This window comes from Micromonospora sp. NPDC004704 (assembly GCF_053601675.1).
Genome location: NZ_JBSGCD010000002.1, coordinates 171380 through 284332 on the forward strand (window position 1 = coordinate 171380; position 112953 = coordinate 284332).

A 112953-nucleotide genomic window follows, 5' to 3' on the forward strand; every position below is an offset into this window, starting at 1 on the left:
AGGCGGGGTGATGAGCGGGACGGGCGACGGCCCCGCGCGGATCCGGCCGTCCGGCCGTCCGGGCGCACGCGGCCGGTCCGTCGGGCCGGGCGCGATTCCGTGTACGGCCTGCTCGACCAGGCAACGGGCCGGCTCGTCGGCACCGGGCCGCAACCCGCTCTGACCGCGTGACACACAGGAGGAGGAACCGGATGACCAAGGATCAGATCGGAAAGCGCGCCGTGGTGCTCGGCGGGAGCATGGGCGGGGTCCTCGCGGCCCGGGTGCTGTCCGAGTTCTACGGGGAGGTGCTGGTCGTCGACCGGGACAAGGTGGTCGGTGTCAGCGAGCCCCGACGTGGCACCCCGCACACCATCCACGCCCACGCCCTGCACGCCCGGGGCCACCTCATCCTGGAGGACCTGTTTCCGGGCCTCACCGACGGGCTGATCGCGGACGGGATCCCCACCTGCGACCTCGGCGAGATGCACTGGTACATCAACGCCCGCCGGCTGCGCGCCGCGTGGACCGGCCTGCGTTCGGTGATGGCGCCCCGGCCGATGCTGGAGGAGAAGCTCCGGGCCCGCGTCGCCGCCCTGCCCAACGTCACCTTCCTGGAGCGGTACGACATCCTCGGCATCGTCGCCACCCCGGACAACCAGCGGATCGTCGGCGTACGGGTGCAGGCGCACGAGGGTGACGAACAGGAGCGACTGCTCGAGGCCGACCTGATCGTCGACTCCACCGGCCGGGGATCGCGTACCCCGGTGTGGCTCAACGAACTCGGCTACACCCGTCCGGAAGAGGAAACCGTCAAGATCGGCCTGGCGTACACGACCCGCCACTACAAGCCGTACCCGGGCATGCTGGAGGGAATTCCGTCGATCAACCAGATCGCGGGGCCGTCGCACCCGCGCGGCGCGTTCTTCGGCAAGATCGGCCCGGACCTGGTCAACCTGTCGCTGACCGGGATCCTCGGCGACTATCCGCCGACCGACCCGGACGCGTTCCTCGACTTCGTCCGCAGCCTGCCGGTGCCGCAGATCTACGAGACCCTGCGCGAGGCCGAGCCGATCAACGACCCGGTGAGCTTCCGGTTCCCGGCCAGCGTACGGCGGCACTACGAGAAGCTGCCCCGCTTCCCGGAGGGGTACCTGGTCATGGGCGACGCGGTGTGCAGCTTCAACCCGGTGTACGGGCAGGGGATGAGCGTCGCCGCGATGGAGGCGGTCGCCCTGCGTGACGGGCTCCGGCTCGGCTCGCCACCCGACGCCGCCGACTTCTTCACCGAGGTGTCCCGGATCATCGACACCCCGTGGGAGATCTCGGTCACCGGCGACCTGGCCTTCCCCGGCGTCCCCGGCGAGCGGCCACTGAAAGTACGGGTCGGGAACGCGTACATGGCCCGGTTGCAGTACGCGGCGACGAAGGATGCCAAGGTCACCGAGGGCTTCATGCGGGTCGCCGGGCTCCTCGACCCGCCCGAGGCGCTGATGCGCCCGCAGATGGTCGGCCGGGTACTGCGGCGCTCCGTCCGCCGGCCCGTGCCCGGAAAGCCCGTACCGGCGGGTGGTGTTTCGTCCGGCGCGGGTGCCAGGCCCACCGCCTGACCCCGGCGACCGACCCCGCCGGAGCCGGGCGGGATCGCGGTGAATCCGACCGGGCCATGAGGGACCGAAGCTTTTCGGGACCTCATGGCGCCGGAATGTCGATTCCGGGCCGTCCGCTCCGACCTCTGCTGTGAGGGAGCCACCAGGCGCCCGACGCATGCGACAAGGACCGACCGGGAAACCCCGTTTGGAGGAACGACGTGTCCGACAGCCATCGACCCGAGCCGACGGCGACCGCCGAGCCCGGGCCAGCGGTCCCCGCGCCGGATCCGCGGCGCTGGAGGGCGCTGATCCTGCTCTCCGTCACCGCCTTCATGGTGATCCTCGACGCCCAGATCGTGCTCCTGGCGTTGCCGTCGATGGAGACCGATCTGGGGGTCTCGGCCAACGTGGGCCAGTGGTTCCTGAGCGCGTACATGTTGGCCTTCGGTGGTCTGCTGCTCTTCGGCGGCCGGCTGGCCGACATGCGCGGGCGCCGCCAGATGTTCATCGTCGGCACGGCGCTCTTCCTGGTGTCGTCGCTGCTGTGCGGCCTTGCCGGCTCGGCGGGCGTGCTGATCGCCGCCCGGGTCGTGCAGGGGATCTCGGCGGCCCTGCTGGCACCGTCCGCGCTGGCGATCCTGATGACGATGTTCCCGGAGGGGCCCGAGCGCAACAAGGCGCTCGCGTTCTGGTCGGGGCTCGGCGGAACCGGCGCCACGGCCGCCCTGCTGATCGGCGGACCGATCACCGACACCCTCGGCTGGGAGTGGATCTTCTTCATCAACATCCCGGTGGCCATCGGCATGCTGATCTTCGCGCCGATCCTGCTGCTCGAGAGCCGCGAGTCGAGCGCACGGGCGTACGACCCGGCCGGGGCGTTCACCAGCACCGTGGGACTGATGCTGCTGATCGCGGCCATCGTCTGGGCGCCGACCAGGGGCTGGGCCGACGGCACGGTCCTCGCCATGCTGCTCGGCGCGGTGGTGCTGATCGCCCTGTTCGTCCTCGTCGAGAGCCGGTCTGCCGCGCCGCTCCTGCCGCTGCGGATCTTCCGGAACCGGCTGTTCGTCGGGGGCAACCTGGCGATGACCCTCTTCGCCATGACGACCCTGGGCATGTCGGTCGCCATCACGACGTACGCGCAGCGGGTGCTCGGGTACACGCCGATGGAGTTCGGCCTCGGCATGCTGACGATGACGCTGATGACCCTCGTCGGAGCCTTCGCCGGTCAGGCCGCGATGACCAAGCTCGGGTTCCGTCCGGTGGTCGCCGTCGCCGCCGTGCTCATGATCGGCGCGCTACTCCTGCTGTCGCAGGTGTCGCCCGACGGCACCTACTTCGCCGACCTGTTCCCGGGCCTGCTCCTCTTCGGCCTCGGGCTCGGTGCCGGGCCGGTGGCAGCGGTCGCCGCGGCGCTCTCCACCGTCGACCAGGAGATCGCCGGCGTGGCCTCCGGCGCCACCAACGCGACGTTCCAACTCGGTGGCGCGCTCGGCGCGGCGATTATCTCGGCCGTGGTCGTTTCCGCCGGCGGCGAGTCCGGGGACCCTGCTCGGATGACCGACGGCCTCCAGGCGGGGCTCCGGGCGGACCTGCTCGTCGCGTTCGCCTGCCTGGTTGTCGCGCTGGTGCTGTTGCGGCCGGTCACCCAGCGGCTCACCAGCAGCGTGCCGCAGCCGTCCTGAGCGAGATCGGCGAGGGCGGGGAAGCACGCAAGCGCTTCCCCGCCCTCGGGCACTGTTCAGCCGGCGACGCGGTAGAGCGCCTGCCAGTAGTAGCTCCACGGCGGCGCCCACTCGTCGGCCAGATCCGTCCAGCCCGCCGCCGGGCGGTACGCGTCGACGAACTTGGCCGACTGGACGCGTACCACCTCGCTGTCGTGGATGTCGATGACGTCCCGGAGCAACCCGGTGCGCAGCGCCATCGCGACGAGCTCCTGACCCTCGGCGTGGTCGTCGAGGCTCGGGTCGAGGTACTTGCCGACCGGGTTCTTCACGTACAGGTGGCGGCAGTGGCGGGCGACGAAGGCGAGGTAGTTCCGGACGACCTCGGCATCCATCTCGGCGAACGAGTCGATGTTGAGGCACAGGTCGAAACGGAGACCGGCGAGCGTTTCCTCCAGGTCCCCGGCCGGTACGAACCGCACCTTGGCGAAGTCGTCGTCGCCCAGGACCTCCCGGAGGTAGGCCCGAGCGAGGTCGAGCGAGTTCTCCAGGTCGACGATGTGGTAGGCGGCCACGTCGTGGTTGGCCAGTACGGCGTGGCACGTACGGCCGTATCCGGCGCCGATCTCCAGCACGGTCCCGCCGTCGAGCGCGACATGGCGCTCCATGAACTCCAGCTCCAGCACGGCCTGCAGGTAGTCCATGCAGACCAGTTCGCCGTGGATCCGTACCGCGATCGGCGCGCCCGTCTCGCGACCGCCGATCCGGCGCAGCCGCTCCCAGCCGGCATCGTCCAGCCCGTCGGCGACGTTGTAGATCAGCGACTTGAGGTAGCGGACTCCGTTGGTCCGCGGGTTCCACAGGGCGAGCTTGAAGTTGACCCCGGCCGATTTGAAGCCGGCCAGGTCGACGCTCGATTCCTTCGTGATGCGCGTCCGATGGTACGTGTCCCACAGAGTGCTGCCACCGTACTTGTCTGCCATGCCGCCATCCTTCGCGAGTCCGCGGCGCGGGACATCCGATGGCGTGCGCTCACCGGCCCATCCGGCTGTTGCGCAATTTGGGAGAAGGAAACGCGGCCACCGCCACGACTCGGTGGTAGCCGCGCAACACCCATGCGCGGCTACCACCGACCGAGTCGGACAGAACGGTCAGCCGATGCTCCGGGCGAAGTTGAAAAAACGGTGCGGGTCGTATCTGCGCTTGATCTGCACCAGCCGGGGGTAGTTCTCCGCGTAGTACGCCTGGCGCCAGTCCGGCAGTGACGGATCCATGTAGTTCTGGTAGCTCTCCGGCAGGGAGTGTTCACTGAGCACCCGGAAGCTGTCGGCGAGCCATTCCTCGCACGCCGTGGTGTCCTCGTCCGTGTAGTCAGGGTGATTCAACGTGCCGGTGTAGCCGATCAACATTTCGGTGGTGCGGTGGACGTAGGCGGTGTCCGTCCTGCCCGGCACGTTTGCCGCCCCGCCCAGGGCCTCGAAGTAGAGCATGCGGTTCTGCCCACTGCGTGCCTTTCCCGGTGCGGCCAAGGCTTCGAGGAGCTGGTCGACATTCGGTGCCGGCTCGTCGAACATTCGGCTGCGGGTGTGGTAATAGTTCTGCCGGGGAGTCTGGGCCACCGGGGAGGTTCCGACGCGGTGGCACTGCTCGGTGGTCAGTTGTGCACAGCCGTAGATGTCCATCGTGGCGTCGAAGACCGACCGTTCGATGACGTTCCGGATGGCCGGAGTCACGCCGATCGTTCCCGCCAGCGTGTCGAGGTGGCCGTTGAGTTCCTCCACGGTGCCGTACCAGTTGCCGAGTACGACGAGCTGCGGTGTCTGGCCCAGGTCCGGGATCATCGCGAGCAGGATCGAGGCGAGGTCGTTGGACGAATCGATCGCCCACCGCTGCCAGTGCTCGATGACCTCCTTGGCGATGTCCCACGACCAGGACAGCATGTAGCTCACCATGGTGCGGCGGTGGACCGGCTTGAGTTCGTAACTGGTGATGACACCGTAGTTTCCGCCGCCGTTGCCGCGCAGCGCCCAGAACAGGTCGGGGTGTTCGTCGGCCGAGGCGCGTACGACCCGCCGGTCCGCCAGTACGACGGTGGCCTCGACCAGCTGGTCGCACGCCATTCCGTACTTGCGGGTCTGCCAGCCGATACCACCGCCCTGCATGAATCCACCCACGCCCACGGTGGGACAGATTCCGCTGACCAGTGCCATTCCGTGCGGGGTCAGCGTGCCGAGGGCGTCGACCTGCTGGGTGCCCGCGCCGATGACGACATTCGGCCCCTTCATCCTGATCTGGTTCATCCGGGAGACGTCCAGTACCAGGCCCTGTGTGGTCGAGTAACCGCCGAAGCTGTGCCCACCGCTGCGGGGGACGGTGTGCAACGAGTGGTCCTGCGCGAACGCCAGGGCGATCTGTACGTCTCTTCTGGTCTCGCAGTAGGCGACGGCCTGCGGACGGATGCTGTCGAATTGAGCGTTTGCCAGCTGCCGGGCCTGTAAGTAGCGGCCATCCGAAGGCAGGACCAGGTCGCCGTCCAGGTGGCGACCGAGTGAATTCCAGTCGACCCTGCCGCCGCGGCTCGAAGGGGCGGTGCCGGAGGCGTAGACGGCTGATGCAGAGGAACCCGCCACGGCACCGATAGCGGATACGGCGGCGAGGCCAAGGAAGCCACGGCGAGTCAGGTCTTTGGTCACAGCGATCCCTTCCTGATCAAGCGGACATCACAGGGAGTCTATCGATGATCGCGTACCTTGCATCTCCTGTCTTGCTGATTTTTGACTCAGCATCAAAGGAGTAAATCCACTTTGGAGAATAATCAACCGGTACGTGCACGAGTTGCCGGGCGCGGCAAATGCGATGCGACCAGAAAATTGCGGAGAGTAACGTCGCGAAACCACAATGGATGGTCGGAAAAGACCCGGAGGTCACGGGTCCGGGATGCGCTGGCAGTGGGTTCGGCGCTGCCGCCGGTCAGGAGTCTTCCGGGGCCAATCGCGCCGCACGGCTGTGCAGGTAGTGCTGCTCGGGCAGGCTGGTGGTCAGGCGGGCGGCCCGCCGGTACGACTCGTGTGCGCCGGCGCGGTCACCGGCCATCTCCAGCAGGTGCGCCCGTACCGCGTGCAGGCGGTGGTGGTCGGGTAGCCGGCCGTCGGCCTCCAGCGGGGCGAGCAGTTCGATCCCGGCCCGTGGTCCGCGCACCATCGCGACCGCGACCGCGTGACCGAGGGACACCATGGGGCTGGGCGCGACCTGCTGCAACAGCTTGTACAGCGCCACGATCTGCGGCCAGTCGGTGTCCTCGGCGCGGGCGGCCTCGCTGTGCACCGCCGCGATCGCCGCCTGGAGCTGGTACGGCCCGAGCCGCGCCCGGGACAGGATCCCGGTGATGAGGTCGAGCCCCTCCTTGAGCGAGTCCGGCTGCCACTGGGTGCGATCCTGCTCGGCGAGCGGCACCAGACTGCCGTCCGGGCGGGTACGAGCCGGCCGGCGGGCGTCGGTGAGCAGCATCAACGCCAGCAGCCCGGCCACCTCGCCGTCCTGGGGCAGCACCTTGTGCACGATCCGGGTCAGCCGGATCGCCTCGGCGGTCAGGCCGACCCGGTGCAGGCTCGGCCCCGAGGTGGCGGTGTAGCCCTCGTTGAAGATCAGGTACAGCGCGTGCAGCACGACCGGGAGCCGCTCGGCCCGCTCGCGCTCGGGCGGCATCTCGAACGTCGCCCCGGCCGCCCGGATGCGCTGCCGGGCCCGGCTGATCCGCTGGGCCATGGTCGTCTCGGGCGCCAGGAACGCCTTGGCGATCTCGGCCGTGGTCAGGCCACCGACCGCGCGCAGCATGAGCGCGACCTGGGAGGCCGGGGTGAGGCTCGGATGACAGCAGAGAAGCATCAGGATGAGCGTGTCGTCGGCGTCCCGCCGTTCGACATCGGCCCCGGGCGCGAGGAACTCGTCCGACGGGGTCTGGGCGTGCACCCATTCCTCCCGCTGCCGGCTCGCCTGCTCGCTACGGAGCTGGTCGGTCATCCGCCGAGAGGCGACCGTGATCAGCCATGCCGAGGGGTTGTCCGGTAAGCCGCGTCCGGGCCACTGGGTCGCGGCGGCGAGCAGTGCCTCCTGGACCGCGTCCTCGGCGGTCTCGAAGTTGCCGAAGTGGCGGACCAGCGCGGCGAGGACCCGCGGCGCCAGCCGGCGCAGCAGGTCCTCCAGCTCGTGCGTGCCGCTCACATCTCCTGGCCAGACATTTCAGCTCACCCCTCCGCGCCGCACCGCACCGGCTGTGGCGCAGCCGGGTGTGGTCAGGCCGACGGGCCGGCGACGCCGACGACGTTACCCTCCGGGTCGGAGAAGTGCCCGACAGCGAAGTCACCGGACTTCGGCTCGGGTCCCATCAGGCGCTTGCCGCCCAGGCTCTCGGCCTTCTGCAGCGCGGACTCGACGTCCGGTACGCCCACGTAGAACACGACCCGGCGCTCGTAACCCTCGCCGCCGCCGATACCGCCGTTGATCGCGTTACCGTCGCCGTTCGTGTGCCCCTCGATGAAGTGGTAGTTGCCCGGCTGGGAGACCTTCTCCGTGGTCGCGTCACCAGCGGTGGACTCCCAGTCGAACAGCCCGGCGTAGTAGTCGCGGAGCTTGGTGGGATCCGTACCAATTATTTCGAAATGTACCACAGGCAGACCCATTGTCCAGTCCTCTCCTCGGTCGTCGGGCACCACCGGTCGGGCCCCTCACATCAGAGGTCGGAGCCAGCCTCCCGGAATCGACATTCCGGTGTCATCCGGACCGGAGAAAAAATCGCCCGGACCAGCGGCGGGGTGTGCCGGAGGCAGGGTCAGGCCGGGACCGGAGCGGCGACGGGGAGTACGGCGCAGTCCCGGCAGCGGGCCTCGTAGGTGTAGGTCCCGTCGTCCGGCAGTGCGGTCGACGGCGGGAGCACCCGGATCATCGGCTCACCGTGTTCGAGCACCTGGGTGTAGACGGCGGTGAAGTGCCGGCAGATGTCGCACACCGCGCGCCGGTAGGTCACCGTCGCCGGACCGAGTTCGAGCAGGGCCCGTACGGGCGCGAACATCTCGCCCCGGTGATCCAGGTCGATCCCGGCCGCCACCACCCGGGTGCCCCGCCCCAGCAGGGTCCGGACCACCGACACGTCGGCGACGGTGAACATGTGCACCTCGTCGATCCCGACCACCTCCACCTGCTCGTCCAGGGCGGCGGCGAGCGAGGTCGTCTTCACCGTCGCCAGCGCGGCACCGCTGCGGGAGACGACGCCGACGTCGCGTACGTGCCGGGCGCTCTGGTAGACCCGGTGCCGGACGTTGGTGTACTGCAGGGGCGAGAGCAGGCTGACGAGTTCGAGCGACTTTCCGCTCTTCATCGGCCCCAGGATGACGGTGAGATCCACGGGCCACACCGTAGCGCCCGACCCGACAGGCGAGAACTCGTCTCTCGGTTACCCTGACCCCCGTCGATGATCAAGGCTCGACGATCAAAGGCTCGACGATCACGGGGAGGACGGGCATGCGACGTACAGGTTTGGACCGGCGGACCTTCGGCAAGCTGATCGGGGCGGCAGGTGCCGGGACGTTGACCGGGGGCGCCCTGGTCACGGCGCCCGCGCGGGCCGCCGCACCGACCTGGAAGGTCACCGGTACGGCGGTGACCGCGCTGAAGAGCTTCGACGACACGATGAAGAGCTTCATGCAGGCGCGGAACATCTCGGCCGGCCAGTTGGCCGTCACGCACCAGGGGCGGCTGGTGCTCGCCCGTGGTTACAGCTACAGCGACGACCCGGCGCAGACGGTCGCGCCGACCTCCCTGTTCCGGATCGCCAGCCTGTCGAAGTCGGTGACCGCCGCCGCGCTGGCCCGACTGGCCCAGGACGGTGCGGTGGCGCTCGGCACCCCGGTCGCGTCGCTGCTCGACCTCACCCCGCCGGCCGGTCAGACCGCCGACCCCCGGCTGTCGCGGGTGACCCTCTGGCAACTGCTCCAACACACCGGGGGCTGGGACCGGGCCCTGGCCTTCGACCCGAACTTCGCCGACCGGACCATCTCCCGGGCGCTGGGCGTACCGATGGAGTTGTACCCGGCGGATGTGATCCGGTACATGGCCGGCCAGCCGCTGCAACACGACCCCGGTACGAAGGTCGCGTACAGCAATTTCGGCTACCAGTTGGCCGGTCGGGTGATCGAGGCGGTCAGCGGCCTGCCCTACGCCACGTACGTGCAGCAGAAGCTCCTCGCCCCGCTGGGCATCACCCGGATGGCCCAGGGTTGGAGCATCGCCCCGCACGCCGGTGAGGTGCGTTACCGCTCCCAGTACACCGGCCCGACCGTGTTGAACGAGACCGGGGCCACCGTCGCCGCTCCGTACGGGACGTTCAGCATGCGGTTGCAGGACGCCAACGGTGGCTGGATCGGGTCGGCGGTGGACCTGGTGCGCTGGGCGTCGGCCTTCGACGCCGCCGGTCCGGTGCTCAACAGCACCTCGCTGGGGCGGGTCTGGGCCGTTCCCGGCGGGATCGGGGTCGACCCGGCCGGCTGGTACTACGGGCTGGGCTGGCAGGTCCGCCCGGTCACCACCGGCGGGACCGGCCGCAACACCTGGCACACCGGCAGCATGCCGGGGACGTACTCATTGTTGGTCCGGACGTACCAGGGGCGGAGTTGGGCGGTGCTGTTCAACCAGCGCGACGATGCGTCGGGTCTGGCGTACCCCGAGATCGACCCGCTGCTGTGGGCGGCCTCGGCCAAGGTGACCACCTGGCCGACGACGAACCTCTACCCGAACTACTTCTGAACCCGGACACCCTGATCGTCGGCTGCCGGTGGGAACCCGCACGGCGGGTGCCCCGCGCGACAACCGACGATCAGGGGCGCCGGGGCGGCTCGGATCGGCTGCCGGGTGTCAGCCGGCGTTGATGATGCCCTTGATCCAGGCGGTGATGTTGTCGACCCGGACGGTGGTCTCCTCCAGGGCGTGCGGACAGGTCGGCCCGCCGCTCTCGATCGAGACGAGGCTGCGCACCCCGCGCTGGTTGTCCCGGAAGTACGGGGCACCCGAGTCGTACGCGCAGGCGCTGGTGTCGGGGAACGGGGCCAGGCCGGTCATGCCGATGGTCGGCCCGACAATGGACGTGACGGTGAACTCGCCGGTGCGGAGCCGGTTGGACGGGACCGGGTTGGTGCCCTGGGTGGAGCCGAAACCGGTCAGCCGGACCACCTCACCGGGGGCCGGCGGGCGCAGGCTCAGTGCGAGCGGCGCGATGGTGGTGATCTGGCGGTCGAGCCGGACCAGTGCCAGGTCCCGCTCGGGGTGCTGACGAACCGTGATCACCTCCGCCTCCTCGCCGATCGAGGACGACATGTCGGCCCGCCCGACGGTGGCGAGGGTCTCGTCGGCCAGGGTGCGTTCCACCCGTACGCCGTTGAGGTCCCGGAAGCAGTGGCCGGCGGTGATGATCCACCTCTGTTGGACAAGGGCGCCCGAGCAGGCGCTGTTGCGGCGCCCGCCGTCGGCGGTCGGGATGCCGGTCATGGTCAGCTTGACCGCGAACCGGTAGAGACCGTTCGGAACGTCGACGCCATTCGCGACCGCGTTGGCCGGACCGGCGGGGACGACGGCGAGACCGGCGACCAGCACCGGCGCGAGCAGCATCCATATCGACCGGAATCGACGCTTGCGTAACACAGGCACCACACATCCTTCGGTTGGTTGCTTGTGTCGGGATTATGGCTCAATAGCGGGGTTGCCGCGCGCCCTGACCCCGCCCGTCCACACCGGACCACCCCCGATGCTCCCGGTCGGAGCAGGTCGGGAGCGATACGGCAGCCGGCCCCGGAACCACGGTGATCATCCTCGATCCCATGGGGTTTGGTCGCGCCCCCGACTTCGGGGCGAGACATCGCCGCCGGCCTCTGGGCATGATCGATACGGGCAACGCCCGCCACGGGTCTGATCGGTACCCCGATGGGGCGGGTGCCGGGAAGGGTGCCATCCGGCGGGATAAAAGCCGTGAACGCGGGTAGACCGGCTCGGACGGGGGGAGGTGTGCCCATGGCGACGGTCCGGGACGCGACGTACGACCTGCTGCGCCAACTCGGGCTGACCACCGTGTTCGGCAACCCCGGTTCGACCGAGGAGCCGTTCCTCGGCCACTTTCCGGACGACTTCAGCTACGTCCTCGCGCTCCAGGAGGCGTCCGCGGTGGCGATGGCCGACGGGTACGCCCAGGCGACCGGCGAACCGGCGCACGTCAACCTGCACACCGCCCCCGGCACCGGGAACGCCATGGGCAACCTGATCACCGCCTGGCACAACAAGACCCCGTTGATCGTCACCGCCGGTCAGCAGGCCCGCGAGATGCTGCTGATCGAACCCCGACTGACCAGCGTCCGCGCGACCGAACTGGCCCAGCCGTACGTGAAGTGGAGCTACGAGCCGGTCCGGGCCCAGGACATCCCGGCGGCGCTGATGCGTGCGTACAGCATGGCGGTGCAGCCACCGGCCGGCCCGGTCTTCCTCTCCCTGCCGCTGGACGACTGGCATCAGCCGGCCGATCCGCCACCGCAGCTACGGCAGGTCAGCCGGCGGTACGCGGCCGACCCGCAGCGGCTGGCCCACTTCGCCGACCTGCTGGCCGAGAGCGCCAACCCGGTCCTGGTGCTCGGCGGCGGGGTGGACCGCAGCGGTGGCTGGTCGGCCGCGGTCGCGCTGGCCGAGCGGACCCGGGCCCCGGTCTGGTCCGCGCCCGCACCCGAGCGGATCGGCTTCCCGGAGAACCATCCGCAGTACCAGGGCATCCTGCCCTTCGCCATCGGGCCGCTCGGCGAGCGGCTCAGCGGGCACGACACCATCCTGGTGATCGGGGCCCCGGTCTTCCGCTACTACCCGCACGTGCCCGGCGACTACCTGCCGGCGGGCGCGCAACTGCTGCACATCACCGACGACCCGGCCGAGGCGGCCCGTGCCCCGGTCGGGGAGAGCCTGCTCGGAGACCCCGGCCTGGCCTGTGCGGCACTCGCCGCGCTGGTCCCGGTCGGGCAGCGCCCGCTGCCGCCGGTACGGTCGGCACCGCCGGAGCCGGAGGTCGGCAACCCGCTCGCCCCGGCGGCCCTGTTCGCCGTACTGGCCCGGCACTGGCCGGCCGACGGGATCCTGGTCACCGAGACCCCGTCGAACCTGAGCATCCTGCGCCGCCACCTGTCGATCACCCGCCCCGGCTCGTACTTCACCACCGCCAGCGGCGGACTCGGCTTCGGACTGCCGGCGGCGGTCGGTGTCGCGCTCGCCCAGCGGGCCACCGGCCAGCAACGACCGGTGATCGCGGTGATCGGCGACGGTTCGTTCCAGTACTCGGTCCAGGCCCTCTGGACCGCCGCCCAGCAGCGCCTGCCCGTCGTGTTCGTGGTCCCGGTCAACCGGCAGTACGGCATCCTCAAGGCGTTCGCCGAGTTCAAGGAGACCGCCGGGGTGCCCGGTCTGGACCTGCCCGACCTCGACATTCCGGGGGTGGCCGCCGGGTTCGGTTGCCGCGCGCCCCGGTTGGCGACGTCGGACGAGTTCGTCGACGCGTTCCGGGCGGCGCTCGGCGCGAGCGGTCCGACCGTACTGGCGGTGCCGATCACCGCCGACGTACCACCGATCCTGTGACCGGGGGCGGGTGGCGGTTCAGGCGCCGGTGACCCCGTCGACTCCCTGACGGATCAGGTCGGCGTGGCCGTTGTGCCGGGCGTACTCGCCGATCATGTGGACGAAGACCAGGCGCAGCGAGATCTCACTGCCGTCCGCGCCGACGAAGGTGGCGTCGAGCGGGGCGTCCTCGACCGCGCGGCGGGCCGCCTCCTGCTCGGCGAGCAGTTGGGCGTACTCGGCCTCGGCCCGCGCCGGGTCGAGGTCCTCGAAGTCGGCGTCCTTCCACTCCGGGGTCGAGTAGAGCATCTCGACCGCCTCGCCCCGGAACCGGCGCCGGAACCAGATCCGCTCCACCTTGGCCAGGTGCCGCACCAGGCCGAGCAGGGACAGGTTCGACCCGGCGACACTCGCCCGCGCCAGTTGCTCGCCGTCGAGTCCGGCGCACTTGAGCAGCAGCGTCGTCCGGTGCCAGTCGAGCAGCCCGCGCAGCAGTTCCGGCTCCGGCGCGTTCGGCGCCCCACCACTTCGCACCACCACCGGTGCTGTCCACGTCATCGCCACAGGATGTCACGAGTGGTCGTGGAGGTTTCGTTCCCCATGATCGCCGAGGATGATGGCCCCTTCCGGCGGAGGTGTCGGTGGGGCGGGGGTGCGGGTTACGCTACTAACCCGATCGGAATTAGAGGTAATGCGAGGAGCCCGCCGATGACCGCCAACCCCGCCATCCCGGTGCAGACCGAGCCCGCCACCGCAGAGCCGCCCACCGGCGCCGACGTCGTGGTGCTGGTCGGCAACCCGCGTCCGGGTTCCCGCAGCCGTACGCTCGCCGAGGCGGCGACCGAGGCGCTGGTCGCCGGCCTGGCCCGGTCCGCCACCGTGCTGCACGGCGTACAGGTGCTGGAGCTGGCGACCCTGGTCGGGGTGAGCTTCGACGCCGAGCCGGCGCGGGGCTCGGCCGAGGTCGCCGACCCGTTCGAGGTGGTCCGGTCGGCCCGGCTGCTGATCGTGGCGACCCCCACCTACAAGGGCAGCTACACCGGACTGTTGAAGATCTTCCTGGATCAGTTCGGCCACCGGGGACTGGCCGGCGTGGTCGCCGTACCGGTCACCATCGCCGCCTCGGACGCCCACCTGCGCGCGGTGACCAACAGCCTGACCGACCTGCTGGCCGAACTCGGCGCCACCCTGCCCGTCGAGCCGCTCGCCGTGCTGGAGGCGCAGCTCGGTGCCGGGTCCGACCTGGTCGCGGCGTGGGTCGACCGGCAGGTGGGACTGGTCGGCGGGGCACTGGCCGGGCTGCGGGTCCGGGCGTAACCGGGGCGGGCGACGCCGGGTCGGGTTAGCGTGGTTCGGCGTGTTGCCGCGCCCGACCCGGCGGTCGGCGGCGAACGCGTCACCGGCCGCCGACCAGCAACCCCGTGAAGGACGAGCGTCATGGACGACATCACCGCGCTGATCCTGGACGACCACCACGCCTTCCGTCGGGGGTTCGCCCGCCTCGACGACGCCCGCGACGAGGCCGAGATCCGGGCCGTCTGGGAGGCGCTCGCGCTGCACCTGGACATCCACGCCGAGGCGGAGGAGTCGATCCTCTACCCGTACCTGGTCCGGCACGGTGACGACGGCGCGGACGAGACCGACGACGCGATCGGCGACCACAACAAGATCCGGGACGCCATCGCCGAGGCGAAGAACCACGTACTCGGCACCGACGAGTGGTGGGCGGCGGTCTGGCGGGCCCGCAAGGAGAACAGCGAGCACCTGGCCGAGGAGGAGGACGGGGCGCTGGCCGACTTCCGGCGGCACGCCGATGTCGAACTGCGTGCCCAACTCGGCGCCCGGTGGCTCACCTTCTACGGCGAACACCCAGGCGGCAAGGGGCTCATGTTCCGCGACAAGGACCCGAAGCAGTACATCGAGGCACATCGCTGACCCCACCGCCGGGCGTCCGGCCGCGACAATGGCGGGGTGACGGTCCACCCGGCGTTGGCCCCCCTGGTACGGGGCACGACGTACCGCCGTGGCGTGTTCCTGCTCCTGGGCGGGGTGCTGCTGCTGCCGTACCTGCTGCTCGGGGTCCTGTTCGGCACCATGCTGACCGGGTCGGACACGCCACGCGGGGCGACCGTCCTGGTGCTGGCCGTGGCCGTGGTCATCGCCGCCGTACCGATCTTCCTCGGCGGCAGCCGGGCACTGGAGATCGCCGCCGCCCGGGCGCTGCTCGACGTCGACCTGCCGGAGCCCTCCCGGTCCGGACGGCTGGACCGGGAGACCCGGCTGCGCGCCGCGCTCTGGATCGGCCTGCACCTGGTCACCGGTGGTGTGGTGATGTGGGGCCTGATCACCGCACTGCCGATGGCGCTGGTGCTCATCGCCCAGTGGTTCGGCATCGGGGCCGAGGCGATGGCCGGGACACGCTTCGGTCCGCTGGACGAACACGACACCGGCTGGTTGGTCGGCACCGGCCTGGTCCTGCTCCTCGGCCTCGGTTACGCGGTCGCGGGTCTGGGGGCGCTGGCCACCCAGATGGCGCCGGTGCTGCTCGGCCCGTCGCAGACCGAACGGCTGGCGGTACTGGAGGCGCGGGCCGCCCGACTCGCCGAGCGCAACCGCCTGGCCCGGGAACTGCACGACTCCGTCGGGCACGCGCTCACCGTCGCCACCCTCCAGGCCGGTGCGGCCCGGGAACTGCTCGACACCGACCCGGAGTTCACCCGCCGGGCGCTGCTGGCCATCGAGGAGACCGCGCGTGCCGCGATGGACGACCTCGACCACGGACTCGGCCTGCTCCGGGAACGGGAAGACGATCCGGCGGGCGGCGGGGACGACCGGCGATCCGCGCCGGAACGAGGTGACGGGGAACCGGAGCCGGCCCGGCCACCACAGCGAAACCTGGCCGACCTGGACCGGCTGGTGGCCGAGACCACGGCGGCCGGACTGCCGGTCCAGGTCGAGCTGACCGGGGCCGTCGACCGGCTGCCGGCGATGCTGTCCCGGGAGGGTTACCGGATCGTGCAGGAGGGGCTGACCAACGCGGCCCGGCACGGCGGCCGGCGGCCGGTTCGGCTGCGGATCGGCGTACCGGTGGGGTTCCTGGAGATCGAGCTGGTCAACCCGATGGTGGGGACCGCGGACCGGCGCCGGCGCGGACGCGGGCTGGCCGGCATGCGGGAGCGGGTGCTGCTGCTCGGCGGGTGGATGAGCGCCGGACCGGACGGGGCCGAGTGGCGGGTGTCGGTGCAGCTGCCGACCGAGCGGGAGGTGTTGTCATGAGCGGACCGGCGGGGTCCGGCCCGACCATCGACGTGCTGATCGTGGACGACGAGGAACTGATCCGGGTCGGCCTGCGGGCGATCATCGACGCCCAACCGGACCTGCGGGTGGTCGGCGAGGCAGCCGACGGCGCGGAACTGCCGCCGCTGCTGGCCCGGCTGCGTCCCGCGGTGGTGCTGATGGACGTACGGATGCCCGCGATCGACGGCATCCAGGCCACCCGGCGGCTGCTCGCCACCTCCGTCGACCCGCCCAGGGTGCTGGTCCTGACCACCTTCGGCAACGACGAGTACGTCTACGCCGCGCTCCGCGCCGGAGCCAGCGGTTTCCTGCTCAAGCGGGCCCGCCCGGCGGAACTGGTGGCCGCGATCCGGCTGGTGGCCAGGGGCGACTCGCTGCTGTTCCCGGCGGCCGTCCGGCGGCTCGCCGCCGCGTACGGGGGGACCGGGGGCGACCGGCTCGACCGGGCCCGGCTGACCGGCCGGGAGGCCGAGGTGCTGCGCCTGATGGCCGTCGGACTGTCCAACCTGGAGATAGCGGAGACGCTGGTGGTCGGGGTGGAGACGGTGAAGACCCACGTCGGCAACGTGCTCGGCAAGCTCGGCGCCCGGGACCGTACCCAGGCGGTGATCGCCGCGTACGAGTCCGGCTTCGTCACGCCGTCCGCCGGCTGAACCCCGCCGGGGCTCCCCCACCAGGGGGAGGTGGTTCACCCCGGCACGGGAGGTAACCGGGCACCCCGCTCGCGAGGGTGGTTACACGACACCACTGCCCTCGACGAGAGGAAACATGATGACCGGGACAACCGCCCCACCACTCGCGCCGCCGGTGCGGGACCGGGCCGGCGGGTCGACGGATTACGCCGGCTGGCTGACCGCCGTCTGGGCCGTCCTCTACGGCCTGCTCGCGCTCGGCTGGACGATCACCGGCGACGGCTACCCGTACGGGGCCGGCACCCGGGGCAACGAGGCGAACCTGCTGCGGCTGCTGACCGACGCCACGGGGGCGCCGGTCTTCGCCGCGATCGGGTTCCTCACCGCGCTGCTGGCCCTGGCGATCACCGGACCCCGGGCGGTACGACCGCACGGCCTGCCCCGCGTACTGCTCCTCGGGTACGGCTGGGCCGTGGTCGCGCTGCTGCTCGTGGTCGTACCCGACATGCGGGTGCTGGCGCTCGCCGGGTACGCGCCGATGCTCATCCTCGGCGCCCCGTTCGGCTGGCCGGACGTCGACTACGCGCAGGTGTTCGACTGGACCACGATCAACAAGATCTGGGTGGTGCTCGGTGGGCTGCTGCTCGCCCGTACGCTGGTCGGCTGGCAGTCGCGTACGGCCGCCCGCAGCACGGCGCACGGGCCGGGTGCGGCCGGTGCCGGCTGGACCACGGCGGTGTCGGCGGCCCGCTGGGGGCGGTGGGTCACCTGGATCGCGGCGATCATCCCGGTGCTCTACGCGCTCACCCGGCTCGCCTGGCTGGCGAACATCCCGCTCGGTCTGACCGCGACCGAACTGCGCGACCTGCGCTCCGGCGACGGCGTCTGGGCCGGAGCCGGCCTCGGTACGTTCGCCGTGGTGGGCGCCGTGCTGACCGTGGGGCTGATCCGGCCCTGGGGGGAGCGTTTCCCGCGCTGGGTGATCGGGATCGCCGGACGGCGGGTGCCGGTCAAACTGGCGGTGGTGCCGGCGACCCTGGTCGCGATCTTCGTCACCTCGGCCGGGGTGGGCCTGCTCAGCCATCCGGACTTCCTGGAGCTTGCCGGCGACCTCAATCCTGCGGTGCTGCCGATGCTGCTCTGGCCGCTCTGGGGCGTTGCGCTGGGCGCCGCGACCCTCGCCTACCACCTGCGCCGGCGTGACCCGGCCGAGATCCGGCAACCGGCCGCCCCCCACGACGGACCAGATGATCAACCTCAGCCCTGACGGCCGGGGGTGGTAGCGAGCTAGCGTGTTCCAGGTGACGGAGATATCCCAGTTGCCGCCCAACCCGCCGGCCGACCTGCCGCGCACGCTCGGAGAGCTGCGCGCGGCGGGTCACCGCTACCGCACCGTGAAGCAGGAACTGCGGGAGAACCTCCTGGCCCGGATGCGAGCCGGCGAGGACCGGTTCCCCGGCATCGTCGGCTACCAGGACACCGTGCTCCCCGAGGTGGAACGCGCCCTGCTCGCCGGCCACGACCTGGTCCTGCTCGGCGAGCGCGGGCAGGGCAAGACCCGGCTGATCCGGGGACTCGTCCAGCTCCTCGACGAGTGGACCCCGGTGCTGCCCGGCTCGGCCCTCAACGAACACCCGATGCAACCGCTGACCCCGGCCGCCCGCCGGCTCGCCGCCGAAGCCGGCGACGACCTGCCGGTGGCCTGGCTGCACCGCTCCCTGCGGTACGGCGAGAAGCTCGCCACCCCGGACACCAGCGTCGGCGACCTGATCGGCGACGTGGACCCGATCCGGATCGCCGAAGGTCGCACCCTCGGTGACCCGGAGACGATCCACTTCGGGTTGGTGCCGCGTACGAACCGGGGCATCTTCGCCGTCAACGAGCTGCCCGACCTGGCCGAACGGATCCAGGTGTCGCTGCTCAACGTGCTCGAGGAACGCGACATCCAGGTACGCGGCTACCAGCTCCGGCTGCCCCTGGACCTGCTCCTGGTGGCCAGCGCCAACCCGGAGGACTACACCAACCGGGGCCGGATCATCACCCCGCTCAAGGACCGGTTCGGCGCCGAGGTCCGTACCCACTACCCGCTCGAACTGGAGCTGGAGCTGGACCTGATCCGGCAGGAGGCGGCCCTGGTCGCCGCCGTACCGGAGCACGTCCTGGAGGTGCTCGCCCGGTTCGCCCGCGCCGTACGCGAGTCGCCGTCGGTGGACCCCCGCTCGGGTGTCTCGGCCCGGTTCGCCATCGCCGCCGCCGAAACCGTGGCCGCCGCCGCACTGCGCCGGGGCAGCCTGCTCGGCGAGGAGGCCGAGGGGACCGGCGCACCGGTCGCCCGGGTCGGGGACGCGGTCTCGGTGACCAGCACCCTGCGGGGCAAGGTCGAGTTCGAGAGCGGCGAGGAGGGGCGCGAGGTGGAGATCCTCGGCCACCTGCTGCGTACCGCCACCGCCGAGACGTTCCGGGACCGGCTCGCCGGGCTGGACCTCTCCGGTTTCATCAACCTGGTCGCCGAGGGCGCGGTGATCGAGACCGGCGAACTGGTCGGCACCGCCGACCTGCTGCGCCAGGTGGGCACCGTACCGGGGCTGGCCAAGGCGCTGGACCGGCTCGGGCTCGGTGACGCGCCCACGCCGGGCGAGGCCGCCGCCGGGATCGAGTTCGTGCTGGAGGGGCTGCACCTGACCCGCCGGCTGGCCAAGGACGTGACCGAGGACGGTCGGACCCGCTACGGCGGGCACAACCCGGAGGGCGGCCGCTCGGCCGGTGGGCGGGGCTAACCGATGAGCCCGACGGACGTACCCGGCGGAAACCGGTTCCGGTACGGCTCCTGGCGCGGTGGCCCGGACCCGCTCGCCCCGCCGTACGACGTGCGTGCCGCGGTTGACTCGGTCGGCGCCGAGGTGCTGGCCGGCGGCAGCCTCCGGGACGCGCTGCGGGCCCTGCTCCGGCAGGGCCCGACGGGCGGCGCCGGCCTGGACGAACTGCTCGCCCGCGCCCGGCGGATGCGCCGTGAGGCGATGCGCCGGGGCAACCTCGACGGCGCGGTCACCCGGGCGCAGGCGCTGCTGGACCAGGCGCTCGCCGCCGAACGCGACGAGCTGCGCGGGCGCGACGACGACGCGGCCCGGTTCGCCGAGGCGGTGCTGGACAACCTGCCGAACTCCACCGCCCGTGCGGTCGAGGAACTGGGCGGTTACCAGTGGACCAGCGACGAGGCCCGGCAGGCGTACCAGCAGATCCTCGACGGGCTGCGCCGGGACGTGTTGGAGCAGCGGTTCTCCGGGCTGCGCGACGCGCTGCGCTCGTCGGCCGCCGACCCGGCCGCCCGGCAGCGGCTGGGCGAGATGATGCACGACCTGAACGACCTGCTCGCCCGGCACGGTCGGGGCGAGGACACCACGGACGCGTTCGCCGAGTTCATGGGCCGGCACGGCGAGTTCTTCCCGGAGCAGCCGGGGTCGACCGACGAGCTGGTGGACGTACTCGCCCGGCGGGCCGCCGCCGGGGAGCGGCTGATGCGGTCGCTGTCCGACCGGCAACGGTCCGAGCTGGCCCAGCTCATGGAGTCGGCGCTCGGCCCCGACCTGGCGGCGGAGATGGCCGCTCTCGACGGCAACCTGCGCGGCCTGCGCCCCGACCTGGCCTGGGAACGGCGCGAGCGGGTCCGGGGCGACCAGCCGCTCGACTACGGCCAGGCGACCGGTGCGCTGTCCGAGATCGCCGAGCTGGACGACCTGCTCGACCAGCTCGGTCAGGAACATCCGGGCGCGACCCTGGACGAGGTGGACGTGGAGGTGGTCCGGCGCAACCTGGGCCGGGACGCCGCCGACGACGTACGCCGGTTGCGTGACCTTGAGCGTGAGCTGCGCCGGCAGGGTTGGGTGACCCGGGGTGCCGACGGCCTGACGTTGAGCCCGAAGGCCCTGCGTCGGCTCGGCGGGACCGCGCTGCGTCGGGTCTTCGCCGACCTGGGGTCGGGCCGGCGCGGGGAACACGACCTGCGCGCGGCCGGCGCGGCCGGCGAGGTCACCGGGGCGTCCAGACCCTGGGAGTACGGCGACGAGCAGCCGCTCGACGTGGTGCGCACGGTCGCCCGCGCGGTACGCCGAGGTGGTGGCGGGGTGCCGGTGGCCCTGGCGGTCGAGGACTTCGAGGTGGTGGAGACCGAGCGGCGCGCCTCGGCAGCGGTGGCGCTCTGTGTCGACCTCTCCTTCTCGATGGTCTCCGAGGGACGCTGGGGCCCGATGAAGCAGACCGCCCTGGCCCTGTCGCACCTGGTGGCGACCAAGTTCCCGCAGGACGCGTTGCAGATCATCGGCTTCGGTCGGGAGGCCGCCGAGCTGTCCCGGGAGGAGTTGGCGGCGGTGGAGCCGGAGATGGTGCAGGGCACCAACCTCCAGCACGCGCTCCGGCTGGCCGGTCGGCACCTGCGCCGGCACGCCGGCAGCGAGCCGGTGGTGCTGGTGGTGACCGACGGGGAACCGACCGCGCACCTGGACCCGGAGGACGGCGTCGGGGTGTTCAACTGGCCGCCGCTGCGGGAGACGATCGAGGCCACCGTGGTCGAGGTCGACGCCCTGACCCGGTACGGCGCCACCATGAACCTCTTCATGCTCGGCGAGGACCCCGGCCTACGCCGGTTCGTCGACGCCGTGGCCAAACGCTCCGGCGGCCGCGTCTTCACCCCCTCCGCCGACGACCTCGGCCAGTACGTCGTATCCGACTACCTCCGCGCCCGCCAAGGCCGCCGCCGCTGACCCTTGCCTCGTCGCCCCCCGCCTCCGTCACCCCCGCCTCGTTGATCTTGCAGTTGTGGTGCCTCGCGAAGTTCGCGAAACGGGGCGGAACGGGGGCCACAACTGCAAGATCGACGGGCTGGGGCGGGGTTAGGGTCGGGGGGTGGAGGCTGAGGGGTTGCGGGGGGCTTATCGGGCGTTGTTTGCCGAGGTTGAGGGGGCGGGGGCGTTTCGTCGGGCGGTTGGGGACGAGTTGAGTGCGGAGCAGTTGCTCGCGCATCTGGTGGCGAACGACGAGCTGCTGATCAACGCCACCGAGGCGGTGCTCGCCGGCTCGCCGTACGCGTACTACGAGTTGGACACCATCCACCAACCACAGCTCGACGAACTCGCGCGCCAGTACGGCGGCCTCGACGGACTGACGAGCCGGTTGCGTACCACCAGCGGGCAACTCTGCGGCCTGACCGAGCGGCTGCTCGACAAGTCCGACACCCTGGTCCAGACCCGGGTACGGGAGGGCGCCCGGCTCGACATCGACGAGGCGCTGCCCTGGGGTCGGGCCCTGGACATCCACGGCCGGATCCACCTGCCCGCCCACACCGACGACCTGCGCGCCCTGCACGCTCCGGCCGCCGGTTGACCGAGCTGTGCGCCCCTACAGCACCTTCAGGATCTCCTTCGCGAGCGGGCCGGACGAGGCGGGGTTCTGACCCGTGTAGAGGTTGCGGTCGCTGACCAGGTAGGGCTCGAAAACAGGGCCACGGGAGTAGTCGGTGGGGAGGTTGCGCACCTCGTCCTCCATGAGCCATCTCGCCTTGTCCCGCAGTTGCACGGCCTCCTCCTCGTCGTTCGTGAATCCGGTGGTCCGGTATCCGACGAACGGCGAGTGTCCGTCGACATCTCGGGTGGCGAGAAGAGCGGCGGGTGCATGGCACACGACGGCGAGGGGCTTACCGGATGCGAGTGCGTCAATGAGGAGCTTCCCGGAGTCGCGGTCATATGCCAGGTCTTCCATCGGGCCGTGTCCGCCGGGATAGTAGATGACGTCGTAGTCGTCGACGCTGACGTCCCTCAGGACGAGGGGATGGCGCAGTTCCTCGGCCTTCTCGATGACTGCCTCTAGTTTGAGCGAATTGTCTTCGCTGCCCGTCATGCTGGGACGCAGGCTCATGGTGTCGACGGTGGGAATGACCCCGCCCGGGGTTGCGACGGTGACCTGGTGGCCCGCCCCGGTGAAGACGCTGTAGGGCGCCACGAATTCTTCAGCCCAGTAACCGGTGGGATGACGGTGGCCGTCCTTCAGTGTCCAGTACTGCGCTCCGGACACCACGAACAAAACTTTTGCCACTGTTTTCGCCTCCTTGAGCTGGTCGGCGGGGGCGGGCCGAAAAACCAGGCAAACGCTTCGGAGATCCTGCTGCACGCCCCCCCTGTCGAAATCGACGTTACCGACCAACCTGGATTGGGGCAGGGTGAATCCATGGTTTGCGGGGATGCGCTCAGCGGGCGTCGGTGACGACGTGTGAGCAGGCGGGGCAGGCGGCCGGGCCCTGTTCGGCGTACCACCGGCAGGTGCGCCGGATCGCGCAGCGGGGGAGCGAGGACTCGTCCGGTACGGCCGTCTCCCGGTACGACTCGACCAGGCGGGCGCCGAGGCCACAGTGTTCACCGGTCCAGAACCCGCAGGACGAGGTGACGCACGGTCCGGCCAGCCGGTACTGCGACTCCGCCGGTCCGGCCGAGTCCGGCAGACCGGACAGGGCCACCTCGGTCGGCATCGCCGGGGTGACGTACGCGACCCGCCCCGCCGGGGTGATCATGCCCAGGAACACCGTGGCGTTGGCCTTCGGTGTACTCGGGCACATCCGCTCCGGCGGGTCCGGCCGTAGGGGGACCTCGGTCACCGTTGGATCCAGAAACCGATATCGTTGATCTTCGTCCCGAGGTCGTCGGCCAGCGGGCCGTCCAGCACCCAGAGGCCGTACCACTCGGGACGGAGCTTGATGTTTCCGTGGCCGATGGTGAGCGGATTGGACAATTTCGCCGAAACGTTGTGCAACGCGTTCAGCCCGGCTTTCTGTATTTCACCGGCGATGCGCGCTTTCTGTGCCTCGTCCAGTTCGACCCCGTCGACGACGAACCGGAATTCGCTACGTGCCATTCCTGCCTCCTCTGACTAGTACGACTCGGTGTCCAATCCGAGCCGCAGGCTTGTCCTGGTGAATGTCGCCCAACCCGCGCGGGAGGCGACGTCGGCCGGCTGCCCGGCCCGGCGCAGCGCCCGGTTGGCGGCGCTGCGCCAGTCGGCGGTGGAGGCGGCCCGGTAACCCCACAGCTCGCGGCACGCCGAGGCGGCGAAGGCGACCTGGTCGGGTGACCCGGTGAAACCTGCGGCGCCGCCGGTGACCCGTACGCCGTCGCCGGTCGGCTCGACGAGCGCGAAGTGGTGGTGCAGGCTGGCCAGGGTGGCCCAGTACGCCCGGTCGGTCCGTCCGGCCGCGAACCCGTCGCGTACCTGGTCGTCACGGCGGTGACGGAGCCCGGTCAGGGTGAACGCGGCACCGGAGGACTCGGTGCGTCCGGCCACCTCCACCGGCTCCTGCCAGTTCGCGGGCGAGTTGGCCGACCAGAACGCCAACCATCCGCCCAGCCGGTCGTGCAGGTCCACCTGGAACGGCCAGGCGGCCAACCCGCCCCCCGGCGAGCGGATGACGGCGGTGGCGATCCGGTCCCGGGTCACGGTGACCGCCGTGGCCCCGGTGCCGGCCGCGGGCGCTTCGGGCGGGGCGCCGAGTGCGGGGGTCGCGCCGGCGACGGTGACCGCGGAGGCGGTTGCCGCGGTCACCAGTAAACCCCGGCGGGAGAACCCGAATGGTGTGTCGCTCATCGTTCACCTTTCCGGTGCGACGACCTTTGCGGTGAGCGTAGCGAGCAAATGATTGTTATCAATACAGTAAACTGTCGTAACTGCGACGTAAATTGGTCGGAAAGCCGGTGGCGTTTCCGGGGCTCCCTGATTCCGGTTCTTTTCTGGCGATGCCGGTCCGGGTGGCCGGCCGGGCTGGAACGCCACTTTCCCTCGGTTAAGTGGCCGAGCGTCTGAAGCAGGTTAATCCGGGCATCCCACCGGGGGCGTGGGAGCGTTCCCATGATCTGGGACGGTCGGTTCGGAACCCCGTTGTGGCGTTACGTTCCTGTTAACCGATGGGAGTAAATATGTTGCGACGTCAATCACTTGGCCGGTTCGGCGCGGCCGCGACCATCGCCGTACTCATGCCGCTCGCCCTCGCCGGGGCACCCGCCGCCGCCCGCGACGACACCCTGACCGGGTCGGCAGCGGCGGTCGGACCGGCCACGATCCAGGCGGCTGCCGTACCGCTGGACCGGCTGACCGTCAGCACCACCCAGGTCGCCTCGGGGCTGCAACGGCCGACCGCGATCTTCGCTCCGGACGACGGCAGCGGCCGGCTGCTGATCACCGAGAAGGTCGGCACCGTACGGGTCTACCACCCGAGCACCGGCCTCGCCGAGGCGCCACTGCTGGACATCACCGACCGGGTCTCCACCGCCGGTAACGAACGCGGTCTGCTCGGCATCGTCACCTCGACCAACTTCGCCACCACCCGGGCCCTGTACGTCGCCTACACCAGCCTGCCGTCCGGCACCCTGACACTGTCCCGGTTCACCCTCGACCAGGCCAACCAGCAGCCGGTACCGGCCGCCCGCGAGCAGATCCTGCTGACCCAGCCGCACGCAGAGTACGGCAACCACAACGGCGGGCAGCTCGCCTTCGGCCCGGACGGTTACCTCTACTGGAGCCTCGGCGACGGCGGCGGCGCGGACGACGTACTCAACAGCGGGCAGAACCTGACCACCCTGCTCGGCAAAATCCTCCGGCTGGACGTGAGCCGGGCCTGCGCGCCGCTGCTGTACTGCGTACCGGCGGGCAACCCGTTCGTCGGCGTGACGAACGCCCGACCGGAGATCTGGGCGTACGGGCTGCGCAACCCGTGGCGGTTCTCGTTCGACCCGGCCGACGGATCGCTCTGGATCGCAGACGTCGGTCAGGGCACCTTCGAGGAGGTCGACCACCTGCCGGCCGGCCGGGCCGGGGCGAACCTCGGCTGGTCCTGCCGGGAGGGCACCCAGGTGTTCAACCAGGCGCGTTGTCCGGCCGGCGCCACCTTCGTCGAACCGGTCTTCACGTACCGCACCTCGGTCGACGGGTGCGCCATCATCGGCGGGCACGTCTACCGGGGCCAGCAGTACGCCGACATCGCGGCCGGAACGTACCTCGCCACCGACTACTGCTCCGGCACCGGCTTCGCGATCCGGCCCGGCGGCGGCACGTACGCCACCCGGGCGCTCGGTGAGCTGACCATCCAGCCGACCACGCTCGGGGTCGATGCGGCCGGGGAGATCTACCTCGCCAACGACCTGCCCGGACAACTGCACAAGGTCGCCTTCGCGGCGCTCCCGCCGCCGGTGGGGTGCACCGTCGGCTACCGGGTGGACTCCCAGTGGGGGACCGGCTTCACCGCCACCCTGACCCTCACCAACACCGGCACCCAGCCGATCAACGGCTGGACGGTCGGCTGGACCTTCCCCGGTACCCAGCGGGCCGGCACGTTCTGGAACTCCAGCGGCAGCCAGCAGGGCGCGGCGGTGACCGCCCGCAACGCCAACTGGAACGGCACCGTGGCACCGGGCGCCTCGGTCACCTTCGGCTTCCTCGGCACCAGCAGCGGCGCCAACCCCCCACCCACCACCTTCACCCTCAACAACACACCCTGCGCCTGACCCGCCCCGCCCCCACCCCCGGCCACTAATACAGAGAAAGAGTGGTTATTCCGCGTCGGATAGCCACTCTTTCTCTGTATTTGCGCGGTCGGGAGGGGGAGGGGTGGAGGAGTGGCGGAAGGTGCGGCGGTAGGTCGTCGGGGCTACGCCGATGCTCTGGTGGAGTTGTTGGCGTAGGGCGGCGGCGGTGCCGAAGCCGGAGCGTTGCGCTACCTGGTCCACCGGGAGGTCGGTGGTTTCCAGTAGCAGGCGGGCGTGGTCGGTGCGGTGCTGCAACAGCCACCGGGCGGGGCTGAGACCGGTCTCGGCCCGGAACCGCCGGGTGAACGTCCGTACGCTCATGCTGGCGTGACCGGCAAGCTGCCGCAGGGTCAGCGGCTCGTGCAGGCGGTGCTGGGCCCACTGACGGGTCGCCGCCGTGCTGGCGTCGGTCGGGTGGGGCACCGGCCGTTCGATGAACTGCGCCTGACCTCCGTCACGCCACGGCGGGACCACGCACCGGCGCGCCGACCGGTTGGCCACCGCGCTGCCGTGGTCGGTGCGGATGACGTGCAGGCAGAGGTCGATGCCGGCGGCCACCCCGGCCGAGGTGAGGACGTTCCCGTCGTCGACGAAGAGGACCCCGGGGTCGAGCCGTACGCTCGGGTGCCGGCGCCGGAACCGTTCCGCGTACGCCCAGTGGGTGGTCGCCGGTCGTCCGTCGAGCAGACCGGCGGCGGCGAGCACGAAGGCGCCGGTGCAGATGGACATGATCCTGGCCCCCCGCTCGTACGCCGCGTTCAGCGCCCGGTGCACCTCCGGATCGAGGATCGCCCGGTCGTCCAGTGACGCCCCGTGTACGCCGGGCACGACCACCGTGTCCGCCCGGTCCAGCAACTCCAGCCCGTGGTCCGGGACGATCTGGAAGCCGGCGCTGCTGCGTACAGGGCGCCCGCCGGGGGTGCAGGTGTCGACGGTGTAGAAGTGCTCGTCCGCGGCGTTGCGGGCGGTGCTGAAGATCTGCGACGGTGTGCCAAGATCCAGGCCGACCACCTGGTCCAGGGCGAGTACGGCGATCCGGTGCGGGCGAGCGGTCATGGCCCGATTGTTGCGCATGATGGCTCTCCGGCCACTCGTCGCCGGGGTGAGTGTGATCGAGACTTCGACCGTGAAGACTCAGCGCCTGTTCCATCCCGCCTGGGCCGTCGCCGCCGTGGCCTTCGTGGCCCTGGTCGGTGCCGCCGGGTTCCGGGCCACGCCGTCGGTCCTGCTGCACCCGCTGCACGAGGAGTTCGGCTGGCCGCTGGCCACCATCTCCGCGGCGGTCTCGGTCAACCTGATCCTCTACGGGCTCACCGCACCGTTCGCCGCCGCGCTGATGGAACGGTTCGGCATCCGCCGGGTGGTGGTCGCCGCCCTGCTCCTGGTTGCCACCGGCAGCGGCCTGACCGTGTTCATGACCGCGAGCTGGCAGCTCATCGCCTGCTGGGGCGTACTGGTTGGGTTGGGGACCGGGTCGATGGCGCTCGCCTTCGTGGCGACGGTGACCGGGCGTTGGTTCGTCAAGCGCCGGGGACTGGTGACCGGGGTGCTCACCGCCGGTGGAGCCGCCGGGCAGCTCGTTTTCCTGCCCGTGCTGGCCAACCTGGTCCAGTCGTACGACTGGAAGGTGGCCGCCCTGGTCGTGTCGGGGGCGGCGCTGCTGGTCGTACCGCTGGTGGTGTTCTTCCTGCGCGAGCATCCGGCGGACCTGGGCCTGCCGTTGTACGGCGGCACCGAGGTCGTCCGCCCGAAGCCGCTGCCCGGCGGCGCGGGAGGTGCGGCGGCGCGGGCACTGTCCGGGTTGCGGACGGCCGCCCGGACCCGGGCATTCTGGCTGCTCGCGGGCGGGTTCGCGATCTGCGGGGCGACCACCAACGGACTGGTCGGGACCCACTTCATCCCGGCCGCGCACGACCACGGGGTGGCCGAGACGACCGCCGCGAGCCTGCTCGCCCTGGTCGGTCTCTTCGACATCGTCGGCACGATCGCGTCCGGTTGGCTGACCGACCGGGTGGACAGCCGGCTGCTCCTGGCCGGTTACTACGCGCTGCGCGGGCTCTCCCTGCTGGTCCTGCCGAGCCTCTTCGTCAACACCACCGGGCCGACCATGCTGGTGTTCATCGTCTTCTACGGGCTCGACTGGGTGGCCACGGTGCCGCCGACGGTCGCCCTGTGCCGGGAGCACTTCGGTGACCGGGGACCGGTGGTGTTCGGCTGGGTGTTCGCCTCGCACCAGGTCGGTGCGGCGATCGCGGCCACCGGTGCCGGCCTGGTCCGGGACCGGCTCGGCGAGTACACCGTGGCCTGGTACGCCGCCGGTGTGCTGGCGCTCGGCGCGGCGGCGCTCTCGCTGATGTTGCGCCGCCGGGAACCGGAGCCGGTGCCGGTGGTCGAACCGGAGCCGGTCACCACCGCCCCGCGCGCCTGGCGGCTGCGTCCCACCGACGTCTAGCGGCGCGGGTCGACCCGGTTACCCGACCCACTGCTGATTGGCGCGGCCGTGGCAGGCCCACTGTTGCAGGGAGGTGTCCGGGCGGGTGAGGGTGTTCTCGGGTACGTCCGCGCAGCGCCCGCTGTTGAGGTTGACCAGCGACACCTGCCCGGTGTCGAGCCCGGCCAGTCGCCACCGCTGCTCGACGGTGCCGTCGCAGACCGCGAAGTGCAGCCGCGCGCCGTCGTCCTTGCTGCCGTCCTTCACCTCCAGGCAGCGTCCGGTCGCGACGTTGACCAGGCCGAACTCGTCACCCACGACGGGGGTGGGGCGCCACTGCTGGGTCAGGTCGCCGGTGCAGACCCGCTGCTGGACCTGGGGCCCGTCCGGGTTGTCGTTCGTGTTGAGCGCGAGGCAGAGCGACGATGCCGCGGAGCGGAAGATCCGGGCGGGGATCTCCGACGGGGTCGGGCTGGGCGGGGGTGCCGGCTCGGTGCTGCCCGCCGCCACGCCGCTCGGCGCGGGCGGTGCGGCGGCGTCGGAGACGGCGGCCGGGGCGGGCACCGCTGCCTGGTCACCGTCGCCGCCACCGGCGAAGAGGCCGGTGGCGAAGAGCACCCCGATCAGTACGCCGACGCCGCCGATCGCGAGCGCGGCCGTCATCAGCCGGTCCCGGCCGGGCCGGGGCGGGGCGGGCGCGCCGTAGACGGTGCCACCCGGCGGTTGTGGTCGTGGCTCGGAGGTGACCATCCCCAGATAGTGACTCAGTCGCCGGGTCCGGGACCAATCGGCCCGCCGCACCCCACCCGGCATTTTCCGGTACGGGTACGGCGCGGCGGGCACGCTCGGTACGGATTCGCCGATCCCCCGGCGGGGTGCCCGGCGATCAGTCGACGACCTGGACGTCCTTCCAGAAGGCGACCCGGTCGCGGATCTGCTCGGCGGCGGGGAGCGGATCGGGGTAGTACCAGACCGCGTCCTGGCTCTCGTTGCCGTCCAGGGCGAGGGAGTAGTAGGAGGCCTGTCCCTTCCAGGGGCAGATGGTGTGAGTGTCGGATTCCCGAATCACGTCGTCGCGCAACGCGCTGCGCGGAAAGTAGTGGTTGCCCTCGACAACCACGGTGTCGGTGCTCTCTGCGATGACCTGGTTGTTCCACATGGCTTTCGGCACGTTTTCCAGCGTATGCCGGTCTGCGCGGGGCGGCCACGGCTAGCGCGATCTTCCCGGAACGGCAAGCCGTTACCCTCTATCGGATCACTGATAGTTACGAGATAATTACTGTATGTGGAACGCGCCAGGTGATCGGGAACTGTTTCTGCAGGTCAGTGGCCCGATGGCGGACAGTGATCGGGCCGACGCTGCCGCCACCACCGCCCTGCTCCGGGAGTTGCGGACCGGGGCAGGGATAGCGGTCGGTCGATCCACGCCCGACCCGGATCCCCGGACCGGTTCCGACCTGCGACCGGACCCCGACCCCGCCACCGGCCGTAAGGCCGGCGAGGCGGTGTCGCTCGCCGAACTCGTCATCACCGGCGCCTTCTCGGCCACCACCCTCGCCGCCCTCACCCAGATCGTGGTCGCCTTCGTCCGGCGGGGCGCCGCCCGGCGGATCGTGCTCCGCGACGGGGACCGGACCCTGACCATCGTCGACCCGTCGGCACGTACCGAGCAGGCGGTCGCGCACTGGCTCACCGCGCCCGACCGGACCGAACCGGCGGTCGACCTCCCCGAGGTGCCCGACACCGTGCAGGTGCCCGAGGTCGGCCCGGTGCCGCAGACGGGTCCGGAGCCGAATGTCCGGGCGGTGCCCGAGCGGGGCGCGCGGCCGGAGGTGAAGGCGGTACCGCAGGCGCGGCGGGATGTCGGGTCCGGTGGCGACTAGATCACCGGCCGGCCGGTACGCGCTGCTGATCGCGACCGGCGAGTACGCCGACCCCTCCCTCGACCGGCTGCGCGCACCGCAGCAGGACGTGGCGCGGTTGGGTGCCGTACTGGCGGATCCGGCGATCGGCAACTTCCACGTGCGTACGCTGCGCGACGCCCCCGAACGGGAGGTACGGGCGGCGATCGAGGACCTGTTGACGGACAGGGTCGACAGCGATCTCGTCCTGCTCTACTTCTCCTGCCACGGGATCGTCGACCCCTACCACCGGCTCTACTTCGCCGCCGCCGACACCGTCCGTACCCGCCCGGCCAGCACGGCCATCTCCCGTTCCTTCGTCAACGAGCAGTTCGAGGCGTGCCGGGCCGCGGCCAAGGTGCTGATCCTCGACTGCTGCTTCGCCGGTGCGTTCGCCGAGGGCTTCAAGGGAGCGCCGCAGGGCGCGCTGGAGTGCCAGGTGGGCCGGGGGTACGTCGTACTCAGCGCCTGCGACAGCTACGAGTACGCGTTCGAGTCCGACGAACTGGTCGCCTCGGCACCCCGTGGCTCGATCTTCACCGACGTACTGATCGAGGGGCTGGTCAGCGGCGCGGCGGACCTCGACCGGGACGGCCTGGTCGGCGTCGACGAGCTGTTCCGTTACGTGCACGACGGGGTGATCCGCCGCCGGCCGGAACAGCAGCCGAAGTACAGCGCCTACAACGCCGAGCCGCACATCTACCTGGCCACCGCCCCGATCACGGGCGGCGCCACCGTCCCGGTGCCGGGCCGACCGGTCGGCGGTGCCCCGAACGGGTCGACCGCCGGACCCGCCCCGACCCTCCACCTGCCGGCCACCTACAACCAGCACCAGGCGATCGTGGCGCGCGGCTTCCGTACGGGTGCGGACCTGATCCGGCGGACCTACGGGCCGTTCGGCCGGCGGATGCTGGTCCAGGACGAGCAGGGCGGGTACCACGAGATGGCGGACGCGGCCGGCATCGTCCGGCTGCTGGCAGGTGGCGACCCCCGCGACGCGCTCGGCACCGGTTACCTGCGGGAACTGGTGGAGGGAATCCGGCACCGGGTCGGCGACGGAGCCACCACCGGCGTGGTCCTCGCCCAGGCCATGCTGGACGGCGCCTCCGCCGCACTCCGGGCCGGCGCCAACCCGGTGGCGCTGCGGCGGGGGATCTCGACCGCCGTACGGGACGTCGCCGTCGAACTCGCCGGCCTCGCGGTGCCGGTACGCACCAGAGCGGAACTGCGGGCGCTGGTGACCATCGCCTCCGGTGACGAACTCGTCGGTGACCTGGTGGCCGAGGCGGTGGACCGGATCGGCCGCGACGGTGTGATCCGGGTCGAGGCGAGCAACCTGTTCGGCCTCGAACTGGAGCTCACCGAGGGGATGAGCCTGCGGGCCGGGCACGTGTCACCGGCTTTCGTGACCGACGAGGAGGAGGCGGAGGCGGTGCTCGACGAGCCGTACGTGCTCCTCGTCGACGAGCGGATCGGTACCGCCGAGGAGTTGCTGCGGTTGCTGGGTGCGGTGGAGCGGGAGGGTCGGCCGCTGGCGGTGTTCGCGCCCGAGATCCGTGACCCGGCGCTGGCCGCGCTGGTCCTGGCGAAGGCCCGGCAGGTGCTCAGCCCGGTCGCGGTGACCCTGCCCTGGCCGGCCGGTCAACGCCGGAACGCGCTGGCGGAACTGGCCGCGCTCACCGGCGCGACGGTGCTCGGGGGCGAGTCGGCCGTGCGTCTCGCCGACGCGACCCTGGCCGAGTTGGGCCGGGCCCGGCGGGTGGTCACCACCCGGAGCGAGTCGGTGGTCCTGGCCGGGGTCGACGACCCGGACCCGATCGTCCGCCGCTACCAGCGGCTGCGGACCGCGCGGACCCGTGCCGATCCGCGCCGCAACGACCCCCGGGCGGACGGCAGGCGGCGGGCCGAGTCGCGGTACGGCGAGCCGCTGCGGGTGTCGGCGGAGCGGCTGTCCCGGGTGGCCGGCGGGGTGGCGGTGATCAAGGTGGGCGAGGTGACCCCGGAGCAGCAGCGGGTCCGGCGGCGCCAGATCGACGACGCGGTACGCAACGCCAAGGCTGCGGTGGAGTGGGGACTGGTCGCCGGCGGCGGTGCGGCGCTGCTCGGGGTGCACACCCGGCTCACCGGTCGGCGTACCGCACCGGTGCCGAGGCAGCGGGGAGACGACGAGGGGCTCGGGTACGCGGTAGTCGTCGACGCGTTGCCGGCGCCGTTCGAGGAGTTGCTGCGCAGCGCCGGGCGCGACCCGGACGGGGTGCCCGAGGACCTGTGGTACCGGGGGCCGGGGGTCACCTTCGACCTGGTCAGCGGGAGGTACGTGGTGGCGCGGGACGCCGGCATCGTGGACGCCGCAGCGACCGTACGCGAGGCGGTGAGCGCCGCCGCGAGCGTGGTGACCCGCTACCTCATGCTCGGCTGAGCCGTGCCGTACCGGGCTGCGGTGGCCGGCACCGGTTGCCCGGTGCCGGCCACCGCCCGTGCTGCGACGTGGTGCCGACGTGCAGCAGGTCATCGGGTGCGAAATTGCGGCAGTGCGACGCTGGTAGGCGCGCACCGCGGCGCAAATTGCACTCGCCGGGACAACTATCCGCCAGTGCCGGTGGCTGAAGGTCAGCCCGAGCGGCAAAGAAGACGCGCGGCATGTCGGATGTGCGTTGCCTGGATGTCTGCCGTCCTAACCGTCCCAACACGAAGAGTGACGTGTCACCCTTCGTTGGCGTGGACCGGTGGGCAGCGGCGTCCCGGCCGGCGTCGCCGCCGGACTACCGTCCCGGGGCGAGCGTCGGGCGGAGTACGAAGACGCCCCAGCCGAAGTAGCGGCGGCCGTACTCGAGGTGCCACCGGCGGGACAGGTCACGGAACTCGCGTACCTGCTGGGCGCGCGGATCGTGCGGGTACGCGCGCAGCCACTCGGTCAGCGTCCACCACTGCTGGGCCACGTAACGGTCCCAACTGTCGGCGTCGGCGAGTACCACCTCGACCAGGTCGGTGCCGGCCGCCTCGAACCGGTCCAGGGTGCCGCCGAGCGAGGTGAAATCGTCCAGCCCGAACCCGTACGCCGAGTACGCCCCCGGCGGTGGCGGGTCGATCCAGTAGGGCTCACCGACCAGGAGCAGCCCGTTGGGGCGGACCGCCCGCCGCATCAGCTCGATGGTGCCGGCCAGCCCGCCGCCGATCCAGGTCGCGCCGAGGCAGGAGACGACGTCGTAACCGGCGGGCTCGGCCCGGTACTCGGCGGCGTCGCCGTACTGGAAGCTGACCCGGTCACTGACGCCGAGTTCGGCCGCGCGTTTGCTGGCGGCGGTCAGGAACACCTCGCTGATGTCCACGCCGTGCCCACGGATGCCGTAACCCTGGGCCCAGCGGGCGAGCAGTTCACCCTTCCCACACGCGAGGTCGAGGACCCTGGTCTGCGGGCCGACCCGACTGGCCGCCCCGAGCAGCATCAACTTCTCGTGGGTGAACGGGTTGAGGATGCGGTGCTCCGCCTCCGACAGCTCGTGCAACCAAAGCGACATCGGGCCAGGATTACCCGTTTTCCGGATCGTGTCGAGCCCCATCTTTCGGCGCAAGATCCGGATCGTCCGGCAGGGGTGGGTCCGGGGCCGGCATCCGGGCCGTTCCGGTCCGCCGCGCGCACCGACCGGTCGCGTCGTTTGTGCAGCTCAGGCGTGGAAAAATCACTGTGTCGAGTGGACACTCGAACCGGCCGTGAATCGCTCAGACTAGACCGCCTTCGATTCGTCGTGGCACAAACCGCGCCGGCCGGTGTCGGGTGGTGGGAAAGTTCACGGCCGAGGGCGGGGAACGGGTCGACACGACAGGCTCCGGTCGGGCACTCTGTCCGCCGTGCAGCCCGAGGTATTCATCGCCATCGGATCGGCCGTCGTCTCCCTCCTCAGTGTCCTGTTCACCACGCTCTCCGCCCGTCGGGTGACCGTGTTGCAGTACCAGCTCGAGGAGCAGCGGCACCGGCAGAGCAAGGCCGAACTCGCCGAGCAGTTGCTCAGCCGCTACCGGGAGCCGCTGCTCTGGTCCGCGCACGCGTTGCAGGGGCGGCTGTTCAACGCCGTACGGCCGGGTTTCCTCTCCACGTACCTGCACTGCGGTGACGTGGACGACGAGCGGTACACCCGCGACTACACCGTGTACGTGCTGGCCGAGTACCTCTGCTGGGTGGAGATCATCCGGCGGGACCAGCAGTTCCTCGACCTCGGCGACGTCGAGCGGAACAAACGGTTCTTCGGCTTCCTCGACCGGATGACGCAGATCATCGCCGCGCTGGACACCCCGCCGCCGCTGCGCCTGTTCCGGGGCCAGCAACGGGCGATCGGCGAACTGCTGCTCGTACGCGTCGAGGACAGCGCCGGCACCCGGTACGAGTCGATGGGGTACGCCGAGTTCTGCGAGCGCCTCGACACCGATCCCCGGTTCGCGTCCTGGTTCACCCGGATCCGGGCGGACGTGGACGTGATCGCGACCGCGGACTACGACGGCAACGCCCGCCTGGTACGGATGCAGCACGAGCTGATCGCCCTGATCGACTTCCTGGATCCGGACCAGGCCCGGCTGGCCACCCCGAACCGGGCCCTGGTCGACCGGGACACGATCGGCAAGCTCCCCGGTACCACCTGAGGTCCGGTGCGCAGACGCTCCCAGGAAAACCAACGCGTTGATCTCGTACATCATCTTCGATGTACGCACATCAAAGATGATGTAGAAGACGAACGCGATTGTTTGTTTCGCCGGGCGTCCCGGTCTCAGTCGCGCGGTCGGGCTTGATCCGAGGGGTCCGCACCGTTCGCGGCCATTTACGCGAGGCAGTCCAAAACATCCCACGGCCCGTCAGGACATCGTCCAGGCGTGTACCTCCAGCCGGCCCGTGGTGCCCAGGTCGAGGTGCTTCGCCACGGTCTGGGCCGGCTGTCCGGCCGCCGGGGCGACCTCCAGGTACGCGCCCTCGGCGATCTCCCCGTCGGTGACCGTGTTCCGCCAGCGCACCGAGGCGTACGCGGTGCCGCCGGGGTACACGGTGATCTCCTTCGGTCCGGGGTCCTCACCGCCCAGCGCGGTCCCGTTCTCGACCCTCACCGCCAGCGGTTCCCGCTCCGCGTCCAGCACCCGTACCACCGGGTAGCCGTTCAGCGGGAACGGTTCGGTGCCGCAGTTGAACAGCACGATGCCCATGCCCCGAAGCCCCATCGCGGCGTCGGTCGGGCTGGTGCTCACCAGTACGCCCGACGCCGGGCAACTGGCGGCCTCCCGTGGACCGCCGGTCGCGGTCGGTACGGGCAGACCGGTGGCCGACCCGCTCGGTGCGCCCTGCGCCGGTACGTCGGCGGTGCGACCGCTCTCGCCCGGTGCCGGAACCGTCCAGGGCTCGGGCGCGGGCGGGGTCGGCGCCGGCAGGACGATCGGCTGGCCGGGCACGGGACCCTCGCAGCCGGTGCCGAGCAGGAGCACCGCCGCGACCGTGGTGACCAGCGGGCCGAGCCGGTGGCGGGCGGGTCGGCGGCGAGCGGGGTACGTCTGCACCCGGCGATCCTCCTACACGAGCCGGCCCGGCGGAGAACCGTCGGCCCGTGCCGTGAAGAGCATGTGCGCGAGCTGTGAAGGCGGGTGGCGATCGGGGGCGATCCCACGGTGAGCTTGTACGCTGCGTCGATGCCGGATTCCAGGTTGATGCGGGATTCCACCGAGCGCTGGTTGGAGCGGCTGCGTGGCGCCGTGGCGCCCCGACGGCACAACGCCCGTACGATCGCGGCGTTGACCGGCAATCCGGGCTGCCACCGGCGGGCGGTGCTGGACGCGGCCGGGGTCGACAAGCCCCGGCTGGCCGAGCACATCGGCTTCCCGGCCCGGTTCGGCCAGTCCCGGTTCGCCATCACCCGTGGCAACGCGTTCGAGCGGCAGGTGAAGGCGGACGGCGGGGTCGAACTGCTCCGCCTGCTGCGTGAGCGGCTCGGACTCCCGATCCCCGACGCGGCCTACACCGACCTCGACGATGGCAGGCCGGATCCGACCACGCAGACAGCCGACACCGACACCGACGCCGACGCGGTCCCGGCCCGACCGGCCGAGACCAACGAGGAACGGTACGAGCGGTCCCGGCACCTGCTCGGCGAGGCCGCCGGGTCGCCCGCATCCGGCGACGCCCTGATCTTCGACCACCCGCTGCTCCGGCTGGAGGTCGCCGGCCAGCCGGTCTACCTGGAACCGGACCTGATCGCGTTCCGGGTCGACGGTCGGTTCCACGTCGTGGAGATCAAGTCGTTTCCGGTGATCGACGGGCAGGCCGACCCGAGCAAGGTCTCTGCAGCTGCGGTCCAGGCGGCGGTCTACGTACTCGCCATGCGGCAACTGCTGACCGAGGCGGGGCATGACCCGGCCATCGTGTCGCACGACGTACTGCTGGTCTGCCCGCGCGACTTCACCAACGAGCCGGTGGCCGCGCTGATCGACGTACGCAAGCAGTTGTCGACCCTGCGCCGGCAGCTCACCCGGATGGCGCGGGTCGACGAGGTGGTGGCCGCGCTGCCCGCGGATCTGACCTTCGACCTGGCGCCCGACCGGGCCGGTCGGCCGAGCCGGTCGCCGGCCGCGCTGACCACCGCACTGAGCGTGGTCGAGGCGCGTTACGCACCGGACTGCCTGGCAAGCTGCGAACTGGCCTTCTTCTGCCGGCACGAGGCACGCGGCCAGACCGGCAGCCTGGGCAAGTCGGTCCGCGAGGAACTCGGTGGCGTCGAGCGGGTACCGACCGTGCTCGCCCTGGCCAGCGGCGAACTGGCACCGGCCGACGGGCAGGCCGAGGCCGCCGCGATGCTCCAGGCCGCCGCGCGGCTGCGGGCCGAGGCCCTCTCATGAGTACGCTCACCGCCCTCGCCCGGGCGCAGGCACTCGCCGCCGGAAAGGCCCAGCCGACCGCCACCGTCCGGCACCTGCACCTCGCCCGGCGGCCACTGGTCCTGGTCCCGCTGACCATGGCCGGCGAGGCGAACGCACCGCTCGCGGTCCTGGTCGGCACAGACCCCGGACAGCCCCGGCTGCTGGTGGTCCCACAGCCGCGCAACCGGGACCAGCGGCTCGACTTCGTCACCGCGCTCGGCACCGTGCTCCTGCCCTACCTGGACGGTCACCGGGGCGTGTCCGAGTCGGTCCCGGTCGACCGGGGACGGGACGTGCGCTACCGGTACGTCGAGGCGCCCCAACTGATCGTCCCCAACTCGGGCGGGATCACCTTCCTGCGGTTGCTCGGCCGCAACACCCGGTTCCGGCGTACCGACGGGGACTATCCGGTCGACGCCTCGGTGCCGCTGGTCGGCCGGTGGCTGACCTTCCTCGCCGAACGGGCCGAACACCCCGGATCATCGCTGCTGGTGGCGCTGACCGAGGCGCTCGGCCTGCACTGGGCGACCGGGCAGAGTTCGGTCGAGGACCTGAACCTGGCCGCTCAGCTCGGCTGGATCGACCCGCCGCCGGGGGTCACCGGCCCGGTCGCCGCCGCCGAGGCGGAGGATCCGTCGATCTGGCCCCCGGCCGGACCGACCACCGATCCGGAGTTCGACAACGACGTACTCGCCCCGACGATGGCCGCGTACCAGGCGGCGATGGCGGCGGACGACGAGCCGGCCCGGCAGCGGGCGTACGCGAGCATGGCGGAGGCGTTGCGCGGCCAGTTGGAGCCGACCTGGCGGCTGATGTGGCGGGGGCTGTCGCTGCTGCACGCCCTGCCGCCGGGGGCGCGGGTGGCGGGACGCTGGGACGCCGACCGGGACGCGTTCACCGACTACGCCGGTTACACCGACGAGGGCGGCCAGCCGCAGCCCCGACGGGACGGGGCGGTCGCCGCCGCCCAGCGCCTGCACCGGCTGGAACGCGCCCTCAGCTCGTACGCCGTCCAGCGCGCGTACGACGACCCGCTGGTGATGGCCGACCACCGGTTGACCGGGGAGGCGTTCGTCGGCGAGGTGACCCTGGCCGACCCGGCGCGGGTCGACGACACCGGCAAGCGGCCGGTGCTCCGTCCCCGGATCATGGTGGTCACCACCGATCCGGTGCTCGTCCAGCCCGGTGCGTCCCTCACCTCACCGGCCCGGCCGGGGCAGAAGGCCAGGGTCGTGTTCGTCACCCGGACCGGTGACGGGTCGAAGACCGAGGTGGTGCTGGAGCTGTCCGGCGGGATGGGTCGAGGGCTGACCGCGCCGCCGGGCACCGTACCGGAGGTGGGGGAGCGGCTCTGCTACACCACCCTGACCGACGGGTACGCCCCACCCGGCACCTTCCCGTCCCGCGAGGACACCCCCTGGACCCACGGCGGCCCACCCACCGACGCCTCGATCCCGGACTAGTCAGTGGTGGGCTTGAGCCTTACGTAGCGGGAGGCGGGAGGGTGGTTCTCGGAAGGGAGGGAACCCGTGGAGTACCCGGTGGGCAAGGTGGCGCGGATCGCCGGCGTGACCGTACGGACGCTGCACCACTACGACGAGATCGGTCTGCTCTCGCCGAGCGGTCGTACGGGTGCCGGTCACCGCCGGTACGACGACGGCGACCTGGAGCGGTTGCAGCAGATCCTGTTCTACCGGGAGCTGGGGTTCCCACTGGAAGAGATCAACGCGATCGTCGACGACCCGGAGTCGAATCCGACCGAGCACCTGCGTCGGCAGCACGAACTGCTGACCGGTCGGATCCACCGGCTGCGGGAGATGGTCACCGCGATCGAGTTCGCGATGGAGGCGAAGAAGGTGGGCATCCAACTGACGCCGGAGGAGCGGTTCGAGGTCTTCGGCGACTTCGACCCGGACGAGCACGCGGCCGAGGCCGAGCAGCGCTGGGGCGGCACCGACGCGTACCGGGAGTCGAACCGGCGTGCGGGGCAGTACAGCAAGGACGACTGGCTGCGGAACAAGGCGGAGAACGAAGACTGGGGCCGGCGGTTCGTGGCGCTGATGGACTCCGGCGCCCCCTCCGACAGCCCGGGCGCGATGGCGCTCGCCGAGGAGCACCGCCAGTTGATCAGCCGCTGGTTCTACGAGTGCACGTACGAGATCCACACCGGGCTGGCCGACATGTACCTGGCCGACCCGAGGTTCACCGCGTACTACGAGAACATCGCACCGGGCATGACGGCCTACCTGTGCGGGGCCATCCACGCCAACGCGATCACCCGCGCCTAGCAACCGGGTACGGAACCGGTGGCGACCTGCCCACCGGTTCCGTACCCGCACCGCTCGCGCGAAGTCAGTTGTTGTACGGCAGGGTCGGGAACCAGCCGAAACCGAACATCGCCGGCACCCGGATGTCCCAGTAGACGACGGTGAACACGCCGAGCGCGACGAGCAGGCTGCCGGTGATGACGGCCATCCGTACCGGGTCCCGGGACAACCAGGTCAGGAACCGGCCCCGGGTGCCGGCGACGACGAGGGCGAACAGCACCGCGACGATCACGATGTTGCCCAGGGACTGGAGCACGAACGCCGCGGCACCGTAGAACGGGTTGCCGGAGTCGACCGCCCAGTGGAACAGCTTGTTGAACAGCGGGTACGGCCGACCGATGAGGAAGCCGCCGACGAGCGCGCCCAGGACGACGACCCGGGCGACGGGTCGGGTGGCGAACGGGTCGGGCAGCACCCCGAGCGCCGCGAGGCCGAGATAGGCCAGCGCCAGCCCGATCACCCCGAAGACCACCGACGACTGGAGGATGCGTACCGGCATGTCGCCGACGAGGTCGGTGGAGAGCTGCGGGAGGCGGTCGCCGAGCAGGACGCCGACGAACCCGTACATCGCGGACACCGACACCATGCCGAGGGCCAGCCAGCCCACCGGACGCAGCATCGTACGCAGGGCGCCGGTCGTGCCACTGGTCGCGCCGGCCTGGCTCATCGGCCCGATCGCCGCCGCCATGGCGATGTTGCAGGCGGTGAACGTACCCGCGAGCCCGGACACGAACGCGAACAGCAGCCCGGCGGCGGTACCCGCGATGGCGGTGCCCTTGGCGTCGTGGCCGAGCAGGGTGTTCGCGACGTTGTCTCCGATGACCGCGTCGACGAAGTGGTAGGACCAGACCACGGCCAGCAGTACGCCGGCCAACACGCTGAGGACAACCACCCGACCGGTACGCGGTCGCGCGACGGTCGGGGCGGGCGGCGCCGTGACGAGCTGGGGTGAGACCTTCACGGTTGCTCCTCTTCGGGGGGTAGGACGACAGATAGGAATGGCCCCCTGACCGTAAGTGAAGGGCAGGGGGCCATTCCATACCGGCGTTGGATCAGGCGGTCGCCGGTTGTGGCGCCACCGGCACCGGGGCGGTCACGCCCTCCTGTCGGCGCTCACGCAGCCACCGGCTCCACCACCAGAGCCCGCGGGCCAGGCAGACGATGGTGACGGCGAAGAAGAGGGTGTAGACGACGTTGAACACCATCAGCACCCCGTAGACGGTGGCGACGCTGGCACCGAACATGAACTGGTCCCGGAACCGGCTCGGGGTGGTGCCGGGGTCGGTGACCATGTAGTTGGTGAAGAGGATGAAGGCCACCCCGGTCATCGGCACCAGCGCGCCCCACAGGGACACGTCCCAGATCCAGTGTCTGATCAGGGCCTGGAGTACGAACCCGCCGGCCCACCCCATGATCAGGCCGACTTTCTTGGTCAGGGCGGCGTTGAGCACCGTCCCGGCCGTGAGGATGACCACCGGGATCACGATCCGGATCACGTCCGGCACGTTCTCCGTGAAGTGGTACGGCGGCGCGATGTTCACCCAGGAGAAGGCGAGCAGGGTGATCGTGATGCCGAAGTTGGAGGGGTTCATGAAGTGCCGGAACCGCCCCTTGATCGGCGCCCGGAGCACGTACTTCTGACCCACCGAGACCACCACGGCGAAGGCGATCGGCCAGAACAGGTCGTTCGCGTAGAGCAGCATGTTCGCCGCGAGCGACGTGATGTGGGTCGGTAGCAGGAAGGTGTAGACGCCCCAGGCACCGTTGCCGGCGTACTCCGCGGGCCGTTTCCCGGCCCAGGCCGCGATCGTCTCGCAGACGAACTCGGTGGTGTAGCCGACCGCGAGGGCGAACAGCGGCCACGTCCACGGCTGCTCGAAGCCGAACACCGAGTAGCCGAGGATGTTGAAGATGCTCATCGAGATGGCGAAGTTGCGCAGCGCGAGATAGCGCGGGTCCTTGCCGTCGATCCGGTTCGGCCGGGGAGGCGCCCCGGTCGCGGCGGTCGTCGCCTGGTCGGTCCGGGCCGGTGCGGTGGCGACCGGGGTACGGACGCCGACTCCGGCGGTGCTGATGCGTTCGACGTGGGTCATGAGCCCGCCACCTCCTGGGCCTGGTCGGTGAGCATGAAGTCGTGCCAACCGGGATTCAGGTTGAGCGTCTGCATGTGCATCGTCCCGTTGAGGTCGAGCCAGCAGAGCTCGGCGGAGACCGGCTTGTTCGCTTCGTCGCCGAGCCCGAAGAAGACGTCGAAGCTGCGCTTGCCGGAGTGCCCGCTGCCGCCGTCGAGCTGGGCGACCTGGGTACGCCCGTCCGCGGTCTTGATCTTCACCTGGGCCCCGTACGCCGGGGTCCCGATCGGACCGGCCGCCCCCGGTGTCGCGCCGGCCACCGGCCGGTGCAGCCGCAGGCCGAGGAAGTTGCCCTCGGCCGGCTTGGTGTTGCGGTAGTAGGCCGGCGGTCCCCACTGCCGGGCCACCGCGAAGTCCTGGCTGCCGTCGGCGTTGACGTCGGCGACCGCGACCCCGCGCGACGGCGTGGTGTCGGTCATCCCCAGGTCCTCGTTGAGGTTGACGTACCGGCCGTTGTCCTCCCGGACCCAGAAGGCGAACGGCGACGAGCCGGCGATGTCGTCACCGGGTTCGGCGTTCGGCCACATGTGCGGTTCGGCCAGCATGAGGTCGTTGGCCATGGCGAGTTCCTGGAGCCAGTTCCAGCGGTTGATGTGGCCCTTCACGAAGCCGGTGGTCTGGACCACGCTCGGGAAGCCGCTGTTGTCGAAGTCGGCCATCTTGGAGTCCCAGCCCCAGCCGACCCAGGCGATGTTCGCGTCCGCCGCCTTGTTGTCGAACGGCGCCACGCCCCGGCTGAGCTTGGCCCGGGCCTCCTGGACGTTGTCCGCGGTGTTCCTCCAGAGGAAGTTGCTCTCCTCGATGCCCCAGCTTGCGGTGATGTTGCTGACGAACATGTCGAACCGGCCGGTGGAGCCCAGGTCGCCGAACTCGATCGACATGCCCTTGAAGGAGTCGTGCCCGAGGACCAGCGACTTCGGGGTGAAGGCACCCCGGCGTCCCTCGGCGAGGGTGAACCTGATGTTGCCCGGGGTGGAGACGTTGTGGAAGAACCGGTCGTTGCCGAAGTCGTTGGCGACGTACAGCTCGGGAAGCAGGTCGCCGTCGAGGTCGGCCGAGCCGGCCCCGAGGGACCACCCGGTGGCCAGGCGCCCCTCGATCGCGTTCTGTTCCTCGTACGTCACCGACGGGGTGGCGCCGACGGTGGCCGACTTCCAGCGCATGATGTGCGCGCCGCCGGCGTTCTGGGCCCGGGACATCGAGTGGTTCATCGTCACGCCCTTGAGCCCCTGCGGGTCGAGGACGGCGGTGTCCGGGAAGTAGTTGAAGACCCCGATGTCGGGGTGCCCGTCACCGTCGAAGTCGGCGATGTTCACCGCGTTGGTGTTCCACTGCGGCCCGTGGTAGAGGCCGTCGGGCGCGGTGCCGTACTGGAGCAGCTCCATCGGGAGGTAGGTGGCCAGGCTCAGCGGCGCCGAGGTGCCGCGCTGCATGAACAGCACCGGGCTACGACCCCAGAAGTAGACCAGCAGGTCGGTCCAACCGTCCTGGTTGAAGTCACCGGGGGCACAGCCCATCGGGGCCATCGCCGAGTTCATCGGCAGCGGGGCCGGGTCGAGTACGAACGGCGGGTAGCTACCGCCGCTCTCCGGCGCCGGTGTGACGATCACGGAGTCGCTCCGGGTGTCCACCAGGCACAGGTCGTTGGCGACTCCGCCGCCGTCCAGGTCGTTGACGGCGATGGCCGCGCCGACCGAGGAGATCCACGACTTGATGTGCTCGTATTCGGGGTTCACCTCGCGGACGGTCCGCAGCGGCAGCCCTTCGGGCAGTGCGATGGGCAGCTCGGTGAACCGGAAGCGCGAGGCCATCGATGCGCGATCCTCGGCCGACGCCTCCGGTAGTTGAGCGGCCACGAACAGGGTGCCCGTCAGGACGAGCACGAACAGGGCCGGGGTTAACCGGCGCAGGACGCCGGGTTTCGATGGCATCGTTTTCCCCTCGAAATAGACGGCACGGGGCAGCGCCCGACAACCGGCGATCGCGTACGGCGATGCGGTTGCGGAGTGCTTGTTTACTGGCGGAGTTGTCGGTCCGGCGAGGCGTTTGGAATCCGTACGCCGTTCGTCGGTTCGCCGCCAGTTACGCGAAGGCCCACGGCGGGGTCGGCCCGTGGAACCAGGTGGATGATCGGCCTCGGCGCCCGGCGAGTCCTTCCTTCCTTGACTATTCCGTCACGCCGGACCAATTACCTTCCGACCATCGATATCCTCGCGTCGTGCCCACCCGGTGTCTTCTCAAAAAGTGCTCTAGGCCCGCGTATCGCCTGACCTGCGCAATATGGGAGAAGGGTGGCTGCCGGCGCCGGGAATAGACGGCGGCGAAAGGGGATCCGTCTCGGCGGCGCGGCGGGGCGAACGGCCGCTCAGTCAGCCTGCGGGGCCTGTTCGGGTGCCGTGCCGCCGGCCACCCGCAGGGCGAGATAGTGCTCGTACGCCATCCGGCGCATGGCGGCAAAGGCCACCTCGTTCAGCACGGTACGGGCTACCGCCGTGGCGGCGGTCTCCTGTGGCGACTGGTCCAGTTCGTGCCTCGCCAGGGCGTCGGCGGCGGAGACGTACAGCCTGAAGGCGTCGCTGTCGTCGTCCCAACCGAGGTACTGAAGCGCCGCGAAAACCTGTGCCAGGGTGGATTTCGCGGGTGCCTCGGGCTCGACGCGCCAGCCGACGGTGCGGACGAGCTGGTCGATACGCCCCAGCGCCGACTCGATGACGCCGGGCTCCGAGTCCTCGGTGGGGTAGTCCGCGAGGAGGGCCTTGGTGACCACCTTGGCCACCGCCTGGGGGGCGAGGCAATTGTCGTCGATCGCTGCCAGTACCTCGCGGACCGAGGCGATGCTCATCATTCCTATACCGGTCAGGACCCGAATTAGTTTTAACCGTATAAGGTGCTCTTCGTCATACTCGGCCTGGTTCCTGGCGGTAGGTGTACCTGGTGGCAGCAGTTGTTCTCTGAGGTAGAACTTGATCGTCGCTACCGGGACCCCGCTCTGTCTGCTGAGTACCGAAATTCTCATCGAACTCCAGAGGTTTGTGGGGTCCGCTCAATGCATGCTGCCACACATGATCGAGTACCGCAAGCCTTGTAGATGTTCGCCAATAAGTGTCTGACCAGGGATTTCATGGTCTCTTAAGCTTCGCTCGGCCACTGTCCGAAGGCCGTCGGTGCGGTGTCGGGGGACCGTTGCGGTGGGGTAAACCAAGGCGATATTCCGTGAAATTAACTGTTGAACCGACGCAATCAACACCGAAAGCGGACGCATCGCCCGCACCGGGGTCGGTCGATGGATACCAGGAATCACCACCATCTTATCTCCAAATTATTGCTCAGTTCGGACCGGTCAGGACGATACCGGACGTGTTTCCGCAGGCCAGCGTCGTGCCCGGGAGTCGGGTTAGGGGGCGCCACCAGGACAAACGCGGTTCGGTGACGGAGCCGTTGCTGGTCGTTACGGTTTGGTCTAGCATCGACAACTATCGCTTGGGATGTGTGCGGCCACCGGACCGGGCCAATTCTGCGGACCACGTACTTCCGGCGATAGCGGGGCTTCGGGGATGCAGTGTCAGTACGGGTGAGTGTGGGGCAACCCCGTATTGATCGAGCGACATCAATGAAGAGGCGCTTTTGTCCCTGAGTGCTACTCCTTGGGCAACGGCTGAGATCCGGGGGAGAATCGCGATGCACGATACCGCCGAACAAGCTGTAGAACGCGTAATCGCTACGATGCTCGACAATCTGAGCGAGCCGCTCACGATCGACGACATGGCGCGGGTGGCCATGTTCAGCAAGTTCCACTTCTCGAGAATGTTCCAACGTGCGACCGGGCTGTCGCCCGGACGGTTCCTGTCCGCCCTGCGGCTGCAACGGGCCAAGCAGCTGCTGGTGTCGACCTCACTGAACGTCGCCGACATCAGCATGCGGGTGGGCTACACCAGCGTCGGTACGTTCAGCTCCCGCTTCTCCCGCAGCGTGGGACTGTCGCCGACCACCTACCGCAGGCTCGGCGGGTTCACCCCGAAGATCCATCCGGACAGCGGCCCCGAGGTCGCGTGCGGCACGGTCAAGGGCATCATCCATCCCCACCCCACGACCGGACGCCAGGTCACCTTCGTCGGCCTGTTCCCCGACCGGATCCCCGAAGGCCGGCCGGTGAGCTGCGCGATCCTGGACCATGCCGGGCAGTACGCGCTGGAGCGGGTGCCGAAGGGCGCGTGGTACCTGCTGGCGCACGCGGTCCCGGCCGGCACCGAGGAATCCGTCGACGGCGCCGGGCTGAACCCCGACGACCTGTCCGTGGGCATCGTCGGGCCGATCGAGATGTGCCGGGACAGCGTGGTCGAGTCGGTGGACCTGCAACTCAAGCCGATGCGGACGATGGATCCGCCGGTCCTGCTGGCCCTGTTCGACGTACGCAAGGATGCCCTGATCCGCGCGGGCGTCCGCAGCGACAGCTCCTACGAGCCGTTCGCGGTGGCCTGACAACGCGGGACCGGCGAGCGCGGCCGATGCCCCGGCCGCGCTCGCCGGAAATTGCCCGCCGGCGCGAACGCCGGCGGGCAACAACTACGTCCGGTACGCCTCAGCGCAGGCTGCGTACCGTCATCGGCAGCCCGTCGCGCATCCGCAGCGACAGCATCGGCTCCGGCACCACCTCGTGCTCCGGAGCCTTCACCAGCCGCAGCTCACGGGCCAGCATGGCGAGGACGAAGGCCGCCTCCATCATGCCCAGGTGGTTGCCGACGCAGAACCGGGGACCGGCACCGAACGGGATGTACGCGTACCGGGGCCGGTCGCCCGAACGGGCCGGGTCGAACCGCTCCGGGTCGAACCGCTCCGGCGACGGCCAGAAGTCCGGGTGCCGGTGCAGGGTGTACGTGCACACCACCACGTCCGCCCCGGCGGGTACGTGGTAGCCGCCCACGTTGTCCTCCCGCAACGCCTTGCGCGGCAACAGCCACACCGGCGGGAAGAGCCGCATCACCTCCTCCACCACCATCGCCGTGTACTTCAGCCCCCGCAGGTCCTCGTAGACCGGTGGCCGGTCACCGAGCACCTCGACCGCCTCGGCGTGCATCCGCTCCCACACCTGCGGATGCTGGTCGATCAGGTAGAGACTCCAGGTCAACGTGCTCGCGGTCGTCTCGTGCCCGGCCAGCAGCAGGGTCACCAGCTCGTCGCGCAGCCGCTCCCGTCCCACCCGGGGGTCGGACTCCTGCCCGGCCGAGATGATCAGCCGGGACAGGACGTCGTCGCGGTTCCCGGTGCTCGCCCGACGGTCGGCGACCAACTGGTCGACGATCCGTTCCAGGTCCCGCCGTGCCCGGCGGAACCGGAGCTGGGTCGGCAGCGGGATCCAGGTCGGCACCGCGCTCAGCGTCGCCAGCTCGAACATCGCCTGGTCCTGGACGGTCGAGAAGGAGCCCCCGATGGTGTTGAACGTACCCAGGTCGGCGTCGAGCAGGGTCCGACCGAGCACACCCAGGGTCAGCCCGGTCATCTCCTTGACCACGTCGACCGGCCCCTGGCCCTCGTACGCCCGCAGTCGCTCGACCAGGGCGGCGGCCTCCAGTCCGATCGCCCCGGCCTGGGCGGCGATCCGCTTGCTCTGGAACGCCGGCTGGATCACCGAACGCTGCTTGCGCCAGAGGTCACCCTCGCTGGTCAGGAGCCCGTCGCCCAGCGCCCGCCGGGCGTGCACCAGACCGATCCCCTTGTGGTAGTTCGCGCTGTTGTCGGCGAGGATGTGCTTGGCGTAGTCGGGGTGGTTGAAGAAGTAGAGCGACTTCGGTCCGACCGGCAGCCGGACCGCGTCGCCGTACGCCGCGGCCGCGTCGGTCATCATGCCCAACCGGTCCCGGTTCATCACCGCGAGCATCCGCATCGCGGAGCTGCGCGGGGGTCCCGGCGGCACCCGCCGGGCTCGATCCAGAGTTGTCATGGCGCCACGTCACCTCACTCGAAGTCGAACTGAGCGAACCTGCCCAGGTAGAACAGCAGGGCCTTGTCGTCCAGATGCCGGTCCAGCGACAGCAGTTCGCCGACGAAGATGGTGTGGTCCCCACCGTCGTAAGCTGCCCGCAGCTTGCACTCGAAATGGGCCAGCGCGCCGCGGACCAGCGGCGCGCCCGTGATCTGACCCGGTACGCAGTCCACCGCCTCGAACTGCTCCGCGCCCAGGGGGCGGCGCTTGTCGGCGAAGTACCGGGCCACCGCCTCCTGGTGTGCGGACAGGACGGAAACGCCGAACGTGCCGGTCTCCGCGAGCAGCCCGTGCATGATGGCCTGCCGACCCACGCACACGAGCACCAGCGGTGGGTCCAGCGACACCGTGGTGAACGAGTTCGCGGTCATGCCGTGCGGCGCGTCGCCACCGACGGTCACCACCGTGACGCCGGTGGCGTACGCGCTGAAGGAACGTCGGAGCAGTTGGATCTCGGCCGTCGAGGACGGTTTCGCCTGAACATCCACAGTCGTCCTCCACTGCCGTCCGGTCAGGCCCGAGGCGCCGCGAGCACGTACGGCTCGAGCGCTCGGACCAGGGATTCCGGCACGCGGGCCGGGAGCGTACGGGTGTTCGGGCCACGCATGCACGCCACCCGCTGGTTGCCGCGGGCGACCAGGGTCTCGCCCGCGCCCGGGTCCAGCCGGACGTAGTCGAATCCGAACTGGACCTGGGTCTGTGCCAGCTCGACCAGCCGCATTCTGATCGCCAGCTCGTCGAACGCGGTGATCTCGGCGAAGAACTCGCAGTCGACCCGGAGCGTGAACAGCTTCAGGTCGTCGCGCAGGTCGTCCAGCACCGCCGGGGCCCGGTCCTTGAGGAACATCTCCCGGCACCGCCCCTGCCACCGCAGGTAGTTGACGTAGTACACGTTCCCCACGATGTTGGTCTCCTCGAAGCCAACCGTGTGCCGGTACTCGTAGTACATCTCCATCACGCTCAACGCCCTTCGGTCAGGATGGCGAACGCCACGGGTCCGGCAACGTCCCGCACCGTGGTGACGAACACGGCGATCCGCAGCTCGCCCGAGCTGAGCAGGGTCCAGCCCGCGCGCTCCGACGGCAGCAGTGCCAGCGGTGCCTGGTTGGTCCGGCCCGCCTTCTGCAGGCACTCCACCGCCGCCCAGACCCGGGTTCCGGCGGTGTCCGCGCTCTCCCCGGACGTCTGCGCGATGAGTTCGGCCAGTTCGAAATGCGGGCCGAGCAGGCTCTGCCAGACCGACACCGGCCGGGGCGCGGCCAGCTCGACGTCGCAGCCCAGCGGGCCGGCACCGGCGACGCCGAGGGTGAGCCCGGCACCGTGGGCGCTGGAGACCGTACGGTCGCCGTCGACCTCCGGACGCCCGTCCGGGCGGTACCGGACCTCCACCGGATGCCCGAAGGCCCGGCCGGCGGCGAGCGCGGTGTGCGCCCGTCGGGTGGCGATCAGGTCGGCACCGTCGCCGTCCGGGGGACCGGTCGGGTCGGGTTCGACCGCCACCGCCACCCGGGCGCCGAGCAGGTCGCCGACCGCCCGTTCCAGGTACGACCCGAGCAACGGCGCCGCCCACGGCCCACGCGCGTCGTTCTTGCGTACGGCCCGCAGCCGCAGACCCTCCCACCGCTCGACCACCGCTCCGGTACGGTCGCGCAGCGCGATGTCGTACACGTAGTTGTCGCCGTCGCGGGACCGTTCGGTGGCGCAGTACCGCAGCTCCTCGGTGCCGGACATCCGGGGACCGGCGGGGTGGATCCGGTCGATACCGGCCGGCAGCAGGGTCGCGTCCGGTACGCACACCTGGTTGCCGTGCATCAGCGCGTCCCGTACGCCGGGGTCGCCGAGGAGCAGCTCGCCGGGGAGGTAACCGGCGAACCAGCCCACCGACGCGTCGGCGGACAGATCCGCGTCGACGTCCCGGGCGGCGGCGCGGTGGTAACGGCGTACCCGTTGGAAGCGCGGACCCTGGAACAGGACGTCGCCGTACAGGTCCCGGTCCGGCACCAGCGGCACCACCGGCAGCCCGTCCGGGACCTGGTCCGGGGGGCCGTCCGGGACGACCCCGTCACCGCGACGCAGCCGGGCCCGGAAGTGCTCGGCGGCGAACGCCGTCTCGGCGCTGTGGATCGCCACGTCCACCGTGTCCGTACCGGTGACCACCGCGGCGATCCTGATCCGGGTGCTGCCCTCCGGCGGCACCACGATCGGCCGCAGGAACTGCGCGTCCTCGATCACCGGCACCTCGGTCCAGCCGGTCAACGCGGCCGTCACCTGCGCCATCGCCTCCATCCCGAACACCGCCGGCATCAGCAGGTTGCCGTCGAGCAGGTGGTCGGGCAGGTAGAGGTCGGTACCGCCGTTGAGGTCGACCTCGGTGACCAGTTCGACTCCGTGGTAGCGGACCAGCGGCCGGTCGACGAAACGCAGCAGCGGCAGCGTCGGCAGGTCGTAGCGGACCGTCCCGATGCCCTCGGTACGCCCGCTGATCACCACCACCTCGGGGGTGTCCGGGTCCGACAGCAGCCGCCGGAGGATCGCGACGCCCTGGTCGGGGGTGACCGGGGTGATGCCGTCGCGGGTCAGCGACTCCACCACCGACAGCCGCTCGCCCATGCCCACCCCGGACCAGACCGACCACTCCAGGCAGATGCTGCGGCACGTCGGGTGCTCCCGCCCGACCTCGCGGGTCAGGTCGGCTAGCCACTCGTTGGCGGTGGCGTAGTGCGCCTCGCCGCGCAGACCGGCCCGGCCGATGATGCTGCCGAGGGTCACCAGCAGGCGCAGCCGCTCCGGGCGTACCACGTCGAGGACGACCCGGAGCCCGTCGAGCTTCGGCGCGAACGTCTGGCGGAACGCCGCCATGTCGAGCCCGGTCAACGCGGCCGGCTCGTTGCGGCCCGCCCCGTGCAGCAGCGCGGTGATCGGGCCGAGTGCCCCGACCAGTTCGGCGACGGCGGTGCGTACCTGCTCCGGGTCGGTCACGTCGGCCCGGGCGTAGCGTACGTTCACCCCGAGGTCGGCCATCCGCTTCAGGTTCGCCGCCAACTCCTTGTCCGCGGCCGGGTCGGAACGGCCCAGTACGGCGAGGCTCGCCCCGCTGTCCTGCACCATCGCCAGCGCGCACTCGGCCGTGATGCCCTTGCCGCCACCGGTGACCAGAAGCACGTCGGTGGTGTCCAGGGCGGCCACCGTACGGGCCGGTTCGACCGGCATCACCCGCAGCGTCGGTACCCGCCGTACGCCCGCCTCGTCGTAGTGGACCTCGGCGTAGTCCCCGGTCGCGGCGACCTCCGCCACCACCTGTTCGACCGCCGCCGCCGTCACCGGCAGGTGGACGATCGTCGTACGCACCTTCGGCGCCTCCAGGTGCAGGGTCTTGGCCAGCCCGGCCGCGCCCCGGTCGTGCTGGACCAGGACGAACCGGTCACCGGCCGTCCCGCCGAGCACCGCCTGTGCACCGCGCAGCGCGAACTCGAGCTGTTCCTCGGTGCAGCCCTCGGGCAGGCAGACCAGCACCCCCGAGCCGAGGTTCGCCCGCTGCAACGCGTGCCGCAACGGCTCGGCGATCGGGTTGTCGGTGTTGGCGTACACCTGCCACTGGCCACCGTTCGCGGTGGCACCGTTCGCGGGGCCGGGCAGCGGGACCTCGTCCAGGTCCAGGGTCCACGGTCGAGCCCAGGCCCCGGCGCCGGCCACCACCTGCGTGGGGGCCAGGTCACCGCTGTGCGCGGTCGCGGCCAGCGCCTCCAGGGCGTCGGCGAGTTCACGTACGGTCGCGGTGGCCAGGTTGGTCGGCGTCTGTGCCGCCGGCATGCCCAACTGGGTGGCGACCTGACTGACCACCTGTCCCACCGTGATCGAACTCAGGTGCAGGTCGTCGAGGAGCCGGCTGGAGTCGTGCACGAGTTCCAGCGGCAGTTCGGCCCGTTCCGCCGCCAACCGGCGGATCAGGTGGGCGGTCGACTCGTCGGTCGGCCCGGCCACCGTCTCGGTGGCCGCGGCCGGGGCGTTCGACACCCGTTGCCGGGTGGCGAGGTCCAGCGGCGGTGCCGCCTCGCAGGGGCTGGCGAAGAACCGGAACTCGGTCCCGACCTGCAACGGCCGGATCAGCCGGCCGTGGAACAGGGCGGAGTCGACCGGGCTCGCGCCGACCACGTACGCCGCACCGACCACCCGCAGGAGGTTGCCGATCGACTCGTCGTCGGTGTCGAGCGCGACCGCGGGCAGTTCCGCCGTGCCGACCAGCCCGCTGAGCACCCGGCCCGGTCCGACCTCGACGAACAGGTCCACCTCCTTGGCGGCGACCGCGATCGCCTGGCTGAACAGCACCGGGTCGGTGATCTGCCGGTGCAGCAGCGCCGGCAGGTCGGTGTCGGCGGGCAGCGCCTCACCGGTGACGGTGGAGATGATCCGCCGCTCCACCGGGCCGAAGTCCTCGGCGTCCAGCGCCGCACCGAAGGCCGCCGCCGCCGGTGCCACCAGCGGCGAGTGAAACGCGTGCGACACCGACAGCCGGGTGGCGACGAGTCCGGCCGCCTGGGCCCGCGCACAGGTCTCCTCGACCGCCTCCACCGGGCCGGCGATGACGGTCTGCTGCGGGCCGTTGTAACCGGCGATGACCACCGGCAACCCGGCGGTCAGGTCCGCGGCCACGGCCGGCGACGCGGCGAGGCCGGCCATCGTACCGGTGGCGCTGTTCTCGGCCATGGTCTTCCCGCGCAGGGCCGCGACCCGCAGCAGGGCCTGCTCGTCCAGGGCACCGGCCCACTGCAACGCGGAGATCTCGCCCAGGCTGTGCCCGACCGCGACGACGGCCTCCAGACCCAGCGTGGACAGCACCCGTACCCCGGCCATCGAGCCGGTCACGATCCGGGGTTGGGCGACCGAGGTGGCCACCATGTCGCCGGAGCTGGGCAGCGAGGCCTGGTGGTACATGTCGGCCGCCTCGGCGAACCTGCGGCGCAGGGCCCCGCCGCTGGTGCCGCGCCCCGACCCCTGGCCGGGGAAGAGGTAGCCGATCCGGCCGGGCCCGCGTACGTGCCCGAGCAGGATGCCGCCGTCGGCGGCGAAGAGCTGGGTCTCGCCCGCGTCCAGCGCGTCGGCCACCCGGCGCAGCCGCTGTTCGGCCTCCTCGGGGGAGGAGACCACCACGGCCGCCCGGTACGGCAGCTCGCGCAGCTCCCGGTGCAGGGTCGCGGCCAGGTCGCCCAGCTGGGCGTACGCGAGCTGCGGGACGAAGTCGATCAGCCGCTGCACCCGTTCCCGCAACTCGGTCGGGGAACCGGCGTCGACCAGCAGCAGTTCGGCGTCCTGCGCCGACGAGGCCAGTGCCCGGGTACGGGTGTCGAAACGCACCCGTCGGCGGGGCTGGTCGTTCTCCAGCACGATGTGGGTGTTGATCCCGCCGAAGCCCATCGCGGTGATACCGGCCCGGACCGGGGCGTCGGCCACCCACGACTCCGCCTTGCGCAGCACCCGCAGCGCGGCCCCGTCCCCGTCGAGCAACTCGTGCGGGTCGACGCACCCGATCGACGGCGGGATCACCTCGTGGTGCACCGCCATCGCGGCCTTGATCAGGCCGGCGACCCCGGCCGCGGCCTTGGTGTGTCCGATCATGCCCTTGACCGAGCTGAGTGCCGCCGGTCGGGCGTGCGGGTCGGCCTCCAACCGGGCCTGGCTGAGCGCGGTGAGCTCGTTCGTGTCACCGACCTTGGTCCCGGTCCCGTGACCCTCGAACATGCTGACCGTCTCGATCCCGAAACCGGCCCGCTCGTACGCCCGACGCAACGCCAGCCGGTAACCGTTGATCTCCGGCCGGGTGATGCTGCCCTTGCCGTCCGAGGAGATGCCCCAGCCCGCGATGGAGGCGTAGACGCGGTGACCGGCCCGGCGGGCCTCGTCCTCGCGCATCAGGACCACCATGCCGCAGCCCTCGCCGGGCCAGAAGCCGTTCGAGTTGCGGTCGTAGACCCGCATCTCACCGGTGGCGAGCGCCCCGGTCTTGGCGAAACCGATGATCTCGAACGGGTCGATCGACAGGTCGACCCCGCCGGCCACCATCACGTCGAGGTCCCCGTCGAGCAGGGCCTTGCACGCCGTCGCCACCGAGAGCAGCGACGACGAGCAGGCACCGTCCACGGTGTACCCGCCGCCCTTGAGGTCGAAGTGGTTGCAGATCCGCCCGGCGATGGTGTTCGACAGGCCACCGGCGAGGGTGTCCTCGTCGATCTCCGGGAACGGGCTCTTGAAGGTGGCCTCGAAGTCGTCCAGGAACGAGCCGAGCTGGTCGTCGTCCCACTCCTGCTCCTTGAGGGCCGCCGCGACCATCCGCCGCACGTACGGCCACCGCAGCCGGAGCTGGTTGGCGCGGGAGAACTCACCGGTCAGGGTGTTCCCGACCACCACACCGGTCCGCTCGTGCGGCACCCCCTCGGCCATCGGGAAACCCGCGTCCGCGAGGGCCAGGGCGGCGGTGTCGAGCGCCAGCCAGTGGGTGAGGTCGGTCGACCGGTACGTGCTCCCGGCGACCTTGTAGGCGATCCGGTCGAACTCGTACCCCTCGATGACCGCGGCGTTACGGGCGTAGAAACGGTCCGGCGCCTTCGGATCCGGGTCCCAGTAGTCGTCGAGCCGCATCCGTACGTCGGGCAGCCGGCGGAACGCGCGTCGACCGGCGACCGCGTTCTCCCACAGTTCTCTCGGTGAGGTGGCGTCCGGATACCGGCACGCCATTCCCACGATGGCAATTTTGGACATGGACACGACCTCTTCTCCTGCGGACGCCCGCTGGTGCGCGTCGTCCGCGACCGGCGATGTGCGGGAACGGTTAGGGGGCGGTGTCGAGGGAGTCGAACCGGGCGGCGATCCGGCGCCGCCACACCTCCCAGGACGGGACGTCACCATCGGCCGGCAGGTCGACCAGCGCCTCGTCGGTGACCCGCTGGGCCTCGACCGGTGTCATCCCGCAGAAAACCTGGGTGGCGATCTCGTTGTGCGGTACGACGAGTCCGGCCCGTACCCGGGCACCGGCGGCGAACGCCGATCCCTGCGCCACCTGGCGCTGGTACGGCCCGGCGTGCTTGGCGAACCACCGCAGTTCGGTGTCGTCACCGCCACCGGCGTACGTGGCGGCGAGTCCGGCACCGCTGTACAGATCCGACCGGCGGTGCTCCGGGAACCGGTCGATCAGCCCGGCGACGACCTCTGCCTCGGTTCCGCCGACGAACCACAGCGCCCGACCGATCCCCTGGTCGATGGCGCGGTTCGCGTACCAGCGGTGGGGTCCGGCGGGCCAGGGGAAGTTCTCCTCCTGGAATCCCTGGTGGACGTACCGATCGGTCTGGAAGTAGGCCTGGTGGAAGCCGTACCCGTCGAGCACCAGCCAGCGCAGCAGCGGGTCCGGCGCGTACAGGCTGGACCAACGGAACCTCGGCAGCCGGGCCATCGCCCAACCCACACCGACGTACGCCATGTAGATGTGGTCGTGGCCGCGCCCGTCGAGGAAGTCACGAACCATTCCCCGGCCGCCGATCGGCAGTCCCTCCCGTACCGCGAAACCCATCGCGGCACCCTCGTACGCAAATCCGCGGAAGCGGGTCGGTACGCCTTCGAGTCGCTCCTCCGCCTCGTCTGTGGTGGCGGCCTCGGCGGCGTACGCGTAACCGGTCAGAAATGACCGGCCTACCGTTTCCAGCAGCTCCTTGGCCTCGGGATTCTTGACGTGGAATCCCCGGACTTCGAGCTTGGTCTCGGAAACGTTCGGCGTCAGGATACGGCGCCGCAACGCGCGATAAGATCTCATGGAACGCTCCCCAACATCTATTCGTCCACGCTAATCCGATCCTCGCAGGGCCCGACCGGAATTTCTTCCTCGTGATTGCCCATCTGGCCATTGTCAACAGATGCCCACACGATCGAAGAAATGACGGACCCGTCCGTTCGGCGAGCGAACGGACGGGTCCGGTAGCCGGTGCGGTCGTGCGCTCAGCGCAACCCCGAGGGAGCCGTGACCGACTCCCGTACCTTCGCCCGCCACACCTCGTACTGCGGCAGACCGTCCGCGTGCAGCCCGCCCACGGCCACGTCGTCGGCGAGTTCCGACGCGGCGGTGACGGACAGGTCCGCCAGCGCGCCCATCGCCGCCTCCGTCCGCTCCGGCACGTGTCCGGAGAACGCCCGCGCCTTGGCGGCGAACACCGCTCCCTGGGCCAGGTCGGGTGCGTACGCGCCCGCGTCCCGGCGCAGTACGGCCAGGTCGGCCGGTCCGCAACCACCGGCGAAGGTGGCCGCGAGACCCACCCCGCTCCACAGGTCCGCCCGCCGGTCCACGGCGAACCGTTCCACCGCCGCGGCGACGTCGGCCACCTGTCCACCGTGGATGAACCAGAGGGCCCGCCCGACGCCCTGGTCGAAGGCGCGGGGGAAGTAGTCGGGCCACCCGTCCCACGGATAGGGCGTCGGCCGCTTCTGTTCCTTTACCCATTTGTCGGTGTCGAAGTAGGCCCGGTCGAACCCGAACCCGTCGACCGCGAGCCAACTCATCGTCGGGTGGTACGGCACCCCGGTCAGGTCCGGCACCACCCGTTTCCACAGCGGTCGCGGTAGCCGGGCCATGGCGAATCCGATCCCGATGTACGTGAGGAAGATGTGCGGGCGTCCCGGGCCGCGCAGCAGGTCCCCGGCGAGCCGGCCGCGTCCACCGGCCATCGAGTCGCGGATGGTGAAGGCCATCGTCACGCCCTCGTACGCGAATCCGCGCAGCTCCGGCTCGACCAACTCGACCCGGCTCTGCACCTCCCACAGGCTCCGGGCGTCGATGCCCCATTCGAAACCGCAGATCACCGACTGTGGGATTGCCTCGAGCCGGCGGGTGGCGTCGGTGGGGGTGATCGGGAAGCCCCGCCCCTCGAAGCTCACCTGGGCCAGCGATGGCGTCATGAGCAGGTTGCGCAGCGAACCAAGGGCGGTAGCCATGATCTCCCCCTCGCTGAAGTGGCGGGGCCACCGGCGGCGGCGGTTCCATCGTGAACCGGCCGACCCGCCCCCCACGTCTCCTCCAGTGCCCTGTTCACCGACCGTCACCCGGCGCCCCCCCGTCCGCGCGTCAGGAAGGGCCCCTTCGGCCGCCGGGATGCGGCGGGAAGGAGCCCTTCCGGTGGGGATCAGTTCGGGCGGGGGCGGCTCAGGAGGAGGTAGAGCAGGGCGCCGATGAGCAGGAGGGCGACGCAGGTCAGCACGACGCTGAGCGGGTCGGCGCCACCGTGGGCGTGGGCGCCGGCGAGCGCCGGGTCGGGCGGTGGCGCGGTCCAGCGCTCCGCCGAACCGGCGGTGACGGAGAAGTCGGTTATCCCGTCCAACTCCTGCCCGTCGGGGAGCGCCACGTGGTACGCCACCCGGTACGCACCGGCCGGCACCAGCGCGAGCGGCACCACGATCCGTTGACCGTCCAGCCGTGCGGCACCGCTGCTCACCACACGCCCGTTGCGGTCGGCGACGGTGAGGTGGAACTCCCTCGGGTCGACCGGCCCGGTGAAGACCAGGGCCACCTCCGCCGGTGGTCCGGGTACGGTCGTCCCGTCGGTGGGGCTGACCCCGGTCAGTTCGGTCTCCGGTCCACCCACCACCGCCGGTACGCCGATCGCCAGTGCCGCGAAGACCGCCAGGGCCGCGCCCAGCCGGCTCCGCCAGCGGCGCGGCCGGGCCGGCGAGGCTGGTTGCGCCCCGCCGGCCGCTGACACGTCGAGCACGACTACCGGTGGCCCGAGGAGACGAGTTCCGGGGCGCAGTTGCAGTCCGCCTCGGCCCGCTCGGTCGGGCTCGGCCGCAGGTGGTAGTACATCGCGACGACCATGGGCAGGAAGACCACGGTGTTGTAGAACAGGTGCAGCTCGACCCGGGGGAAGACGAGCTGGGCGATGCTGGTCGGCACCGCCTGGCCGAAGAAGACCACGCCGGCCTGGGCCTGGACGAACAGCAGCAGGTGTTCGATGTGGTGCCAGAACTGGATGGCGAACGCCACCATCCACCACGTACGGGCGCGTCCGACGAAACCCTTGCGCAGGAACCACAGCCCGGCGAGCATCACCAGGGCGTACCCGTAGTGCAGCCACTCGGAGCTGACCAGCCACGGGAACCACTGGCCGAGTACGCCACGGGACTGCTTCACCGGCCGGTCGAGGACCCAGATCTGGAACGCCTGGGTGAGGTGCTCGGCCCAGTGGGCGAGCACGATGAGCATGAACACGTTGAGGGCGACCCGGTGCCGGGCGCCGTTCAAGCGGTCGAGCAGCCCGGTTGCGGAACCGCCAGCCGGGGCGGTGTAGGCCGTCATTTCTCCTCCAGCGGGGGATGGCGTTGGTCGCGGTGCACGAGGCGACAGGGATCGCCACCGTTACAGGTTGTCAGGCACTGTGGACTCGGAGTTGTTCAGGATTGCTCTTTTTCGATGACCCGGACGGCTTGCTCACCGCCCCGGGACCGGCTTCGTGGGCCCGGCCGCCAGGGCTGCCGGGGCGTACCAGGCGCCGACGTGGCGGGCGGTGATCCAACTCGCCCAGGCGGTGACGTCGAGTAGCGCGCTGTCGTCGGGTGCCGTGGCGCGGAACTCCCGGATCACGTGCTCGTCGACCTGGTACGACGCGAACGCGGTCAGCAGGGCCAGCCGCCCCGACGCCTGTTCGGACTCGGGTAGGTCCTCGATCAGCCGCTCGCACCACCGCCGGCTCAGTCCGGTCTCCTCGCCGTTCCACCGGCCGAGCCGGCGCCGGACCAGGTCGCGTACGGCCGGGGTCAGTGCCCGGGTTCCGGCCGCCTCGAACGCTGCGTCGGCTCGTCCCACCGCCGCCGCGATGGCCCGGCTCCCGGCCGCCCACTCCGCTCCGGCGGGCAGCGGGGCCGGCGGGAGCAGGTCCACCGATCGTCCGGCCGGGCGGTCGGCCCGCAACGTGCTGCGCAACATGACGCTCGCCCCGCGCTTGAACCGCCGCCGCCCGGCGGCGTTGAGCCTCGGCGGGATGAGGAAGCTGGACAGGAAGACGTTCACCATCCGGGAGAGGTAGTGCATCGCCACCACCACACCGACCAGCTCGGCCCGTTCCACCGGTCCGAACGGCAGCGCGACCGCGAACGCGGCCTCGGGCTGGTGCGCGATCCGGGCCCAGGTCGCCATGGCGCGGGTGTGCGCGTCGGCGACGTCCTCGACCTTGTCGGCGACCAGGGCCTCCGCGTCGTGCTCGGTGCCCAGCTCGTACATGCCGAGGCTGTGCATGTCGACGCAGTAGGGGCAGATGTTGGCCACCGCGACCGCGGTCGCCACCGCCTCCTTGGTCTCCCGGCCCACCATGTCGACCGGGAGCAGCGTCTCGCGCATGATCATCCAGTACGCCGAGGCGAGGTCGGGCACCGGCGAGTGCAGTTGCACCGGGGGCACGACCAGCCCCATCTCCTCGGCCACCTGGCGGTACACCTCGGCGAGGTGCCCGTCGGCGGCGGCCACCGGTACCGGTGTGACGTACTTGACCTGACGCTGGATCACTGACGCCGCTATTCGCTTGACGACCATGTCGGCCTCCCCTGCCGCGATGCGCGACGAGGCCGCCGGGAGACCGGGACACGGTCGCGCTCATCGATGCCAGTATTGGCACACCGACAGGCCCGGCACCTGGCTGCGACCACACTGAGCACGTTTCGAGAAGGCGCCGCGACACCCGGCGACGGACAACCAGCCGTACGTTCTGCGCACGTTGGAAGAAATCGGCTCCGCCGGATAGGGCCGCCAGCCGGCGAATGTCCACTTTCGAGCACCTCCAGCACGTCAGGAGATGCGCCGCATCGGTGCCAATCGGACCATGAGATGTGGCGGGCCGATATCGATTAACCGTGCGATACCCGGGCCACCATTATGCCTATCCTTCCGCATTCACCCGCCGGTCCGGTAGCAATTATCCAACCGATCCGGTTTCGGTGTGTGCTGACCATTCAGTGCAGGAGGCGAGACCGTGCAAACCGGTACCGCAGACACGGACCAATGGAAGACGATGACGTTGGAGGCGTACGCCGACACGATCGTCCCGGGCGAGCGGCGTACGCCGGACGACCGCGCCGTCGCCGGGATGGCCGACGGTGGCGGCGCGGTCGCCTCCGGAGCGGTGGAACTGCTCGAACTGCCCGGCAGCGGACTGGGTGACATGCTCGAAGGCTTCATGGCGATGCTCAACGGCCACGCCCAGGAGTACGCCGCCGAGCACGACCTCACCCTCGACGAGTCCGTACCGGCCTTCGTCGCGCTGCCGTTCGCCGACCGTACCGCCCTGGTGCTGCGACTGACCGCGCCCGGGCACGAGGAGCGGGGCGTCTGGGTCGGGCTGGCCATGTTCAGCAACATGGCCTTCGACAGCGCGGCGCACATGAGCACCGCCGACGCCCTCGCCGCGGGGCACCCCGGTCTGCTGGCCATCGGCTACGCCAGGCCGGAGCCGGACGGCGTCTGGCGGTTCCCGCGTTTCTCGTACGGCCGTGCCCTGTCCCAGCTCCACCCACACACCACCGCCACCGGGAGCCCCGCATGAGCAGCACGGAACAGACCGACGTCCTGGTGATCGGGAGCGGGTTCGGCGGCGCGATCGCCGCGTACCACCTGGCCGCGGGCGGCGCGAAGGTGGTGGTCCTCGAACGTGGACCGTGGTTGTCGGCCGACGAGTTCGACCAGGACTTCGAACTCGGCAAGTCGTTCACCCGGATCTTCGACTTCACCCTCGGCGACGGAATGAGCCTGCTCGGCGGCAACTGTGTCGGCGGCGGCAGTGTGGTCTATTTCGCGACGATGCCGAGGGCGCCCCGGTTCGTCTTCGAACGCCACGGCAGCATCGGCCGCCGGATGTGGCCGGCCGCGATCAACCGGGACACCCTCGACCCCTGGTACGACCGGGTCAGCGAGGCACTTCCGGTGACGAAGACGAGCTGGGACCAGGTGCCGTACGCCGGTGGGCTTTTTGCCGCCGCCTGCGACCACGCCGGCCGTACGGCGAACCCGGTCCCGTCGGCGGTCGACGTCTCCATGTGCACCAACTGCAACTGGATGATGGCCGGCTGCAAGTTCGACGCGAAGCGGTCCCTGCTGCTCAACTACCTGCCGGCGGCGATCTCGCACGGGGCCGAGATCCGCCCGCTGCACGAGGTGCAGTACCTGTCCCGCAACGACGACGGCGGCTACCGGGTGCACTACTCGACCGTGGACGAACTCGACTACCGGGTGCACCACGAGCACGGCACCATCGACGCGAAGATCGTCATCCTGGCGGCCGGGGCGGGCGCCACCCCGGTGATCCTGCAACGCTCCGAGGAGACCCTCGGCACCATGCCGCACGCCGTCGGCCGTTACTTCTCCGGCAACGGCGAACGCCTCAACACCGCCATCATCGACGAGGACAAGGCACGCGACGTGCTCGGCCTGAGCCGGGAGAACGGGCTCGCGTACGCGGCGAACCAGATCGGCCGTGGGCCGGTCGTGGCGACCTGGGACCACCTGGACGGGAACCTGCCCGAGTTCGACCGGTTCTCCCTGGAGCAGCTCTACTTCCCGCCGGGTCTCGGGACCATCCTCGCCCAGGTCCCCGACGCCGAGGGTCCGAGCTGGTTCGGGGTGGAGAAGAAGGAACTGATGCGGCAGTGGCCGTCCTGGTTGACCATCTTCACCATGTCGGAGGACGACAACGAGGGCGTGTTCGGCCCACCGCCTCCGACCGGCAACGCGAACCGGATCTCCCAGCAGATGCTCGGCCAGGGCGCGTTGCAGTACCGGCCGACGGCGAACACCAGACGCGGGTGGGACCTCTCCGACGCGGAGGTCAAGGCGATCCTGGAGAAGGACGGCCTGTCGCGGGTGATGCCGTGGACGAACGAGGTGGTCGGGGCGTACACGGTGCATCCGTTGGCGTCCTGCCGGATCGGTGACGACCCGGAGACCTCCGCGCTCGACGACCGGCACGAGCTGCGCAACCACCCCGGCATCTTCGTCACCGACGGCTCGGCGGTGCCCGGTGCCCTGACCGTGAACCCGGCGCTGACCATCGCCGCCCTGGCCGAGCGGGCCATGCCCGGCATCGTCCGGGCCGCCCGGGAACGCGGGGTGCAGGTCACGTACGTCGGCGCACTGCCCGAGTCCAGCAGCGCCTCCGTCCGTGCCCCGAGCCTGGATCTCGTCTGATCCCGTCGGCACCGGCCCCGATCCAGGGGCCGGTGCCACCCTCCTCTACCCGCTCCTGATCGGAAGGGAACCCGCATGAGTGGGTTGATCGAACGGGCGACGCGCCGCCCGGCCACCGCACACGTACGGCACGTCCAGGCGGTCCCGCCACTGGCCGCGACCGGGTTGGTCGCCCAGGTGTACCGGCAGGTCGAGCGGGACTTCGGCATGCTCGCACCCCCGATCAGCCTGCACTCACCGGCGCCCGACGCACTCGCCGCGTGCTGGCTGATGCTGCGCGAGGCGCTGCTCGCCCAGGGGAGGGCGACCCGGGAGGCGAAGGAGGCGGTCGCCGCCGCGGTGTCGGTGGCGAACCGGTGCCCGTACTGCGTGGAGGTGCACGGGGCCACGCTGCGCGGACTGCTCCGGGGCGAGTCGGCAACGGCAGTGGCCGAGCAGCGGTGGGACGACGTGACCGATCCCCGCCTGCGCGCGATCGCCCTCTGGGCCGGCGCCTCCGGCCTCGGTACGTCCATCCCCGCCGGGCCGGTGCCGTTCACTCCGGAGGAGGCGCCCGAGCTGATCGGGGTCGCGGTGACGTTCCACTACATCAACCGGATGGTGAACGTCTTCCTCGTCGACTCGTTGCTGCCGGCCGGCATTCCCGGTCCCGCCCTGCCGGGCGTACGCCGGGTCGCCGCCTGGCTGATGGGTGCGCTGGCCCGCCGTACGGTCGAACCGGGCGACTCGCTCCGGTTGCTGCCGGCGGCCCCGCCCCCGGCGGACCTGCACTGGGCCGCCGGTGACGCGACCGTCTCCGACGCCTTCGCCCGCGCGTACGCCGCGATCGACGCCGGCGCCCCGACGGTGCCGGCCGGCGCCCGGGCGCTGATCCTGGAACGCCTCGCCGACCCGGCCGCCGAACCGCCGGGGCTCAGCGCCCGGGTCTGGGCCGACGCCGCCGTGGCGGGCCTGCCGGAGGCGGAACGCCCGGCGGCCCGGCTGGGGCTGGTGACCGCCTTCGCCTCCGCGCAGGTCAGCTCGGAACTGGTCGACGCGTTCCGGCGGGCCCATCCCGGCGAGGACACGCTGATCGAGTTCACCTCGTGGGCGAGCCTGGCCGCGGCCCGGCAGGTCAGTACGAAGCTGACCCCCGCCGGTACGACCCCGCCCCCGGCCGCGCGGCACCTCGAAGCATGACCACCACCCGACCGGCACCCCGGAGTACGACCACGCCCAGGCCGGTCAACCCGTGGGCCGCGCTCGCCGTGCTCTGCCTGGGCAACTTCCTGATCCTGCTCGACACGAGCATCGTCAACACCGCCGCGCCGGTCATGATGAGCTCGCTCGACACCGGGATTGGCACGGTGCTGTGGGTCCTCAACGGGTACCTGCTGGCACTGTCCACCCTGCTGATCGTCTTCGGCCGGCTCGGTGACCTGGTCGGCCCGCGTACGGTGTTCGTCGCCGGGCTCGGTGTCTTCGCGCTCGCCTCACTGCTCTGCGGCGCGGCGCAGAGCCCGGGGCAGCTCATCGCCGCGCGGGTGCTCCAGGGCATCGGCGCGGCGGCGTTGCTGCCGCAGGCGCTGGTGCTGCTCTCCGCGATCTTCCCGCCGGCCCGTCGGGGTGCGGCGTTCGGGATCTTCACCGCCGTCGCCGGCATCGCCGCGGTCAGCGGACCGACGGCCGGTGGCCTGATCGTCACCCACCTCGGGTGGCAGTGGATCTTCTACGTCAACGTGCCGCTCAGCCTGGCCGGTATCGCGCTGGCCCTGCGGTTCGTACCGGACCTGCGCCAGCCGCGACCGAAGAGTTTCGACCCGGTCGGGCTGGTCCTGGCCACTCTCGGCCTCAGCGGCCTGGTGTACGCGCTGGTCGAGGGGGAGCGGCACCACTGGGGCACGATCGTCGGCCCGGTCACGGTCCCCCTGGTCCTGCTCGCCGCCGGTCTGCTCCTCGGGCTCTTCGTGCTCTGGGAACGGCGCCAGCCCGAACCGCTCGTACCGCTCGGGCTGCTGCGCGACCGCGGGTACGCGATCCCCACCGTGATCACCCTGATCACCTCGTTCGCCCTCTACGGGTTCCTGCTCGTCTTCGTCATCGAAACCCAGACCCTGTACGGCATGACCCCGCTGATGTCCGGCCTCGCCGCGCTGCCGTGGACGATCACGCTCAGCGCGGTGGCCCCGGTGGCGGGACGGCTCGCCGACCGGCTCGGCGGCCGGATCCTGCTCGTGTTCGGGCTGGCCGCGTTCGCGCTCGGGGTGCTGGGCATGGCGTACCTGCCGGCGCGGGACTCGGGCGTGTGGGTGTTCTTCGCGCCCCTGGTCCTGATCGGCATCGGGATGGGCGCGGCGATCGCACCGACCACCACCGAGGCGATGCGCGGCATCGTCCCCGCCCAGGCCGGTGCCGCCTCCGGGGTGCTCAACACGGCCCGCCAGGTCGGCGCGGCGCTCGGTGCCGCCGTGATCGGTGCGGTGCTCCAGAACCGGCTCGTCGCCTCGTTGCACGACTCCGCGCAGCACCAGGCGGGTCTGCTGCCACCGGAAGCGCGGCCGGGATTCGTGGCCGGTTTCGCCGACGCGACCGAGCACGGCCTGCGTCTCGGCAGCGGCCAACAGGGCGGTTTCACCGTCCCCGACCACCTCCCCCCGCCCCTGGCCGAACAGGTCGAACGCTCAGCCGCCGACGCCTTCGGCGACGCCCTGCTAGCCGCAGCCCGCCCAACCCTGACCGTGGTAGCCACCGTCCTACTCCTCGGCGCCCTGCTAGCCACGTTCATGCCCCCCCCGCCGCCCCTAGCCCCACCCCTGCCGACGATCTTGCACTTGTGGTGCCCCGAATCGCGTTGATTGTTGGGGTTTGTTTACCACCACAAGTGCAAGATCGTCGCGGTGTGCCTTCGGCTAGGGGCGGTGGGCGGTGGCGAATTGGCCGGGGCGGCGGCCGGGGCCGGCGGGGCCTCGGTAGGCCTGGGCGATGTTGAGCCACTGTTCGGCGTCGGGGCCGGTGGCGACCAGGTCCAGGTCGTCGCGGTGGCGGCGCCGGGTGACCAGGAGGCAGAAGTCGACGGACGGGCCGGTGATCCGCTGCTCGGCGTTCTCCGGGCCGCTCACGAACGGCGCCCCCGACGGCAGGGTGAGCTCGAACCGGAACTCCACCTCCGGCGGGGTCAGGTTCCGGGACAGGTAGCCGAAGTCCCAGGTCCGGACCGCGAACCCGACCAGGTGGGCGATCCGGTCGGTGAATTCCCGCCGTACGCCGAGCGCGTCGGCGATGTCCTGACCGTGCCCGAACAACTCCATCATTCCGGCGGCGGCGAGAACCGGCGCGGGCAGCGGCCGGACCAGCCACGGTACGACCTTGCCGGCCGGCACCGACGCCAACGCCTGTTCCGCGTTCGCCCGTTCGGACCGCCAGTGCCCGAGCAGGACCTGCGGTGGCGCGGCGAGGAACGGTGCCATCGCCGCGTCGACGTTGGCCCCGAAGTCGGGGCTCAACTGCTTCGTCATGGCCACGAACCCTTCGGGCTGTGACGCGGCCATCGCGGCCAGGTGGAAGGTCGCGGCCAGGTGGGCGACCTGGTGGGCGATCGTCCACCCCTCCGACGGGGTGGGCAGCCCCCACTGGGCGTCGTCGAGGTCCGCCAGCAGACCGTCGACGTCGTTTCCGTCGGCTATCAAGGCGGGGATCACATTCTCCGGTGTTGTCACGCGTGTCTCCTCTCACTGTCGGCCGGCTTCCGGTCCGAAGGGGACGGACCGGGCCCGCCGAGGCACCGGCCCGCCCGGTCACCCTCGCGACACGGCGAGGCGCTGAGCACGCCGACCGCTCCATTGATGCAGTCCGATCAAGCTTCGCCTCGGCCGACCTGCGCTGTCTTCTCTGTGCATGCGGAGTCGCCATTCCGCACGATTCGGCCCCGATTCGAATGGGCCCGGCCGACGATCGCGGATTCGGCACGATGGAAGAAGGCCGGCCCGGCAATCTGTCCTACGGTCGGGAAATGCGGGTCTACGACATGATTGTCGACGAGCGTCGACGGGCCGCGGACCTGCTCGCCGGCCTGACCGTCGACCAGTTGCGCACCCCGAGCCTGTGTACGGGGTGGACGATGCACGACATCGCCGCGCACCTGGTCAGCTTCCTGCGGTTCGGTCAGGTCAAGCTCTACCTGGGCATCGCGGCCACCGGGGCGGACCTCGACCGGGTCAACGTCACCCTCACCCGCTGGTACGCGAAACGCGGCTCCGACACGCTGATCGAACAACTGCGCCGGAACGCGTCGTCGCGTACGACGATTCCCCGATCGGGATACGATCCGGTGCTCGCCGACATCGTTCTGCACGATCTCGACATCCGGCGCCCGCTCGGTATTCCGCGAATCCTTTCCGAGGAACGGTTGTGGGTGGCGTACCAGCATCTCGCGGCGAAGCCGTCGCCCGGATTCGCGCTGGGCGGGCGGCTGCGCGGGCTGCGTCTGGTGGCCGACGACGCTGGCTGGGACCACGGCACCGGCGCGGTCGTACGCGGCGACGCCGAGCCGCTGGTGCTGGCGATGGGCGGCAGGATCCCGGCGCTGGACGAGCTGACCGGTGACGGGGTGCCGGTGCTGCGCGAGCGGTTGACCTCGGCGACGAGGACGCCGGCCATGCAGCGGCTGGGCCGGGTGGTCGACGTGGTGCTCAGCCCGCCACCACGGGAGCGTCGGTCCCGCGACGCGGTCGGACCGGGTTCCGTGACCGGTTAGGTGGCCCGTCGTCGGCTGTCCGAAAGCTGGGTACCCGGCGGACTATCCGCCGTTCGCTCTCGTACCGGGCGGATGGCCGGAAAAGCTTCATTGTGCGGTTGGCGCGGTGAGAAATCGTTGCGGAGCTTGATCGGTCGCTCGATGATGATCGCAATCGGTCCACTGTGCACAACCGAGTCAGGAGCGGACATGCGCCTGTCCCGTACGGGATTCCACCGTGCCCTGCGAGTCGGGGCTGTCGCCCTGGTCGCGGGCATGCTCGTCGCCGCGGCCGGAGGGCCGGCCTCGGCCGACCGTGGGGGAGGTGGCCCGCTCATCCCGCAGTACCCCAAGCCGGACAAGCCCTGCACCACGGCCAACCTCGGCGAGACGGCCTTCGTCGTCAACGCGGCCGAGGTGAACCCCACGCTGACCCACTTCCTCGCGATCCACATCACCGCCGGCACCACGGGCGAGCACACCGAGACGCTCGAGACGGTGACCCAGGTGACCACGCAGGTCGGGCAGAGCACCGAGATCAGCACGAAGGGAACGCTCGGCCTCGTCGAGGTCGCGGCGAAGGTGGGCTTCACCGTCCAGACGACCACCTCGACCACGAACAGCACGTCGGTCACCGACACCTGGAACTTCTCCGCGCCCGGCTACTACGGCCTGTACAAGGGGACCAGGGCGGTGGCCGGCACCTGGCTCGAGTACCAGTGCTACCGGCTCCAGTCGGGCGGGACCACCACGCACCCGACCTGGTTCCAGGTCGGCGGCCTGACGAGCTACACCACCTTCTCCGTGATGGAGGCGGGCACCATCGGCTGCTTCGACACCCCGCCGTCCGGCTCCGTACGGTTCCAGGCGCGGCTCTACCTCGGCTGCTGATCCGTTCCGGACGCCCGGCCGGGACCTCCCGGCCGGGCGTTCGCCGTCGCCGCCGCCCGCAGCGCGTCGAGCAGGCCGTGCAGCGCCGGCCGGTCCGGTGACGACTCCCGTACGGCGGCGTAGATGATTCGCACCGGGACCGGGTTGCGAACCCGGCGTACGACAACGGCGGGGTGGCGGTTGCCCAGTCCCATCTCCGACGCCGGGTCCGACGCCGACGAAGCCCTGTGCGGTGGCGTGGTCCGCCGCCACCCGCGCCCGCTGTGGTGACCGGCCTCCGGTTCGGCTTCGCCTCACCACGCTCACCCTGCCCGCTGGCTCGGCCGGCCCGTCGACACCCACCCTGACCGCGATCGTCGCGGTCGTCGTGCTCGGCACCCTGGGTACGGGGGTCACGTTCCACCTCAACGCCCGGCTCATCGCCACCGAGGGCCCGGTCACCGCCGCCACCGTCGGCTACCTGCTGCCGGTCGTCTCGGTGGCCCTCGCCGCGCTGGTCCTCGACGAACGGCTCAACCCGCGCATCCTGGCCGGCATGGCGGTGGTGCTCGTCGGCGTCGGCCCGACCCGCACCCGGCAGGCGCTGCCCGCTCCCGCGTCGCCCGGTCCGGTGCCGCCACCCGCTCCGGCACCCGATCAGGAGGAACAGCAGGTGGGAGCCCTGGGCCGGGGCTGACCCAATGTCCTTGGCGGAGGCAACGATGTCTTGCTGGACAACAGTGTGTGCCACACACTATAGTTTGACGCATGCCGAGCGATGACATCCTCCGGACGCACCTCCAGGAACTCCGACGGGGCACGGTGGTCGCAGCGAGCCTGGTCGCACTCCGCCAACCCGGCTACGGCTACGCCCTGCTCCAACGGTTGACCGACCACGGCTTCCCGGTCGACGCGAACACCCTCTACCCGCTGCTGCGTCGCCTTGAGGAACAGGGCCTGCTGACCAGCGAGTGGAACACCGACGAGAGCCGACCGCGCAAGTTCTACCGCACCAGCGAGGACGGGGAGACCATCCTGGGCCGACTCCTCGACGACCTCGCCGCCATCCAGACCTCGATGACCGGGCTGATTGAAGGAGCCGACCGATGAACTCCCTGACCGACCGCTACCTCGCCGCGACCCTGACCTCCGTACCCGCGCAGCGGCGCGACGAGATCGCCGCCGAGCTGCGCGGGTCGATCGAAGACATGATCGAGGACCGGGCCGGCAACGGACAGGACCCCGCCGCCGCCGAACGGGAGGTCCTCACCGAACTCGGCAACCCTGACCGCCTCGCCGCCCGGTACGCCGACCGCAGGCTCCAGCTCATCGGCCCGAAGTACTACCTGCACTGGGCCAAGCTGCTGAAGACGCTGCTCAGCTTCGTACCGGCGATCGTCGGGACCGTGGTCGCGATCGTCGACGCCGCCGACGACGGGAAGATCGGTGGGGCGATCGGCTCCGGGATCGGCGTCGCGATCGAGGTCGCGGTCCAGATCACCTTCTGGGTGACCCTCGGATTCGCCATCGCCGAACGCACCAACACCCCGCTCGGCCTGCCCGAGTGGAACGTCGACCAGCTCCCCGCCGTACCGGTGAAGCGGGAGATCGGCCTCACCGACGCCATCGCCGCGGTCTTCACGATCGGGCTGACCATCGCCTACCTGGTCCTGCAGCACTTCCACTCGTGGCTGGAAACCGACAACGGGACCAACATCCCGATCATCGACCCGGCGTTGTGGACCTCGTGGCTTCCGGTCCTGATCGGTGTGCTGGTGATCAGCGCGGGCTTCGAGATCGTCAAGTACCGCGTCGGGCACTGGACCTGGGCCCTGGTCGGCGGCAAGGTGCTGCTCAACCTGGCCTTCGCCGTACCGCTGGCCTGGCTCCTGCTCAACGACCAACTGCTCAGCCCGGCCTTCGTCGGACACCTCGACTGGCTCGGCGAGGGCGACAACCTCAGCACCCTCGCCACCTCCATCACCGTCGGGATTGCCGTCATCACCGTCTGGGACATCATCGACAGCATCATCAAGACCCGGCGCCGCACCGCCTGACCCACCCGGCCCGACCGGCCGCCACCCCCGTCACGTACCAGACGTGGCCGGGGTGGCGGTTCGGTGTGTGGCGGGCACGGAATGGGCGAGCCGGCGGTGCGCGGTCGGACTCATCCCGTGGATCCGCTTAAAGGCCGCGCTGAAGCCGAACGCGTCCGCGTACCCGACCTGGTGCGCCACGGCGGAAACTGTCGCGGTTGACCCGGTCAGCAGGTCCGCGGCGAGCGTCATCCGCCAGTCCGTCAGGTACGTCAGCGGAGGCTCACCCACCAGCTCAGTGAACCGTTTCGCCAGCGTCGTACGGGACACCCCGGCTCGGGCGGCCAGCGACGCGAGGGTCCACGGTTGGTCCGGTGCCTCGTGCATGGCCCGCAACACGAGCCCCACCGTGTCGTCACCCAGTGCCCGATACCAGTCGGGCGGCTCGGCGCCCGGCTGGTCGAACCAGTCCCGCAGGGTGCAGACCAGTAGCCAGTCCAGCATCCGGTCCAGGACGATCTGCCGACCCGGTCGGCACGCACCGAGCTGCGAGTCCAGGTAGTCCCGAAGCGACGCGCAGTCATGGTCGTCCGTCGCGACCAGTACGGGCGGAAGCACCCCCAGCAGCCGCTGCGGCGCCCGACCCTGGACGTGGTACGCCCCGGCCAGCAGCACGGACCGCTCGGCCGGATCGACGTCCGGTGACCCGGTCACCCGCGACTGCCCGCAGTGCACGTCCCGGACCTGGCCGGGCCGGAACTCCGACAGGGGTTCGGTGGAGAACACAAACGGCTCCGGTCCACGTACGACAACCGCCTCACCGAGCCGTACCTGACGGGGCTTCTCGCTTGCCGGGTGGCTGATCCAACCCTCGCCGCGCAGCGGCACGCACAGGGTCAGGGGTGCGCCGCCGACGAACCGGAGGGCCCCCGGCGGCGACAGCACCGACCGGCCGAACGCGGCGCCGTCCGCGCGTACGCCGCGCAGCAGATCGTCGAACGGGTCCATGACCTCACCATAGGTCGCGGACGATCGAACATGCCCGGCGTACGGCTGGCCATGTCCGGTCGGTGGTCACGCCGGTTGACTGGTGAGCATGACAACAGGCGCGAACGACATCCTCGTCATCGGCGGCACCGGCAAGATCGGACGCCGGCTGGTGCGTACGCTCCGGAACGCGAACAGGCGGGTCCGGGCTGCCTCCCGTTCCGGTGAGGTCCGGTTCGACTGGACGGATCCGAACACCTGGCAACCGGCCGTGGAGGGCGTCTCGGCGGTCTATCTGATGGCCCCGGAGGAACCCGCCGACGCCGACACCTTCGTCACCCTGGCGGCAAAACTCGGCGTCAGCCGTTTCCTGGCACTGTCCGGACGCGGAATCGACCGGATCGAGGGCGACTTCTCCCCGGGCATGGTCGCCGGGGAGCAGGCCGTACGCGAATCCGGCGCCGAATGGACGATCATCCGGCCGAACAACTTCAACCAGAACTTCGACGAGGACCTGTTCCACCAACCGCTGCGCGACGGCCGGCTTGCCCTGCCGATCGGTGCCACCCCGGAACCGTTCGTCGACGCCCAGGACGTCGCCGACGTCGCCGCCCTGCTGCTGACGACGACCTCGGACGACCATCAGGGCCAGGTGTACGACCTCTCCGGCCCCCGCGCACTCACCTTCGGCGCGGCGGTGGCGACAATCGCCGAGGCGGCCGGGCGAACCATCCGGTACGACGAGTTGACCCCGGAGGAGTACCGGACCGAACTCCTGGCCGAAGGCTATTCCGAGGAGGCCGCCGCCGCCCTCGACGTCCTGTTCGCCGGAATGCGCGCCGGACACCTCGCCGAACCGACCGACACCGTACGGCGACTCCTCGGCCGCGACCCGATCGACTTCGACACGTACGCCGCTCGGGCCGCTGCGGCCGGCGCCTGGTCGTAACCGCCCCGGAAGCCGGTCAGGCGGCGATCACCCGCGCAGCATGGAACACGTCGGCCGGCAGCTCATGGTCGAGCCGCCAGAAGATCCTCATCGGCCGGTCACCGGTGTGCCGTTCGTAGACCATCGCTCCCGCGTACAGGTAGGCCGGCACCCCCAGGTCGCCGTCACGTTCCTTGGTCTCGCGGACGAACAGGTGCACGGTCGATCCGCGCTTGGCGTGGTTGATGTAGCGCTGCCCGGTCGGTGACAGTGCCGAGGTGGTGCTCTGCGACTCCCACTGGAACAGGTCCGGGGCGATGGCCCTGTCCGCGTACATGGTGGTGGGGGAGTAGTGCTGCTCCGACTTGACCAGCGTGACGAAGAAGATGTCGGCCTGCTCGGCCTCGACCCACTTCACCCCCTCCCGCATCGACCCCGGATCCGGTACGCCGAACGCCGCCAACACCTCGTTGCGGCTGTACCTCGCGTGCACCCGCAACGGAACGGCCGCCGAAGCGGGAGGGCCGACCACCCGGTGCATCCGTTCCCGCAGCACCTCGTAGAGCTGCCCCAACTCGGCCTGCCGGTCCGGGTGCTCCGACCAGAGCCGGATCAGCCGCTGTTCCCGTTCGCTCGCCGGCACCTTCGGCCCCCAGAGGTTGAGGTGCATCAGGTCGGCCAGCCGTCCCGGTGCCGGCGTTTCACCGGAGGCGAGCTGCCGGAGCAGACCGAGCCGGTCCTGGTCGTCCAGGTGAAGCATCCGACCGATCGCCGGTCCGAGGACCCTGTCTTCCGGGCCGGGCGGGCGAGTCTCCAACCCGGCGAGCCGACGCAGCCCCACCCAGCCACCCATGTTCTTACGCCGGTAGAGGTCTTCGACCTCCAACCCGGTCTCGTGCAGGTATTCGGCCAGGCTGACGTCCCCGAGCGCCCGCAGCTCCGAGGTCAGGTTTTTGGTCGAGCTGGGCAGCGCGTTGCGCAGGTTCGCCAGCACGATCTCCTTGGCGACCCGGTCAAGCTCCACGTGGCAGCCGCTGGGCAGGGTGGGGAAGTCTTCGCGTACGGCGACTTCGATCGCCCGCCGGCTGACCCCGGTCAACGCCCGCCAGCGGAGGTCGAAGCGGAAGTTGGCATGCTGCCCGCCGATGAAGTCGAGCACGGTCAGGCACGCTTTGTTGTCGTCCAGGCGCAGCCCACGGCCGAGCTGCTGAAGGAAAATGGTGGCGCTCTCGGTCGGGCGGAGCATCAGGATCGTGTCGACCATCGGCAGGTCGACGCCCTCGTTGAACAGGTCGACGGTGAAGAGGACCCGTACCTCCCGGCGTTTGAACGCGTCGATCAGCGCGCGGCGGCCCGCGGCATCGACCCGCGACGTCACCGCCCGAGCAGGCACACCGGCCCGGGTGAACCATTCGGCCATGAACTCGGCGTGCCCGATGCTGACGCAGAACCCGAGCGCCCGCATAGTGCTCACGTCGACCTTGTTGGCCACGGCTTGCAGGATGTAGCGGGCGCGGGCGTCGTTGCCGGTGTAGACCCGGTCCAGGTCGGCGGTCTCGTAACCCTGCCCGCGTTTCCACGTCAGCGTCGACAGGTCAACCTCGTCGTGCAGCCCGAAATACTGGAACGGCGCGAGCAGTTGCCGCTCCAGTGCCTCCCACAGGTGCAGCTCAACGGCCGTGCGTCCGTCGAACCACCGCCGCACGTCGCCGCCGTCGGCCCGGTCGGGCGTTGCCGTCAGCCCAAGGAGTACGCGAGGAGCCACGCGCTCCAACAACCGGGCGTACGTCGGCGCCTCGGCATGATGGAACTCGTCCACGATCACCATGTCGTACCTGGTCGGGTCGATGTCCCGCCGCTGTAGCGACTGGATCGAGGCGAAAACGTGCCGCCACTGCGTCGGTTGCTCGCCCCCGACCAGGACCTCACCGAAACTCCCGTCGCGGAGCACGTGCCGGAAGACCGATCGGCTCTGCCGCAGGATCTGCTCCTGGTGGGCGACGAACAGCAGCGACTCGACGGTCCCGCGTTGGCGCAGCTCCCGGTAGTCGAGGGCGGCGACAATGGTCTTGCCGGTGCCGGTCGCCATCACCACCAGGTTGCGGTGCCGCCCGTGGACCAGCCGCTCGGCGGCCAGGTCGGACAGGATCTCCCGCTGGTACCCGTACGGTCGGACGTCGATGTTGGTGATCTCGACGTCGGGTTCGCTGATCGTGCCGCTGCCGGTGTGCTCGTGCGACAACGCCCGACGCAGCCGCTCCCGGTCCTCGGCCGGGTGGTACGGCTCGAACGCCGGGTCGCTCCAATAATCGGTGAAGGTCGCCTCGAACGTGTCGATGACCGAGGGTTGTTCGAGGTTGGAGACCCGGATGTTCCACTCCAGGCCGTCGACCAGCGCCGCCTTCGAGAGATTCGAGGACCCGACGTACGCGGTGCTGGCCCCGTTGTGGCGGCGGAACAGCCACGCCTTGGCGTGGAGGCGGGTGGTCCGGGTCTCGTAGGAGACCTTGACCTCGGCGCCCAACTCGACCAGCCGGTCCAGGGCCCGCTGGTCCGTGGCGCCGAGGTAGGTGGTGGTGATGACCCTGACCCGGCCACCACGTTCGATCAGTTCCCGGATGGGGCGCTCGACCAGGCGCAGCCCGTACCACTTGATGAACGCGCAGAGCAGGTCGACCTCGTCGGCCGACGCCATCTCGGTCGCCACCTCGTGCCCGATGCGGGGCTGGTGCCGCCCGTTGACCAGCAGCGCCCCGGTGGACAGGGGAGTGCGCGGACGTACGGGAAAGGTCGGCTTCGCTGGTGGGGTGGGCGGGTCCGCGATGGCGGTGAGGAGCTTGTGGACGTCGGTGACCTGGTCGGCGGTGTCGACGGCCCGTGGCTCGATCGACGCGATCGTCTCGGCGATCTGGTTAGCGATCGCCACCTGCCGGGCGAGACTTTCCCTGTCGGAGCCGCTGACCGCACGCAGCGCCCGAGTGGTCAACGCGGCGATGTGCCGCCCCAACACCTCGTGCGCGTCCGCCGGATCCAGATCCGTACGTTCCACCAGCTCAGACCCGATCCCGTCGAGCTGACCAGCCAGCCCGTACGTGATCAGGTGCTCGTAAATCCCCCGCCCCAGCTCAGTCACCCCAGCAACCTAACCACCCGTACGCCCACCCGCTGTTCCTGCAATTAGAAGCCGAACGAATACTATAGGCACTATCGACCGCAGCAACCGCATGTCCTTGCGACGGGGCCAGTGTTGACCCTAATGATGTGTTCCGATTCTAATGTTGCTTTTCTTTCAGTGGTTCGGTTGTTGAGCACATCGTTGGCAACCCGAACAAATTCATTGCGCTGCGCTAGGCTGAGTGCGAGAAAGCCTCTGACGACCATCGCTGTTTCTGAATCCATTGCCCTCTTGCCTTTCGGTGCTAGATCTTGCGGATCTTAAAGTCTCCGCAAACGCCACACTTCGTGGAATTCATGTCTGTCGGGACGTGCTGGCAGCCTGCGCACTTGGCCTGTCGTTCGCGGAGCGCGGCTCGCATGCCTATCCGCTTTTCTTCGTTGCTTATGTCCTGTCCGTAGTCCTGTGCTTGGCGTGCGTCATCGATTGCCCTCAGGATGTCGGCACGGTGACGGATGCTTTCAGTGGCACTGGTTGTATCTTCGCCCAGTTGTTTGAAATCGCGTGCTAGGCGTTGGTTATCTACAAGCGAAGTGCTTGCATAGCCATAGGATTCAACCCAACCAGAGACGACTGACCACGTTGAGACAATTAACTGAAGAAGACCCACGGCGGCCCCTATCGCCACGGCGGCCCCGAGGAGAGGGAATCCCGCCCCATAGGCGAGCGCCAAGCCGCCCACGACCACGGGCACGATCTGTGCGACGAATGTAAGCCATCGTAGTCGTCGTTTGAGTCGGCGTGCCCGCTGCTCGAAGATGAATGCTGTGGCATGCGCGTGGAGAGCGCGGTCCCAAATCTCCTGCTTCAGGGAACCTAGCTCGATCTTCTGAATATCGTGGGTATGCGTGTCGGGCACGACGAGCAGTGTGTCAGGGATCGATGTCATGCACCATGGCTATCGGGCCATGTCGTCCGGCCGATGTGCTTAAGGTGTCCGCGAACTGGATGAGACAAAACATCGTCTTTTAGGCTAGTTCCACCACCGGCTTGCTGTTGCGTTGGTAGCCCAGAAGGTGCACAGTATTCATCCAGCAGGGGCCTTGGTTCGCTACTGATACCGAGGGTGACACCGAAGAAATCAGCCTTCGAGGCACTTAGACAAAGGAGTGTCCTTTCGTGGTGCTGGTGAAGGTGGACCACTGGCTGGGGGTGAAGGCAAGGCTCGGGCCGGTTGGATCTTTGCTGTCGCGTACGGCCACGACGCCGGGCAGGTTGGTGGCGACCTCTACGCAGGCGCCGCCGTTGTCGCCACTGCGGGTGCTCTTGCGCCAGATTGCGCTGCTCAGGTCAGTCATGGTGCCATCTCCCCAACGAGCCGGTTGATCATGCGCTTCGATTGTCCCTCATCAAGGGCCAACGTGGCTAAGCCGTTCCACACCCGCTCGTAGGCGGCGAGCTCATCGGGCTTGTCGAGGTAGAGCGCCCCGGTCAGGGACTCGCTGTAGACGATGGACGGTTCGGGAACAGCCCGTCCCTTCTCGGGCGGGAAGTCCAGGACCATGAAGGTCCCAGCGACCGCGCCAGGGTGCGGCCCGGCGGCCAGCGGCATGACCCGTAGCAGCACGTTCGGCAGCTCAGCCACGTGCAGCAGGTGACTGAGTTGGGCGGCCATCACCTCTGGTCCGCCGACGGCTCGACGCAACACCGCCTCGGAGAGAATCGCCTCCAATCGAGGTGGCTTCGGTAGCCGACGAGTCAACAGCGCCTGCCGCTGCAACCGAACCTCGATCATGCGTTCGCGTTCCTCGTCGCTGAGGGTCGTACGAGGTCGGAAGAGGGCTTGGGCGTACTCCTTGGTTTGGAGGATGCCGGTGATCAGGGACTCGTCGTAGCCGCGTAGGCGGGAGGCGGCCGACTCCAGGCCGACGTACAGCTCGAACCAGCTCGGGACGGCGTCGCCGTACGCGTGCCACCAGCCCTTCGACTTCGTCTCGGAGGCGAGTCCGCGCAGGGCGTCGGTCACCTCGGGGGAGACGCTGTACAGCTCGCACATCGCCTTGACGTCCAGGCCGCGTACGGCACCCATGCCGCTCTCGATGCGCCAGATCTTCTGGCGGCTGTATTCGAGCGCTTCGGCCGCCGCGTCGAGCGTCACGTGGGCCTCGGTGCGGTACTGGCGCAGCAGCCGGCCGAGCTGGCGGCGCGGGACGGTCGAACCGATCTCTTCGGGCATCTGATCGCTCCCCAGTTCCAAACTGAACATTCGTCGGGTGGCTCCTGCAACACCTATCGGTTGCAGTAAAAGAAGTCAATGTGCTGGCGCGGTTTCTTTTGCTGAAACGTTGCGCTCGTGAATCATCCTGCCACAGGATGGCTGCCAAGACGATGACCACTGTGGATTGTTGATCTTCATGCGGCATTGATCAATTCGACTCGCACAACCGATGAGCAGCCCTGCTGTCGTACTGCCGATCGAGGCTGCGGTGGTGGGGCGGGGTGGTCCGCCCGTTCGCGGCGGACGGGCGGGCCACCCCTTCCAGACCCAATCCGAACAGGAAGGCAGGCACAGGAATGCGCAACCTCTTGGCACGGTTTCGTGGGACCGATCAGGAGAGCAGGGGCGTCCACTACCGGTCCAGGGCGTACGCGCCGTTGCGGCCGTGGCAGGTGCGCGGGCGGCGGTTCCGTACGGTCGGTTTGTTCGGGCGGCGGCGCGGGCTCGACCCGGACGAGGTGGGGGAGTTCCTGGATCGGGTCGCCACCGACATGACCGGCCTCTACGACGAACTGGCCAAGAGCAGGGACGAGACGATCCGGGTCAAGGTTGCGCTGCGTCAGTGGCAGTCGCGCCAATCCCGTACGGCGAACGTCTCGGAGCGCTACTGATGGCCGACCGGGAGCGCTTTGTCGTACGTCTGCCGGTCCTTGCCCGTGACCTGGCCGGCGCCCAGCGTCTGGCCCGGGTGGTGGGTCGGTCCCTGCGGCTGCTGCCGCTGTTCGACCCAGGCGAGATCACCGTGTCGTACGAGGACGAGCAGCGCGTACATCATCGGGTTTTCTGTGACCGGTTGCTGGGTGCGGGCCGGCGCTGCCTGCTCCGCGCCGACCACGACGGACCCTGCGCCCGCCGCCTGACGCGCTGAACGGGCGTCCTACTCGTCCGGGTTCCAGTCGCGGAGCAGGTCGAAGACGCGTCCGTCGCCGCGCAGCTCCAGGGAGTCGAGCGGGATGCGGTTGTAGAGCCAGAGGACCACGTCACTGGCCGTGGCCCGAGCGGAGGCGGCGGGCGCGTCCGGGCCCTCGCCGGCGGCGGTGGCGCTGGGGAGGCGGCTGGTCCGTGCACCCTCGGCGTCGAGCGAGAGTCGCCAGGAGCGGCCCTCGATGGCGTGGAAGTCGAGGTCGGCGGGCTTGTGCGGCCAGGCGATCGTGGTCGCGCAGCAGGTGGTCAGGAACTCGTCCACACCGTCGAGCGCCACGTCTTCCGGTAGCGGGTGCGGGGCGCCCTGGGTGATCTGGGCGTCGTAGGTGTGGACCGCGACCTCCTGGACCCGGTGCCGGGCGACGGCACCGGCGGTCTGCGGCGACTCCGACCCACCCCACCACGTCCAGCAGCCGCGATCCGGACCGGCCTCGCGCAGCGCCTTCAGTAGCCGCGCGGTGGAGTCGTCCCACCAGGTCAGCAGGGCTTCGCGCTCCCGAGGTGCGGGATCGAGTCCGTCCGGCGCGAACTCCGCCGGGGGAGCGGCGGCCGGACCAGCGTTGACGGCGGCCTCCCATTTGCGCTGGCCCTTGCCCAGGTGTTCCACCAGGTCCAGCAGCGTCCAGCCGGGGCAGGTCGGCACCGGTAGATCGAGGCTGGGCGCGGACGAAACCGCGGCGCGGAAGGCGGTCGCGCGTTCGTCGATCAGCCGCAGCAGCGCGGGGAACCCCAGGGTCTTTGCCACGACGGCTGTCTACCACCTCCGCTCCGACAACCGGAACCCATTTTCAAGGGCCTGGGGCGGGGGTCCAGCTTGGTGGGTGGGTCGGGTTCGAGGATCGGTACGGTTCGGTCCGGGTGCCGGCGGGTACCGAACGGTGATGACGCGGTTCGTGAAGCCCGACCGGGCCGGTTGGTTGGCGTTGCTCGGCGGATCTGCGCTCGGGGCGCTGCTGGTTGTCGTGTACTTCCGTACCGTCGACTTCGACGACTCGTGGCTGGCGCTGGCGCCCGTGGGGATCGCCGTGACCTTCGCCGGAGTGCCCTATCGGAACCCTGACCGGAGTGTGGCCCTCGCCCGCTGGCGCTACTTCGTCATCGCCGCGGGGCTGATCATCTGCCTGGGTGTGCTCGTGCAGGCCGTGTGATCGCGGTCGGGGCAGGGCGTCCGGAACATGCCAGGCCCCTGTGCCCGCCGGATGCGGCGGTGAACCGCCGCGCAAACTGAAATCAGTGCTCGCCGGTCGCCGGGTCGTCGTGGGCCTGCATTTCGCGCAGTGCCTCGTCGGCGGCGATGACTTCCTGGTACCACTGCCGGTGCACCCTGTACGAGCGGTCGAGCTGGAACCGGTAGTAGAAACCGGTTGGCTTGCCGAACCAGGAGTTGCGCGGAAGACGATGTGTCCCGCCGGGGGCGATGACGAGGATCGCGCGGTCGGTGACCACGAACGTCTCCGCCGGCACCGTGAAGATTCCCCGGCCGGTCAGCGTCATGAATCCGGTCTGGATCTGCTCGCCGGGCTCCAGATGCGGCGCCGCCTTGGCGGCGATCATCTCGGCTCGTCGTTCCCTGTAGCCCACGGTTTTCCTCCGATACCAGGTGCGCGACCGGACGGCTGATCCCAGGACAGGGGCGCACGGGAAATCAGACTTTATCACTGTCATTCGCCCTGATTGTTCATCGAGCTTCGATACCGTAGCGGGCGACTCCGGATCATCCCTCCACACTGGTGAGGCAATCGATGAAGCCAGCCACCGCCCGACTCGCCGTTTCGATGCTGCTGCTCACCGCCCTCGCCGGCTGCACCGAAGCCCCTGGGGAATCCGGAACGCCGGGCGCCTCGGCATCCGCGACGGACGCCCCTCTGGAATCCCCCACCTCGGCACCCGCGACGGAGGTCCCCAGGGCGGCGCACACCCTGGTCCTCTCGATGACCGGGACGGCCAAGCTGGAGAACGTCAGCTACGAGGTCAACGGCGAGGCCGTGGAGGAGAAGGCGGCGACGCTGCCGTGGGAGAAGACCTTCCGGATCGAGTCGGGCTCGTGGAAGCTGGTGGTCCGGCACGGCTCCGGAGACGTCAGGGCGGTCGCCACGGTCGACGGGAAGCTGTTCACCCAGGGCGCCGGTGGCGGTGACGGCACCGGCCAGCTACAGCTCTCCGGATCGATCGACTGATGAGCCGGAAGTCGGGGACCTAGCGGGCGCTGGTGGTGTTGACCTCGTCCTGCACCAGCTCAATCAGGTCCACAATCTTGGCGGCGACGCGTTCGCCGAACGGGGTCAGGCTGTATTCGACGTGCGGGGGGATGGTGGCCTGTACGTCGCGCAGGACCAGGCCGTCGCGTTCCAGTCCCTGAAGGGTCTGGGAGAGCATCTTCTCGCTGACGCCGTCGACCCGGCGACGCAGGGCGTTGAAGCGGTACGACCCCTCGTGCAGCGCGGCCAGGGCGAGCATGCCCCACTTGCCGGCCATGTTCTCCACGATGCGCCGGGAGGAGCAGTCGCGGGCGAAGACGTCGGCGATCATCGCGTCGTCGCCGTCGTACCCGTCGTCGGCGGGGGTGGAGTCAACCATGGTGACTACGGTAGCCGCGACCAGGGCGCTGTCGTTAGTGAAGGTGCTCACTATTCCTCGGCACTTTCGAAAAGTTAGTACATTCTTCAGGGAGGCAACTCGTCAGTTGATCCTTCCAAGGAGTCACGCATGATCGTCGTCACCGGGGCCACCGGCCAGCTCGGTTCCATCGTCATCGAAGACCTGCTGGCGCGCGGTGTGCCCGCCGGGGAGATCGTCGCCGCCGTACGGACGCCGGAGAAGGCGGCCCGGTTCGCCGAGCGCGGGGTGCAGGTCCGGCACGCCGACTACAACGACCCCGCGAGCCTGGCCACCGCGTTCGAGGGCGCCGACAAAATCCTCTTCATCTCGGGCACCGATGTCGGGCAGCGCGAACCGCAGCACCGCAACGTGGTCGACGCCGCCCGCGCGGCCGGCGTCGGGCTGCTCGCGTACACCAGCATTTTGAACGCCGACACCGCCAAGCTCGTCCTCGCCAGCGAGCACCAGGCCACCGAGGCGTTCATCCGTGAGTCGGGCGTTCCCTTCGTGTTCCTGCGCAACGGCTTCTACCTCGACCTCTACACCGGCAGTTTCGCCCAGAACCTCGAGCACGGCGCGATCGTCGACGCCTCCGGAGACGCCCGCCTGTCGCTCGCTACCCGCGCCGACTTCGCCGGCGCGGCCGCCGCCGTGCTCACCGGCGAAGGACACGAGAACAAGGCGTACGAGCTGGGTGGCGACTCGGCCGTGACGATGACCGACCTGGCCGCCGAACTCAGCCGACAGAGCGGACGTACGGTCGAATACCGCGACCTCACCGCACCCGAGTACGCCGCCTTCCTGGTCAGCGTCGGCCTGCCCCAGGTCGTCGCCGACGTGTACGCGGACTCCCGCGTCGGCATGCTCCGGGGTGAGCTGTACACCGACAGCAAGGACCTGTCCCGCCTGCTCGGCCGTCCCACCACGTCGCTCGCCGACGCCGTTGCCGCCGGGCTGAAGCAGCTCGGCTGAACGGTCGAAACCGGTCGATGACGCCGGCCATCGGGCCGACGGGGACTGCGCCGGTCACCGCCCTCGGGTGACACCGACCGCATCCCCGTCGGCCCGGTTGGCGGGATTGCCACCCGGCTCCTACGGTGGGGGAGACACGGAGGGTGGGTGGTGGTGGTCGACGCGGGCAATGCTGTGCGCTGGCTCCAGTTGACCGCGCCGCGAGGCGGGCCGGACGACCTGTCCGACCTGATCAGCCGGGCCGCCCCGGCGATCGGTGCCACCGAGATCGTCGTCTACCTGGCCGACTACCAGCAGACCCAGCTCGTACCGATGCTCGGCAACGGGCTGCACCGGGACGTGCTGTCGATCGAGGCGACCCTCGCCGGCCGGGCGTTCAGCGGCGTCGACGTCCAGGTGACCGTCGACGGCGGGAACCGGATGTGGGTGCCGCTGCTGGTCGGGTGCGAGCGGATGGGCGTACTCGAGATCGTCTGTCCGGCCACCGAAGACCCGGGCATGGAGGACGCCGCCCGGGAACTCTCCGTCAGCGTCGCCCAGCTCCTGGTCAACCGCCGTCCGTACGGCGACGTGGTCGAACGGATGCGCCGACGCCTCCCGATGCAGGTCGCGGCCGAGATCGTGTGGGGGCTGCTGCCACCGCTGACGTTCGCGACCGACGACATGATGGTCACCGCCATCCTCGAACCCTGTTACGACGTCGGCGGCGACGTCTTCGACTACGCCCTCAACGGCAACGTGCTCAGCGTCGGACTCTTCGACACCTGCGGGCACGGCATCAAGGCGAGCACCCTCGCCTCGCTCGTGGTCAACGTCTACCGCAACGCCCGTCGGTGCGGCCTGGACCTGGTCGACACCGCGCTCAGCATCGACAAGTGGATCCGCTCCGAGCACCCGAACCTCTTCTCCACGGCACTGCTCGCCGAGCTGGACCGGGACACCGGTCGGCTACGGATGATCAATGCTGGTCATCCGGGTGCCCTGCTGCTGCGCGACGGTCACGCGATCCGGGAACTGCCCGGCCCGACCGCGCTACCGCTGGGCCTCGGCCACATGTCGCCGCGCCGGCCGGAGGTGCACGAGGAGGACCTGCATCCCGGTGACCGGGTCCTCGCGTACACCGACGGGGTGACCGATGCGGTCAGCGCCGAGGGGGAACGGTTCGGGGTGGACCGGCTCGTCGACTTCGTCAACCGGGCCCTCAACGACGAGCTGCCGACACCGGAGACGATGCGCCGGCTCGTACGCGCGGTTGTCACGCACCAGAAGGACGAACTCCAGGACGACGCCACGGCGGTGTTCCTCGAATGGCGACCGCCCCGGAGCCCGCTCGCCCACCTTCCGTACTCCGACGAGCGCCGGCAGACCTAGCCGTACGTCGGGTGCTGGGGCCAGCCGGCCGGCGAGTCCTCCCAGTCCTCCTGCCGCCCGTACGGGGTCAGGTCGAGCATGCTGTTCACGAAAACGAGCCGGTCCACGCCCCGCGACGTGGTGTTGTACGTCCGGTAGACGTCCTCGCCGTCGCGGAGGAACACACTGAGCATGAACCCGCGGCCGGCGCCACAGTCGTCCGAAAACGACGTGCCCCGCGACGACACGAACGGCACCGTCCACCCCATCTTCGCCTTGTACGCCTCGATCTGGGCGAGCGGCATGTTCGACACCGTCACCCACGAGACGCCCCGGTCGGCCAGCCCGGCGAGCCCGGTCACCGGGACGCTGTTGGTGAACCAGGTGCAGCCAGGACAGAAGTGCTTCGGCCCGTTGTCCATGAACTGGTAGACGATCAACTGTCCCCGGTCCTCGAACAGGTCGAGCAGCGTCCTGGTGCCGGTCGGGGTGTCGAAGGCGTACCCGTTGTCGAACTTGACCATCGGCAGTCGGCGGCGCCGGGCGGCGAGGGCGTCCAGCGCGCGGGTGGCTTCCTTTTCCGCCTTGAGCAGTTCGTCGCGGGCCTGCTGCCACTGCTCGGGCGCAACGATGCTGGGTTTCTCCATCCGCCGATTGTGGCGCCCGGGTCCGACAAGTCACCGTCTCTGAGCAGCGTGTCCGCGAAAAGTCACCGGCCCTGGTCAGTGCGTTACGGTGGTGGCAATGGTGCAAACCCCGATGGCGGCGGTAACGTCGCAGTCAAGACCGCTTCTCGATGTGCCGAACTGTTCCGGACCCGTCCACATCACATCCCGACCCCCGTCAGGCGAAGGAGTGGCAAGCCGTGAAGATATACATCGCATCGCCCCTGTTCAGCGAGGCCGAGAGGCATTTCAATCTTGTCGTGGACGAAGCCTTGCGGGAATCGGGGCTCGATACCCATCTGCCACAACGCGACGGTGTGAACGTGGCGGAGCTTGCCGAACAGGGCGTGCCTGAGCAGGTGATACGGAATCGGATCTTCGTCGCCGACGTCGCCGCGCTGGGCGGATGTGACCTGCTGGTCCTTGTCCTTGACGGCCGTGTGCCCGACGAAGGGGCGTGCGTCGAACTCGGGATCGCCTATGCGCGGGGGATGCCCTGTGTTGGACTCCAGACCGATTCCCGCAGGTTCGATGGTACGGATTCGAACAACCTGATGATCGACCAAGCACTGACCGGTGGCATCACGCACAGCATCGGCGAACTTGTCGAACACCTGCGAACGTACCCGGCCGTTCGTCCGACCGCAGTGGCCGCCGATGCCCCGACGCGGGCGGGGTAGGGCAGCTAAATTCCGCCTTTGCCTCATGCCACCAAAAATCCTCACTTACCGACCGAGATGGCGCCTCGACCCGTTGATCCTTTTGGCTGGTCCATTGACAGTCGTTGTCCGATCGATTTCAGTTGGGTGATGATGGTCAATGAGGAGGATGGCTCGCGGGACGACTCGGTCGAAGACTTGTCGCCCGGCTCATTGTCCTGGTGATGTCGGTCTGCGGAATCGGCCAGAATCTCAAACCGGACGTACCGCTCGGCGCGGTGGTCATGACGACAGGCCATCTCCCCAGAAAGGATGTGTCCGTGGTTCCTGGGACGATCATGAGGGTCCGGGACACGGTGCCCGACGGTTCGAGCGATCCACTGTTCCGCCATCTTCCCACCACGTACGCGTTCGGGACACGACGGTTCCCGAGCCCGGCGGACTACCTGGCCGTGGTCGCTGAACATGCCGCCCCGCAGTCAGATGCGTTGACGCGCCTGCAGTGCCGGGCGCAGCGGGACTGGCATGTCAGGGGGCAGACGGGCTGCATGTTCGCCCGCCTTGCCGCACTTCAGGCGAACACACTGCGCTGGGACTACCTTGTGCTGCGTCCACCGCCGGACCGGTTGGTGCCGGAAGACATCATCGCGCTCGGAAGACTTGTCGACGAGGCGGTAGCCGACGCTCGAACCGAACTGTTGAGCATTCTCGTTCCGGAGGTCGGTGCATCGGATCCGGTTGGCTTTATACACGCACTTACCCGGCACTCGAAGTTCTGGCTCGAGGCTGATGAGATCCACGGTGGTAACCACCGGCTGCATCTGCGTTACCCTGTGGGACGAGGCGTCCAGGCATGGGTCATGGCGTTTGGTCCTTTCGAATATCTCCCGTCAACGCGCCGGGGTCCCTATTTCGAACTCGTGATCAGGGCCAAGGGCAAGCCGGATGTGATTTTCCACCGACTGAACCCGGAACGTTCGGTAGCTCATCTGGCCGACACGCCTCTGGTCATGACCGAACGTAACTGGGAACATCGGTGGGTGACGACCATGCGTCGAACCCGGATGATTCTGGGCGGTGAACCCGATAGCGTCTCCGCCGCGAAGGCCACCCTCGTGGCCCCGATTCGAAATGCATGAAACCGGCACCGTTCCCGTAATTTCCTGTCGGCCGTTGGGTGCGCTTGAGTCGTCACTTCCTCCTCGGGAGTGTCCACCGCGCGGAAGCGTTGGGTCCGATACGCTGTGGCGCATGTCAAACGCCGCCGCAGACAGTGTTGCAAGGGTCAAACACCTGTTCATCAAGCGTGAACGGGGTAAGCCGATGGTCGAGGTGCCCTCGCTCGATGTCGAACGGGCAGACGTGGGTGACGGCGAGACCGCGTTCGGCTTCTCGCCGCGCCAGCTCTGCATCGCGGAGAGTGAAAGCCTGGACCGAAATGGCGTCAAGGCGTCGGGGGCACGGGCGGACATAGTGATTGAGGGAGCTGACCTGTCCCTGGCATCCGGTTCCTTGCTTGCCATCGGGCAAGTGAACCTGCGGCTCACCCTGGCATGCGAGCCGTGTGCCCATGGAGCGCAGCTGGCGCAGGCGCCGATGCCGATGTTTCGCCAGATCCGTCGATTTCTCGGTCTGGTCACGGCACCGGGAGTAGTCGCTGTGGGAGCTGGGGCGCGGGTTCATCCCGAGGTCTGGGAGGAGTGCCCGGACAACTTTCGTGACCGATGCGCCTGGGCTGTCGAGCGGATACCTGCGGGACGGGTCACGACATCGGTCGAGCTGTTGTCCGCCATTGGCGCAGGCAGGAGTTATTCACGGGTGCTGCCCCGATGGATGCAACTGGCGCGGGATCAGGGAGCAGCCGTCCACCGCGTACTCGCCGCAAACCTCGGAGCGCCTTCGTGGGCTCCGGATGCTGCCGATCGCCTCCTCGGCGAAGGGGTCCGCCAGGAGGACTATGCGAGGGTGAACTATCCCCTGTCCCGTGCGATATGGAGGGACGGACAGGGCGGCCGGGTGGATGCCTAGGACGAGATTCTCTCGGGTGGCAGGGCAACAGGGCGTCCTTCGTGGCGGCGGTAGGGCCGGGCAGCGGCCAGCCCGGCCAGCAACTCCAGCCCCATGACCCCGAGCAGGACCGCTACCGGGATCGACCACCGACCGCTCACCGAATGAAGGAGACCAACCAGGAGCGGGCCGACAAGAGCCAGAACATAGCCGAGCGTCTGTGATACCGAGGTCAGGACGGCGGTAGCTTCTGGACTCTCCGAGCGAGTGACGGAGAAGTATGTCGCCAGGCCGAGCGCGCCGCCCAGGGCAAGCCCCATCAGAAGACACCAGTACGCCGCGGTCGCGAGAGGGGCGAAGGTGACGCCCGCGATGGCGGTCGCACCCAGAACCACCGCTACTGCTACCAGGCTCCGTTGACTCTTCAGTCGGTCTGCGACAACCGGAAATGCCCACGCCGTGGCGAGCCCTGCCAGGTTGAGCAATGACGTGAGATAGCCGGCCTCCTGCGGTCCCAGGCCGCGGTCCTGGAGGATCGTGGGGAGCCAGGACAACATGGCGTAATAGATAGCGCTCTGTAAGCCCATGAACAGCGTTACCTGCCACGCGAATCGTTGACGTAGGATTTGCCAGTCGATTTTTGGTGCCCGCGCGATCTCGGTGTGTCTTCTGGTGCGCAGTTGGGGAAGCCAGACGAACATCGTCAACAGAGCGGGTAGGCTCCATATTCCGAGCGTCACGAGAAGCGAACCGTTCGACCACTCGTATACCGGTATGCTGGCCCCGCTGCCGGCGGCGGCACCCAGGTAGAGCGTCGACAGGTAGATGCCGATCAACGTACCGGTCCGGGCCGGGTCCCGGCGTCGTATCGTGGTTAGGACGAGGACGTTCAGTATCGCTATCCCCGCCGCTGACGCGATGGTCGCGGGGTACACGAGCACGCCGTCGTAGGCACCACGGAACAGGACACCGGTTGCCAATACCGCGAGCGCCAACGTAATGGCGCCCCCTTCTCCGAGTCGTCTGGCCAGTGGTACGGCGGCGACCGCGAACAGGCCGAAGCAGGCAACCGGAGCTGCTGCAAGAAAGGACAGGCCCACCGCTGAGAGCCCGAATTGCTGTTGCAACTCGTTGAACACCGGCGGAGCGCTTGTGACCAGAGGGCGCAGGTTGAACGCGAGGAGGCCAATGCTCAGGGCCAGGATGAGGAATGCCGTACGCCCACGATTCTGTCGACCAGCGGAAGTAAATTTCACCTTACTCCCGCCTTCCGGTCTGGGTACGAATTCCCTCGCGCGGTTGAGGCTGAGTCATGAGCGCAGAACTCCTCAGGCGGTCACTGTGCTGGCTGGCGCCGAAATGGCTTTCATTTCTTGATGATCAATCTCCGTAGCCCCAGGGCGAAGTTCCCTATCTCGATCACCGCTGCCACCGCACCGAGTATCGCGAGTGTAAGGCCCCAGTAACCTGGGATGACAAAAGCCCCCAGCAGTGCCAGCGACAGTCCAAGGGTAATGCCGACGAACCATCGCAGCGCAACCCCCAATATTCGACGCAGCCGCCAGTCGGGCACGAACACCTCGCCCTGGCGCTGAGGCGCGTAGCGTCGGAGATACTCGAGCAGGGCTCTCGTTGCTATGCCGGTGAAGTAGGCGTCGCACTGGGGGTCAGCGTTGTACAGCGGGGGCTCGATGGGCCATGCCCCTTCCCGCTTCAGTTGCCGGGAGATGATCCACCTGACCGCACCGGACACGGCGGATCTCATTTTTGGGTCGTTGCTCAACAGCGTTGACCGGCAGACATTGAAGACGAAGAAGCTGGTTTCGGCGACGAGGCCGTTCATGTGGTTGTAGCCGTTCTGGTCGTTCAAGGCGGACAGGACGAGCTCGCTTATCCTTCCTTCGAGCCCGTCGGTCGGAAGTCCTGAGCGTTCCAGTGCCACAAAACCCCAAAGGGCCGGGGTCGCGTGCAGCCGGGGGTCGCGGAGCATGGCCAGGAGTTCGACCGCCTGGTCGGGAAAACGACCGCCCATCCCGCAGTTGGCCGCGCAGTCGAAGAGGAATGCGTGGTAGTTGAGCTTCTCGTCCAGCCTGATGCGGTTGCCGATTGTCTGACACACGACGTCGAGGTCGTGCTCGATGACCTCTCTGGGTGTGCCGGCCAGCTCGGTCAGGGCGCCGAGCCGCCAGAAGTAGTGGTAGACGGACCCTTCGGCTTCCGGTCGAACCAGCCATCTTGCCGCGCGGGCCACGGCCGGGTAGTTCTCGGGGAAGCCGGCACCGATGAAGGCGCGTAGGGATCGGGTGGTGGCGTGCACCTCTGACAGTGGGCTCTCGCCGGCCCAGTGTCCATCGTTTCGCTGGTGGCGCTCCAGCCACTGGAGGCCGTGTCGGACTGCCGCTGCAACATCGTCCACTGAGTCATCCCTGAATCATCGCGGGCCGGGTACGCTGGCGGAACTGAGAGGTAACCCGCTGAGGTAAATTCGGGCAAGGTTGCTGATGCGTTTGTAATTGTCGACTTGCCGTGCCGCTACGGCTTCCCGTCCAACGGTGCGGAAATGGGGCGGCGTCCGGCCGGTGATCGCGTTTCCGGGAGTAGTCCCAGTGTCGTCGCGAGGTCTTTCACGATCTCCTCGATATTCTGGTGCTCGGGATACACACGTACCAGTTTCTCGGCGATGGCGGGAGAACCCAGCAGGCTGGCGATATGGGCTTGTTCCGCCTTGATCCGCTCCGCCAGCAGTTCCGCAGTCTCCTGCCGTACGCGCCCGGAATCCGTACGGGCAGTTGCGCGTTGCAGGGCGATGTGGGTTGGGATTTGCAGTAGGACGGACAGTCCGACCTCCCCGCCCCGTTCGAGAAAGTCATTCAACTGGGCGGTTGTCCGGGGATAACCGTCAAGGACGGCCAGGCTGGATTCGCAGCTTTCGAAGGCATGCCAGAGGACGGGCAGTACCTCGGGATCCGGAGCGTTGAGCCCGCGTTTCCAGTAGTCACCCCATCGGTCGGCGACCTGGGTATTGCGATCGAGATGATTTCGTAGGATGCGACTGGCCGTCAGGTGTGCGGCGCCGAAATCCTTCCACAGCGCGGCTGCGAGCGATGTTTTTCCGGAGCCAGGTATGCCGAGAAGGACTATAGCCAGTGGTGTCAACCTGTCCTCCAGGGATGTCTGGGTAGGCGCTATTGATCTTCGACCGCTGCTTCTGAGCTGTTCGGAGAGGGTCCGGAGGTGCACCGTAGGTCTGAGGGCTGACGCCAATGAGGATCCGCGCCCCCAAGGCATACCATCGTCCCTGGCGATTCACAATCACCGAGACGACGGCGCGGGCTGGCTCAGCGCCGGTCACAGTCTCGTGATCCGGGCGGCCGTTGTCCAGATAGTCGTTGCTCGGCCTTTTCTGCTCGCTCGGCATTCTGGTGCGCACCAGACCAAATCTGGCAAGGAGATCGGAACGGCGCGAGCCCGCACTCCGGTGTGGAGTACGGGCTCGCTGTCCTGTCCGGTGGCCACCGGACTGGCGGTACGGTCAGTGCGTCGCCGGGAGGGTGACGGCTGCCTCCTGCCCTTCCTGTTCGAGTCGTTCGGTGCCGCTCAGGGTGCTCAGCGGCTTCTCCTTGATGAACAGGACCGCGACGAACGCCAGCAGGGCGATCGGCGCACCGATCAGGAACAGGTCGGCGGTGGCGGTGCCGTACGCGTCCTGCACGATCCGCAGCACCGGTTCGGGCAGGGTGGCGAGGTCGGGGACCGCCGCGGTGCCGGTGCCGCCACCGGCCGCCGGTCCCAGGTTCTCGCTCAGCAGCGAGGTGACCCGGTTGGCGAGTACCGCACCGAGGGCGCTGACCCCGATGGCGCCGCCCATGCTGCGGAAGAAGGTCAGCACCGAGGTCGTCGCGCCGAGCTCGTGCGCGGGTACGTCGTTCTGCGCGGCGAGCACCAGGTTCTGCATCAGCATGCCGACGCCGATGCCGAGGACCGCCATGTAGATCGACAGGATCAGGACGCTGGTCCCGGCGTCGATGGTGCCGAGCAGGACCATGCCGGCGGTCATGATCGCACCACCGGCGACCAGGTACATCTTCCACCGGCCGTACTTGGTGATGAGCTGGCCGGCGACGGTGGACGACACCAGGAGGCCGAAGATCATCGGCAGGCTCATCAGCCCGGCGACGGTCGGCGACTTGCCCAGCGAGATCTGGAAGTACTGGGACAGGAACACGGTGCCGCCGAACATGGCCACACCGACCAGGACGCTCGCCACGGTGGCCAGCGAAACCGTCCGGTTGCGGAAGATGCTCAGCGGGATGATCGGCTCCGCCACCCGCGACTCGACCCAGATCGCCAGTGCCAGCAGCACCAGGCCGCCACCGACCATCAGCGCGGTCCACCCCGAACCCCAGGCGAACTTGTGCCCGGCGAGGGAGGACCAGACCAGGAGGGTGGAGACGCCCGCGGTGATGAGGGCGGCACCGGCCCAGTCGATGTTCACCTTCCGGCGTACGACCGGCAGGTGCAGGGTGCGCTGGAGCAGGAAGATCGACAGGAGGGTGAACGGCACCCCGATCAGGAAGCACCAGCGCCAGCCCAGCCACGAGGTGTCGACCAGGACACCGCCGATCAGCGGGCCGGCGATGGTGCCGACACCGAAGACCGCGCCGAAGATGCCGGCGTACCGGCCCAGTTCACGCGGCGGGATCATCGCCGCCATGACGATCAGGGCGAGCGCGCTCATGCCGCCCGCGCCGATGCCCTGCACGATCCGGCTGATCAGCAGCACCTCGACGTTCGGGGTGAAGCCGGCGATCAGCGAACCGACCACGAACAGGCCGAGCGAGAGCTGGATCAGCAGTTTCTTGCTGTAGAGGTCGGCCATCTTGCCCCAGAGCGGGACGGTCGCGGTCATCGCCAGCAGTTCGCTGGTGACGATCCAGGTGTAGACGGTCTGGCTGCCGTGCAGGTCGGCGATGATGCGCGGTAGCGCGTTCGCCACCACCGTGGAGGCGAGGATCGACACGAACATGCCGACCATGAGGCCGGAGAGGGCCTGGAGGACTTCCCGGCGGGACATGCGCCCCGAGCCGGCATCCGCGGTCTCGGCTGGCGCGGCGGTTGTGGTCATCAACGCATCCTTCGTCACGAGCAGGTGTGGTGGCCCCGGCACTGGCAAGGCCGGGGCGGAAAAGTCGTCGGGTCAGGCGGCGGATCGGGGATCTGGCAGGCCGGCGGCGACCCCGGCGAACGCCTCGTCGACCAGGTCGGTCAGCGGCAGGCTGCCGCCACTGGCCGACCAGCGGATGATGGCGATCCGGAAGGCCGCCCCGGTGACGGCCGTGACCAGGGCCGGATAGACGTGGTCCGGCCCCACCCCGGTACGGGCGGCGAGCGCCTCGGTGGTCAACCGTTCGGTTTCGACGCTGCCCGCGACCAGCCGGGGCAGCAGCGACGGGTTCTGCGCCACGACCTTCAGTCGCAGCAGCCAGAGCGCCGAGTCGGCCTGCATCTCCTCCAGCATCGGGGTCAGCGCCAGCCGTACGGCCTCCAGCGCGGGCACCTCCGGCGGCACGGTCGCCAGCACCGCCAGCACCCGTTCGCTGTCGCCCGCCTGGTCGCCGACGAGGGCCTCGTCCTTGGACGAGAAGTAGTTGAAGAACGTACGCGCGGAGACGTCCGCGGCCTCGCTGATCTCCTCGACGGTGACCTGGTCGAGCCCGCGCTCGGCCACCAGGCGCAGCGCGGCGGACACCAGGGCGTCCCGGGTCTGCCGCTTCTTGCGGTCCCGGCGCCCGGCGGTGGCGTCCTCGACGATGGTCACCCGGCTACCGTACGAACAAACTTGCAGGTCGTGCAAACTTTTAGCGTGCGCAACGAGGTGATGTAGAACACCGCCCAGGTCAGCCGGCATACACCGCCATCGCCCGCTGAAGTCGATCATGCTCTTCCGGGGTGCCGATAGCGGCCCGGTGCTCCGGGTGCAGCAGGTAATGGTTGATCGCGTTGGTGAGAAAGGCGGGCTGTACGCCGAGCCGGTCCAGCGGCGGCAACACCTGCGGAAAGACCTTGATCAACCCGGTGGTACGGACCAGATCCTGCCGGCCGATACCGATCGGGCTGGCGTCCCAGGTGCTCGGGCGAGGTGGCGGGCCAACCGCTATCGCCTCCCACGGCACCTCCTGGCGACCCAGCAGGGTGACCACCACCAGGCTCTCCGGGCGCAGCTCCAGCCGGATCCCGTCGCGGAAAATCGCCACGACCCACAGCAGCGACAGCCCGAACACCCCGACCGCCACCAGCAGGCCGACCATGATGAGCGCGAGCAGTGCGGATCCCTCGTCCGGGTCCAGCATCCGCAGTTCCAGGTTGGTGACGAACGCGGTGAGGGTCAGTTGTTGCGCTGCCGTTCCCCCCAGCAGCGGATACTCGGGCGGCGCCACGAAGGCCGGTCCGGTGCCCAGCCGCAGCGCGGTCGGCTTCGGCCTGCGCGCGAGCCACGGGCCCAGCGCGATCAGGCCGAAGATGATCGGCCCTGGCAGGAGCAGGCTCAGGGCGAGGCCGGGCAGGGTGGTCGCGCCGATGAACTCAGCCACCACGATCCCGGCCACCGCCAGCCCGACCGCCACCACGATGAGCAGGACGGCACCGGGCCGACCCCGGATCCACGTACGGGCGCTGCCAGGATCGGGGGGAGTGGTGGCCATCATGCGGTGCAGTGTGGACCACGCCGTCCACGGTCACCCATCCAACAAAACCCGGCTGTTGACTTCGACCGCGCTCGAAGTCCTAACGTCGGCTCATGAACACACCCCAGCGTTCGATCGGATCGGGATTCGGCGCCCGGAGCAGCGCGGACGACGTGCTGTCGGGAATCGACCTGTCCGGAAGGCTCGCGATCGTCACCGGCGGACATTCGGGCCTCGGCCTCGCGACGACCCGCGCGCTCGCCCGCGCCGGTGCCCGGGTCCTGGTCGCCGCCCGGCGCCCGGCGCCCGCCGGGGAGGCCGTCGAGGGGATCGACGGCGTCGAGGTGGACGAGCTGGACCTGACCGACCTGGAGAGCGTTCGTGACTTCGCCGACCGGTTCCTGGCGTCGGGTCGGGACATCGACATCCTGGTCAACAACGCCGGGCTGATGGCCTGCCCGGAGACCCGGGTGGGTCCCGGCTGGGAGGCGCAGTTCGCCACCAACCACCTCGGGCACTACGCCCTGGTCAACCGCCTGTGGCCGGCGCTCGTACGCGGCGGAGGTGCCCGGGTGGTGGCCGTCGCCTCCGGTTACGCGGACTCGGCGATCCGGTGGCACGACCTCCAGTTCGAGCAGGGGTACGACAAGTGGCAGGCGTACGCGCAGTCGAAGATGGCCAACGTACGGTTCGCCGAGCACCTCGACTCCATCGGCCGGGCGTACGGGGTGCGGGCGTTCTCCGTACATCCGGGTTACATCCTCACCCCGTTGCAACGTCACCTCTCCCGGTCGGAGATGGTCGCCGCCGGTTGGGTCGACGAGGACGGCAACCAGATCGGGGCGGATTTCAAGACCCCCGAACAGGGGGCGGCGACCCAGGTGTGGGCGGCCACCTCGCCCCGGCTCGCGGGTCTGGGCGGGGTCTACTGCCTCGACTGCGACATCGCCGATCTTCCCGACCGGGCCGTCGCCGATGACGGGACACAGGGCGAGGCCGCACGGCTCTGGGCGGTGTCGGCCGCGCTCACCGGAGTCGACGCCGTCAGCTCGAACATCGACGCGGTCAGCTCGAACATCGACGCGGTCAGCCGTTACACAGGGCCGTCCTGAGCAGGTCGCCGAGTTCCGCCGCCCGGTCGTCCGACCACTCGATGACGCCGTTCTCCGCCAGGAGGGCCTGGAACTGCTGCTCGGCGTACGGAGTGCCCGGGGGAAGCGGGGCGATGTGCCAGTGCAGGTGGGAGTTGCCCTGCTGGCTGCCGAGCGACAGCAGGTACGTCCGCTCGCTGGGCACCACCGCCTCGACCGCCCGCGCGACCCGGTAGACCACCTCCTGCAACCGCAGGTACGCCTCGACGTTCAGGTCCCGCACCGCGTGCTCGACATGCTGCCTCGGCACGACCAGCACGTGCCCGTACAGGGTCGGGTACCTGCTGACGAACGCGACGTGTTCGCCGTCGTCGTACACCAGCTCGTGCCGGTACTCCGGGTCACCGGAGAGGTAGGCGCAGACGAAGCACGGGCCGGTACGCACCCGCGTCTCGTACGCGGCCAGATCCATCGGTTGCCGTAGCCGTTCCACCATGCGTGGCCCCCCGCCGAGATCCCGGTGTCCGGACCCTAACCCCAAAGCCCTCCTGACCGCTGCCGGATCATGCTCGGGTTGTCGGTGCCGCAGCTCAGAGCTATCGTCCTGGACATGTCTGGACAGGTTTTCCGGCTCAAGCACCAGCGGATCGCCGACGAGTTGGCCCGGGACATCCGGGGCGGGCGGCTGGCCAACGGCGCCCAACTGCCGGGGGAGCACGCCCTCGCGTCACGGTTCGACGTGAGCCGCAACACGGTCCGCCAGGCGCTCACCGAACTGGGCCGGCGGGGATTGATCTCCACCCATTCCGGTAAGGGATCGTTCGTCACCTTCGACGGGCGGGCGCTGGACGACCGGCTCGGCTGGGCCCGCGCCCTGGCCGAACAGGGCGTGCCGACGACCGTACGCGTGCTCCGCCTGGCGCTGGTCCACGAACCCGAGCTGGCGGCCCGGTTCGACCTGCCCACCACCGAGTACGTCGCCGTCGACCGGCTCCGCTCCCTCGCCGACGGGCCCGCGATCTCGATCGAACGAAGCCGGATCCCGGCGGTCGGCGCCCTGCGCGACCTGCCCGAGCGGGGCCTCACCGGGTCCCTCTACGCGGCCCTGCGCGACGCCGGCCTGGTGCCCGACCGGGGCGAGGAATGGGTCGAGCTGATCCGTGCCACCACCGCCGACGCCGAACTGCTCGGCTGCGACGCAGGCAAGCTCTACCTGCACACCCGCCGGCTCAGCCGCGACCGCGCCGGTGACCTGGTCGAACACGTCGAGAGCCTGCTCGACCCCGACCGGTTCCGGCTGCACCTGCGCTTCGGCGGGGAGTCGTCATGACCGACGCCGGCTACGCCACCACCGCCTCGACCATCCGGGCGCGGGCCGTCGCCGCGCTCACCGGACTCGCCATCGGCGACGCGCTCGGGATGCCGACCCAGTCCCTGCCCCGCGAGCGGATCAAGGACCGGTACGGCCGGCTGACCGGTTTCGAACCGGGGCCGGCGGACCAGCCGATCGCCCCGGGGATGCCGGCCGGTTCGGTCACCGACGACACCGAGCAGGCCATGCTGGTCGGCCGGCTGCTGCTCGACGGCGACGGCCGGATCGACGGCCACCGGCTCGCCCGCGAACTGCTCGCCTGGGAGGACGACATGCGCCGCCGGGGGTCCCTCGACCTGCTCGGCCCGTCCACCCGGTCCGCCGTCGCCGCCGTCGCCGCCGGCCGCCCGATCGAGGAAGCCGGCCGGTACGGCACCACCAACGGCGCGGCGATGCGGATCACCCCGGTCGGGATCGCCGTGGGAGTGGACGACCTGGACCTGCTCGTGAAGCGGGTGGTCGAGGCGAGCTGGGTCACCCACAACACCGGGGTCGCCCTCGCCGGGGCCGCCGCCGTCGCCGCCGCGGTCAGCGCCGGCCTGGACGGCGCCGACCAGGCGACGGTGACCACCACCGCCGTACGCGCGGCGCGCCTCGCCGGCACCCGTGGGCACTGGATCGCCGCCGCCGACATCGGCGCCCGGATCGACTGGGCCACCCGCCTCGTCGCCGGGCAACCGCCCGAGGTGGCCGCCGAAACGATCTACCGCCTGGTCGGGACGAGCGTGGCCACCCAGGAGTCGGTTCCGGCTGCCTTCGCGGTTCTCGCCGTCCACCCCGACGACCCGTGGCAGGCGTGCCTGCTCGCCGCGTCCCTCGGCGGCGACTGCGACACCATCGCCGCCATCGTCGGAGCCGTCGCCGGTGCCCGGCACGGCGCCGACAGCTTCCCGTCCGCCGCGATCGAGACGATCGAGACGGTGAACCACCTTCCGTTGACCGACATGGCGATCAACCTGCTCGCCCTCCGTCAGCCCCGCTGACGCCGGAACCCGCAGGGGAGAGGCAGGACAAGATGTCCGCGACCGAATTGGCCGGAACCGCTCCGGCCGACACCAACCGGATCGGTGCCATCGAAACCCGAGGCATCGAGCCGGTACCACCCGCCGAGCGTACGGGCGGACCACGCCAACTGTTCTGGGTGTGGTTCGCGGCCAACATCTCCATCCTGGGGTTGCCGCTCGGCGCCACCCTGGTCGCCCTGCGGGGCATGAACATCTGGCAGGCGCTGCTCGTCGCCGCCCTCGGCTCGTTCGGGTCGTTCGCCCTGGTCGGCCTGATCAGCGTCGCCGGCAAGTGGGGTGGGGCGCCGAGCATGACCCTGTCCCGGGCGGTCTTCGGCCCACGCGGCAACCACGGGCCGACGGTGATCTCGTGGCTGTCCCGGGTCGGCTGGGAGACGGTCAACACCACCACTGCCGCGTACGCGCTGCTGGCCCTGATCAGCATCGTCTTCGGGGTCGGGTCGAACTCCGTACTGACCGTGATCAGCCTGCTCGTGTTCGTCGCGCTGACCCTGGTGGTCTCCGGACTCGGGCACGCCACCCTGGTCTGGATCCAGCAGTGGGCCACGTACGTCTTCGGGGCGCTGAACATCCTCGTCGGCGCGTTCCTGATCACGAAGGTGAACTGGGACGCGGTGGCACACGCACCGGCCGCCCCGGCCAGCGTGGTCATCGCCGGGATCGGCGTGATCGCCGCCGGCACCGGCATCGGCTGGGCGAACGCGGGCGCCGACATGGCCCGCTACCAGCACCGGCACGTACCCGGTCGGCGGATCGTGGCGGCGGCGTCGGTGGGTGCCGGCGTGCCGCTGTTCCTGCTCATCGGGCTCGGCGGTCTGCTCTCCGCCGGTGACGGCACCCTCGCCTCGGCCAGCGACCCGGTCTCGGCGATCCAGGTGATGCTGCCGTCCTGGATGGCGGTGCCGTACCTGCTCGCCGCGTTCGGTGGGCTGCTGCTCTCCAACAACCTCTCGGTCTACTCCGCCGGCCTCACCATGATCACCCTCGGGGTGCGGGCTCGTCGGGTGGTCGCCGTCGGGCTGGACATCGTGCTCACCCTCGCCGGTGGCATCTACTTCATGTTGATCGCCGGGGACTTCTACGGACCGTTCATCACCTTCATCTCGCTGCTCGCCGTACCGATCACCGCCTGGGTGGCGGTCTTCCTCGCCGACATGCTCTTCCGTCGGCAGTACCAGCCCGACGGCCTGATGGACACCACCGCGACCGGCGTCTACTGGTACCGGGGCGGGTTCCGCTGGTCGGCGGTCCTGCCGTGGCTCGCCGGCATCGTCGTCGGCCTGCTCTTCACCACCGCCTCCACCTCGGCCACCGACGTCTGGTTCAGCGGCCCGCTGGCCGACTCGTGGATGGGCACCAACGGGCTCGGGTGGGTCGCCGCGTTTGTCGTCTCCGGCGGGCTCTACCTGCTGTTCGGCGCCCCCGGTGCCCGCCGGCTCGGTGGGACGGCACGGTCCGACCGGGACCGTCCGGAAGCGCCGGTCGACGGCGAAACCCTGGCGGTACGGTCGTGAGCGCCGGTCCCGTCCGTCCGGTGGGCGGTGCCGGCGCCCGCCCGGCCCGGCTGGTGCACACCGGGAACGTCGTCGTCGACGTGGTGATGTACCTGCCCCGGCTGCCGGAGACCGGCGGTGACGTGCTCGCCTCGGAGAGCCGGATCACCGCGGGGGGAGGGCTGAACGTGATGGTCGGCGCCGTCCGCCAGGGCCTGCCGGTCACGTACGCCGGAATGCACGGCACCGGCCCCTTCGGTGACCTGGCCCGAGGTCAGCTCACCGAGGCCGGGATCGAGGTGCTCCAGCCACCGCTGCCCGATGTGGACACCGGATTCAGCGTGGCGATGGTCGACCCGTCCGGGGAGCGGACCTTCGCCACCAGCCCCGGTGCCGAGGCCCGGCTCGGTTCGGCCGACCTGGCCCGGATCGAGCCACACCCCGGCGACCTCGTCTACGTATCCGGCTACAGCCTCACCTACCCGTCGAACGGACCGGCGCTGGCCGGGTGGCTGCCGGCCCTCGATCCGGGTGTCACCGTGATCGTCGACCCCGGTCCACTGGTGGCCGAGATTCCGGCGCCGGTGCTCGCCCCGGCACTCGCCCGCGCCGACTGGTGGAGCTGCAACGAGCGGGAGGCGCGACTGCTCACCGGACTCGAAGACCCGGTTGCCGCCGCGGCGGCACTGGCCGCCCGTACCGGACGGGCCGGTGTGCTCGTCCGTACCGGGCCGGGCGGTGCCGTACTGGTGGTGCGGGGCGGGGAGCCGGTTGTCGTACCGGCGTTCCCGGTCCGGGTGGTGGACAGCAACGGCGCGGGCGACGCGCACGTGGGCGCCTTCGCGGCGGCTCTGGCCGGTGGACTCGACCCCGCCGACGCCGTACGCCGGGCCAACGCCGCCGCCGCTCTCGCCGTCACCCGCCGTGGTCCCGCCACCGCCCCGACCGCCGCCGAGGTGGACGCCCTGGTCCGATAAGGGGCGGTCGGGTCAGCGGGCGGCGTCAGCGGCCGTGCAGCATGGTCAGGAAGGCCGCCGGTCGTACCACCGGGATGCCGTACTTGTGGGCCAGCCTGGCTTTGCCGGAGAGGCTGTCCGGGTCGGCGGCGACCAGCAGCGTCGTCTTCTTCGTCACCGACCGGCCGACGTCGTACCCGGCGCCGATCGCCCTCGCCTCCCACACCTCGCGGGGCTCGTCCATCTGCCCGGTGAACACCACGATGTCGCCGGCCGAGAGGGAGAACCGCTGGGTGGTCGCCGGACCGGCCGGGATCCCGCTGCCGGCGGAGAGGGCCTCGCTGATCGCGCCCTCGACCTCGTTCGGCGGCAGGTCCAGCAGGGTCGCCACGGCGTGCAGGTCCCGCAGTTCCTCGGCGGTGACCACACCATCGTCGGCCGCCTCGGCGGCCAGCGAGCGCAGGTACTGCCGGTGCAGGACGACAACCTCCCGCCGGGTCAGCTTGAGGGCGCCCGCGGTGTCCACCAGCGCGTCCATCTCGGTCGCCGACAGGTACCGGTCCAGCAGCGCCTGGTCGAGCAGGGCCAGGTACGCGTCCGCCTGCGGCGGATCCGGTACGCGGGGCAGCCGGTCGATCAGTCGGGCGAGGAAGTGTTCCTGCTTGCCGCCGGTAGCGCTCCGGGTCATCGCCACCACCTCGACGGGCTGCGCCAACTCGGGCCACACCTGCTTGCCGGCCAGCCGGACCGAGTCCTCCCACGGCGGCGGTTGCCCGACCGCGCGGAGGTAGTAGGCCAGCAGGTGGGCGGCGGCCAGCGCGTCGTCCAGTGCGGAGTGTGCCTGCCGCTGGGGGATCGTCGCGGCGAGGCAGCAGTCGGCGAGGCTGCGGCCGGCGAGGGGCAGGAAGTTCGCGGCCAGCCGCATCGTGCACAGCCCGTCGGCGTGGTGGAGGGGGACCGTCGCACCGAGCCGCCCGTACTCGGCGGTCACGAACCGGGCGTCGAAGGCCAGGTTGTGCGCCACCGGCAGCCGGTGGCGCAGCCGCCGGGCGACCTCCCCGGCGAGCTGGTGGAACTTCGGGGCACGGCGGGCGTCGGCGGCCCGGATGCCGTGGATGTGCTGCGGGCCGAGGTCGCGTTCGGGGTTGACCAGACTGGACCACTGATCGGTGATCTGCCCCCGACCGTCCACGTGGACCACCGCGATCTCGCAGACCCGGTCGTGCATGCCGGGGTTGAATCCGGTGGTCTCCACGTCAATGACGGCGTACACCAGCGCCACCTTCTTCTGGTCGAAAGCACGGGGACCGCCACCCTATTGATCAGAATCCCGGTGCCGGAACAGCCGAAGGGACGGGAAGACCGGGTGACCGTTCCGGTTACAGCCGACCGGCCAGCCAGGTGGTCCACTCGTGCACGACCCGTTGGGACTCGACGCCCAGGCGCAGGACGGCGTAGTTGCCGAACTTCGGGTGGGACACGTCGTCGTAGCCCTCGTCGCGCATCCAGGCGAGTTCCTGCTCGAAGGCGGTCAGGGTTGCCGCCGCCTGTTCGGCCAGTCCCCGGTACATCGCCGCCATCCGCTGTGGATCGGCACTGTTCACCGCGTACGCCTTGAGGGCCACCTCGCTGCGCGGGGCGACGGTCGGCGGCTGCGGCAGCCAGTCGGCGAGCGCCTCCCGTCCGGCGGGAGTGAGGGTGTACGTCTTCTTCGCCCGGGGGCCGGGACCGGCGTCCTCGCGTACCTCGACGTGACCGGCCTCGGTCAGTCGGGCGAGTTCGGGATAGATCTGGCTGTGGTTGGCCACCCAGAAGTGGCCGATCGGCACCTTCATCCGCTGGCTGAGCTGGTATCCCGTGGCCGGGCCACGGGTCAGCAGGGAGAGCAGGGCGAAGCCGAGAGTGGACACGCGTACATTGTGGTCCCGGTCGTGTCTATGTAAGTTCTGACATATGAAGCGCGCCTGGATGATCCTGCTCACCCTTGCCGCCGTCACCGGTGCCGCGACCGGGTGTTCGACCGCCGCCGAGGAAACCGCGACGCCGAAAACCGGCACCGAGGCCACCCTGCCGCCGGAGAAACCCGCCCCCGGTGACCACACCCTGGCCTTCCGGTCGGCCGAGGGCGCGAAACTGGAGTTCCTCCTGCACGCCCCGCCGGGCTACGCACCCGGGAAGACGTACCCGCTGGTCGTGGCCCTGCACGGCAGCGAGGCGGCGGAGACCCTGCCGGGGCGGACCGGGCTGAACGCGGTCGCGGACGCGAACGGCTTCCTGGTCGCGTACCCGAAGGAGTTTCCGGACGCCCAGTCGGTGGGTGCCCTGCTCGACCACCTGGTCCCGGTCTGGGGTGTCGACACGAAGCGGGTGCACGCCACCGGCTTCTCCCGTGGTGCCACCCTCGCCTACGACGTGGCCGAGCGGCTGGCCGACCGGTTCGCCTCGGTGGCCCCCGTCAGCGGGTCGAACCCGGACACGTCGGTGCCGTCGCGACCGCTGTCGCTGATCACCTTCCAGGGCGGCGACGACCGGCTCAGCCAGGCCTGGCCGGTGACCAACACCGGCTGGGACAAGGCCCTCGGGTGCGGAAACGAGCAGGTCAGGAGCATCACGATGGAGGGCGGGCCGACCCACGTCTACACCACCACCTGCCCCGGCGGCACCGAACACGTCGTCTACTCGGTGGCCCGGATGGGGCACGCCTGGCCCGCCGACGCGAGCAGGCTGATGTGGGAGTTCTTCACCCGAAACCCGCTGCCGTGACCGGCCGCCGGTCAGTCCTTCATCTTCACGGTGACGGTGGCGGTGTCGCTCAGCCCGCCCTCGGTCAGCCGGTAGACGAAGGTGTCGGTGAGCTTGTGGGCGGCGGTACGGACGTACTGGATTTCGTACCGGGAGTCGACGTTGGTCAGGTAGCCGTACTTCGGTTGCTGGGTGACGGTGAGCTTGGCGGTGCTGCCGGCCAGGTCGTTGACCCGTACCTTGATCACCTTCGGGGTGGCCCGGTACGCGTACGCCAGGTCGTCGTGGGCGATCGGGGTGGTGGCGAAGGTGCCGTTCCCGCGACCGAGGTAGTCGATCGTCGTACCGCTGACCTCGGAGGTGGTCCGTACGTCGGGCCGCCCGTCGGTGTTGAGGTCGAGCACCTTCAGGAGGTAGCTCTCGTGGGGCTGTCCGGCGCGCAGCAGCACCTTCCGGCCGTCGTCGAGCAGCACGTCCACGTTGCCGTCGTTCGGGATGTCGACGCAGTTGATCACCACGTCCTGCCGCCCGTTGCGGTTGAAATCGGCCAGGAGGTAACGCGGATCGCCGCAGGTCTGGTGGATCGGGCCCGGGACCAGGGTCCCACCGGTGGTGTTGAGATAGGTGGTGAAGCCGCCGAAGTAGGTGCTCAGATAGAGGTCGGGCAGCTTGTCGCCACCGAACTGGTCGACCCCGAGCTCGTCGGTCTCCCAGAGGCCGGGCAGGGTCCCGACCGGCTGGAAGTCCCGCAGGATCAGCAGGCCGTAGTCGACCGTCGGGCCGCAGCACCAGCCCACGATCACCTCGGGGGTGCCGTCCCCACCGATGTCGAGGACGGTGCCGACGTCCGGGCAGGCCGAGTCCGGGTCCTCCGGAATCGGGTACGGATGCACGGTCGGTGGGCCGAACCGGCCCGCCCGGTCACCGGGGAACACGCTCGCCGCGCAGCCTCCCCCGGAGGTGCCCAGCGCGATCATGTCGACGTAACCGTCACCGGTGAGGTCACCGTAGAACGGCTGGTTCGTCCTGGCAGCCGAGGCGGCGAGCGGGTGGGCGCCGACGACGGCCACCAGACTGGCAACAAGGACACCGGCGGTGACGCTCAGACGCCGGCCACGATTGCGTACGGTCCACATGGGTCCACTCCTCAGATCCGAGAAAGTCCACCTGACCTCGGGTTTCTCGGACGGTAGTGGTCCGCCGGCAACTCGACTCCCATCTGACGGTGATTTGACAGTCGCTCTGTGTGAGATGAGATCGGCTCGGCCCGGCAACTGCGGGGGCCTCGGCGCGGGCCGATAGTGTGCCGGGAAGTCGTCGGCCGGAAGGGGTGCAGCCGCACATGGTCACGGGTCTGGCGTTACCGCCGGCGGTCGAGGCGGGACGGGTGGTCGACGCGGTCCTGGCCGACCTGCGCGAGGGCACGCACCGGGGCGTGGTGGTCGACTCGCCCCCCGGTGCCGGCAAGTCGACCCTGGTGGTCCGGGCCGCGGTCGAACTGGCCGCCGCCGGTGAGCCGCTGATCGTCATCGCCCAGACGAACGAGCAGGTGGACGACCTGGTCGACCGGCTGGCGGTGGCCGCCCCCGAACTGCCGATCGGCCGGCTCTCCGCCACCGACTACGTACCCTCCGACCGGGTCGCCCGGCACGACCTGGTCCGGGTCGCGGCCAAGGTCGCCGACCTCGGCGGGCCGGCGGTCATCATCGGTACGGCAGCCAAGTGGGCCATGATCAGCGAGGGTTCCTGGCCGTGGGCGATCGTGGACGAGGCGTACCAGATGCGCTCCGACGCCCTGCTCCGCGTCGCCGCCCGGTTCGAACGGGCCCTGTTCGTCGGCGACCCCGGTCAGCTCGACCCGTTCTCCACCGTGGACACCGTCCGGTGGACCGGCCTGACCTGGGATCCGATGCAGAGCGCGGTGGCGGTCCTGCTGCGCCACAACCCGGACCTCCCGGTCCACCGGCTCCCGGTCTCCTGGCGGCTCCCGGCCTCGGCCGCCCCGGTGGTGGCCGCCGCCTTCTACCCGTTCACCGGCTTCCGGGCCGGCACGTCGGCGCGGGACCGCTCCCTGTCGCTGACCCGGCCGGGACCCGGTGACCGGGTGGACGAGGCGGTGGAACAGGCCGCCAACACCGGCTGGGCGCTCTACCAGCTACCCGCCCGGCACACCCCGCGTACGGACACCGAAGCGGCGGCGGCCTGCGCCGCGCTGGCCCGCCGGGTCCTGGAACGGGGTGCGGTGGCGACCTCCGAGCGGGCCGGGTCGGGTGCACCCGTCGACGCCTCCCGGATCGCGATCGGCGCCGCCCACCGGGACCAGGTCGCGGTGATCCGGTCGATGCTCGGCCCTGCCTGTGCGGACATCACCGTCGACACCGCCAACCGGCTCCAGGGGCGGGAGTACGACCTGACCGTGGTCCTGCACCCGCTCTCCGGCCGGCGTGACGCGACCGCCTTCCACCTGGAGTCGGGGCGGCTCTGCGTACTCACCTCCCGGCACCGGCACGCCTGTGTGGTGGTGGCCCGTGCCGGCATCGCCGACCTGCTCGACGCGCACCCGTCCACCGAGCCGGTGCACCTCAACGTCCCGGTGAAGTTCCCGGACGGCTGGGAGGCCAACCAGTCGATGATGTCCGTCCTGGAGGGCTCCCGCGTCTTCGCCGGTTAGCCGGCACGGCGCTACTAGTAGCCGTTCACGACCTCGTTGACCAGCGGCTCCCCGGCCACGTACCGGCGTAGCTGCGCACCGGCCAACCGGTAGGTACGGGCCATCAGGCCGTGCACCATGGCCCCGACGTGCGGCGTGATCAGTACGTTCGGCAGTTGCCAGAGCGGGTCGTCCGACGGGAGCGGCTCCGGTTCGGTGACGTCCAGCGCCGCACCGATCCGGCCGGTGGAGAGTTCGGCGTACAGGGCCACCGGGTCCGTGACCTGGCCACGGGAGGCGTTGACCAGCAGGGCCCCGTCGGGCAGCGCGGCCAGGAAACGGGCGTCGACCAGTCCCCGGGTGTGCTCGGTCAGCGGCACCAGCAGGACCACGATGTCGGCCGAGGGCAGCAGTTCGGGCAGGTCGGCGACGCCGTACACGTCTTCGTCGGGGCGGGCGGTGCGGGCGGCGAGGGTCAGGGTCACCCCGAACGGGGCGAGGCGGGCCGCGACCGCCGTGCCGATCGAACCGGCCCCGATGATCAGTACGCGTTTGCCGTACAGCTCGTCGGTGGGTGCGACCTGCTCGTGCGCCCAGTGGTGCCGTTCCTGGGCCCGGACGAACTCCGGGAACCGGCGCAACTGGGCCAGGATCGCGCCGACCACCCACTCGGCGGTCGACGAGTCGTGCACACTCCGCGCGTCGCAGAGGGTGACGCTCGGCGGGAGGGCCCTGATCCAGGCGTCCGCGCCGGCGCTCGGGAGTTGGACCACCCGCAGGTCGGGCAGGTCCGGGGCGAGCCGGACCAGGGACGGCTGACCGATGAACGTCGGCACCCAGAACTCGACCCCGGTCGGCTCCGAGGGGAGCCGGAACGGGTCGTCCGCGACCTCGACGGTGACGCCGGACGGCAGCTCACCCAGCAGGGATATGCCGGACTTATGAGGAATCCACGCCTTCACGTATTAATACGATAGCTTCTCATGATTCTTCGATGTCCTGGGTATCCGGAAAATCCCAGGTCAGCGCATCACCGTCGATCGCCCCGCTCCGGACAGCCCGACCCCTGTGGGTTGAATCATAAGTAGCTTCTATAAGTACCTGATATATAACTGGGTTGTGGTGAACGGAACCTCCGACGGCGAAACAGACCTGCTCCGTACGGTGAACAGCTTCGACCGGGTGATCCGGCTGCTCCGGCGGCTCACCACACCCGACGGGCTCAGCCTGACCGCGGCATCGACGCTCTACCGGCTGGACGAGTTCGGGGCGCACCGCCTCTCCGACCTGGCCGTCGCCGAGGGGGTCACCCAGCCCGGCATGACCCAGCTCGTCTCCCGGCTGCAACGCGACGGGCTGGCCGAACGCGGGAGCGACCCGGCCGACCGCCGGGTGGTGGTCGTCGACATCACCGAGGCCGGGCGGGAACTGGTACGGCGTCGCCGGGCGATCCGGGCGGAGAAGCTCGCCCAACTCCTCGCCGACCTCTCCGCCGACGAACGGGCGGCGGTGGTCACCTCGCTACAGGTACTCGACCGGCTCGCCGGGCGGGCAGAACCCCTCTGAGCAAGGAACAACTGACGTGACGGATTCGAACGGGCGGGCCGGCAGCGCCGGCACGGGCACCGGCGTACGCGGCCTGACCGGTGGCGGCGCCGACAACCCGCGTTACAAGTGGATCGCCCTGTCCAACACCACCCTGGGCATGCTGCTCGCCACGATCAACTCCTCGATCGTGCTGATCTCGCTGCCGGCGATCTTCAACGGGGTCCACCTCAACCCGCTGGAGCCGGGCAACGTCAGCTACCTGCTCTGGATGCTGATGGGCTACATGCTGGTCACCGCGGTCCTGGTGGTGACCCTCGGCCGCCTCGGCGACATGTTCGGTCGGGTCCGCATCTACAACGCAGGCTTCGCCATCTTCACCGTCACCTCGATCGTCCTCTCCCTGGACCCGTTCGACGGTGGGGGAGGGGCGCTCTGGCTGATCGGGTGGCGGGTCCTCCAGGCCGTCGGCGGATCGATGCTGATGGCAAACGCGGCGGCGATCGTCACCGACGTGTTCCCGGCCCGGCAACGCGGCACCGCGCTGGGCATCAACATCGTCGCGGGGATCGCCGGCTCGTTCATCGGACTCGTCCTCGGTGGCGTACTCGCCGAGTGGAACTGGCGGTCGGTGTTCTGGGTCAACGTCCCGATCGGCCTGCTCGGCACGATCTGGGCCTACCGGTCCCTGCACGACACCGGCGTACGGGTCAAGGCGCGGCTCGACTGGTGGGGCAACCTGACCTTCGCCGTCGGGCTGACCGCGCTGCTCGCCGGCATCACGTACGGCATCCAGCCCTACGGCGGGCACACCATGGGGTGGACCAACCCGTGGGTGCTGGCCGGGCTGATCGGCGGGGTGGCCGTCCTGGCGCTGTTCTGCGTGATCGAGTCCCGGGTGGCCGAGCCGATGTTCCCGCTCGGACTGTTCCGGATCGCCGCGTTCGCCAGCGGCAACGCCGCCAGCCTGCTCGGCTCGATCGCCCGTGGCGGTCTCCAGTTCATGCTGATCATCTGGTTGCAGGGCATCTGGCTGCCGCTGCACGGTTACAACTACGAACAGACCCCGCTCTGGGCCGGCATCTACCTGCTCCCGCTCACCATCGGCTTCCTCGCCGCCGGACCGCTCGCCGGGGCCCTCTCCGACCGGTACGGTGCCCGACTCTTCGCCGCCGGTGGGCTGGTCGTGATGGCCCTGTCCTTCGGCGGACTGCTGCTCATCCCGAGCGACTTCAACTACTGGGTCTTCGCACTGCTGGTCTTCCTCAACGGGCTCGGCGGTGGCCTGTTCGCCGCCCCGAACACCGCCCTGGTGATGTCGAGCGTGCCGGCCCGGCTGCGCGGCGCCGCCTCCGGCATGCGGGCGACCTTCCAGAACTCCGGCATGGTGCTCTCCATCGGGGTCTTCTTCTCGCTGATGGTGGCCGGGTTGGCCGGCTCGCTGCCGCAGTCGCTCGACTCCGGACTGACCGCGCAGGGCGTACCGGCCGCCGCCGCGCACACCGTCGCCCAGCTCCCACCGGTCGGTACGCTCTTCGCCGCGTTCCTCGGGTACAACCCGATCGAGCAACTGCTCGGTCCGGACGTGCTCGGCGCCCTGCCGACCGCGAACGCGGACACGTTGACCGGCCGGGAGTTCTTCCCACACCTGATCGCCGGGCCGTTCCACCACGGGCTCGGGATCGTGTTCTGGCTCGCCATCGCGATGGCCCTGGTCGGAGCCGCCGCCTCCCTGTTCGCCCCGAAGGCGTCCGCCGCCGGACCCGCCGACGACCTGGTCACCCGGGAGACCGAGCTGGTGGACGAGCTGTACGGGGCCGAGCCGCTGACCCCGACCCCACGGGCGGCCGAGCCGCTGGTGCGCGACCGCGACCGGAGCTGACCGTACGGTCGCTCCGGCCGTGCCGGGCAGGGCGCCCGCCGTACCCCCTCGCGGCGGGCGCCCGTACGTCGGCTGACCCGTACCTCGCGGGTAGCCGACAGCGCTCGGGGCGGGTCGCGGGGATGATGAACGGTCATGACGACCACGGTCAACGCCCAGTTGCGTACGCTGACGCGCCTGCGATCGGCGCTCTGGGCTCCGGGCGCGGTCGCCGTCCTGGCTCTCCTGCTGATGCCGGTGTACGAGAGCGGCTACGAGTTCGTCGTCAACCCCGACCCCCAGGGTGACGCCGAGCAGTTCGAACGGCTCTACACCACCGCCCTGCTCCGCTACACCTCGGGTTTCCTGTGCGGCCAACTCATCGCGCTCGCCCTGGGCGCCGCCCTGGGACGCCAGTCCGTACGCGCCGGCACAACGTCCCGGCCACTGTCCATCATGGCCGCCGCTGGGCTGGCGGGTGCGGCGCTGGGACTGCTGAACCTGGCCGTGGTGGCACCGGCCGCCGCACTGCGAACCGAACTGACGATGTCCATCGTGGACGTACGCGCGACCGGGCTGGACTTCGACCCCGACCTGCTCCGGGATCCGGGGTTCTGGCAGGTGGTGCTGGTCGGGCTGCTGTCGTTCCCGCTCTGGGCGGTCGCCGGTGCCGCCGTGGGTTTGTTGCTCGATCCGGACCGGGTCGTTCCGACCCTGCTCGCCTGGGTGCTGGCCCACGGGGTGACGGCGGTGCTGTTGGTGCTCTGGGACGAGGAGTTCGCGGCCTTCGTCGTGCTGTGGAGCCCTCCGTTCGGCAGCGTCGCGTCCCCGATCGGCACCGGCACGAGCACCCCGACCGTCACCGTGGCCCTGCTCGTCGTCGGAGTCGCGTACGCGGCCGTGCTCGGATGGGCCGCCGTGAGGTACCCGCCGGGTCGGCGTCGCGGGGTCGACGGGTGATCGTGCTCATGATCGACCCAAACCGGACGTGGGGACGGTAAGCTCACCGGCGTGACCGCCGTGACGCTTTCCCGCCCCTTGTGGTGGGTGGCGCGCCGGTCACTGCGGCTGCTCACCGGCCTGATCCTGATGGCGCTCGTGCTCGGCCTGAGCGCCGGTGCCGCCGACGCCGCCCCGCCCTCCGCGCCCCGGGTCACCGCCCCGGTCCAGCCGGTTGTCACCGGGCCGGAAACCGTCGGGCAAACCCCGGACGCGGGCATCCCGCCCGAGGTCACCTCGCCGACAGCGACCGCCAGCCGGGCGGCGACACCGGTCACCGGGGCCGCCACGGGGGCCGTCCGGGCCGACTCCGACGACACCGCCGACCGCGTCCCGGCCGCCGACCCGGTCACCGTCGCGCCCGGCCAGCCGGACCGGCGGACGGCGCCGGGCCGCCCGACACGATCGACCATCCCGGCCGGCACCGGTGACGGCCTGCCCGCCGGTCCGCGGGCTCCGCCCCTCGGGTGACATCCGACCGGCCGTCACGGCCGGCGAGTCCCTTCCCGCGATCCACGACGCGTATCCCCAGGTCCTCGACGGGCTGATCGGGTACGACGCCGGGCAGGATCGCGTGGCCCCGACGGAAACCCCGAACGCGATCGTTTATCGGCGAGGTGTGCTGGTTATGGACAATCTCATGTACTTTTTCCTGCTCGACATTCCCCGGGCCGCGGTGATCTGGTCCGGCCTGATCGTGGTGGCACTCGTCGCCATGGCGGTCCTGATCGCCCGCCGGCCCAGCCCGGAGTTCACCGACGGTGGCGGCCCGACCGGCGTCGTGCCCATGCGGGCGGCGGTCGCCGGTCGGGCCAGGCTCACCGCCGAGGCGGAGGAGTTGGCTCGTTACGCCGACGAGGTGGCCGTCGCGGCGGGTCGGGCGGCCGAGACGGCACGCCGTCGCCGGGAGGAGTGGCTGGCCGCGCAGGAGGACGCCGAGGCGGCGTGGCAGGCGTACGAGTCCGCCGACGCGGACGCCCGGCGGGTGGCCGCGACGACGTACCTGCCGGTTCCGCGTACGCCGCGCACCCCGTCGGAGTACGCCGACCGGGAGCGTTACCTGCACCGGGCCGCGTTGAGCGCCTGCGGCCGGCAGGACCTGTCCGTGCTGGAATTGGGCAACGCGCTGGCGCACCGCAACGGGTGGGACCCCCGACGGCACCCGGTCGAGCAGGAGGTCGTGCTGCGCCGCGCCGTACGCGAGAGCCGGCTCGCCGCCCAGCGGACGGCGACCGAACGCGAGCACGCCGCGTGGCGTACGGCGGAGGCTGCGGCGGTGGCCGCCCAGAGCCTGCGCGACGAGGCGTTCGCGGCGGCGCAACGGGCCCGCCAGGCGTCTCACCTGCTGCCGCCCGGCGGCGGCGGTACGGGCACCAGCACCCCGGTCCGCGACGCGTCCCGCCAGCACCGGCCCGCCACCGGGTGGCGTACGGCCAGCGCCGGCTGAGTCACGCCACGGACCGGGCCGAGCGGGGGCTACGGCAGGTTCGTCGCGTTCGGTCGCGGCATCTGGGGCGGGATGACCACGGGGCGCTCGTCCGGGTCGGTGAAACAGGAGGCGCACGCGCCGGGCGGGTCCGGTGCGGCGGCGGCCGGGGTCGCACCGGCGGCGACGATGCCGACCAGCATCGCGGCGGCGAAGGCGATCCGGGTGGCGGAACCCCTGAGGTGTCTCATCCGTCATCCTTGTCTTGTTGTTCGGTCGGTTGGGGCACAGCGGTTCGGGACATCGGTAGGGGAGCGGCACCGGCGGCACCGAGCAGGAGCGCGAGTTGGAACCGGTTCTCCACGCCGAGCCGGTCCATCAGCTCCCGCATCGTGTACGCCACCGTCCGTACGCTGAGTTTCAGCTCGTGGGCGGCGGACACGTCGGTGTGTCCGGCGGACAGGAGCGCGACGAGCGCCTGCTCCCGGGGCGTGAGTGTGATGGGCGGTACCCCCTGTCGGTGCGGATCGCGTCCCTGCGTCCACAACCGGTCGAAGAGCCCGCAGAGTGCCTGTACCACCGGTGCATCGTCGACCTCGACGACACCGGCTTCGAAGTTCAGCGGGTCGGCCGGAAAGAGCGCGACGCGTCGGTCGAAGACGATCAGTTTGATGGGCAGGTCGGGCAGTTCCCGGTAGGTCAGACCCCCGCCCACCTGGGCCAGGTGTGCGGTGGTGCGGTCGCCGTCACCGGGGGGCCGGCCGAGGATGCGGATCTGGATCCCCCGTTCGACCAGGCCACGGTCGACCGGAAGCGCCGCGGCGGTCGCGTCGGCGGTGATCACCTCCTCGGTGTTGATGGCCAGGTGCTCGTGCCGTTCTGCGGCGCCGAGGTGGGCGATCCGGCGCCGGGCGAGAGAACGGGTGGTCCAGCGCCGGATCCGGGAGTCGTCGGGCGTCGGCAGGTCGAGCCCGTCGAGCGTGCCGAAGTGCTGCCGCCAGCGATCCCGCTGGCTACCGGGCACCGCCGGGCGGCGCAGGTGCCGCAGCACCTGCGGGACCGGGCACGGGTCCCAGCGCCGGGCGACACCGGACCGGATCGTCGCCGACCGGGTCGGTTGGGCCGCCCGTAGTGCCGCCAGCTCGTCCAGGGCGGCGACCACGCGGGACCGGGGCAGGCCGAGTTCCCGGCTCAGTTCGGTGTCCTTGCGACCACCCATCATGGTCAGCGCGCGGTAGATGAGATCCGCGTCCGGTGACACTCCCCACCGGGTGAGACGCGGAATCGTGTCGGTGGATTCGGGCACCCGATCCTCCCGTTGACCGTTCCGGAGCGGACCCCCCGCTCGCCCCGTACACAGCACACCATCGCGTCAACCGTGGGGGAAGAGCGGTCGGACGCATTGCACGATCATGCAACGGAAAAACGGGGTGTCCTTGCTCGACCGCCGCGGGCTGCCGCATTGTCAACGGGTCGCCCACGGGAGAGCTACACAACGGGGGGTAGCTCTCCCGGGCGGCATCCAGGTCCCGGCACCCCGGATTCGGGGGCCGTGACGGTGCCGGGTACCTGGCCGTAATCACCGTGGGGTCACCGACGCGGTCGTCGCGGGCCGGTGACCCCACGGTGGTCAGGGGCCGTGCACCGACCGGACGGGTACGGGGACCGCCCGGCGCACCGCCGCCGGTGGCGACCTATGGTGGGTGGCATGCCCCGTACCATCGCGACCAACACCCGGGTCGACCGTGAACAGTTGACCGAGTTCCTCGCCCCGCGCCACCGGGCCGTCCTGCTCACCACGCGGGCCGACAGCCGCCCGCAGTCGTCGCCGGTGGCCTGCGGGGTGGACACGTCCGGCCGGATCGTCGTCTCGACCTATCCGGAGCGGGCCAAGGCCGCCAACATCCGTCGCGATCCACGGGTGTCGGTCTGTGTCCTGTCCGACGACTGGAACGGGCCCTGGGTGCAGGTCGACGGCACCGCCGAGGTGCTCGACCTGCCGGAGGCGCTGGAGCCGTTGGTCGAGTACTTCCGCTGCATCTCCGGTGAGCACCCGGACTGGGACGAGTACCGGCAGGCGATGCGTACGCAGGGCAAGTCGCTGATCCGGGTGACGATCGAGAGCTGGGGCCCGCTGGCCACCGGTGGTTTCCCGGCCCGGCTCGGCGACGCCTGACGGGTCGGGTCGCCGGCCGACCCGCAGCCGAAGCCGGAACCGGCGGCGGCGGTTTGCCCGTTCCGCCGCAGCCCCGGGTCGGCTGGGGCAGCATACGAAAATGACCCGTATCGAGACGCCCTTCGGCTTCTCCTCGACCGCCGCCGAGGTGGCGGAGGGGATCGATCTGTCCGGACGGCGGGTGATCGTCACCGGGGGTGCGTCCGGCATCGGTGTGGAGACCGCGCGGGCGCTGGCCGGCGTCGGGGCCGAGGTGACGCTCGCCGTACGCAACACCGACGCGGGGGCGCGGACCGCCGCCGACATCACCGGCACCACCGGCAACAAGAACGTACGGGTGGCCGTCCTGGACCTGGCCGACCGCGCCTCGGTCTCCGCCTTCGTCCACGCCTGGGACGGCCCGCTGCACGTGCTGGTCAACAACGCCGGCATCATGGCCTCCCCGGAGCAGCGCACGTCCGACGGGTGGGAGATCCAGTTCGCCACCAACCACCTGGGGCACTTCGCCCTCGCCCTGGGGCTCTACGACTCGCTGGCCTCGGCCGGTGGCGCGAGGATCGTCTCGGTCAGCTCCAGCGCACACATGCTCTCACCGGTGATCTTCGACGATCTCCAGTTTGCCTT

107 protein-coding genes (1 of these 107 running past the window's edge) are annotated in these 112953 nt (G+C 70.1%); 54 read left to right on the forward strand and 53 right to left on the reverse strand.

Going from position 1 to position 112953, the window contains the following annotated elements:
• Window positions 1-191: 191 nt before the first annotated feature.
• On the forward strand, window positions 192-1589 hold the full coding sequence (locus tag ACWEFB_RS03030) for an FAD-dependent oxidoreductase (protein ID WP_452281661.1): 1398 nt from the start codon (window positions 192-194) through the stop codon (window positions 1587-1589).
• 200 nt (window positions 1590-1789) lie between these two features.
• The gene (locus ACWEFB_RS03035; protein ID WP_452281662.1) at window positions 1790-3256 is read left to right on the forward strand and encodes an MFS transporter; all 1467 of its coding nucleotides are present in this window, start codon (window positions 1790-1792) and stop codon (window positions 3254-3256) included.
• Window positions 3257-3312: 56 nt separating this feature from the next.
• Here ACWEFB_RS03035 and ACWEFB_RS03040 read toward each other — a convergent pair whose 3' ends face one another.
• The 5 genes from ACWEFB_RS03040 to ACWEFB_RS03060 form a co-directional block, all read right to left on the reverse strand.
• Window positions 3313-4218, reverse strand: coding sequence for a putative sugar O-methyltransferase (locus ACWEFB_RS03040; protein ID WP_452281663.1), 906 nt, complete (start codon window positions 4216-4218; stop codon window positions 3313-3315).
• A 168-nt stretch (window positions 4219-4386) separates the two neighbouring features.
• Window positions 4387-5928 (reverse strand): FAD-binding oxidoreductase, encoded by a 1542-nt coding sequence (locus ACWEFB_RS03045; protein ID WP_452281664.1) that lies wholly within the window; start codon window positions 5926-5928, stop codon window positions 4387-4389.
• A gap of 277 nt (window positions 5929-6205) precedes the next feature.
• Window positions 6206-7456, reverse strand: a complete 1251-nt coding sequence (locus ACWEFB_RS03050) for an RNA polymerase sigma factor (RefSeq protein WP_452281666.1) — start codon at window positions 7454-7456, stop codon at window positions 6206-6208.
• Between the two features lie 71 nt (window positions 7457-7527).
• Entirely contained in the window at window positions 7528-7914 is a 387-nt protein-coding gene (locus tag ACWEFB_RS03055; RefSeq protein ID WP_452281668.1) for a VOC family protein, read from the reverse strand.
• 149 nt (window positions 7915-8063) lie between these two features.
• Complete coding sequence (locus tag ACWEFB_RS03060; protein WP_452281670.1) at window positions 8064-8636, reverse strand: thymidine kinase; 573 nt, start codon at window positions 8634-8636, stop codon at window positions 8064-8066.
• Window positions 8637-8752: 116 nt separating this feature from the next.
• On the opposite strand from ACWEFB_RS03060, the gene ACWEFB_RS03065 reads away from it, so the two are divergent.
• Window positions 8753-10033: a serine hydrolase domain-containing protein gene (locus ACWEFB_RS03065; protein WP_452281672.1), complete on the forward strand. Its 1281-nt coding sequence runs from the start codon at window positions 8753-8755 to the stop codon at window positions 10031-10033.
• Between the two features lie 108 nt (window positions 10034-10141).
• Here ACWEFB_RS03065 and ACWEFB_RS03070 read toward each other — a convergent pair whose 3' ends face one another.
• The gene (locus ACWEFB_RS03070; RefSeq protein WP_452281674.1) at window positions 10142-10891 is read right to left on the reverse strand and encodes a S1 family peptidase; all 750 of its coding nucleotides are present in this window, start codon (window positions 10889-10891) and stop codon (window positions 10142-10144) included.
• A 399-nt stretch (window positions 10892-11290) separates the two neighbouring features.
• Between ACWEFB_RS03070 and mdlC the strand changes: the two genes are divergently transcribed.
• Window positions 11291-12886, forward strand: a complete 1596-nt coding sequence (gene mdlC, locus ACWEFB_RS03075; protein ID WP_452281676.1) for a benzoylformate decarboxylase — start codon at window positions 11291-11293, stop codon at window positions 12884-12886.
• An 18-nt stretch (window positions 12887-12904) separates the two neighbouring features.
• On the opposite strand, the gene ACWEFB_RS03080 is transcribed toward mdlC, so the two are convergent.
• A complete protein-coding gene (locus ACWEFB_RS03080) occupies window positions 12905-13423 on the reverse strand; it encodes a DinB family protein (RefSeq protein ID WP_452281678.1) in 519 nt (172 codons plus the stop codon).
• Between the two features lie 150 nt (window positions 13424-13573).
• Between ACWEFB_RS03080 and ACWEFB_RS03085 the strand changes: the two genes are divergently transcribed.
• The 8 genes from ACWEFB_RS03085 to ACWEFB_RS03120 all read left to right on the forward strand — a co-directional run bounded on the left by ACWEFB_RS03085 (window position 13574) and on the right by ACWEFB_RS03120 (window position 22170).
• Window positions 13574-14182: an NAD(P)H-dependent oxidoreductase gene (locus ACWEFB_RS03085; RefSeq protein ID WP_452281680.1), complete on the forward strand. Its 609-nt coding sequence runs from the start codon at window positions 13574-13576 to the stop codon at window positions 14180-14182.
• Between the two features lie 120 nt (window positions 14183-14302).
• Window positions 14303-14800, forward strand: a complete 498-nt coding sequence (locus ACWEFB_RS03090) for a hemerythrin domain-containing protein (protein WP_326560801.1) — start codon at window positions 14303-14305, stop codon at window positions 14798-14800.
• Window positions 14801-14836: 36 nt separating this feature from the next.
• Window positions 14837-16141 carry a sensor histidine kinase gene (locus ACWEFB_RS03095; protein ID WP_452281682.1) on the forward strand — a complete coding sequence of 435 codons (1305 nt, stop codon included), beginning with the start codon at window positions 14837-14839 and terminating at the stop codon, window positions 16139-16141.
• Window positions 16138-16815 (forward strand): response regulator, encoded by a 678-nt coding sequence (locus ACWEFB_RS03100; protein WP_452281684.1) that lies wholly within the window; start codon window positions 16138-16140, stop codon window positions 16813-16815. The genes ACWEFB_RS03095 and ACWEFB_RS03100 overlap by 4 nt, the downstream gene beginning before the upstream one ends.
• Window positions 16816-16933: 118 nt before the next feature.
• Window positions 16934-18061 carry a hypothetical protein gene (locus ACWEFB_RS03105; RefSeq protein ID WP_452281686.1) on the forward strand — a complete coding sequence of 376 codons (1128 nt, stop codon included), beginning with the start codon at window positions 16934-16936 and terminating at the stop codon, window positions 18059-18061.
• 34 nt (window positions 18062-18095) lie between these two features.
• The gene (locus tag ACWEFB_RS03110; RefSeq protein WP_452281688.1) at window positions 18096-19571 is read left to right on the forward strand and encodes a sigma 54-interacting transcriptional regulator; all 1476 of its coding nucleotides are present in this window, start codon (window positions 18096-18098) and stop codon (window positions 19569-19571) included.
• 3 nt (window positions 19572-19574) lie between these two features.
• Entirely contained in the window at window positions 19575-21551 is a 1977-nt protein-coding gene (locus ACWEFB_RS03115) for a vWA domain-containing protein (RefSeq protein WP_452281690.1), read from the forward strand.
• A 142-nt stretch (window positions 21552-21693) separates the two neighbouring features.
• Window positions 21694-22170 (forward strand): hypothetical protein, encoded by a 477-nt coding sequence (locus ACWEFB_RS03120; protein ID WP_452281692.1) that lies wholly within the window; start codon window positions 21694-21696, stop codon window positions 22168-22170.
• Window positions 22171-22185: 15 nt separating this feature from the next.
• Here ACWEFB_RS03120 and ACWEFB_RS03125 read toward each other — a convergent pair whose 3' ends face one another.
• From ACWEFB_RS03125 to ACWEFB_RS03140, 4 genes are all read right to left on the reverse strand, one after another.
• Window positions 22186-22878, reverse strand: a complete 693-nt coding sequence (locus ACWEFB_RS03125) for a type 1 glutamine amidotransferase domain-containing protein (protein ID WP_452282106.1) — start codon at window positions 22876-22878, stop codon at window positions 22186-22188.
• Window positions 22879-23029: 151 nt separating this feature from the next.
• Entirely contained in the window at window positions 23030-23434 is a 405-nt protein-coding gene (locus tag ACWEFB_RS03130; RefSeq protein WP_452281694.1) for a hypothetical protein, read from the reverse strand.
• Window positions 23431-23691, reverse strand: a complete 261-nt coding sequence (locus ACWEFB_RS03135) for a hypothetical protein (RefSeq protein ID WP_326560793.1) — start codon at window positions 23689-23691, stop codon at window positions 23431-23433. Before ACWEFB_RS03135 ends, ACWEFB_RS03130 begins: the two co-directional genes overlap by 4 nt.
• Before the next feature lie 15 nt (window positions 23692-23706).
• Window positions 23707-24417: a hypothetical protein gene (locus tag ACWEFB_RS03140; protein ID WP_452281696.1), complete on the reverse strand. Its 711-nt coding sequence runs from the start codon at window positions 24415-24417 to the stop codon at window positions 23707-23709.
• 329 nt (window positions 24418-24746) lie between these two features.
• On the opposite strand from ACWEFB_RS03140, the gene ACWEFB_RS03145 reads away from it, so the two are divergent.
• A complete protein-coding gene (locus ACWEFB_RS03145; protein WP_452281698.1) occupies window positions 24747-26330 on the forward strand; it encodes a PQQ-dependent sugar dehydrogenase in 1584 nt (527 codons plus the stop codon).
• A 45-nt stretch (window positions 26331-26375) separates the two neighbouring features.
• Here ACWEFB_RS03145 and ACWEFB_RS03150 read toward each other — a convergent pair whose 3' ends face one another.
• On the reverse strand, window positions 26376-27425 hold the full coding sequence (locus ACWEFB_RS03150; protein ID WP_452281700.1) for a GlxA family transcriptional regulator: 1050 nt from the start codon (window positions 27423-27425) through the stop codon (window positions 26376-26378).
• A 1-nt stretch (window position 27426) separates the two neighbouring features.
• Between ACWEFB_RS03150 and ACWEFB_RS03155 the strand changes: the two genes are divergently transcribed.
• Window positions 27427-28803, forward strand: coding sequence for an MFS transporter (locus tag ACWEFB_RS03155; protein ID WP_452281702.1), 1377 nt, complete (start codon window positions 27427-27429; stop codon window positions 28801-28803).
• An 18-nt stretch (window positions 28804-28821) separates the two neighbouring features.
• On the opposite strand, the gene ACWEFB_RS03160 is transcribed toward ACWEFB_RS03155, so the two are convergent.
• Both ACWEFB_RS03160 and ACWEFB_RS03165 read right to left on the reverse strand, forming a co-directional pair.
• A complete protein-coding gene (locus ACWEFB_RS03160; protein WP_452281704.1) occupies window positions 28822-29532 on the reverse strand; it encodes an RICIN domain-containing protein in 711 nt (236 codons plus the stop codon).
• A 136-nt stretch (window positions 29533-29668) separates the two neighbouring features.
• Complete coding sequence (locus ACWEFB_RS03165) at window positions 29669-29953, reverse strand: DUF427 domain-containing protein (protein WP_452281706.1); 285 nt, start codon at window positions 29951-29953, stop codon at window positions 29669-29671.
• Between the two features lie 163 nt (window positions 29954-30116).
• On the opposite strand from ACWEFB_RS03165, the gene ACWEFB_RS03170 reads away from it, so the two are divergent.
• Together ACWEFB_RS03170 and groEL are read left to right on the forward strand one after the other, a co-directional pair.
• A complete protein-coding gene (locus tag ACWEFB_RS03170; protein WP_452281708.1) occupies window positions 30117-30665 on the forward strand; it encodes a hypothetical protein in 549 nt (182 codons plus the stop codon).
• Complete coding sequence (gene groEL, locus ACWEFB_RS03175; RefSeq protein ID WP_452281710.1) at window positions 30643-33102, forward strand: chaperonin GroEL; 2460 nt, start codon at window positions 30643-30645, stop codon at window positions 33100-33102. The genes ACWEFB_RS03170 and groEL overlap by 23 nt, the downstream gene beginning before the upstream one ends.
• Before the next feature lie 343 nt (window positions 33103-33445).
• On the opposite strand, the gene ACWEFB_RS03180 is transcribed toward groEL, so the two are convergent.
• Window positions 33446-34201, reverse strand: a complete 756-nt coding sequence (locus ACWEFB_RS03180) for an SAM-dependent methyltransferase (protein WP_326560785.1) — start codon at window positions 34199-34201, stop codon at window positions 33446-33448.
• A gap of 331 nt (window positions 34202-34532) precedes the next feature.
• Here ACWEFB_RS03180 and ACWEFB_RS03185 point away from each other — a divergent pair, with 331 nt between their 5' ends.
• Window positions 34533-35318, forward strand: coding sequence for a hypothetical protein (locus tag ACWEFB_RS03185; protein WP_452281712.1), 786 nt, complete (start codon window positions 34533-34535; stop codon window positions 35316-35318).
• A gap of 210 nt (window positions 35319-35528) precedes the next feature.
• Here the strand turns inward: ACWEFB_RS03185 and ACWEFB_RS03190 are convergent, their stop codons facing one another.
• Complete coding sequence (locus tag ACWEFB_RS03190; protein ID WP_452281714.1) at window positions 35529-36218, reverse strand: DUF4232 domain-containing protein; 690 nt, start codon at window positions 36216-36218, stop codon at window positions 35529-35531.
• 129 nt (window positions 36219-36347) lie between these two features.
• On the opposite strand from ACWEFB_RS03190, the gene ACWEFB_RS03195 reads away from it, so the two are divergent.
• From ACWEFB_RS03195 to ACWEFB_RS03205, 3 genes are all read left to right on the forward strand, one after another.
• On the forward strand, window positions 36348-37550 hold the full coding sequence (locus tag ACWEFB_RS03195) for a hypothetical protein (protein WP_452281716.1): 1203 nt from the start codon (window positions 36348-36350) through the stop codon (window positions 37548-37550).
• On the forward strand, window positions 37547-39034 hold the full coding sequence (locus ACWEFB_RS03200; protein ID WP_452281718.1) for a hypothetical protein: 1488 nt from the start codon (window positions 37547-37549) through the stop codon (window positions 39032-39034). Before ACWEFB_RS03195 ends, ACWEFB_RS03200 begins: the two co-directional genes overlap by 4 nt.
• A 66-nt stretch (window positions 39035-39100) precedes the next feature.
• Window positions 39101-39859 (forward strand): MerR family transcriptional regulator, encoded by a 759-nt coding sequence (locus ACWEFB_RS03205; protein ID WP_452281720.1) that lies wholly within the window; start codon window positions 39101-39103, stop codon window positions 39857-39859.
• A 64-nt stretch (window positions 39860-39923) separates the two neighbouring features.
• Here ACWEFB_RS03205 and ACWEFB_RS03210 read toward each other — a convergent pair whose 3' ends face one another.
• From ACWEFB_RS03210 to ACWEFB_RS03225, 4 genes are all read right to left on the reverse strand, one after another.
• The gene (locus ACWEFB_RS03210) at window positions 39924-40859 is read right to left on the reverse strand and encodes a hypothetical protein (RefSeq protein ID WP_452281722.1); all 936 of its coding nucleotides are present in this window, start codon (window positions 40857-40859) and stop codon (window positions 39924-39926) included.
• Window positions 40860-40950: 91 nt separating this feature from the next.
• The gene (locus ACWEFB_RS03215; RefSeq protein ID WP_452281724.1) at window positions 40951-41991 is read right to left on the reverse strand and encodes an enediyne biosynthesis protein; all 1041 of its coding nucleotides are present in this window, start codon (window positions 41989-41991) and stop codon (window positions 40951-40953) included.
• A complete protein-coding gene (locus tag ACWEFB_RS03220) occupies window positions 41988-43961 on the reverse strand; it encodes a CRTAC1 family protein (protein ID WP_452281726.1) in 1974 nt (657 codons plus the stop codon). The genes ACWEFB_RS03215 and ACWEFB_RS03220 overlap by 4 nt, the downstream gene beginning before the upstream one ends.
• A gap of 434 nt (window positions 43962-44395) precedes the next feature.
• Window positions 44396-45046 carry a MerR family transcriptional regulator gene (locus tag ACWEFB_RS03225; protein ID WP_452281728.1) on the reverse strand — a complete coding sequence of 217 codons (651 nt, stop codon included), beginning with the start codon at window positions 45044-45046 and terminating at the stop codon, window positions 44396-44398.
• Between the two features lie 707 nt (window positions 45047-45753).
• Here ACWEFB_RS03225 and ACWEFB_RS03230 point away from each other — a divergent pair.
• Window positions 45754-46509: a helix-turn-helix domain-containing protein gene (locus ACWEFB_RS03230; RefSeq protein WP_452281730.1), complete on the forward strand. Its 756-nt coding sequence runs from the start codon at window positions 45754-45756 to the stop codon at window positions 46507-46509.
• Between the two features lie 100 nt (window positions 46510-46609).
• On the opposite strand, the gene ACWEFB_RS03235 is transcribed toward ACWEFB_RS03230, so the two are convergent.
• The 9 genes from ACWEFB_RS03235 to ACWEFB_RS03275 all read right to left on the reverse strand — a co-directional run bounded on the left by ACWEFB_RS03235 (window position 46610) and on the right by ACWEFB_RS03275 (window position 59567).
• Window positions 46610-47968 (reverse strand): cytochrome P450, encoded by a 1359-nt coding sequence (locus tag ACWEFB_RS03235; RefSeq protein ID WP_326560773.1) that lies wholly within the window; start codon window positions 47966-47968, stop codon window positions 46610-46612.
• A 14-nt stretch (window positions 47969-47982) separates the two neighbouring features.
• Complete coding sequence (locus ACWEFB_RS03240; protein WP_326560772.1) at window positions 47983-48498, reverse strand: flavin reductase family protein; 516 nt, start codon at window positions 48496-48498, stop codon at window positions 47983-47985.
• A 23-nt stretch (window positions 48499-48521) separates the two neighbouring features.
• A complete protein-coding gene (locus ACWEFB_RS03245; RefSeq protein WP_326563016.1) occupies window positions 48522-48965 on the reverse strand; it encodes an acyl-CoA thioesterase in 444 nt (147 codons plus the stop codon).
• Between the two features lie 5 nt (window positions 48966-48970).
• Window positions 48971-54763: an SDR family NAD(P)-dependent oxidoreductase gene (locus ACWEFB_RS03250; protein WP_452281733.1), complete on the reverse strand. Its 5793-nt coding sequence runs from the start codon at window positions 54761-54763 to the stop codon at window positions 48971-48973.
• Between the two features lie 70 nt (window positions 54764-54833).
• A complete protein-coding gene (locus ACWEFB_RS03255) occupies window positions 54834-55808 on the reverse strand; it encodes a DUF1702 family protein (protein ID WP_452281735.1) in 975 nt (324 codons plus the stop codon).
• Between the two features lie 182 nt (window positions 55809-55990).
• Window positions 55991-56980, reverse strand: coding sequence for a DUF1702 family protein (locus tag ACWEFB_RS03260; protein WP_452281737.1), 990 nt, complete (start codon window positions 56978-56980; stop codon window positions 55991-55993).
• Between the two features lie 188 nt (window positions 56981-57168).
• On the reverse strand, window positions 57169-57753 hold the full coding sequence (locus ACWEFB_RS03265; RefSeq protein ID WP_452281739.1) for a copper resistance CopC family protein: 585 nt from the start codon (window positions 57751-57753) through the stop codon (window positions 57169-57171).
• Window positions 57754-57755: 2 nt separating this feature from the next.
• Window positions 57756-58337, reverse strand: a complete 582-nt coding sequence (locus ACWEFB_RS03270; protein WP_452281741.1) for a hypothetical protein — start codon at window positions 58335-58337, stop codon at window positions 57756-57758.
• 132 nt (window positions 58338-58469) lie between these two features.
• The gene (locus ACWEFB_RS03275) at window positions 58470-59567 is read right to left on the reverse strand and encodes a carboxymuconolactone decarboxylase family protein (protein WP_452281743.1); all 1098 of its coding nucleotides are present in this window, start codon (window positions 59565-59567) and stop codon (window positions 58470-58472) included.
• Window positions 59568-60042: 475 nt separating this feature from the next.
• On the opposite strand from ACWEFB_RS03275, the gene ACWEFB_RS03280 reads away from it, so the two are divergent.
• The 4 genes from ACWEFB_RS03280 to ACWEFB_RS03295 all read left to right on the forward strand — a co-directional run bounded on the left by ACWEFB_RS03280 (window position 60043) and on the right by ACWEFB_RS03295 (window position 65044).
• Complete coding sequence (locus tag ACWEFB_RS03280) at window positions 60043-60573, forward strand: DUF5987 family protein (protein WP_452282108.1); 531 nt, start codon at window positions 60043-60045, stop codon at window positions 60571-60573.
• A complete protein-coding gene (locus ACWEFB_RS03285) occupies window positions 60570-62210 on the forward strand; it encodes an FAD-dependent oxidoreductase (RefSeq protein WP_452281745.1) in 1641 nt (546 codons plus the stop codon). The genes ACWEFB_RS03280 and ACWEFB_RS03285 overlap by 4 nt, the downstream gene beginning before the upstream one ends.
• 75 nt (window positions 62211-62285) lie before the next feature.
• Entirely contained in the window at window positions 62286-63389 is a 1104-nt protein-coding gene (locus ACWEFB_RS03290) for a carboxymuconolactone decarboxylase family protein (protein ID WP_452281747.1), read from the forward strand.
• Entirely contained in the window at window positions 63386-65044 is a 1659-nt protein-coding gene (locus tag ACWEFB_RS03295; protein WP_452281749.1) for an MFS transporter, read from the forward strand. Before ACWEFB_RS03290 ends, ACWEFB_RS03295 begins: the two co-directional genes overlap by 4 nt.
• Window positions 65045-65098: 54 nt before the next feature.
• Here ACWEFB_RS03295 and ACWEFB_RS03300 read toward each other — a convergent pair whose 3' ends face one another.
• Complete coding sequence (locus ACWEFB_RS03300) at window positions 65099-65905, reverse strand: TIGR03084 family metal-binding protein (protein ID WP_452281751.1); 807 nt, start codon at window positions 65903-65905, stop codon at window positions 65099-65101.
• Window positions 65906-66198: 293 nt separating this feature from the next.
• Here ACWEFB_RS03300 and ACWEFB_RS03305 point away from each other — a divergent pair, with 293 nt between their 5' ends.
• Both ACWEFB_RS03305 and ACWEFB_RS03310 read left to right on the forward strand, forming a co-directional pair.
• Window positions 66199-66942, forward strand: a complete 744-nt coding sequence (locus ACWEFB_RS03305; RefSeq protein ID WP_452281753.1) for a maleylpyruvate isomerase family mycothiol-dependent enzyme — start codon at window positions 66199-66201, stop codon at window positions 66940-66942.
• Window positions 66943-67131: 189 nt separating this feature from the next.
• Window positions 67132-67812, forward strand: coding sequence for a hypothetical protein (locus ACWEFB_RS03310; protein ID WP_452281755.1), 681 nt, complete (start codon window positions 67132-67134; stop codon window positions 67810-67812).
• Here ACWEFB_RS03310 and ACWEFB_RS03315 read toward each other — a convergent pair.
• Complete coding sequence (locus tag ACWEFB_RS03315; protein ID WP_452281757.1) at window positions 67797-68006, reverse strand: hypothetical protein; 210 nt, start codon at window positions 68004-68006, stop codon at window positions 67797-67799. The genes ACWEFB_RS03310 and ACWEFB_RS03315 overlap by 16 nt on opposite strands.
• 38 nt (window positions 68007-68044) lie before the next feature.
• Between ACWEFB_RS03315 and ACWEFB_RS03320 the strand changes: the two genes are divergently transcribed.
• The 3 genes from ACWEFB_RS03320 (at window position 68045) to ACWEFB_RS03330 (ending at window position 69848) form a co-directional block, all read left to right on the forward strand.
• A complete protein-coding gene (locus tag ACWEFB_RS03320) occupies window positions 68045-68488 on the forward strand; it encodes an EamA family transporter (protein ID WP_452281759.1) in 444 nt (147 codons plus the stop codon).
• A 71-nt stretch (window positions 68489-68559) separates the two neighbouring features.
• Window positions 68560-68901 carry a PadR family transcriptional regulator gene (locus tag ACWEFB_RS03325; protein WP_452281761.1) on the forward strand — a complete coding sequence of 114 codons (342 nt, stop codon included), beginning with the start codon at window positions 68560-68562 and terminating at the stop codon, window positions 68899-68901.
• On the forward strand, window positions 68898-69848 hold the full coding sequence (locus tag ACWEFB_RS03330) for a permease prefix domain 1-containing protein (RefSeq protein WP_452281763.1): 951 nt from the start codon (window positions 68898-68900) through the stop codon (window positions 69846-69848). The genes ACWEFB_RS03325 and ACWEFB_RS03330 overlap by 4 nt, the downstream gene beginning before the upstream one ends.
• Window positions 69849-69878: 30 nt before the next feature.
• Here the strand turns inward: ACWEFB_RS03330 and ACWEFB_RS03335 are convergent, their stop codons facing one another.
• Window positions 69879-70835: an AraC family transcriptional regulator gene (locus ACWEFB_RS03335; RefSeq protein WP_452281765.1), complete on the reverse strand. Its 957-nt coding sequence runs from the start codon at window positions 70833-70835 to the stop codon at window positions 69879-69881.
• Window positions 70836-70923: 88 nt separating this feature from the next.
• Between ACWEFB_RS03335 and ACWEFB_RS03340 the strand changes: the two genes are divergently transcribed.
• Complete coding sequence (locus ACWEFB_RS03340) at window positions 70924-71763, forward strand: NmrA family NAD(P)-binding protein (RefSeq protein WP_452281768.1); 840 nt, start codon at window positions 70924-70926, stop codon at window positions 71761-71763.
• Between the two features lie 16 nt (window positions 71764-71779).
• Here ACWEFB_RS03340 and ACWEFB_RS03345 read toward each other — a convergent pair whose 3' ends face one another.
• The 4 genes from ACWEFB_RS03345 to ACWEFB_RS03360 all read right to left on the reverse strand — a co-directional run bounded on the left by ACWEFB_RS03345 (window position 71780) and on the right by ACWEFB_RS03360 (window position 77093).
• The gene (locus ACWEFB_RS03345; RefSeq protein ID WP_452281770.1) at window positions 71780-74875 is read right to left on the reverse strand and encodes a DUF3427 domain-containing protein; all 3096 of its coding nucleotides are present in this window, start codon (window positions 74873-74875) and stop codon (window positions 71780-71782) included.
• A 286-nt stretch (window positions 74876-75161) separates the two neighbouring features.
• Window positions 75162-75776: a mobilome CxxCx(11)CxxC protein gene (locus tag ACWEFB_RS03350; RefSeq protein WP_452281772.1), complete on the reverse strand. Its 615-nt coding sequence runs from the start codon at window positions 75774-75776 to the stop codon at window positions 75162-75164.
• Between the two features lie 238 nt (window positions 75777-76014).
• Window positions 76015-76215 (reverse strand): DUF397 domain-containing protein, encoded by a 201-nt coding sequence (locus ACWEFB_RS03355; RefSeq protein WP_452281774.1) that lies wholly within the window; start codon window positions 76213-76215, stop codon window positions 76015-76017.
• Entirely contained in the window at window positions 76212-77093 is an 882-nt protein-coding gene (locus ACWEFB_RS03360; protein ID WP_452281776.1) for a helix-turn-helix domain-containing protein, read from the reverse strand. The genes ACWEFB_RS03355 and ACWEFB_RS03360 overlap by 4 nt, the downstream gene beginning before the upstream one ends.
• Before the next feature lie 338 nt (window positions 77094-77431).
• Between ACWEFB_RS03360 and ACWEFB_RS03365 the strand changes: the two genes are divergently transcribed.
• Together ACWEFB_RS03365 and ACWEFB_RS03370 are read left to right on the forward strand one after the other, a co-directional pair.
• Window positions 77432-77746, forward strand: coding sequence for a DivIVA domain-containing protein (locus ACWEFB_RS03365; RefSeq protein WP_452281778.1), 315 nt, complete (start codon window positions 77432-77434; stop codon window positions 77744-77746).
• A complete protein-coding gene (locus ACWEFB_RS03370; RefSeq protein WP_452281780.1) occupies window positions 77746-78003 on the forward strand; it encodes a hypothetical protein in 258 nt (85 codons plus the stop codon). Before ACWEFB_RS03365 ends, ACWEFB_RS03370 begins: the two co-directional genes overlap by 1 nt.
• 9 nt (window positions 78004-78012) lie before the next feature.
• On the opposite strand, the gene ACWEFB_RS03375 is transcribed toward ACWEFB_RS03370, so the two are convergent.
• Complete coding sequence (locus ACWEFB_RS03375; protein ID WP_452281782.1) at window positions 78013-78804, reverse strand: maleylpyruvate isomerase family mycothiol-dependent enzyme; 792 nt, start codon at window positions 78802-78804, stop codon at window positions 78013-78015.
• A 136-nt stretch (window positions 78805-78940) separates the two neighbouring features.
• Between ACWEFB_RS03375 and ACWEFB_RS03380 the strand changes: the two genes are divergently transcribed.
• On the forward strand, window positions 78941-79207 hold the full coding sequence (locus ACWEFB_RS03380; protein ID WP_452281784.1) for a hypothetical protein: 267 nt from the start codon (window positions 78941-78943) through the stop codon (window positions 79205-79207).
• A gap of 82 nt (window positions 79208-79289) precedes the next feature.
• Here ACWEFB_RS03380 and ACWEFB_RS03385 read toward each other — a convergent pair whose 3' ends face one another.
• Complete coding sequence (locus tag ACWEFB_RS03385) at window positions 79290-79613, reverse strand: hypothetical protein (protein WP_452281786.1); 324 nt, start codon at window positions 79611-79613, stop codon at window positions 79290-79292.
• 188 nt (window positions 79614-79801) lie between these two features.
• Here ACWEFB_RS03385 and ACWEFB_RS03390 point away from each other — a divergent pair, with 188 nt between their 5' ends.
• On the forward strand, window positions 79802-80236 hold the full coding sequence (locus ACWEFB_RS03390) for a hypothetical protein (RefSeq protein WP_452281788.1): 435 nt from the start codon (window positions 79802-79804) through the stop codon (window positions 80234-80236).
• A gap of 19 nt (window positions 80237-80255) precedes the next feature.
• Here the strand turns inward: ACWEFB_RS03390 and ACWEFB_RS03395 are convergent, their stop codons facing one another.
• Window positions 80256-80636, reverse strand: coding sequence for a winged helix-turn-helix transcriptional regulator (locus ACWEFB_RS03395; protein WP_452281790.1), 381 nt, complete (start codon window positions 80634-80636; stop codon window positions 80256-80258).
• 129 nt (window positions 80637-80765) lie between these two features.
• On the opposite strand from ACWEFB_RS03395, the gene ACWEFB_RS03400 reads away from it, so the two are divergent.
• Both ACWEFB_RS03400 and ACWEFB_RS03405 read left to right on the forward strand, forming a co-directional pair.
• Window positions 80766-81629, forward strand: coding sequence for an SDR family oxidoreductase (locus ACWEFB_RS03400; RefSeq protein WP_452281792.1), 864 nt, complete (start codon window positions 80766-80768; stop codon window positions 81627-81629).
• Window positions 81630-81776: 147 nt separating this feature from the next.
• Window positions 81777-83000 carry a PP2C family protein-serine/threonine phosphatase gene (locus tag ACWEFB_RS03405; RefSeq protein ID WP_452281795.1) on the forward strand — a complete coding sequence of 408 codons (1224 nt, stop codon included), beginning with the start codon at window positions 81777-81779 and terminating at the stop codon, window positions 82998-83000.
• Here the strand turns inward: ACWEFB_RS03405 and ACWEFB_RS03410 are convergent.
• Window positions 82997-83626, reverse strand: coding sequence for a DUF899 domain-containing protein (locus tag ACWEFB_RS03410; protein WP_452281797.1), 630 nt, complete (start codon window positions 83624-83626; stop codon window positions 82997-82999). The genes ACWEFB_RS03405 and ACWEFB_RS03410 overlap by 4 nt on opposite strands.
• Window positions 83627-83844: 218 nt before the next feature.
• Between ACWEFB_RS03410 and ACWEFB_RS03415 the strand changes: the two genes are divergently transcribed.
• The 3 genes from ACWEFB_RS03415 (at window position 83845) to ACWEFB_RS03425 (ending at window position 86331) form a co-directional block, all read left to right on the forward strand.
• Complete coding sequence (locus ACWEFB_RS03415; protein WP_452281799.1) at window positions 83845-84324, forward strand: nucleoside 2-deoxyribosyltransferase; 480 nt, start codon at window positions 83845-83847, stop codon at window positions 84322-84324.
• Between the two features lie 203 nt (window positions 84325-84527).
• A complete protein-coding gene (locus ACWEFB_RS03420) occupies window positions 84528-85442 on the forward strand; it encodes a hypothetical protein (RefSeq protein ID WP_452281801.1) in 915 nt (304 codons plus the stop codon).
• Between the two features lie 112 nt (window positions 85443-85554).
• Window positions 85555-86331 (forward strand): hypothetical protein, encoded by a 777-nt coding sequence (locus ACWEFB_RS03425; protein ID WP_452281803.1) that lies wholly within the window; start codon window positions 85555-85557, stop codon window positions 86329-86331.
• Here the strand turns inward: ACWEFB_RS03425 and ACWEFB_RS03430 are convergent.
• From ACWEFB_RS03430 to ACWEFB_RS03455, 6 genes are all read right to left on the reverse strand, one after another.
• The gene (locus tag ACWEFB_RS03430; protein WP_452281805.1) at window positions 86328-87566 is read right to left on the reverse strand and encodes an MFS transporter; all 1239 of its coding nucleotides are present in this window, start codon (window positions 87564-87566) and stop codon (window positions 86328-86330) included. The genes ACWEFB_RS03425 and ACWEFB_RS03430 overlap by 4 nt on opposite strands.
• Before the next feature lie 110 nt (window positions 87567-87676).
• Entirely contained in the window at window positions 87677-88726 is a 1050-nt protein-coding gene (locus ACWEFB_RS03435) for a hypothetical protein (RefSeq protein ID WP_452281807.1), read from the reverse strand.
• A 116-nt stretch (window positions 88727-88842) separates the two neighbouring features.
• Complete coding sequence (locus tag ACWEFB_RS03440; RefSeq protein ID WP_452281809.1) at window positions 88843-89466, reverse strand: nucleoside monophosphate kinase; 624 nt, start codon at window positions 89464-89466, stop codon at window positions 88843-88845.
• A gap of 376 nt (window positions 89467-89842) precedes the next feature.
• Window positions 89843-91435: an MDR family MFS transporter gene (locus ACWEFB_RS03445; protein WP_452281811.1), complete on the reverse strand. Its 1593-nt coding sequence runs from the start codon at window positions 91433-91435 to the stop codon at window positions 89843-89845.
• A gap of 72 nt (window positions 91436-91507) precedes the next feature.
• Window positions 91508-92128, reverse strand: coding sequence for a TetR/AcrR family transcriptional regulator (locus ACWEFB_RS03450; protein ID WP_326560736.1), 621 nt, complete (start codon window positions 92126-92128; stop codon window positions 91508-91510).
• Window positions 92129-92207: 79 nt separating this feature from the next.
• Window positions 92208-93014, reverse strand: coding sequence for a hypothetical protein (locus ACWEFB_RS03455; protein ID WP_452281814.1), 807 nt, complete (start codon window positions 93012-93014; stop codon window positions 92208-92210).
• A gap of 92 nt (window positions 93015-93106) precedes the next feature.
• Between ACWEFB_RS03455 and ACWEFB_RS03460 the strand changes: the two genes are divergently transcribed.
• Window positions 93107-94105, forward strand: a complete 999-nt coding sequence (locus ACWEFB_RS03460; protein ID WP_452281816.1) for an SDR family NAD(P)-dependent oxidoreductase — start codon at window positions 93107-93109, stop codon at window positions 94103-94105.
• Here ACWEFB_RS03460 and ACWEFB_RS03465 read toward each other — a convergent pair.
• On the reverse strand, window positions 94080-94580 hold the full coding sequence (locus ACWEFB_RS03465; RefSeq protein WP_452281818.1) for an HIT family protein: 501 nt from the start codon (window positions 94578-94580) through the stop codon (window positions 94080-94082). The genes ACWEFB_RS03460 and ACWEFB_RS03465 overlap by 26 nt on opposite strands.
• Before the next feature lie 114 nt (window positions 94581-94694).
• On the opposite strand from ACWEFB_RS03465, the gene ACWEFB_RS03470 reads away from it, so the two are divergent.
• Genes ACWEFB_RS03470 through ACWEFB_RS03485 form a run of 4 tightly spaced genes read left to right on the forward strand, consistent with a single transcriptional unit; the run spans window position 94695 to window position 98951 of the window.
• The gene (locus ACWEFB_RS03470) at window positions 94695-95414 is read left to right on the forward strand and encodes a GntR family transcriptional regulator (protein WP_452281820.1); all 720 of its coding nucleotides are present in this window, start codon (window positions 94695-94697) and stop codon (window positions 95412-95414) included.
• On the forward strand, window positions 95411-96439 hold the full coding sequence (locus ACWEFB_RS03475) for an ADP-ribosylglycohydrolase family protein (protein ID WP_452281822.1): 1029 nt from the start codon (window positions 95411-95413) through the stop codon (window positions 96437-96439). The genes ACWEFB_RS03470 and ACWEFB_RS03475 overlap by 4 nt, the downstream gene beginning before the upstream one ends.
• Window positions 96440-96471: 32 nt before the next feature.
• Complete coding sequence (locus tag ACWEFB_RS03480) at window positions 96472-97995, forward strand: purine-cytosine permease family protein (protein WP_452281824.1); 1524 nt, start codon at window positions 96472-96474, stop codon at window positions 97993-97995.
• On the forward strand, window positions 97992-98951 hold the full coding sequence (locus tag ACWEFB_RS03485; protein ID WP_452281826.1) for a PfkB family carbohydrate kinase: 960 nt from the start codon (window positions 97992-97994) through the stop codon (window positions 98949-98951). Before ACWEFB_RS03480 ends, ACWEFB_RS03485 begins: the two co-directional genes overlap by 4 nt.
• 25 nt (window positions 98952-98976) lie before the next feature.
• Here the strand turns inward: ACWEFB_RS03485 and ACWEFB_RS03490 are convergent, their stop codons facing one another.
• The gene (locus ACWEFB_RS03490) at window positions 98977-100203 is read right to left on the reverse strand and encodes an exonuclease domain-containing protein (RefSeq protein WP_452281828.1); all 1227 of its coding nucleotides are present in this window, start codon (window positions 100201-100203) and stop codon (window positions 98977-98979) included.
• A 106-nt stretch (window positions 100204-100309) separates the two neighbouring features.
• Entirely contained in the window at window positions 100310-100840 is a 531-nt protein-coding gene (locus ACWEFB_RS03495) for a PadR family transcriptional regulator (protein ID WP_452281830.1), read from the reverse strand.
• A gap of 43 nt (window positions 100841-100883) precedes the next feature.
• Between ACWEFB_RS03495 and ACWEFB_RS03500 the strand changes: the two genes are divergently transcribed.
• Complete coding sequence (locus ACWEFB_RS03500; protein WP_452281832.1) at window positions 100884-101693, forward strand: alpha/beta hydrolase family esterase; 810 nt, start codon at window positions 100884-100886, stop codon at window positions 101691-101693.
• A gap of 11 nt (window positions 101694-101704) precedes the next feature.
• On the opposite strand, the gene ACWEFB_RS03505 is transcribed toward ACWEFB_RS03500, so the two are convergent.
• Window positions 101705-102808 carry an Ig-like domain-containing protein gene (locus ACWEFB_RS03505; protein ID WP_452281834.1) on the reverse strand — a complete coding sequence of 368 codons (1104 nt, stop codon included), beginning with the start codon at window positions 102806-102808 and terminating at the stop codon, window positions 101705-101707.
• Between the two features lie 206 nt (window positions 102809-103014).
• Between ACWEFB_RS03505 and ACWEFB_RS03510 the strand changes: the two genes are divergently transcribed.
• Window positions 103015-104343 carry an AAA family ATPase gene (locus tag ACWEFB_RS03510; protein WP_452281836.1) on the forward strand — a complete coding sequence of 443 codons (1329 nt, stop codon included), beginning with the start codon at window positions 103015-103017 and terminating at the stop codon, window positions 104341-104343.
• A gap of 14 nt (window positions 104344-104357) precedes the next feature.
• On the opposite strand, the gene ACWEFB_RS03515 is transcribed toward ACWEFB_RS03510, so the two are convergent.
• Window positions 104358-105284, reverse strand: coding sequence for a 2-hydroxyacid dehydrogenase (locus ACWEFB_RS03515; RefSeq protein WP_452281838.1), 927 nt, complete (start codon window positions 105282-105284; stop codon window positions 104358-104360).
• Window positions 105285-105441: 157 nt separating this feature from the next.
• Between ACWEFB_RS03515 and ACWEFB_RS03520 the strand changes: the two genes are divergently transcribed.
• From ACWEFB_RS03520 to ACWEFB_RS03540, 5 genes are all read left to right on the forward strand, one after another.
• Window positions 105442-105888: a MarR family winged helix-turn-helix transcriptional regulator gene (locus ACWEFB_RS03520; protein WP_326560723.1), complete on the forward strand. Its 447-nt coding sequence runs from the start codon at window positions 105442-105444 to the stop codon at window positions 105886-105888.
• A gap of 16 nt (window positions 105889-105904) precedes the next feature.
• A complete protein-coding gene (locus ACWEFB_RS03525; RefSeq protein WP_452281840.1) occupies window positions 105905-107749 on the forward strand; it encodes an MFS transporter in 1845 nt (614 codons plus the stop codon).
• 135 nt (window positions 107750-107884) lie between these two features.
• On the forward strand, window positions 107885-108688 hold the full coding sequence (locus ACWEFB_RS03530) for a hypothetical protein (protein ID WP_452281842.1): 804 nt from the start codon (window positions 107885-107887) through the stop codon (window positions 108686-108688).
• A gap of 51 nt (window positions 108689-108739) precedes the next feature.
• A complete protein-coding gene (locus ACWEFB_RS03535) occupies window positions 108740-109198 on the forward strand; it encodes a hypothetical protein (protein WP_452281844.1) in 459 nt (152 codons plus the stop codon).
• A gap of 157 nt (window positions 109199-109355) precedes the next feature.
• Window positions 109356-110174, forward strand: a complete 819-nt coding sequence (locus tag ACWEFB_RS03540) for a hypothetical protein (protein WP_452281846.1) — start codon at window positions 109356-109358, stop codon at window positions 110172-110174.
• A gap of 29 nt (window positions 110175-110203) precedes the next feature.
• Here the strand turns inward: ACWEFB_RS03540 and ACWEFB_RS03545 are convergent, their stop codons facing one another.
• Together ACWEFB_RS03545 and ACWEFB_RS03550 are read right to left on the reverse strand one after the other, a co-directional pair.
• A complete protein-coding gene (locus ACWEFB_RS03545; RefSeq protein WP_326560718.1) occupies window positions 110204-110404 on the reverse strand; it encodes a hypothetical protein in 201 nt (66 codons plus the stop codon).
• Entirely contained in the window at window positions 110401-111459 is a 1059-nt protein-coding gene (locus ACWEFB_RS03550) for a LuxR C-terminal-related transcriptional regulator (protein ID WP_326560717.1), read from the reverse strand. Before ACWEFB_RS03550 ends, ACWEFB_RS03545 begins: the two co-directional genes overlap by 4 nt.
• A gap of 402 nt (window positions 111460-111861) precedes the next feature.
• On the opposite strand from ACWEFB_RS03550, the gene ACWEFB_RS03555 reads away from it, so the two are divergent.
• A complete protein-coding gene (locus tag ACWEFB_RS03555) occupies window positions 111862-112329 on the forward strand; it encodes a PPOX class F420-dependent oxidoreductase (protein WP_452281849.1) in 468 nt (155 codons plus the stop codon).
• A gap of 100 nt (window positions 112330-112429) precedes the next feature.
• Window positions 112430-112953: the 5' portion of an SDR family NAD(P)-dependent oxidoreductase gene (locus ACWEFB_RS03560; RefSeq protein WP_452281851.1), read on the forward strand. It continues 391 nt past the right edge of the window; only the first 524 of its 915 coding nucleotides appear in the window; its start codon is at window positions 112430-112432; the stop codon falls past the right edge of the window.

Excerpts from the sequence above, each read along its gene's own strand:
- ACWEFB_RS03030 (WP_452281661.1), top strand. The coding sequence starts at position 192 with ATGACCAAGGATCAGATCGGAAAGCGCGCCGTGGTGCTCGGCGGGAGC.
- ACWEFB_RS03040 (WP_452281663.1), bottom strand. The coding sequence starts at position 4,218 with ATGGCAGACAAGTACGGTGGCAGCACTCTGTGGGACACGTACCATCGG.
- ACWEFB_RS03055 (WP_452281668.1), bottom strand. The coding sequence starts at position 7,914 with ATGGGTCTGCCTGTGGTACATTTCGAAATAATTGGTACGGATCCCACC.
- ACWEFB_RS03065 (WP_452281672.1), top strand. The coding sequence starts at position 8,753 with ATGCGACGTACAGGTTTGGACCGGCGGACCTTCGGCAAGCTGATCGGG.
- ACWEFB_RS03070 (WP_452281674.1), bottom strand. The coding sequence starts at position 10,891 with ATGCTGCTCGCGCCGGTGCTGGTCGCCGGTCTCGCCGTCGTCCCCGCC.
- mdlC (WP_452281676.1), top strand. The coding sequence starts at position 11,291 with ATGGCGACGGTCCGGGACGCGACGTACGACCTGCTGCGCCAACTCGGG.
- ACWEFB_RS03080 (WP_452281678.1), bottom strand. The coding sequence starts at position 13,423 with ATGACGTGGACAGCACCGGTGGTGGTGCGAAGTGGTGGGGCGCCGAAC.
- ACWEFB_RS03085 (WP_452281680.1), top strand. The coding sequence starts at position 13,574 with ATGACCGCCAACCCCGCCATCCCGGTGCAGACCGAGCCCGCCACCGCA.
- ACWEFB_RS03090 (WP_326560801.1), top strand. The coding sequence starts at position 14,303 with ATGGACGACATCACCGCGCTGATCCTGGACGACCACCACGCCTTCCGT.
- ACWEFB_RS03100 (WP_452281684.1), top strand. The coding sequence starts at position 16,138 with ATGAGCGGACCGGCGGGGTCCGGCCCGACCATCGACGTGCTGATCGTG.
- ACWEFB_RS03105 (WP_452281686.1), top strand. The coding sequence starts at position 16,934 with ATGACCGGGACAACCGCCCCACCACTCGCGCCGCCGGTGCGGGACCGG.
- ACWEFB_RS03115 (WP_452281690.1), top strand. The coding sequence starts at position 19,575 with ATGAGCCCGACGGACGTACCCGGCGGAAACCGGTTCCGGTACGGCTCC.
- ACWEFB_RS03135 (WP_326560793.1), bottom strand. The coding sequence starts at position 23,691 with ATGGCACGTAGCGAATTCCGGTTCGTCGTCGACGGGGTCGAACTGGAC.
- ACWEFB_RS03140 (WP_452281696.1), bottom strand. The coding sequence starts at position 24,417 with ATGAGCGACACACCATTCGGGTTCTCCCGCCGGGGTTTACTGGTGACC.
- ACWEFB_RS03145 (WP_452281698.1), top strand. The coding sequence starts at position 24,747 with ATGTTGCGACGTCAATCACTTGGCCGGTTCGGCGCGGCCGCGACCATC.
- ACWEFB_RS03150 (WP_452281700.1), bottom strand. The coding sequence starts at position 27,425 with ATGCGCAACAATCGGGCCATGACCGCTCGCCCGCACCGGATCGCCGTA.
- ACWEFB_RS03155 (WP_452281702.1), top strand. The coding sequence starts at position 27,427 with ATGGCTCTCCGGCCACTCGTCGCCGGGGTGAGTGTGATCGAGACTTCG.
- ACWEFB_RS03160 (WP_452281704.1), bottom strand. The coding sequence starts at position 29,532 with ATGGTCACCTCCGAGCCACGACCACAACCGCCGGGTGGCACCGTCTAC.
- ACWEFB_RS03170 (WP_452281708.1), top strand. The coding sequence starts at position 30,117 with ATGGCGGACAGTGATCGGGCCGACGCTGCCGCCACCACCGCCCTGCTC.
- groEL (WP_452281710.1), top strand. The coding sequence starts at position 30,643 with ATGTCGGGTCCGGTGGCGACTAGATCACCGGCCGGCCGGTACGCGCTG.
- ACWEFB_RS03180 (WP_326560785.1), bottom strand. The coding sequence starts at position 34,201 with ATGTCGCTTTGGTTGCACGAGCTGTCGGAGGCGGAGCACCGCATCCTC.
- ACWEFB_RS03195 (WP_452281716.1), top strand. The coding sequence starts at position 36,348 with ATGCCGGATTCCAGGTTGATGCGGGATTCCACCGAGCGCTGGTTGGAG.
- ACWEFB_RS03200 (WP_452281718.1), top strand. The coding sequence starts at position 37,547 with ATGAGTACGCTCACCGCCCTCGCCCGGGCGCAGGCACTCGCCGCCGGA.
- ACWEFB_RS03215 (WP_452281724.1), bottom strand. The coding sequence starts at position 41,991 with ATGACCCACGTCGAACGCATCAGCACCGCCGGAGTCGGCGTCCGTACC.
- ACWEFB_RS03220 (WP_452281726.1), bottom strand. The coding sequence starts at position 43,961 with ATGCCATCGAAACCCGGCGTCCTGCGCCGGTTAACCCCGGCCCTGTTC.
- ACWEFB_RS03225 (WP_452281728.1), bottom strand. The coding sequence starts at position 45,046 with ATGAGAATTTCGGTACTCAGCAGACAGAGCGGGGTCCCGGTAGCGACG.
- ACWEFB_RS03230 (WP_452281730.1), top strand. The coding sequence starts at position 45,754 with ATGCTCGACAATCTGAGCGAGCCGCTCACGATCGACGACATGGCGCGG.
- ACWEFB_RS03235 (WP_326560773.1), bottom strand. The coding sequence starts at position 47,968 with ATGACAACTCTGGATCGAGCCCGGCGGGTGCCGCCGGGACCCCCGCGC.
- ACWEFB_RS03245 (WP_326563016.1), bottom strand. The coding sequence starts at position 48,965 with ATGGAGATGTACTACGAGTACCGGCACACGGTTGGCTTCGAGGAGACC.
- ACWEFB_RS03250 (WP_452281733.1), bottom strand. The coding sequence starts at position 54,763 with ATGTCCAAAATTGCCATCGTGGGAATGGCGTGCCGGTATCCGGACGCC.
- ACWEFB_RS03255 (WP_452281735.1), bottom strand. The coding sequence starts at position 55,808 with ATGAGATCTTATCGCGCGTTGCGGCGCCGTATCCTGACGCCGAACGTT.
- ACWEFB_RS03260 (WP_452281737.1), bottom strand. The coding sequence starts at position 56,980 with ATGGCTACCGCCCTTGGTTCGCTGCGCAACCTGCTCATGACGCCATCG.
- ACWEFB_RS03270 (WP_452281741.1), bottom strand. The coding sequence starts at position 58,337 with ATGACGGCCTACACCGCCCCGGCTGGCGGTTCCGCAACCGGGCTGCTC.
- ACWEFB_RS03275 (WP_452281743.1), bottom strand. The coding sequence starts at position 59,567 with ATGGTCGTCAAGCGAATAGCGGCGTCAGTGATCCAGCGTCAGGTCAAG.
- ACWEFB_RS03280 (WP_452282108.1), top strand. The coding sequence starts at position 60,043 with ATGACGTTGGAGGCGTACGCCGACACGATCGTCCCGGGCGAGCGGCGT.
- ACWEFB_RS03285 (WP_452281745.1), top strand. The coding sequence starts at position 60,570 with ATGAGCAGCACGGAACAGACCGACGTCCTGGTGATCGGGAGCGGGTTC.
- ACWEFB_RS03290 (WP_452281747.1), top strand. The coding sequence starts at position 62,286 with ATGAGTGGGTTGATCGAACGGGCGACGCGCCGCCCGGCCACCGCACAC.
- ACWEFB_RS03295 (WP_452281749.1), top strand. The coding sequence starts at position 63,386 with ATGACCACCACCCGACCGGCACCCCGGAGTACGACCACGCCCAGGCCG.
- ACWEFB_RS03305 (WP_452281753.1), top strand. The coding sequence starts at position 66,199 with ATGCGGGTCTACGACATGATTGTCGACGAGCGTCGACGGGCCGCGGAC.
- ACWEFB_RS03310 (WP_452281755.1), top strand. The coding sequence starts at position 67,132 with ATGCGCCTGTCCCGTACGGGATTCCACCGTGCCCTGCGAGTCGGGGCT.
- ACWEFB_RS03315 (WP_452281757.1), bottom strand. The coding sequence starts at position 68,006 with ATGGGACTGGGCAACCGCCACCCCGCCGTTGTCGTACGCCGGGTTCGC.
- ACWEFB_RS03325 (WP_452281761.1), top strand. The coding sequence starts at position 68,560 with ATGCCGAGCGATGACATCCTCCGGACGCACCTCCAGGAACTCCGACGG.
- ACWEFB_RS03330 (WP_452281763.1), top strand. The coding sequence starts at position 68,898 with ATGAACTCCCTGACCGACCGCTACCTCGCCGCGACCCTGACCTCCGTA.
- ACWEFB_RS03335 (WP_452281765.1), bottom strand. The coding sequence starts at position 70,835 with ATGGACCCGTTCGACGATCTGCTGCGCGGCGTACGCGCGGACGGCGCC.
- ACWEFB_RS03340 (WP_452281768.1), top strand. The coding sequence starts at position 70,924 with ATGACAACAGGCGCGAACGACATCCTCGTCATCGGCGGCACCGGCAAG.
- ACWEFB_RS03355 (WP_452281774.1), bottom strand. The coding sequence starts at position 76,215 with ATGACTGACCTGAGCAGCGCAATCTGGCGCAAGAGCACCCGCAGTGGC.
- ACWEFB_RS03360 (WP_452281776.1), bottom strand. The coding sequence starts at position 77,093 with ATGCCCGAAGAGATCGGTTCGACCGTCCCGCGCCGCCAGCTCGGCCGG.
- ACWEFB_RS03365 (WP_452281778.1), top strand. The coding sequence starts at position 77,432 with ATGCGCAACCTCTTGGCACGGTTTCGTGGGACCGATCAGGAGAGCAGG.
- ACWEFB_RS03370 (WP_452281780.1), top strand. The coding sequence starts at position 77,746 with ATGGCCGACCGGGAGCGCTTTGTCGTACGTCTGCCGGTCCTTGCCCGT.
- ACWEFB_RS03380 (WP_452281784.1), top strand. The coding sequence starts at position 78,941 with ATGACGCGGTTCGTGAAGCCCGACCGGGCCGGTTGGTTGGCGTTGCTC.
- ACWEFB_RS03385 (WP_452281786.1), bottom strand. The coding sequence starts at position 79,613 with ATGATCGCCGCCAAGGCGGCGCCGCATCTGGAGCCCGGCGAGCAGATC.
- ACWEFB_RS03390 (WP_452281788.1), top strand. The coding sequence starts at position 79,802 with ATGAAGCCAGCCACCGCCCGACTCGCCGTTTCGATGCTGCTGCTCACC.
- ACWEFB_RS03395 (WP_452281790.1), bottom strand. The coding sequence starts at position 80,636 with ATGGTTGACTCCACCCCCGCCGACGACGGGTACGACGGCGACGACGCG.
- ACWEFB_RS03400 (WP_452281792.1), top strand. The coding sequence starts at position 80,766 with ATGATCGTCGTCACCGGGGCCACCGGCCAGCTCGGTTCCATCGTCATC.
- ACWEFB_RS03410 (WP_452281797.1), bottom strand. The coding sequence starts at position 83,626 with ATGGAGAAACCCAGCATCGTTGCGCCCGAGCAGTGGCAGCAGGCCCGC.
- ACWEFB_RS03420 (WP_452281801.1), top strand. The coding sequence starts at position 84,528 with ATGTCGGTCTGCGGAATCGGCCAGAATCTCAAACCGGACGTACCGCTC.
- ACWEFB_RS03425 (WP_452281803.1), top strand. The coding sequence starts at position 85,555 with ATGTCAAACGCCGCCGCAGACAGTGTTGCAAGGGTCAAACACCTGTTC.
- ACWEFB_RS03445 (WP_452281811.1), bottom strand. The coding sequence starts at position 91,435 with ATGACCACAACCGCCGCGCCAGCCGAGACCGCGGATGCCGGCTCGGGG.
- ACWEFB_RS03455 (WP_452281814.1), bottom strand. The coding sequence starts at position 93,014 with ATGATGGCCACCACTCCCCCCGATCCTGGCAGCGCCCGTACGTGGATC.
- ACWEFB_RS03460 (WP_452281816.1), top strand. The coding sequence starts at position 93,107 with ATGAACACACCCCAGCGTTCGATCGGATCGGGATTCGGCGCCCGGAGC.
- ACWEFB_RS03465 (WP_452281818.1), bottom strand. The coding sequence starts at position 94,580 with ATGGTGGAACGGCTACGGCAACCGATGGATCTGGCCGCGTACGAGACG.
- ACWEFB_RS03470 (WP_452281820.1), top strand. The coding sequence starts at position 94,695 with ATGTCTGGACAGGTTTTCCGGCTCAAGCACCAGCGGATCGCCGACGAG.
- ACWEFB_RS03475 (WP_452281822.1), top strand. The coding sequence starts at position 95,411 with ATGACCGACGCCGGCTACGCCACCACCGCCTCGACCATCCGGGCGCGG.
- ACWEFB_RS03480 (WP_452281824.1), top strand. The coding sequence starts at position 96,472 with ATGTCCGCGACCGAATTGGCCGGAACCGCTCCGGCCGACACCAACCGG.
- ACWEFB_RS03500 (WP_452281832.1), top strand. The coding sequence starts at position 100,884 with ATGAAGCGCGCCTGGATGATCCTGCTCACCCTTGCCGCCGTCACCGGT.
- ACWEFB_RS03505 (WP_452281834.1), bottom strand. The coding sequence starts at position 102,808 with ATGTGGACCGTACGCAATCGTGGCCGGCGTCTGAGCGTCACCGCCGGT.
- ACWEFB_RS03510 (WP_452281836.1), top strand. The coding sequence starts at position 103,015 with ATGGTCACGGGTCTGGCGTTACCGCCGGCGGTCGAGGCGGGACGGGTG.
- ACWEFB_RS03530 (WP_452281842.1), top strand. The coding sequence starts at position 107,885 with ATGACGACCACGGTCAACGCCCAGTTGCGTACGCTGACGCGCCTGCGA.
- ACWEFB_RS03540 (WP_452281846.1), top strand. The coding sequence starts at position 109,356 with ATGGACAATCTCATGTACTTTTTCCTGCTCGACATTCCCCGGGCCGCG.
- ACWEFB_RS03545 (WP_326560718.1), bottom strand. The coding sequence starts at position 110,404 with ATGAGACACCTCAGGGGTTCCGCCACCCGGATCGCCTTCGCCGCCGCG.
- ACWEFB_RS03555 (WP_452281849.1), top strand. The coding sequence starts at position 111,862 with ATGCCCCGTACCATCGCGACCAACACCCGGGTCGACCGTGAACAGTTG.